We start from the raw sequence: 84,466 nt of genomic DNA on the forward strand, positions 1-84,466 counted from the left end.
AAGCTCGGCCGCGACGAGATGCGGGTCTTCATCGCCTCCGTGCTGGTTTCGCTCCTGCTCATCATCGTCTTCACCCTGGTCTTCCTGTTCTGGGGCACGATCTTCGGGACGGTTGCGATGGGCGCGCTGGAGCGATCCGGGATCGATCCGGAAAGCGCCGGCATGGAGCTGACCCAGGCGGTGAACGTGATGTCCATGGCGGATACGATCGCGGTTGTGATGGCCGGGATAGGTTGCGGCGCCATCGTGCTGTGGATGGCGGCTCGCCTGTCGCTGGCCCTGCCGGCGACGATCGCGATGGAGAAGGTCCAGGTGATGAAGGCCTGGCCGCTCTCCGGCGGCAGCGGCTGGCGGATCGCGGCGGCTCTCCTGCTGGCCGGCCTGCCGCTGATCCTGCTGGAACTCGGCCTCTACGAACTCGTGAGCCAGGTGCGCGGGGAGCGCCTGTTCGACGTGTCCGGCCTGCTCGATGCGGAGAGTGCGGCGCTGCCGGGGATCGCCCTCATGCGCGAATACGGGCTCTGGATGAGCCTGTTCTCCGCGATCAACATCCCCGTCTTTTCAGGTCTATACGCCTATATGTACCGCAACCGGACGAAGGCGCCCGCCCAAGGCTGAGGCGGGTTTCCCCGCCGGGGCGGGACGCAGGCGCCGGGCTTCCCTCTGGCATCGCCGGGTGATGAGCGCATGATAAGGGCTCCTGAGTCATCCAGCGGCAAAGAGGGGGCCGACATGACCGCCCGTGAATTCGACATCGGCAATGCCATTTTCTTTTTCTTCAAACGCTTCGGCGACAAGCCGGCGGCGGCGATCTGGATCATCGTTTGTCAGATGCTGATCGGCGGCGCGCTCGCCGCCGCCGCGATCTGGCTGCTATTCCCGTTCTGGGGCAGCATTTTCGAGATCGCCGTCCTTGAGGAAACCTCGTCCATTACGGAGGCGGAAGCCGGGGTCATGCTCCTGGAAAGCCTCGGTCCTGCAATGGCCTATTACGCGCTCCTCGGACCGCTGGCGCTGGTATTCGCGCTGATGTTCCAGGGCGCCTGGCTGCGCTTTCTGGTGCGCGGCGAGGTGGCACCGGTCATTCCGTTCCGACTCGGCAGCGACGAGTTCCGTCTGCTCGGCGTGAACATCCTCTACATCGTTGTGAGCTTCGGCCTCGTCCTTGCCGGCATTCTGGCCGTGGCCCTGGTCGGCGGCTTCTCCATCGGGATTGTCGAAACGACCGGCGCTGACGGCGCCGGCGCTCTGGGTGCGCTGCTGACCGTCGCGCTCGTCTTCGCCGTCATTTTGGCCGGAGTTTTCGTGATGGTGCATCTCGCTTCGGCAGCCGGACTGAGTTTCCAGGATCGCCGTTTCCGTTTCTTCGAAAGCTGGGGCGCGACGAAAGGCGTGTTCTGGCCGATGCTGCTGTCGCTGATCGTTGTCGCCGTCATGGCGGGTCTGATCGGATCGACCATTGGCGGCGTCTTTCAGATGATCGGCGTTTTCGCGCTCCTGCCGGTTATCGAGCCCCTGGTCGAGATGGCGGAATACGGCAGCGAGCCGACGGCACAGGAAGTCCTCAGCCTGCTGCGAAGCCAGCTGGCCCAGCCCGGCACGATCATCCTGCTCACCGTGGTCGGCGTTATGGCCTATGCCGTTCAGATCGTGGTCGAGGCCATGATCCACAGCGTCGGCGCCTATAACGCCGTACGTTTCCGCGGCGGCGACGATGCCGGGGGTGCTGTCGAGGCCGCACCGGTCTTGGGTTCGGACAGCCCGCTGGGGGCGGCGCCCAGCGAAGGCTGAGCCTCTCCTCCCAGCCCCTCGGGGCTTTGGCATTACGCGGCTCCGGGCTAGACTGAAATCACCGGGGCCGCCTATGCGGGGGCAGAAAGGACGCTCGGCGTGGAATTCCGTCTGGAAGACAGTCTCGACCCCGATGAGGATGCCGGAGCCCGCGACCGTCATGATGACGGCGGGGCGAGGCCTCATCGCCTGGAAACCCTGTTCGACGGTCTTGCGACGGGCGGCGATAACGAGGCGCTGAGTATCGGCGAGATCCTCGATGCGCTCGAGCGGCGCTCCTTCGGCCCCTTGCTGCTTCTGCCCACCCTGATCTCGATCATGCCGATCATCGGCATGCTGCCCGGCGTGACCTGGGCCATGTCGGCGCTGACCCTGATCATCTCGCTGCATTTCCTGATCAATTCGCGCCGCCTGTGGATGCCGCAGCGCGTTCGCCGGATGACCATCGACGCGGCTGCTTTCCGCAAGGGCGTAGACTGGGCGCGGCCCTGGCTTCGCCGCGTCGACCAGGTGGTGGAACCCCGCTTCGACCTGCTGTTCGCCTGGCCCTGGAGCATGGGGTTCGCCGCTCTTTGCGTGCTGATGTCGCTGGCCATGTTCGCTGCGTCGATCGTGCCCGGCGGCGTGGTCGTACCCGCGCTCGGCATCGTCATCATGGCCGCCGGCCTGACGGCGCGGGACGGGCTCGTCCTCGTGCTCGGAGCGGTCGCCTCGGCCAGTTCGCTCTGGGCCGTCTGGCTGATTGTGGGCTAGGGGACACGCTTTCCGGCAAAATCGCCGCACACGACACTGTCCGGTTGTCCGGGCGGGAATCTGCGTGAAACTGCAGAATGAAAGGGAGCCGGGCCGTGGGGACGGACCGGCGGGAGGCGGTCAGGTCCGTCTCGTCGAGGGGGACATTATGGACAGACCGCGTTTCGACTTCATCAAGGCGACCTTCTTCCTTCTGGTGGTTTTCTGGCGCAAGCCGCTTTCCACCATCTGGCTGATGGGCTGGACGCTCGCACTCGTTTACGGGCTGGTTTTCGCCGGCCTCATTCACGGCGAAATCCTGCTTCAGCAATTCGTCGGTCTGGTCGAGGGCGCCGAACCGAGTTTTGCCCTGTTCGGAACGGTTTTTCTCGTCGTCTTCGGCGCCGCCATGCTCTTCTACGCCGTGATCGGCGCCGCCTGGATGCGGCTCCTCGTGCGCGAGGACGTCTCCGCGATCATTCCCTTCCGCATCGGAGCGGACGAGTTCCGCCTGATCGGGCTGGGCATCTGGTGGATCATCGCCTTTCTCCTGCTCATGATCCCGGTCATGCTGGTCGCGCTCATGCCGGCCATGGCGCTGGGCACGAATGCCGCCGGTTTTTCCGCGGGTATCTCGACGGGAGAGGGCATGCAGTTCGGAACCGGCGGGGCCAATCTCGCGACGCTCGCCATGATCGTCATCCTCTTTGCCGGCATCCTCTTCATCAGCGTCAAGTTCACACCGGCCACCGGCGCGACCATCCTGCGACGCAAGGTCCAGCTCTTCAGCGCCTGGCCGCAGACCAAGGGCGTGTTCTGGCATGTCGTCGCGGCCTTCCTGATCACGCTGGTGATCAGCCTCATCGTCGACATCATCCAGATGGGCGGCGAGGTCTATACCCTGTTCAACCGCGACGGCATCGACATGCGGGTTCCGGGCCTGGAGGGCGAGATACCGGTCGCCAGCTGGAGCGATGTCCCGGCCTATCTGCAGACGCCGGAACTCTGGCTCGGCGGCGCCGGCATTCTCGCCGTCCTGGTCAGCATGGAACTCATGCCCTACGGCGTCTCCGCCTATATCGCCCGCTGGTATGACGGCGTGGAGGCGAAGGGACTGGTGAAGGCGGACGGCGCCGCCGCCGAGGTCGAACTCGCTGTCGAGGCCGATGCGCCGACCGCTGATGCGGGTGGTGATGGCGGCGGCGATGGCGGGGACTGAGGCTCGTGCCGCTGCAATCGCAATAGCGAAATAGCGGGCCGGTATCTAAAATTATGAAGATCGGACCGGGCTTCAATGGCGCGGAAAATGGTGTGTGTCCCTGTTTTTCCGAGCATTGTTCCTAGGGCGCCGATATCGGGGTAGAGCTATGAGCAAGGCAACGCTAACAGACTGGGCTTGGGTGGAAACTATGATTTTCCAATCCTTGCTGGGAGTTACAACGGTTCAGGTCATTGCCTTTGGGCTATCGGAGAGGGCCTGTGATTGGGTGGTGACTTTCTTTGTGAATGGCAAAATCAGCGAGGAGCTTCGTTCGGATTTAGTAGAAATGCCTGGAGAGGCCGAGGCTGCATTGGAGCAAGTTTCGGAAGCTGTGAGTAATGAGGCCATGAAGCCAATAGTTGTCGAAATTGAAATCATAGAAAAAAGTGTGACTTATAGTTATTTGCGTGAAAAAGTGGATCGACCTTTGTTTTGGCTAAAGGTGTAAATATGTAATGTATGGGAATAACCGGGACATGGTCGTAATCGCGGCTGGTCACGCTCCGGGTCTATAGTGCGGGGTTTGTTTCAGCCCCAATAGGCCAGGTGAATCCGATGACAGGAAGAATTGGGCGCCATGGAGGGCATGGTTCTACCACGTTTCATAATGAACTTGGTCAGCTAATCGACAATAGCGCATCAATTCCGGAGTTGAATTCAGGATTAATTCAATTGGGACATCGTTGGAGTATTCCAAATATTCCGCTTTTTCCAACTCACGTTAACACACCGAGGTAGGTATGAGAAAAATATACCTAGGGTATTCGAATGTATTGAATGAAATGTCGGTAAGGGATTATTTTGATTATGATCCAAATCACCCAAATGGAGCATCGAAATTTGAACAAAGTATCGGGTATGAGCACATAAGTCCGGAAGGTTTTGAGGTCTATGGATTGTCGGATTATGGAAGAGACAGGTTTGATTCTGATATTTATGATGCCCTTTCGCCATTTGATGTGAGCGAAAAAACAATATTTAATTCGGTCAATTTTTCAGATGTAAAATCTATGTTTTTTATAGAAATGAATGACGTCCGATTTTTGTCGGATGAGTTTGTGACCTTGTTGGGGCCAATCGAAATTGAGAAATATGATTTTGAATAAGCTTTGGCGGTACTACCAGATTAAGCGCGGGAAAACGGGAAAACCGCGAAAACCGGGGAGACGTACCGATTTAATCATGGAAAACTGGGGACACGTACCGATTTAATCATCCGGCGGCTTTCCGCTCCGCCGTTTCGGGCGTCCGGATTGGCCCGGTCTGAGCCGGCGGCCGGATTTGGTTTCCAGCGCATCGATCCAGGCGTCCGATCCCAGCGGGTATCCCGACTGTGCGAAATCGCCCAGCAGGGCCTCCTGCCTCGCGCTTGTGCCCTCGGCCAGATAGCGCGGCCAGTCGGCGATCCGGTCGAGCCAGGGCGCGCGCCGGGTGAGGCCGTCCGGCTCGCCGGTCAGGTGAAAGCACGCGCTCGACCAGGGCCAGTCCCCGGCGGTTTCGCACAGGCGCGCCGCGACCGGATTGTTCTCGACATAGCGAACCGTAGCCAGTGCGTGGCCTTCATCCATGGCGCGCGAGCTGAAGCGCCCCTGCCAGAGAAACCCCGTCCAGCCCTCGCGGGTATTAATATGGCGCGTATAGCGGCGATGGGCTTGGCCGACCGCGTTCGCGAGGCTTTCCGGGCGGGCGGGTTCCAGGATGAGGTGGACATGGTTGGGCATGAGGCACCAGGCCCAGCATCCCACGTCGTGTGCTGTGCAGGCGGTCGCCATCAAATCCCGATAGAGCGCATAGTCCCCGTCTTCGAAGAAAGTCTGCTGGCGCCGATTGCCCCGCTGCGTCACATGATGCGGAAATCCGGGCAGAACGATCCGGACTTGGCGAGCCATACAGGGAAGCTGGCTCAGCGAGGCTGAAATGCAATCGGAAATTGCAAACTGGGTCGAAAACTGGTACGTGTCCCCGGTTTCTCTACGGTGTCCCCGTTTTTCTACCGTTTTTCTAAGGCCAAATGGTTATGCAATTGCGCCAGGCGGTATTGGTAATCTAGAATATTCTTCTATCGGGGTGCATCTAATCCGCAACGGAGGAATAAACTATGTCGCTACAAACATAGTAAAGTCGACATGTGAGTGAATTTAATTAGGTTACTTGAAATGAAAATTATAGCGAGTTATATTATTGTAATTATTACTGCAACGTTATGTGGGTATTTAAGTGCCAAAGTGTCGGAAGGTGGCGCGTCGAGTGAGGTGGCGTCGCTTTATCCAATGATTGATGGTAAGCATGTATCGCAGATAGTGAATGCGTGGCGTGTCGTTGATTCGTCGTGCGGTAACTCGTGTAGTATTGATGATTATTTGGTTGTAATATTTGACATTGATGATTATTACTCAATTGGTTTTGGCCGAAAGGCGCAATTTGGTGCGGAAGTGGTTTCCTCTCCATTTTCCAATATTACAGTCCACTGCGATAAATTGGATGGATTTTGTGAAATAATTTCATTGAATTAGGCTCTGCTGTCGAAGTCGAAAACTGGAAGCAATAAGGACAGGTGGAATTTACACGCTAGCTTCACCTCTCCCTTTTTCTTCCAGCCCCGGGAGGGGGCATGGGTGGAAAACAGGGCCACACAACATTATCGGCCCGAAGAGACCCGCATAGATTGTAATCGCGTCAGGGTCGCGTCACCATGAGTCTATGGCTCGTCAGGCGCGTATCGTCCTTCCTGGTGATCCCCATCATGTCACCCAAAGGGGAAACCGGCGTCAGCAGACTTTCTTCGACGATGCGGACTATGCGCTTTACCGCGACCTCATGATCGCGGCCTGCGCCTCGCATCGGAAAACCGGGGACACGCACCAATTCCCGCGCCTCGCGCAGACACCTCCATACATCTCATGACAGCCAGCAGGCCGCACGGGTCCAGCGCCGTCAAGGCGCATGCCCGCAAAGCGGCACCGCAGCGAGGCCCGAAAAGTGGGAACCACTTTTCGGATAAAGCCGAGCGTCCAAGGCGGCGGCCTTGACGGCGCTGGACCCGTGCGGCGACATCCCGGCAAGCGATGAAGGGTGAATTGAGCGCAGCCGGCGCGCCGGCCTGCCCGTGCCCGTTTCTTCGTCCAAGCTACGGCCTTGTTCGTCGCGCTCGCCTATACCGGCGCCCCGCGCCTAACCCGCCTTGTCCCTGAGCTCCCGTCCGCGCTCCAGCAGCGATGCCGGAGAGCGGCCGGTCCGGCTGCGCCCGCGCTTGGTGAGGCTTTCTGGCGTGCCCGATCAATCCGAGCTTGTTGAAATGTCATTCGTCAGCGACAGTCTCGCCTGATCGGTCTGGGGAGGGCGAGATGAGTGACGAACTTTACGGCGGCGGGTTCAGCGGCGATGTGCCCGCGGTCTATGATGCGCATCTCGGCCCGGTCCTGTTCGAGGGGTATGCGCGGAATCTGGCGCTGCGCGCAGCCGCGCTGGGGGCGAGCCGTGTGCTGGAGCTGGCCGCCGGTACGGGGATTTCGAGCCGGGCGCTGCGCGATGCGCTCGATCCATCGGTCTCGATAACCGTCACCGATCTGAACAATGACATGCTCGATGTGGCGCGGGCGAAGTTCGGCCCGGACGAGAATGTCACCTTCGTGCCTGCCGACGCCATGTCGCTGGCCTTTGAGGACGGCGCTTTCGATCTCTTGGTCTGCCAGTTCGGCGTCATGTTCGTGCCGGACAAGGTGGAAGCCTTTCGCGAGGCGCGGCGTGTCCTCGCGCCGGGTGGCACATTCCTCTTCAATAGCTGGAGGTCGCTGCAGGACAATTCTCCTATGGCGATTGCCCATGCGGTCATCGGAGCGCTGTATCCGGAGAATCCGCCAGCTTTCTACACGGTGCCGTTTTCCTATTGCGACGGAGCGGCCGTGTCGGCGGACCTGACAAGCGCGGGCTTTGACGGCATCGCGCACGAGACCGTCTCCCAAGACAGCTCTATCGAGGACTGGCGGCACATCGCTCACGGCATGGTCTTCGGCACGCCCATGGCGGCCGAAATCGTCCAGCGCGGCGTGCATGACCCGCAGGCGGTCGCCAAAATGCTGGCAGATGCCCTGCGCGATCATTATGGCGAGACGCCCACGGCCCTGCCGTTCAGCGCCATGGTCTTCACCGGCCGCAATCCGGCAGAGGCCTAACCAGCCTTCTCCCTGAGCGCGTGACCGCGCTCCAGCAGTGGTGCCAGGTAGCGGCCCGTCCAGCTGCGCTCGACCTCGGCCACATCTTCCGGCGTGCCCACGGCGACGATTTCGCCGCCGCCGTCTCCGCCTTCCGGGCCGAGATCGATGAGCCAGTCGGCGGTCTTGATGACGTCGAGATTGTGCTCGATGACGACGACGGTGTTTCCGGCATCGACGAGCTCATGGAGCACTTCGAGGAGTTTGCGGACGTCCTCGAAATGCAGGCCCGTGGTGGGCTCGTCGAGGATGTAGAGCGTCTTGCCGGTGGCGCGCTTGGAGAGTTCCTTGGAGAGCTTTACGCGCTGGGCCTCGCCGCCGGAGAGCTGGGTCGCGGGCTGGCCGATCTTCACATAGCCCAGACCGACGCGCTTCAAGGTTTCCATCTTGTCGCGTACGGCGGGCACGGCCTTGAAGAAGTCCGCGCCTTCCTCGACCGTCATGTCGAGCACGTCGGCGATGGACTTGTCCTTGAACCTGATCTCCAGAGTCTCGCGATTGAAGCGCTTGCCGTGGCACACATCGCAGGGGACGTAGACGTCCGGCAGGAAGTGCATCTCGATCTTCACCACGCCATCGCCCTGGCAGGCCTCGCAGCGTCCGCCCTTCACATTGAAGGAGAAGCGGCCCGGCTTGTAGCCGCGCGTCTTGGCCTCGGGCAGCTGGGCGAACCATTCGCGGATCGGGGTGAAGGCGCCGGTATAGGTCGCCGGGTTGGAACGCGGCGTGCGGCCGATGGGCGACTGGTCGATATCGATGATCTTGTCGAGCTGGTCGAGCCCCTCGATCCGGTCGTGCGGGGCGGGGACCTGCTGCGCCTTGGCCAGCTTGCGGGCGGCGGCCTTGTAGAGCGTCTCGATGGTCAGGGTCGACTTGCCGCCGCCGGAGACGCCGGTGACGCAGGTCATCACGCCGAGCGGGAAGGCGGCATCGACGGTCTTGAGATTATTACCCGTCGCGCCGCGCACGGTGACGGCGCGCTTCTTCGCGATCTTGCGCCGCTTGGCCGGCACTTCGATACGGCGCGTGCCGGCGAGATACTGACCGGTCAGGCTGTCGATATTGGCGGTAATCGCCGCGGGCGTGCCCTCGGCGATAATCTCGCCGCCATGAACGCCGGCAGCGGGGCCCAGATCGACCACGTGATCGGCCGTGAGGATGGCTTCCTCGTCATGCTCCACCACGATCACGGTGTTTCCGAGATCGCGCAGCCCCTTCAGGCTGTCGAGCAGGCGGGTATTGTCGCGCTGGTGCAGGCCGATCGAGGGCTCGTCGAGCACGTAGAGCACGCCGGTCAGGCCCGAGCCGATCTGGCTGGCAAGACGGATGCGCTGGCTCTCCCCGCCCGAGAGCGTGCCGGAGGCGCGGTCCAGGGTGAGATAGTCCAGCCCCACATCGACCAGGAAGTTCAGGCGTTCGCGGATCTCCTTGAGGATGCGCTCGGCGATCTGGCGGTCCTTCTCCGACAAGGTGTCCTCGACGGCAGAGAACCAGTCGTGGGCATTGCGGATGGAGAGTTCGGACGCCTCGGAAATATCGCGCTTGTCGATCTTCACGCAGAGCGCTTCCGGCTTCAGACGCCGCCCGCCGCAGGTCTCGCAGGGCTGGGCGGACTGGAAACGGCCGAGATCCTCGCGCACCCAGCTTGAATCGGTCTCGCGCCAGCGCCGTTCCAGATTGGGGATGACGCCCTCGAAGGGCTTTTCCGTCTTGAAGGTGCGCAGCCCGTCCTCATAGACGAAGGTCACGTTCTCCTTCGTGCCCCAGAGCACGATCTTTCGGAAGGCCTCCGGCAGGTCGCGCCAGGCGGTGAACATGTCTCCGCCGAAATGCTCGGCGAGAGCCTGCAGGGTCTGCTGGTAGAGCTTCGACGTGGCCCGGCTCCAGGGCGCGATGGCGCCGTCGGAGAGGGGTTTGTCGCGATCGGGAACGACCAGGTCCTCGTCGAACTTCAGCGACTGGCCGAGACCGTCGCAGCTCGGGCAGGCGCCGAAGGGATTGTTGAAGGAGAAGAGCCGCGGCTCGATCTCGGAAATGGTGAAGCCGGAGACCGGGCAGGCGAATTTCTCGGAGAAGACCGTGCGCTCCGGATTGCCCTTCTCGTCTTTCTTGTCGGCACTCTCGGCGACGGCGATGCCGTCGGCCAGTCTCAGCGCGGTTTCCAGACTGTCGGCGAGGCGGCTTTCCAGGCCTTCCTTGATGACGATCCGGTCCACCACGACATCGATATCGTGCTTGAACTTCTTGTCGAGCGTGGGGGCGTCCTCGAGCGTGTAGAACTCGCCATTCACCTTCACGCGCTGGAAGCCGGCCTTCAGCCATTCGGCGAATTCCTTGCGGTACTCGCCCTTGCGGCCGCGTACGACCGGGGCCAGCAGGTAGAGCCGCGCGCCGTCGCCCATGGCCATCAGCCGGTCGACCATCTGGCTCACCGTCTGGCTCTCGATGGGCAGGCCGGTGGCCGGCGAATAGGGCGTGCCGACGCGCGCCCATAACAGGCGCATATAGTCGTAGATCTCGGTCACCGTACCCACGGTGGAGCGCGGATTCTTCGAGGTCGTCTTCTGCTCGATGGAAATCGCCGGGGAGAGGCCCTCGATGGAGTCCATGTCGGGCTTGGCCATCAGCTCCAGGAACTGCCGCGCATAGGCCGACAGGCTCTCCACATAGCGGCGCTGGCCCTCGGCATAGATCGTGTCGAAGGCGAGCGAGGACTTGCCAGAGCCGGACAGGCCCGTGAACACGATCAGGCTGTCCCGCGGCAGGTCCACGGACACGTCCTTGAGATTATGCTCGCGCGCGCCGCGCACGCTGATGGTTTCGAGTGCCATGGATTTCCCTGCAGAGAGGTCGTTCGAAGTCCGAACATTTAGAGAACAGCCCCGCGCCCGTCCAGAGCGCAGCCTGCGACTTCCTGACAGGACGTAGGCAGGAGGGGGCGCGAAGCAAGGGCGGGCGGGGCTGGCGACCTGTGATCGCCTGTGGAGGGCTGAGCGCGATCACTGGACTCTGCGGGGCCTGTCCGATCAAACTCCATGCGACTCGTGGGTCGCGTTGACCGGCGGAACAGAATGTGAACAAATGGCGCAGCTCAAGAGGCGAGCGCCGCGGGATATGGAGATCGGGCGATGGCGGGAAGCGTCAACAAGGTGATTTTGGTCGGTAATCTGGGACGCGACCCGGAAATCCGCCGCATGAATAACGGCGACCCGGTGGTCAATCTGTCCGTCGCGACCTCCGAGCAGTGGCGCGACAAGAATACCGGCGAGCGCCGGGAAAAGACCGAGTGGCACCGTGTCGTGATCTTCAACGACCAGCTCGCCAAGGTCGCCGAGAATTACCTCAAGAAGGGTATGAAGGTTTACATCGAGGGCCAGCTTCAGACCCGCAAATGGACCGATCAGAGCGGTCAGGAGAAATACTCCACCGAGGTCGTGCTCCAGCGCTTCCGTGGCGAACTCCAGATGCTCGACGGCCGCGGCGAGGGCGGTGGCTCCTATGAGAGCGGCGGCTCCTTCGGCTCCTCCGAGCGCTCCGGCGGCGGCCAGCGCTCCATGGAAGGTCCCAAAGAAGATTTCTCCAATGCCGACCTGGACGACGAGATCCCGTTCTAGTCGAGCAGGCGAGGGCCGGATCCGGCCCCGGCAAACAGATGTGTCGCCCCGGTGTCGGACGCGCCGGGGCGATTTCTTTATGGGCTGATTGCCTGTCAGCGCAGGGGTTTTCGGGGCGAATCGCGCAGCCGTTCGCACCCGTTGCCGGTTATATAACTAATTTTTTAGTTGAAGGGCGCGGCGCGCCGTTTAGGGTCGTCCTGTCAACTAAGGAATTCGTAGATGGCCCGACCTGCATCTCCACAGCTTACCGAAGCCGAGCAGCGCATCATGGATGTGCTCTGGCAGCGCGGCGAAGCCAGCGTTCGCGATCTCACTGACGCGCTCGAGGCCGAGCACGGCCTCGCCTACACGACCGTCCTCACCACGATCCGCATCATGACCGATAAGGGATATGTGGGTTTCCGCAAGGAAGGGCGCGCGCATATCTACCGGCCTTTGCTGAGCCGGGAGGGGGCGCAGAAAAAGGCACTCGGCTCGCTGGTGAAATCCCTGTTCGGCGGGTCCGCCCAGAGCCTGGCCCAGCATCTGGTGAAAAGCGAACAGCTCACGCTCGAGGACATCGAGGCGTTGCGCGCCGAATTGCTGGCCTCGGAGAAGAAGGAGGACGAGGCATGATGACGGTGCTTCTCCAGGCTGCCGGGTTCGCGCTCGCCGGCGCCGCCGGGCTGAGCGCCATCGCGCTCGCCTTCGATCGTATCGCGCCGCGCGACATGCTGCGTGAACGTCACGATCTCGTTCTGGCCGTGTTCGCGACCATCCCGTTCATTCTCGTGGCGGCGCTGCTGCCGCGTCCGGACAACGCGCCGACCGGGATTCCCGTTCTGATCGAGCATCCGTCCGCTACCGCTAATGCCGCCGCCCCGTCACCCGCCAAAACGCGCGAAGTCCTGCCGGAATTGCCGGCGGAAGAAGGGCTCGCCGGTCTGCCGGGATTGTCCTTCGCCCTCGAGACTTACGCGCCATTGCTGATCGCGCTCTGGGTCGCCGGCGTTCTGGTGATGCTCGCTCGCCTCGGTTTTGACCTGGTCGCCTTGAAACGGCTCAAGACCCGGGCGCGTAGACGAGCCTTGCCGGCGGGCTTCGACCTGTCGCGCGATGTGCCGGTCGCCGAAAGCGAGGCCGTGGCGAGTCCGATGGTGGCAGGCTTTCTCGCGCCGCTGATCCTGGTACCGCGCGGCTTCGCGCTCGACGCGGGCGCCCGGCCGGTGCTGGAACACGAGATTGCGCATACGGAGCGCCGCGACACTTGGATCGCGCTCGCAATTCGCGTCGTCATGGCCGTGTTCTGGTGGGCCCTGCCGCTGCGCTTCCTGCTGCCCATGCTCGACCGGTCCCGCGAGGCGCTTTGCGACCGGCAGGCCGCCCGCGTCACCGGCGCACCGCGCGACCTCGCCATCGCTCTGCTCGATACGGCGGCCGCTGCCGTCAAAACCCCGTCGCTCGCGCTTGCCGCCGCACCCACCCGGTCGGAACTCGCGCAGCGCATCAGCCATCTCACCGCGCCGCGTGCGCTGAACAGAAAGGATAGTGCCATGCGTCTTTCCCTCATTCTCCCCGTGCTTGCCGCCGGCAGCCTGATCATGACCCCCGGCGTTGAGGCCACCGGCGAGGCCGATCCGGCTCCGGAACGCCGGCTCGACGAAGCGCTCGATCGCGAAGCCAGCCTGTTCCAGGCGGCGCGCCGTGGCCGGACCGACCGGGTCGCCGAACTACTCGATGCCGGCGCCGTCGCCGACACGCGCTTTAGCGGCGACGGGACGGCACTCACGGCCGCCGTCCGTAACGGGCACCGGGCGGCCGCCGAATTGCTGCTGGCTTCCGGCGCAGACCCGGATCTGGGCATTTCGGGCGACGGCAATCCGCTGATCGCCGCCGCTGCACGCGGCGACCGGGAGATGGTCGACCTGCTGCTCACCTACGGCGCCCGGACCGATGCGGCTTTCTCCGGGGACGGCAATGCGCTGATCGCTGCCTCGCGAGCCGGTCATGCCGATATAGCCCGCCGCCTGATCGCTGCGGGCGCCGATCCGAACGGATATGTGCGCGGCGACGAGACGCCCTTGGTCAACGCCGCCCAGTCCGGTCAGATCGGTGTCGCCGAAGTTCTGGTCGAGGCCGGAGCCGATGTTTCGCTCACCGTGCTCGCGAATATCCGCGACGGGCGGGACACTTACCGCTCCCCCCTCAGCGAAGCCCGGCGTAATGGTCATCGTGATATGGTGCGCTGGCTCGAGGCCCGCGGTGCAACCCATAATCCGCCTTCCGAATAAGACGTCCCCCCGAGGCTCCTGCTGCCGTCGCCGGATCTTGCGGTGACGGCAGCGAGCGGCCCGACATTTAACTGATCTCTGGAGATTTCTATGTCACGACCTGAGTTCGCCCCGGTGGCGAAACCCTTTCGCATGTTCGCAAGTCTGGCGCTGGGCAGCGCTGTTCTGGGCCTGACGGCCGGTACCGCCTCGGCCCAGGGAGCGGCCCCGGACCCGGCGGGGTTCAGCGAGCGCCTGCGCCCGCGCATCCAGATGGCCGGCGCGCCGCAGATCTGGACGCTCGAGGCGCGAATGGAGAATTACGGCGTGCCGGGCGTCGCCCTGGCGATCATCGATGATGGCGAGATCGTCTATGAAGCCGGGTTCGGCGTTCTTCAGGCCGGTGGGGATACGCCGGTCAATGCCGACAGTGTCTTCTCCGTGGGTTCGGTCAGCAAGGTGGCGACGGCCACACTCGTCCTGCGCCTGGCCGACGAGGGCTATCTCGATCTGGACGCTGACGTTCTGGAGGGCATGACCTCATGGTCCTTGCCTGCAGAGCGCGATGTTGCGCCGGGCACACCGGTCCCGATGCGCGCGATTCTGTCCCATACGGCGGGTTTCAACATTCACGGATTTGCCGATTTTCAGCCGGGCGAGGCGCTTCCCGAGGCGGTCGACACGCTGGATGGCCGCGCGCCGGCGGGGAATGCCCCGCTTTCCCGCGAGGCGCCCAGCGGCGCAGGCTATCGTTATTCCGGAGGCGGTTACACGCTGGCCCAGCTTCTGGTCGCAGACACGATGGGCGAGGCTTTCGAGGACATTGCCGAGCTTCATCTTTTCGAGCCGCTCGGACTGACGCGCAGTACATTCTCCAATCCGCTCCCGCAGGACTTAGGCAATATCGCGCGGGCGCACGACCGGTCCGGTTCGCCTGCCGCCCTGCCGCGCGGCTATGAAGCCTTTCCGGAGATGGCGGCCTCGGGGCTGTGGACCAGCGCTCATGATCTGGGTGGGCTGACTGCGGCGCTGATCGACAGCTATCGGGGGAATGGCGATGCGCTCTCGCGGGCCCGTGCGGTGGAGATGATGACGCTCGTCGCGCCGAGCGAACATGGCCTCGGTCCGCGCCTGTCCGGCAGCGCTGAGCATCTCATCTTCCATCATGGCGGGTCCAACGAATCCTATCGGGCCTGGATCGAGGGACATCTGGCGACCGGCGACGGTCTGGTCATTCTGACCAATGGCACGCAAGGCCGTTTGCTGATCGACGAGATCCGCAATGCGGTGGCCGATACGATGGGCTGGGACCTGAACCGCCCGGTTCTGGCTTCACCCATCGCGCTCGACCCTGCCGAACTGAGCGGCTTGACCGGAACCTATGCCGTGGATGCGGACTTTCCGGGCGAGATCCGCCGGCAGATGACGGGCTGGATATACGAAGACGATATCGAGGTGCGGCAGAACGAGGACGGTTCGCTGATCATCGGCCGGGCCGGTGGCGACAGTTTCTCGCCCCTGGTACCGCTGGCACCGAACCGCTTCGCCATGCCCGGTTTCCGCCAGACGGTTGGCTTTGCCGAGTTCGAATTCCATCGCAATGCATTGGGCGAAGTGACGGGCCTGACCTTCCGTCTCGACGATGCCGCGTCCCACTACCGGCCGCAATAGCAGCAGCGCGCCGAAATCGCCTTCCGATCCCGCATGAAGTGCCTAGACTGGCCTTCAGTGAGGGATCGGGGGGATTTCCATGCGTATTCTCGTGGCGGGAGCCTCTGGCTTTATCGGTTCGCATATCGCGGCGCATCTGCATGCGGCGGGGCATGATGTCGCTGCTGCCGCGCGGGGGGCGGGCAAGGCGTCGCGTCTCGCGCCGCATCTCGACTGGATATCCTGCGATTTCCGCACGGACCGGGTCGAGGACTGGCGCGTGCGTCTTGAAGGCGTGGATGCGGTCGTCAATTGCGTGGGCGTGCTGCAGGACGGGCTCGGCGATGACAGCCGGGCCGTCCACGTCGAGGGCGCCGATGCGCTCTTCCGGGCCTGCGAGGAGACGGGCGTTCGGCGCGTCCTGCACATATCCGCCGTTGGCGTCGAGCCGGAGGCAGGGTCTGCCTATGCGCGCGACAAGGGGGCGGGCGAGGCGGCGCTGAAAGCGCGCGACCTTGACTGGGTCGTCCTGCGGCCCTCGCTGGTGATTGCGCGCAATGTCTATGGCGGAACGGCGCTGATCCGTTCGCTTTGCGGTCTGCCCTTCATCACGCCTGTGGTGGGCGGCGAGCAGGTCTTCCGCCCGATCGGCATGGACGATCTCTGCCGTGCTGTGGAGACGCTGGCACAGCCGCAAGCGCCGTCCCGGCAGACCTTTGACCTGTCCGGCCCCGAACGCGTGCGTTTAGACGATCTCGTGCGAGGCTATCGCCGTTGGCTGGGCTTCGGAAAGAGCCGGATCTGGTCCGTGCCGCGCTGGCTGGCGCGGCCGGCCTTCCTCTTCGGCGATCTTCTGGGCTGGCTGGGCGTGCGCACCTCGATGCGAACCAATTCCCTGCGACAGCTCGATTACGATGTGGAAGGCGACCCCGAACCCTGGATCGCGGCGACGGGCGCGAGCCCGCGCGGTTTTCACGACTGGCTCGCCGCCCATCCCGCAGGGCTGCAGGATCGCTGGCATGCCCGGCTTGGCCTGGTGCGTCCGCTGGCTCGGTGGACGCTGGGCCTCTACTGGCTGCTGACCGGCATCCTCGCGCTCACCGTCGCGAAGGATCACGCCTATCAGGTTCTGACAGAGGCCGGTTTCGACGCTGCCAGCCGTCCGCCCGTGCTCTGGTTCGGCTCGATCTTCGATATCGTGCTCGGCGTGGCCATGCTGGCCAAATGGCGGGTGCGCGGCGTGGCCGCGGTCATGGTGCTCGGCACGTTCGGCTATATCGCGACGCTCAGCCTGACCATGCCAGCCCTGTGGGCCGATGCGCTGGGACCGATCCTGAAAGTCATTCCGATGATGGCGCTCGCCCTGATGATCGCGGCGACGGAGGATGAGCGCTGATGGAGCTCTTTCATCTCGCCCGCCTCGTCCACATCCTGTCGGGCTCGGTTCTGTTGGGGGCCGGCGCGGCGATCGCCTTTTTCATGCTGAAGGCCTGGCGAAGCGGAGACCGAGCCGGTTTCGCCCTGACCGCGCGCCATGTCGTGCTGGCCGACTGGCTCTTCACCACGACGGCGGTGATCGTGCAGCCGCTGTCCGGCATCGCGCTCGCCCATCTCGCCGGATGGCCGCTGACGGCGCCCTGGCTGCTCGTGAGCTATGCGCTTTATCTATTCATCGGTGCCTGCTGGCTACCGGTCGTCTGGATCCAGATGCGGGTGAAACGGCGCTTGGATGAGACGACGGGCGAGGCCGTACCGGACGATGTCCATCGCCTGATGCGGATCTGGTTCATTCTCGGCTGGCCGGCCTTCATCGCGCTCACAGGCATTTTCGTCCTGATGATCGCGCGGCCGGCCTTCTGACCCACTACATGCCCGGTCGCGGCTTGGGCAGGCGGATCCAGATCGGCATGTGATCGGACACGTCGTGCTCGAACTTGCGGAAGAAGGCTCGCCGCTTCGAGCTGCTCAGACCGTCGATGGTCGCCTCCTTGCCGTAGACGACGTCGAGAAAAAGCCGGACGAAATCGAACATGCCGTAATCGAAACCGCCGGTCACAGTTCCGGCGGTCTCGTTGGCGGTGTGCTGGGGCAGCCGCCTGTCATGGGCGAAGAGGCCGATCTGGTCATAGGTCTGGTCGAGCCGGGCATTGGTGCGGAAGGGGCCGGGCGCGCCGTCCACCATCCAGTTCACCCCCTTTTCCGGATGGGGGTCGAAGAAGGGAAAGTTCACCCGGGCGCCGGTCTTCGAGATCAGGAAGTCCTGATCGATCTGCTTGATCTTGTCCTCGATCCGCTTGCGGTCGGCGACAGGGTCGTCGAAGTCGAGATTGAGGTCGCCCATCAGCACGAAATTGTCGTGATAGGTGTATTCCAGCTTTTTCGCTCGCGTATAGACCCAGTCCAGCAGGGCCTCGAATTCCATCTGCCGTTCGAGGGCCTGTTTCGATGCGTCTCCATAGAGCAGGTGCGCGTTGACGGCGAGGAATTCATAGGGCTCGGCCGGACCGAGCGGTTTTATCCGGAAGGAGCAGCAATAGGGCGAGCGGATGAAGGTGAGGAAATGCGGGAGCTTGAAGGGTGGCATGCGCGGCCGTGACGGTTTCCGGTCGATCTCGCCGGCTTCGAAGCGGTCCTTGTCGCGCTCGTATTCGGCCTTCTCCGCCTCGAAGGTCGCGATCTCGGCCTCGCGCAGCCTGAGGGCCGCATCGAAGTCTTCGCGATGGGTGAGCAGATTGTCCTGCACGGCGGAGCGGTCGTAGGAAATATCCGAGGCGACCTGCGTGCGCTCGATCGTGCGCCAGCGGAAGATGAAGCCCAGCCGCTCGATCAGGCCCGGCCGGCCCGGAATGGCGCCGGTGACGTCGGATACGGCCATGCCGAAATCCTCGCCGGCAAGGCTTTTCAGAAAGCCCAGCGCTTCCAGATCGTCGAGGATTTCCTGCACGGCGAGCAGGTCCGTCGCCTTCACATAGCGGGCGAGGAAGCGGAAAGCGCCGGCACTCTTCGAGGCCACCTTGCCCAGCTTGCGGATATTGAAAGAGGACAGCACCACGCTGTCGTCCCGGACCTCGGGGAAGCCGTAGCGGTGCGGATCCGCATCAAGGGCCGCATTGATCTGCGACCATTCCGCATCGGTGAACTCGGTCATCATTCCCTCCCGCTGAAATTGTCAGTGCGAAGCCTACCCGTTTTCGATGCCGGGCGGGAGGCGGGAATTAGTCGAGCGGGCGAATTTCCGCGCAGGCGATCCGAACGCCGGCCTGCCCGATGGGCTGGGTCTCATGGTCGTCCGAGCCGGCATGGATGACGAGCGCCGCGCCGTCCGCGTCGAGCAGGGCGGGCTGGCCGTTCTCTCCATTGAGGCTCACCCGCGTGGTATAGAGCTCGACATGGACATTGCCGGCGGCATCCACCCAGATATTCGGCAGGTCGGCATTGTCGGGACCGGCCGGGTTGAGCAGGCCGTGGGCGCGTCCTGACGGGTTGATATGGCGGCCGGCGGAGGTGAAATCCGGGCGCGAACAATCGCCGGTCTCGTGCAGATGCACACCATGCCAGGCATTGCGCATCTCGACGGGAAGATTGGTCACGCGCAGGCGGATCAACACACCGCCCGGGCCCTGGGAAAAGATCGCTTCTCCACCCGTCGCGCGTTCCCGACCGACGATATGGGCGCGTGCGGTCCGGGGCGCATCCGCTGACCGACCGGCTACGGTATCGTCGGACGGGGCCTCCTGGGCCCGGCCTGCACCCCCGGTGGCAAGGGTCAGCGCGGCGACGACCGCCGCGCCGCGAATTCGGATCGACATGCTCGTCTCCGGATTGCTCGCTTCGGAAACTAGGCCGGAACCGTCAGAACTTCCACGATACCGGATGTGCCTCGCGCGCTCGCCCCGGTCGCGCCGGCGATTGAGTAGATGTCACGGCCGATCGCGAGCCCGCCGAGACCGTGGCGCGGCGTGCGCATTTCGGGTCCGGCTCGCCAGACGTCATGGTCGGGATCGTATATCCAGACTTCCGGATAGACCCCACCGCCCTGATCGTTGAAGAACTCGCCGCCGAAAGCGTAGAGCCTGCCGCCGGCCACTGCCGCGGCGAGACCGCCCTGGGACTGCGGCATGGGGGCGAGGCTGTCCCAGCGATCGGAGACCGGGTCATAGGCTTCGTGGTCCGCATTATTGCCGGCATTGACCCGGCGGCCGCCGACCACGTGCAAGCGTCCGGAGATAACGCCGCCCGCCGCGGAATTGCGCGGATTGGGATTCGGCGCGGCCTCGCGCCAGCGGTCCTCCGAGGCGTCGTAGACATAGTGCGCGCCGCTATCGGCGTGATCGGTCCATTGTGCGTTCGCTGTGCCGGCTGGCTGGCGCCCTGTGGCGAGGTGAAGCCCGGTCGCCAGTGAAGCCGCCACCGTCTCGCCATAGGGCAAAGGCAGGGGCCGCATCTCGGTCCAGCTGTCGGTCTCGGGGTCGTAGCGGGTCATCGTGTCGAGCATGCCCCAGGCACCACCCTCGACGGCATGGAAACCGCCGGCTGCATAGATGGCTCCGGCATGAGCGACGAGATTGGGATGGTGACGGGGTTCGGGCAGGGGGGCGATGTCCTGCCATCCGCTCTCCGGCTCCGACGGCGTCCAGGCGAAAACCCGGTCGAGAATGCCGATACCCTCGCGCCCCGCATCCGGCGACAGGCCGCCGGCCAGATAGATGCGTCCGTTCAGCGCGGCCGGATAGATTTCCTGCGTGCGGACGGGAAGGGATGCTGCCGGGCGCCAGCTCGCCGTGTCCTGCGCGGCAAGGCGCGGAGCCAGTCCGGCGGCGAGTGCCGCTCCCACGACGCTGCGGCGGGTCCAGTTTGTCATCTTGTGCGTCTCCCTGCGGCTGCGGCCGGTCTGTCTGCTTTTTAACTCGGCTTCTGACGTGTCCGGACACGATAATACGAGCGTCCCGGCGCCGAAACACTATCTTCGAGGCCGGGAAGTCAGCTGGTCTGGGCGCACCGGAGCCCGGTCGGGCCGGAAAGGGAGTGTGGCGTGAAACACGACGAAAAACAGTCCGAGACGCTTGAAGTCAGACTTGGCTATGCGGCCAAGCGCGAATTCATGGAGGCTTGCCGGGCCCGCGGTCTGACGGCGAGTGAAGTCGTTCGTGATTTCGTCGGCCGCTATCCCGTTCAGCCGCGCCGGACGCTTCGGGATCATATCCCTGACAAGCTGACGGAGTTTCCCATGAGTATTGCCGCTTCAACCCTTCTCGCCGCCACGCTGGGCGCCAGTGCACTCCTGCCGGGCCAGGTTGCCACTGCCGACCGCGACGACCCGGCTGCCACCTTCGCCGAACTCGATCGCGACGGGGATGGCCATTTCGTGATGACCGATCTCTATCGCATTGCCGGACTGACGCCGGAAGGCGGGTTGGGCGAGGGGCTGCGAGCCGACGCCATGGAGTCGATCCGCGATGCGCTGGACGAATTCGGCCCGGACTTCCAGGAAACCTTCCTCGAGCCGTCCTATGTCGAGCGCATTCTGACCGATGCCGAGGAAAGCGCCCGGGAGAGCGTGGACGAGACCTTCGTCGAGATCGATTTCGATGGTGACGGAGCCGTGAGCCGCGACGAGTTCATGGCCTATCATCACGGCCGGCGCATCAGCGCCGACTAGGCCTGCGGGACGGGCCCGGCGGTTATTCCGCCGGGCAGCGTCCGCCGGTGATCCGGGCCACCTCGCCGGCATCGCCGTCCGTCTGCGCAGGCTCGAGATCGAGCGCGCAGGCGATCAGACCGTAGACATTGACGTTCTCGAAGCCGGCCGGGCGCGTGCCTTCCGGAAAGATCGGGCCATTGCCGATAAAGGTCGCGCCCATGCTCTCGGCGCGATTGTCATAACCGTGCGTGCCGCCCATGCCGGCCAGATAGGGATTGGACAGATCGGTATCGGACAGGGTCAGAAGCCAGCCCGGTTCGGCGAGAATGAAGAGGTCGGGACCGCGATCGGGATGGTCGAAGTGCCAGGCGTCCGGCATCTCGCCGCGGCGGTAGACGCTGACGCGCTCGTCGGCCCCTTCCAGCGCAGCGTGGATGCGGTCGACCGTTTCCTCATCGCCATAGCCCATCACGAAGGGTTCGAGGCCCGCACCGTACTGGCCGGAAAATTCCTGGATGAAGAGCCCGTCGAGATCGGCCAGTTCGTCGAGCGCGATGCTGCGCTCGGCCGAGACTGCCGCCATGCCGTGATCGGAGACCACCATGATGGTTGCGCGGTCGCGAACGCCGCGTTCTTCCAGCCCGGCCAGGAGGTCGCCGACGAGCGCGTCGACCCGCGCGACAGCTTCGCCCTCCTCGGGCGTGAACGGGCCGGTGCGGTGGGTGATGGTATCGACATGATCGAAATAGACGGCTGCGAAGCGCGGCTGGTCCGCGACCGGCGCGTCGAACCAGGACAGGACTTCGGCGACGCGGTCCTCATAGGGCATTTCGTGCCAGTAGGGATGCCAAACGCTCGGCTGTGTTTCGGGTCTGTCCACTTCAGAGCCGAGCCAGAACATCACATGGCTGCGCTGTCCCTGTTGTTCGGCGGTAGCCCAGATCGGCTCGCCGGCCCACCAGCGCGGGTCTTGCGGTCCGCCCCCGGAAGCCGAGAACACCTCGTCCAGCCGCCGGTCATAAGGATGGTTCGAGATCATCCCGTGGTGCTCGGGATAAAGACCGGTGGCGATGGAATAGAAATTCACGAAGGTCTTGGACGGCATCACCGGGATCATGCGTTCGGGCCGCGTCCCGCCGGCGGCGAGCGCTTCCAGGTTCGGCGCGTCCCAGCGGTCGATCGCGTCGTAGCGCAGCCCGTCCAGCCCGATCAGGATCACAACCTCCGGAGCCTCCGCGGATGCGGTTTCCACAGCCGTTCCGGATTGCGGTGCGGTGCCGGGCAGATGGCTGCAGGCGCCGAGCAGGAGGGGCAGGGCGAGGAGGGCGGTTTTGCCGGCGGAGAGAAGACGCATCGCAATGTCCTGATCGCTTGAAGGTTTCGACTGTCTAGCCTCGCTGTGTGACAAGGGGAAGACGCGGCGTGCGCGACGGTTTGGCGGCCTGCCGTGCAACCGCCCCGCGCGTTTGCCCTTCACCCCCCCGATTGTTAAGACTTGGCGACAGAAAAGCCGCCTGATTCACGGCCCGATTCGCCGGGCGGGGTCGGGGCGGCGTTTTTCGTGACAGGTTTCGCGAGACGGCCATCGACAAGGCTGCCGCGAGCAACCAGAGAGGGCCGCCTTGAGCGATCACGATGACGACCTGAACCCGAACTCCGGTGGCGAGCTGCCGGACGGCGTCGGCAACATCTCCATCGAAGAGGAGATGCGTTCCTCCTATCTCGATTATGCGATGAGCGTGATCGTCAGCCGCGCCATCCCGGATGCGCGCGACGGGCTGAAACCGGTTCACCGGCGCATTCTCTACACGATGCACGAGAACGGGCAGACGCACGAGAAAGCCTATCGCAAGTGCGCCACCGCCGTCGGTGACGTTATGGGCCGCTATCACCCGCACGGCGACCAGGCGGTCTACGACGCGCTGGTCCGTCTTGCCCAGGACTGGTCGATGCGCGTGCCGCTGATCGACGGCCAGGGCAATTTCGGCTCGGTCGACGGCGACCCGCCCGCTGCCTATCGTTACACCGAGGCGCGGATGCAGAAAGTTGCCCAGTCCCTGCTGTCGGACATCGACAAGGACACGGTCAACTTCATCGACAACTATTCGGCCGAGCGCCAGGAGCCGGTCGTGCTTCCGGCTCGCTTCCCGAACCTGCTGGTCAATGGCGCGGGCGGTATCGCCGTCGGCATGGCGACCAACATCCCGCCGCACAATCTGGGCGAAGTCATCGACGGAACGCTGGCCCTGCTCGAGAATCCCGGCCTCACCGAAGGCGAGCTGCTCGAATACATTCCGGGACCGGATTTCCCGACCGGCGGCCTCATCCTGGGCCGTTCCGGTGCGCGCAATGCGGTCACTACGGGCCGCGGCTCCATCATGATGCGCGCCCGCACGTCGATCGAGGAAGTGCGCAAGGACCGCAATGCGATCATCGTCCACGAGATCCCCTACCAGGTGAACAAGGCGTCGATGATCGAGAAGATCGCCGACCTCGTTCGCGAAAAGAAGATCGAGGGCATTGCCGACCTGCGTGACGAGTCCGACCGCAACGGCATGCGCGTCGTGATCGAACTCAAGCGCGACGCCAATGCGGACGTCATCCTGAACCAGCTCTATCGCTGGAGCCCGATGCAGCAGAGCTTCGGCGCGAATATGCTGTCGCTCGTCGGCGGCCGTCCGCAGCTTCTCGGTGCGCTGGAAATTCTCAAGGAATTCCTGCGCTTCCGCGAGGAAGTCGTCGCCCGCCGCGCCAAGTTCGAGCTAAACAAGGCCCGTGACCGGGCGCACGTCATTATCGGTCTGGCACTGGCCGTGGCGAATATCGACGAAGTCATCGCGCTGATCCGCAATGCGCCGAACCCGGCGGCGGCGCGAGAGCAGCTGATGGCCCGCGAATGGCCGGCTGCCGATGTGGCCCCGCTCGTCGAGCTGGTCGCCGATCCGCGCTCCGTGCTGCGTTCGGACAATACCCTCAAGCTGACCGAGGAACAGGCCCGCGCCATCCTCGAACTGCGCCTTAACCGCCTGACCGGTCTCGGCCGCGAAGAGCTGGGCAATGAGGCCGCGACGCTGGCCGAGCAGATCGCCGATCTGCTCGACATCCTGCGCTCGCGCCAGCGCGTGCTCGACATCATCCGCGACGAGCTGGCCGAAGTTCGCGAGAACTACGCCACGCCACGCCGCTCTGAATTCATCGATGCCGAGCTGGACTTCGAGGACGAGGATCTGATCCCGCGCGAGGACATGGTCGTCACCTGTACGCATGGCGGCTACGTCAAGCGTACGGCGCTCTCCGACTACCGGGCCCAGCGCCGTGGCGGCAAGGGCCGCGCCGGCATGGCGACCAAGGACGAGGATTTCATCTCCACGCTCTTCGTCGCCTCGACCCACGCGCCGCTGCTCTTCTTCTCGAACCGGGGCATGGTCTACAAGACCAAGACCTGGCGTCTGCCGCTCGGTGCGCCGAACACACGCGGCAAGGCCCTGGTCAACATGCTGCCGCTCGAGCAGGGCGAGACCATCACCTCGATCATGGCGCTGCCGGAAGACGAGAGCGTCTGGGCCGAAATGAACGTCATGTTCGCCACGAACAAGGGTACGGTTCGCCGCAACAAGCTGTCCGACTTCGTCCAGGTCAATCGCAACGGCAAGATCGCGATGAAGCTGGAGGGCGAGGACGACCGGATCGTCAACGTCACGCTCTGCACCGAGGAGGACGATGTCTTCCTGGTCTCGGAAAAGGGCCGCGCGATCCGCTTCCCGGCCACCGATGTCCGCGTCTTCGCGGGCCGTAATTCGGTCGGCGTGCGGGGTATTCGACTGGCCGATGGCGACAGCCTGATCTCCATGGCGATCCTGCGCCATATCGATGTGACCTCGCCGGAGGCCCGCGCCTATATGAAGCACGCTACGGCGATGCGCCGGGCAGCCGATGGTGCGGACGAGGAGATGGATGCTCCGGCTCTGGAGCCGGGCGAGGACGGCGAGGAAGCCGCGCTCTCGACCGAGCGTCTGGCGGAGCTCGGCGCGGCGGAGGAATTCGTTCTGACCGTCGCTTCGGACGGCATGGGCAAACGCTCCTCGGCTTATGATTTCCGCGTCATGGGGCGCGGCAATCAGGGCGTTGCGGCGACGGACGTGAAGCGCGACGTGCCGCTTTCGGCCAGCTTTCCGGTCGACGATGCCGACCAGATCATGGCCGTCACGGATGGCGGACAGCTGATCCGCTTCCCGGTGGATACGGTCCGGATCGCCAGCCGGTCCTCGCGCGGCGTTCGCCTGATCCGTCTCAATGAGGGCGAGAATGTCGTCGCCGTCGTGCGGATCCAGGATGCTGGAGACGACGAGGAGGGCGGCGAGGGCGTCGATGGCGCAGAAGCTCCGGCGGGCGAGGGCGATGCCCCCGCGGCCGGCGATGCGCCGGACACGCCGGAAGCCCCCGAAAGCGGATCGGAATAGGCCGGTTTAACCCGTCCGGAAAACCGGCTAAGAACCGGGCTCGGCAGGCGTGAGGCGTCCGGCCGGGCCCGATTACCGAGAGGTAGACGATTTCCATGACCCGCACCGCGCTTTATCCGGGAACGTTCGACCCGATCACCAACGGTCATCTCGATATCATCGGGCGGGCCGTGAAACTGGTCGACCATCTCGTGATCGGCGTTGCCATCAACGAGGCGAAGAAGCCGGTCTTCTCGCTGGACGAGCGTGTCGCCATGGTCGAGAAGGAAGTCGCCGCCTTCGGTAGCGACGGCACCCGCATCACCGTGCGGCCCTTCGACGGTCTGCTGATGCATTTCGCCCAGGAAGTCGGGGCCCAGTCCATCGTGCGCGGACTCCGTGCCGTTTCCGATTTCGAGTATGAATTCCAGATGGTGGCGATGAACCAGCAGCTCAATGACGAGATCGAGACGGTCTTCCTGATGGCCGATCCGCGCCACCAGGCGATCGCCTCAAAGCTGGTCAAGGAAATCGCCAAGCTGGGCGGCGAGGTGAAAGCCTTCGTCCCGCCCGCCATCGAAGCCCGGTTGAAGGAGCGTTTTGCGTGATCATGCGACTGACCCTGTCCACTGCCCTGGCCCTGGCCCTGACCACTGCGGCCTGCGCCCGCGAAGCCGAGACCGAGACGGAGGCGAATGCCGCTGCGACCGTCCAGGAGGCCGTAGCCGCGCCGTCCGCAAATGCTGCGCCGGCCTGGGATTTCCCCGATGATGCCTGGCGTGATGTCGACCCGGAAGACATGCTCTATATCGAGACCGATCACGGCATGGTCGTGGTCGAGATGGCGCCGGAATTCGCGCCCAACCACGTCGCCCGTATGCGCCGGCTGGCCCAGGAGCGTTTCTACGATTTCCTCGTCTGGCACCGCGTCATCGAGGATTTCATGGCCCAGGGCGGGGGTAGCCGCTCCAATCCCGGTCACGCCGCCGATGTGGAAGGTCTCGAGGGCGAGTTTACCGTCCGCCGCATGGGCGAGCCGGTCGTGACCGAACTCCAGGACAGGATGATCAATCCGCGCGCCCTGCCGCAAATGGCCAAGGCCGGTTTCTGGGACGGTTTCCCGGCAGGGACGCAGACGGCCGCACTGGCCTCGATCACCGGCGACGGTCAGGTCCAGTCCTGGCTGCTGCACTGCCGCGGCGCCGCGGCGGCCGCGCGCACGAGCGATCCGAACTCCGCGCGCAGCCAGTTCTACATCACGACCGGCAATCCCGAGCACCTGAACGCGCAATACACCTCCTGGGGACGCGTGCGGTACGGCATGGACGCCGTCGACCAGATCGCCGTCGGCTCGGCGATGGACGATCCGGACTTCCGTCCGGACAGCATCCGCTCCATGCGCACCGGCGACGAGCTCCCGGAAGAGGAGCGCATGCACATCCAGGTAATCGATACCGATGGCGAGGCATTCGCCGACTATCTCGACACGTTGCGCGACGATGCCGGCAACCTGCCCGACATCTGCGAAATCGACGTGCCGACCCGCATTCTTGAACAGGACTAGACCATGGCTGAAGAACAACTCGTATTCACCCTCGAAGGCGGCGATGTCGTCATCAAGCTGCGCCCGGACCTCGCGCCGAAGCATGTCGCGCGCATCACGCAGCTGGCGAAGCAGGGCTTTTATGACGGCCTGACCTTCCACCGCGTGATCGACGGTTTCGTGGCCCAGGGCGGCTGCCCGCAGGGCACCGGCATGGGTGGTTCCGGCGAGAACATCCCGGCGGAATTCTCCGCCGAACCGCACAAGCGCGGCACCATGTCCATGGCGCGCGCCGCGGACCCGGACTCGGCCTCCAGCCAGTTCTTCATCTGCCTCGACGCCGTGCCCTATCTGGACAACCAGTACACGGTCTGGGGCGAGGTGATCTCCGGCATGGAACATGTTGATGCGCTGCCCAAGGGCGAGCCGCCGGCCAATCCGGGCAAGATCGTCAAGGCGAGCGTCGTCGAGGCGTAAGCCGGACGGACATTGCCGATGCGAAGAGGGCGGTCCTGCTGGGCCGCCCTTTTTCGTGTCAGTCCGCCAGTCTCAGCGTGGCGATGAGCGGCCGGTGGTCCGAGCCCGTATTCGGTCCCGTGCCGATGGAGACGGTCGCCCAGTCCTCGCCGGCGAAGATATGGTCGATCCCGACCAGCATGGGTGGCAGGGGCGGCGTGCCCCAGCCCGCGGCCTGGAAGCGCCCCTCGGCCGGGAAGGTCGCAATGGCGATGGAACGGCGCTCGAGGCCGAGATCGCGCTCAAGGCGTTTAAGGGCGTAGGAGGGGGCGGCCGCGTTGAAATCACCCATCACGATCATCCGCTCCTGGGGCAGGAGGGCGAGGGCACGGCCGAGATTGGCGCGCTGGCAGGACTGGGTCGGGCCGGGGAAGGGCCAGGTCAGGTGAACCGAGACAAGCGTCGTCTCGGTGCCGTCGGGCAGGCGCACGCGCGCCCAGACGGCGGGCGGAACTTCCCAGTCGCAGGGAATGGCGGTCTGCCAGTCGATATTCTCCGGCGGGGCGATGCAACCGGAGTCCAGGATTTCAAAACGGGTCAGCAGCCGCGTCGAGCGGCAACGGGCGGAATAGGAGTAACGCCTGACGAGCGCTTCGCTCGCATAGCGTGCGCTTGCGGACGCTTCCTGCAGGGCCAGAACGTCCGGTGCCAGAGGCGGCAGTATCTCGACCGCAGCTTCCGGCGAGGCCGACCGGCCCCACATATTGTGGGTCGCGATGGATATCTCGATCGGGCCGGTGGGCTCCGCGCCCGCGACGGGTGCGAGGCCGCGCCAGCTGCGGACCGTCTCGCCGATGCCCGGCGCCAGAATGGCCAGTGTCGCTAGAGCGGCAATGATGGGCGCCCAGCGATGGCGGCTGCGCAGCACGACAAGCGTCGCCAGCGGTGCTGCGATCGCCCAGACGGGCCAGATCTGTCGCAACGCGTCGAAGGTGCGGCCCAGAGGCGCGAGGGCCAGGACGAGTGCCAGCCCGGCAAGACCCGTTACAAGGCCCGAGACAAGGATGGTTTCGGTATGGCTTCGACGCACGCGTGAATGTCCCCGGAATGCTGGCACGGCATGATTATGCTGCTTACTACACGGGAAAGATTGCGAAGCCGTGTGTCCAAAGATAGACCACGCGGCCATGCGAGTGTCCGATTTCGATTTCGAGCTCCCCGAAGAGCGTATCGCCCTGCGTCCGGCGCGCCCGCGCGACGCGGCGCGCCTGCTGCATGTGGCATCCGACGGAGCGCTGTCCGACAGGGGCGTGCTCGATCTGCCGGACCTGCTGCAGCCCGGCGATCTCATGGTGTTCAACGATACGCGCGTCATCCCGGCTGCGCTCGAGGGTATCCGCCCGGCCCGCGAGGTCGGCGGCGGTGGAGACGTCACGCTCGAAGTCAATCTGCACAAGCGGGTCGACGGCAAGACCTGGCGCGCCTTCGTGCGGCCCACCAAGCGGCTGCGCACGGGCGATGTGATCCGTTTCGGCGATGTGCTCGAGGCCGAGGTGACGGACAAGGCCGAAGGCGGCGATGTCGCGCTGGTCTTCAACCGTTCCGGCGCCGAGCTGGACGAGGCCATCGCCGCGACCGGCGTGCCGCCCCTGCCGCCCTATATCGCCCGCAAGCGCGGTGTGGATGAGCAGGATGTCGAGGATTACCAGACGTTGTTCGCACGCGAGAGCGGCTCCGTCGCAGCCCCGACGGCGGGGCTGCACTTTACCGACCGCGTTATGACGGCGCTGGATGCGCGCGGTATTGAGCGCGTGCATGTCACACTGCATGTCGGAGCGGGCACCTTTCTTCCTGTGAAGGCCGAGGATACCGACGAGCACGAAATGCACGAGGAATGGTGCACGGTCTCGCCGGAAGCCGCCGACGCCATCAATCGCGCCAAGGACGAGGGGCGGCGGGTGGTCCCGGTGGGGACGACAGCGCTTCGCACGCTGGAGAGCCTGGCGCCCGAGCCGGGGCGGATCGAGGCCGGCAGCCGCGACACCGACATCTTCATCACGCCAGGCTATGACTTCCGCATCACCGACGCGTTGATGACGAATTTCCACCTGCCCAAATCGACGCTCTTCATGCTGGTGAGCGCCCTGTCCGGGCTGGATGTCATGCAGCGGGCCTATGCCCACGCCATCGCCGGGGACTACCGTTTCTATTCCTACGGCGATGCCTGCCTGCTGGAGCGCGCGGCGCGCTGACTAGCCCGAGCAGGCGGGATAGGCGGCATTGCGGCCGTTCTGGATGACGATCCCGCGTTCGCCCACGATCTCGCGGCGCGGGCTGGAGACATTGTCGCCCGGCATCACCATGTCCTCGCCGTCGGGCGAAACATCGCCGTTCTGGATCACGATCCCGCGTTCTCCCACGATAGAGGCGCGAGATCCCGACGCTGAGTCCGGAGGCGGTGCATCGCGGGTATCGGTCTGAATGCGCATCGTGCCTGCATTGGCGGGCTCCGGCGCGGTTTCCGGGCGTACAGCACCGCGCTCACCGACGATACCGTTCTCACCGACGATCCCGCGCTCACCGACGATGCGTTCATAGGCGGTATTGCCGCGACCGGGGATGTGGCGTTCGACCGTCAGCACGGCGCCGTTTTCGCTGCGGCAATGACCGGCGGTACGCCATTCGACGCCCGGAAAGGCATTGGGCGCGACACGGCGCACGCGCATGGTCGACCAGTCGACGCCGGGAAAATTCACATTGGGCTGTCCTGCAAGCCAGTCGACACCGGGAAAAGCCTCCGGGTCGGCCGGAGCTGTCTCCAACTGAAGCGAGGGCGGATCGATCTGCCGGACGGTCCGGGGCTCGATGCGCTGGAGCGTCGGCGCCGGCTGGCTGTCTTCCTGCGCGCTCTGGCCGAGCGCGAGTGCGGCTGCGATAGCGATGAAACTCATGAAGGCCTCCCCTGCCTGATCGTTCGACGCTAACACATATCGGGGCCAATCTGAGCGCAAGCTGAACGGCGGCGCTTCCGATTTCCGCCCGCGCGGGATAGAAGCGCGCCCCATGAGCGTCTTTCCCTACGAAATCAAAGCGACCGATGGCGCAGCGCGCAGCGGTGTCCTGAAAACCTCGCGCGGCGAGATCCGCACGCCTGCCTTCATGCCGGTCGGCACGGCCGGCACGGTGAAGGCGCTTTATATGGACCAGGTGAAAGGGACGGGCGCGGACATCATCCTCGGCAATACCTATCACCTCATGCTGCGCCCCGGCGCCGAGCGGGTGAAGCGGCTGGGCGGTCTGCACACATTTTCCACCTGGCAGGGCCCGATCCTGACGGATAGCGGCGGTTTCCAGGTCTGGTCGCTCTCCAAACTGCGCAAGATGAGCGAGGAGGGGGTGAAGTTCCGCTCCCATATCGACGGGTCCGAGCACAATCTCACCCCGGAGCGCTCGATCGAGATCCAGGCCGATCTTCTGGGCGCCGACATCTCCATGCAGCTGGACGAGTGCACCCCCTTCGGCTGCCCCAAGGGCGAGGCCGAGGCCTCGATGGAGCTTTCGCTACGCTGGGGGCAGCGCTCGAAGGATGCGTTTGGTACGCGCGACACGCAGGCGCTCTTCGGCATCGTGCAGGGGTCGGTCTTCGAGGATCTGCGCCGCCGCTCGGCCGAGGGTCTGCAGGAAATCGGTTATGACGGTTATGCCATCGGCGGGCTCGCCGTGGGCGAGGGCTTCGAGACGATGTGCGAAGTGCTCGACTTTACCACGCCGCATCTGCCCGCCGAGCGGCCGCGCTATCTGATGGGCGTGGGCAAGCCGATCGATCTGGTCGAGGCGGTGGCGCGCGGGGTCGACATGTTCGACTGCGTCCTGCCGACGCGCTCGGGCCGGCACGGCCAGGCCTGGTCCGATTACGGTCCGATCAATATCAAGCGCGCCGAATTCGTCGAGGACGAGACGCCGCTCAATCCGGAGATCGACTGTCCGGCCAGCCGCGATTATTCCAAGGCCTATCTCAACCACCTCTTCCGCGCCGGCGAATACCTTTCGGCCATGCTGCTGAGCTGGCACAATATCGCTTATTTCGAGGACCTGACCCGCCGCATGCGAGCGGCGATCGAGGCCGGCGAGTTCGAGACGTTCCGGCGCGACTTCAACGCGAAATGGGAAGAGGGCCAGGCCCGGGCAGCGGAGCGGGCGAGCTAGTCTGCGTCGTCCTCATGCTCCTCAAGCAGGCCGTAGCTCTCGAAGGCGCGGTGCATGTAGGAAGCGGGACAGCCGAAACCATCGAACAGGCCGCGCAGATAGGCGCGCCGACGCTGGGCGATGTCACGCTGCTGGCGGGCTTCGCGCTCGATCCGGCCGGCGCCGCCGATGAAGCGGATCACCGGGCGCACCGGGTTCAGACCGACAATGGTCGAGTGATAGAGCTGACCTGCGCCTTCCGCGGCGGCTTCCGGCGCCTGACCGACGACATGGGCACTCTGGCCCATCCAGGTTTCGTGGTCGTGCTCGGCGGCTTCTGCGGCCTCGCGCCGCTGGACTTCCTCGATATCCGGTCCCAGCACCACGGTCAGACGCGCCACGTCGCGCGCGACGGTCGAACAACGGCGCCTGGAGCCTTCGCCGCCATAGGGCGTCGGTACGGTATCGTCGCCCTGGTCCACCATGATCGGACCGGGACGTTCGCGCGGAAGTCCGACTGCATCTTCAAGAGCTTCGGCAGTCTGGTCGCGCGCAGTCGTGGCCGCGCGCTCGCGAGTCGACGAGCAGCCTGCGGCGCCCAGCGCCGCGATCAAACAGGCAAGAATGCAGATATGTCCCCTCATGGGACACAGTTTACTGCGGATTGCGGCAAAATCTCATCAAAAATGCTGAAATCAGCAGTGAAACCCCGATTGACCCGCCGGAATCGCCGCTATAGGTTCCGCGCTCCTCACACGGGGAGCCGATAGCTCAGCTGGTAGAGCATCTGACTTTTAATCAGACGGTCCAGGGTTCGAATCCCTGTCGGCTCACCATTTTCCAGGCATCTTGAACTTCCCCGGCGGACAAGTCCGTTGCCGGTCCCAAAGTGTGCTTCAGGGCGATTTTCGGCTGTTGCGATCGCTAGATCATTGTGGCCCCGGCGCGTCATATCGTTATGCTGTTCAGACCCGGCCGGGGCCGGGATTCCAGACTGACGGGCGGGCCATGAACGACATTCTCCTGCAGGCGGCGATCTATCTGGGCGCCGGCGTGATTGCGGTACCGATCGCGCACCGGCTCGGACTGGGATCCGTGCTGGGCTATCTGCTCGCGGGGATCGCTATCGCACCCTTGCTGGACTGGGTGGGTTCGGACCATGAAACTGTCCAGCACTTCGCCGAATTCGGCGTCGTCATGATGCTCTTTCTGGTGGGGCTGGAACTCCAGCCGCGCCTGCTCTGGGACATGCGTATGCGGCTCTTCGGTCTCGGAGGCCTCCAGGTTCTTGTCACCGCCCTGGTCGTGACCGGCTTCTGTCTCGTGATCGGTCTCGACTGGCGTCTGTCGGCTGCACTGGGGCTGATCTTCTCGCTCTCCTCCACCGCCATCGTGCTGCAGACGCTCGGCGAGAAGAGCTGGCTGCGAACCGAGGGCGGACAGTCCGCCTTTTCCGTCCTTCTCTTCCAGGATATTGCGGTCATCCCCATGCTCGCCTTGCTGCCGCTACTGGCAGTTGCGGGCGGCGGCATGGGTACGGCCGAGATGTCCGATGCTGCGGCGCATGGCGGCGGCAATGGCGTTTTCAACGATTTGCCGGGTTGGGGGCAGGGGCTCGTCACGCTTGGCGTTGTCGCCTTCATCGTCCTCGGCGGGCGCTATCTAACCCGACCGGCCTTCCGGATCATCGCCCGGACCGGGCTGCACGAGCTTTTCCTGGCCGCGTCCTTCCTGCTTGTCATTGGCATCGCAGTGGCCATGAGCGCCGTCGGACTCTCGCCGGCGCTGGGGACTTTCCTCGCCGGCGTCCTGCTTGCCGAAAGCGAATACCGGCACGAGCTCGTCAGCGACCTTGACCCGTTCAAGGGGCTGCTGCTTGGCGTCTTCTTCATCACGGTCGGCGCCGGTATGGAGTTTTCCCTGCTGGCCAGTGAGACCATCCCTATCCTCGCTTTGACGCTCGCGCTGATTGCCATGAAGGCGATCATCCTTCTCGGCCTCTCCGTCATGTTCCGCATGAAGGGACGGGCCCGCTGGCTGTTCACCTTCTCTCTGGCGCAGAGCGGCGAATTCGCCTTCGTCCTCCTGACTTTCGCCGAGGGCATCCATGTGGTGCCGGAGGTGGTCGCCGGGCGAGCGGCGCTCGTCGTTGCACTTTCCATGCTGGCTACGCCGCTGATGATGATCGTCTTCGAGCGCTGGGTGTCGCCGCGCGTGGCGCGCAAGGCCGGCGCGATGCGCGACGAGGACGTGATCGAGCAGGAAGCGCCAGTTATCATTGCGGGAATGGGGCGCTTCGGCCAGATCGTGCACCGTCTCCTCGTGATGGACGGCTATCGCCCGATCGTTCTGGACAATTCGGCCGAGCATATCGATTCGCTGCGCAAGTTCGGGATCCAGGTCTATTACGGAAATGTGCTGCGTCCGGGCCTGCTGGAGGCCGCGGGGATCGCCAATGCGAAACTCTTTGTGGTCGCCACCGACAATCGCGAGCGGGCCGTCGAACTCGTCCAGCACGTCAAGCAGCGCTACCCGCACGTGCATATCATCGCCCGGGCCGCCAGCCGCGAGCATGTCTACCAATTGCGCGCTGCCGGTGCAGACAGTGCGGTGCGCGAGCTGTTCGGCTCGTCACTGGATGTCGCCCGTCAGGCACTCCAGGTGCTTGGGGAGGACACGCGCCGCGCTGGCCGCAAGGCCGCCGCCTTCAAGCGGCATGACGAGGAGAGCCTGCATCAATTGTTCGATGTCTGGGACTCGGAAACGAACGTCGTGGACAATGAGGCCTATATAGAACGGGCGCGCTCGCGCGAGATATCGCTCGCCGACCTGATGGCTGAAGATGTCGGCGAGCCGGACAAGGACATGATCCAGGACGAGGATGCCGAGTGAAGGACCGGAAATACCTCCGGAAACTTGCTGTGAACGGCCTGGTCGAATAGCGCTTTCTTGCTACCGGAAATATGGTTAACGTCATTGCGTTGTGACGCGTCGGGGGGCGAAGAGTGTGCAAGGGGAAGTTTCTCGCAGTGGCGGCCGGATTGCTGGCGACCGTCTGGGCTGGTTCGCTCACGCACGCCCACGCCGAGGAAGAGGTCGCACCGGATACGACCGGTCCGCTGACCCTGGAGACGCGTCCGCCTGAGCCCTTTACCCTCGCCGACCTGGCTGAGCTTACCCCGGTCGTGCGGGGGTGGCGCGAGGCGGATTATCTGGATCTGGCCCGTGCGTTGTACGAAGCGCCCAGTCATGGTCTCCCATCGCTCGATGCTGCGGCCGATTCGCTGCAGGATCCGGACGTGCCGGCGGAGACACGCGCCCGACTGGCCAGCCTCGCCTATATGCGTTTTGCGAGTTGGCTCGAATTCGGCATGCTCGATCCCGAGACGCTGCTTCCGCGGCATGTGACACCCGACGAGGCCGACCGTCTCGTCCGGCGCCTGGAAGCCGCGCTGCGTCCGGACGGGCGGCTCGTCGATGCGTTGCAGGCAAGCATGCCGCGCGTGCGCGACTACAACACGCTGCGCGCTGAAATGCTTCGTGTTCTCGCCTTGCGTCCGATCTGGCCCTCGATCGAGCGCGGGCCGGTTCTGGAGGTCGGAGATTCCGGCCCTAGGGTTGATCAGCTGCGTGCCCGCCTCGCCGCCGAGGGGCTGATCGCGCCCGACTGGCGCGCGGGCGAGCCTTTCAATTTGAGACTGGAAACGGCGGTCCGGCGCTATCAGGGGCGCGTCAATCTCGCGCCGACGGGACGGCTCGACCGGGCCACGCTGACCCAGCTCAACACGCCGCCGGACGATCGCATTGTCCAGCTTATGGTGAATCTCGAGCAGCGCCGCTGGCGCACCCGCGAATTGGGGTATCGCCATATCTGGGTGAATATCGCGGACTTCCGTCTCGAGGCCTGGGAGGATGGCCGCCTCGTCCGGGAGCACGAGGTCATGGTCGGGCGAGAGGTCAGCTCGACGCCGGAATTCTCCGACGAGATGGAATATCTCGTCCTCAACCCCTGGTGGGGGTTGCCGGGGGGCTCGGCCCGCTCGCGTTTCCGCGCGATCCGGCGCAATCCCGGACTCGTCAGCGCGCTGGGCTACCGCATCTTCGACGAGGCCGGACAGGCTGTACCGGTTTCTGCGATCGACTGGGATCGCTGGGGCAATGGCTGGCCCTATCGCATCTCCCAGGCGCCCGGGCCGGACAATCCGATGGGCGAGGTGAAGTTCATTTTTCCCAATCGCCATAATGTCTACATCCACGACACTACGGAGCGCGACCAGTTCGTCCGGACACGCCGCGACTTTTCCGCGGGCTGTATTCGTGTGCAGGACCCGCTGGCGCTGGCCGAGTGGGTGCTCGCCGGGCAGGACGGTTGGGACAGGAATCAGATCGACACGACAGTAGAGGGCGATACGCCGACCGTCGTCTGGCTCGATCGCCGCCTGCCGGTTCACATCGCCTACTGGACAGTCGTCGGCGAAGCGGGTGGAAGCGTGCGCTATCTGAACGATCTTTACGGACGGGACGGGGAGGTCATGGAAGCCTTCTCACGGGCTTACGGACGCGCGGACGTGCCGCGGCTCGCCCCGTCAGGCGATCTGGCAGGCATCGGCAGCATCTGGATGGACTGACCGCTAGTCACCGGCTGCAACCGGAGTGCGATTTGGAGAATGCTCGACGGTTCGGCCTATTTACATACCGAAAACACCTGGCGTTAACCATGCCCCGCCAATTTGGGGTGCGTCATATTATTGATTTTATGTGACTATTTCAGGTTGTCCTTATTTGAGTGTAGCCTTGTTGCAACGCACTCCAGATTTTCCGCAAAAGCCCCAAAACCATGGACATGGCTGTAGCGCTCGCGATCTAATTGTAGTAGGAAAAACGCTAGGAAGCACTCGTGTTGAGTGATTCCTCGTGTTCGATATTCGATCGGAAACGATCCGTCACACCAAGGAGGCTTTTGCCTCCGGAGGGGGAATGATGAAAAAACGGCTTTTTACGGCGGCCGCCGTCGGGGCCTTCCTTGCAGCGGGTCCTGCGTTCGCTGACGAAGGCTGGTATGTGCGTGGTGCCGTCGGCTATGGCGGTCCGGGCGACACCGACGTCTCCGGCTCGCTGAACGGCGAAATCCAGGGTGAAGGCAATTGGCGCGAAGCTGTCGCACTCGGTTATGAGTGGGCTGACGGTTTCCGCTTCGAAGGTGAACTGGCTCACCGGTACAACGACACCGGTGCTGTGGGGAACTTCGAGAACAGCCTCAGCGACTTCCAGGTCTGGTCCCTGATGGCAAACGCCATCTTCGACTTCAATCCGGATGGCAACTACCATCCGTATGTCGGTCTCGGCATCGGTATGGGCGAAGTCAACGGCACGCTCGCCGGTTGGACCACAGGTACCACGCCTGTTGCCCCGACCCCGGCCGACTATGTGATCAGCCAGGGCGACGACAATCCGTTCATGTGGCAGATCATGGCCGGTATCGGTTGGGAGGTCAGCGAGCGCTGGACCCTCGACACCGAGTACCGCTACTTCTCCGCTGCCAGCACCGACTTCCCGTCCAACGTGAATGTCGATGCTCTGGCGGGTCACGAAGTGTGGATGGGCCTGCGGTATTCCTTCGCGGCTCCGCCGCCGCCGCCCCCGCCCCCGCCGCCGCCGCCTCCGCCGCCGCCTCCGCCTCCGCCGCCTCCGCCGCCTCCTCCGCCGCCTCCGCCGGCGTGTGAGGATGTGGAATTCCGCGTCTACTTCGCCTGGGATGAGTCCGCTCTGACCGACGAAGCGCGTGCGGTGATCGCTCAGGCTGCTAGCCAGCGCGGTTCCTGTGATGTGACCACGGTCAGCGTGTCGGGCTTCACCGACCGTTCCGGTTCGGCCTCCTACAATGTTGGCCTTTCCGAGCGCCGTGCTCGCGTCGTTCGCGACGAACTGGTCCGCCTCGGCGTCCCGGCGAGCACGATCTCGCTGGAAGCCTTCGGTGAGACCCGCAATGCGGTCGAAACGCCGGACGGTGTGCGCGAGCCGCTCAACCGTCGTACGGAAGTGGTCATCGTCCTCGATTAATCCTCGAGACGAGCCTCAAAGAGATACGGCCCGGCATTCTGTCGGGCCGTATTTTTTTGGAATGAACGTGCGCGGAACTGAACTAGGACGGGCATGATTGGCCACTTCTTTCCGCGTGCTGAGGTCAGGCTTGACCGCGGACCGACACCGGTTCACACCGGCGAAAATGTCTTGGCGATGTGCCTTGAATTGCCGCTGGGAGGAAACCGATGAGCAAGCCCGACAAACCCTATCGCAAGCGCGCCGTTGCCGGTCACGAGCTGAGCCCGGAAACGCAGATGATGAGCTACGGGTATGACCCGAAGCTCTCCGAAATGTCGATCAAGCCGCCGGTCTTCCTGACCTCGACCTTCGCATTCGCCAGCGCGGAAGACGGCGCTGCTTTCTTCCGCGTGACGCTCGGCCAGGCCGAAGAAGGTGACCCGGAAGCGGCGGGTCTGATGTATTCCCGCTTCAACAATCCGAACATGGAAGTGCTCGAGGACCGCTTGGCCCTTTATGACGGAGCGGACGAAGCGGCTGTCTTCTCCTCCGGCATGGCGGCCATTTCGACCACCCTGATGGGGCTCGCTCATGCCGGCTCGGTCATCCTGCAGTCGACCCCGCTCTATGGGGGAACGGAAAGCCTGCTGCGAAAATTCCTGCCGCATTACGGCATCCAGTCGGTCGATTTTTTCGCTGGTGCGAATGAAGACGAGCTGCGAGAAGCCGCCGAGGCCGCCATGGCCAAGGGTGAGGTTTCGGTCATCTACACCGAGACCCCGACCAACCCGACCAATGACCTCGTCGACCTCAAGGCCTGCCTGCGCATCGCCGACATGATCGCCGAGAAACAGGGCAAGCGCCCCTATCTCGTGGTCGACAACACTTTCCTCGGCCCGGTTGGCCAGAAGCCGATCGAGCTCGGCGCCGATGTCGTCGTCTACTCGCTCACCAAATATATCGGCGGGCACAGTGACCTGATCGCCGGCTCCGCGTCGGGCTCCGAGGAAGCGATGAGCCAGATTCGCAGCCTCCGCGGATATCTCGGCACGAATCTCGACCCGCACACCTGCTGGATGCTGCTGCGCTCTCTCGAGACCGTAAAGATCCGGATGGAAGCTGCCGCGACCGGTGCCCGCAAGGTTGCCGAATTCCTTCGCGACCATCCGAAGGTCCAGCGCGTCCGATATCTCGGCTTCCTGGAAAAGGGCACGCGCGACGGCGACGTCTTCCACGCCCAGTCCAGCTCGGCCGGCTCCACCTTTGCGTTCGACCTGGCCGACGAGGCATCGGCCTTCCGCATGCTCAACGCCCTGCAGGTGATGAAGCTGGCGGTCAGCCTCGGCGGTACCGAAACGCTCATCTGCCATCCGGGCTCGACGACGCATCGCGGGGTCGATCCCGAGCTGCGCCGCCGTCAGGGCTTCTCCGAAGGCCTGGTACGCATTTCCGTCGGCATCGAGAATCCCGATGATCTCATCGCCGACCTGAAGCAGGCGCTCGATCAGGCCTGATCCGATCCAGACCACCCCTCCCGCGATCTCAGCGGGAGGGGTGGACCCGCCCGTTTAAACGGCTATCACAGGGTCATGCAGGACAAACTGGACCTCAATTCGGACGAACGCGCGGTTCTCGACTGGATCGATACGCGGGCCGATGGAATGATCGAAACCGTCAAGGCTTGGTCGGCGATCAATTCGGGTAGCCGCAATGCCGACGGGCTGGAGCGCATGCGCGCTTGCCTGGAAACGGCTTTCGAGGAACTGGGCGGCGAGATCAGTGCCGTCGAACTGCCGCCGACCACCGTCGTGGAGCCGGACGGCAGGGTTCACGAGCAGAGCTTTACCCCGTCCTTTCACTGTCGCATTCGCCCGCAGGCACCGATCCGGATCGTCATGACCGGGCATCACGACACGGTGTTCCCGGCAGACAGTCATTTCCAGTCGACCGAGCTCTGGGACGACGACACGCTGAACGGGCCCGGCGTTGCCGACATGAAGGGCGGTATTCTGGTGATGCTGCACGGGCTTCTGGCCCTCGAGCGCAGTCCCTGGAAGGACGAGATCGGCGTCGATGTACTGATCAGTCCGGACGAGGAAATCGGTTCGCTCGGTTCCGGGCCGATTCTGGCGGAACTCGGGGCTGGTGCGGATATCGGTATGACCTACGAACCGGCGCTGGCCGACGGCTCGCTCGCCGGTGCCCGCAAGGGATCGGGGAATTGGTCGCTCAAGGTATCCGGCCGGGCTGCCCATGCGGGGCGCGAACACCATCTTGGCCGCAATGCGCTGGCCGCGGCCTGCGCATTCGGGCTCGGGCTGGACGAGTTGAACGGTCGCCGCGAGGGCGTCACCTTCAATCTCGCGCGGATCGATGGCGGCGGACCGCCCAATGTCGTGCCGGACAATGCCGTGGCGCGCTTCAATGTGCGCGTCCAGACCGAAAACGACCGGACCTGGGTCGAGGCTGAACTCGAACGCCTGGTCGACGAGATCGCGGTGCGCGACGGGATCGCGGCGGAGCTTCATGGCGGCTTCACCCGTCCACCCAAGCCGATGTCCCCGGCCAATGCGCGCATGTTCCAATGGACGCGCGCCGCCGGCAGTACGCTCGGCCTCGATATTCGCTGGCAGGACACGGGCGGTGTCTGCGAAGGCAATAATCTCTGGGCAGCGGGCTGCCCGAATGTCGATACGCTGGGCGTGCGCGGCGCCGATATCCATTCGGATCGCGAGATCGTCAAATTGTCCAGTTTCGCCGAGCGCGCAAAGCTCTCGGCCGTGATGTTGATGAAATTCGCCCGGGGCGAGTTCGATGCGCGCGAAGCGCGGGCCCTGGCGCGGAGCCAGTAAGTAACCGGGTACCGATCGGGGAGGGATCATGCTGATCGTACGTGCGGCCAAACGGTCGGACATTGACGCGCTTGTGCGTCTGGCCAAGGAAGCCGGGACCGGCTTTACCAGTCTCGCGGTTCCCGCGGACGTGCTCGCCGAACGCCTGGAGAAATCCGAGGCGGCCTTTGCCGGGCCCGGAGATCGTCAGACCGAGGACACCTACCAGTTGATGCTGGAAGACACGGAAAGCGGCCGCATCGTCGGCTGTTCCGCGGTCAAGGCGATGGTCGGCGTGTCCAAGCCCTATTGGGACTTCAAGATCATCACGCTGGCCCAGCACTCCAAGGATGCGGATCGCCGTTTCGACATGGATGCCATGCTGCTGGTCAATGATTTCGCAGGGGCCTCCGAGGTCGGGACGCTTTTCGTGTCCTCCGAGGGACGTGGCACCGGCGCCGGCCGCCTCGTCGCGCAGACCCGCTATTTGATGATTGCCGCTGGCCGCCCTCGTTTCGGTGACCGCGTGCTCGCCGAACTGCGCGGTATCGTGCACGAGGACGGGTCTTCGCCTTTCTTCGACTATGTCTCGCGGCCCTTCTTCCGGATGGATTTCGACGAGGCGGACCGGCTGAGCGCGGCGACGGACAACCAGTTCATCCTCGATCTCGGCCCGCAGCACCTGATCTATCTCGACCTGCTCCCTGATGTGGTGCGGGAGGTGATCGGCAAGCCGCATCGCGACGGGGAGGGCGCCTTGAACCTGCTCGAATGGGAAGGGTTCCACTATGATCGCTATGTCGACATCTTCGACGGCGGTCCGCTGGTCTCGACCTGGACCGAGAATATCCGGACCCTGCGCGAGAGCCGCGAAGTCACGGTTCGCGCGGCGGTGACGCATGGCGGTGCCGAAGGCATTCTCTCGACCGACCGGTTCGACGATTTCCGCACCTGCAATGTTCAGGTGATCGATGATGGCGATGTGCTCGGCGTGCCTCATGAGGCGATGCAGGCACTCGATCTGACAGAGGGCGAGCGCGCCCGGTTCTGGCGACGGCAGAGGTAAGACGATGATCTATATACATGGCGAATGGCGCGATGGCGCCGGCGACAGTTTCCGGTCTCTCAATCCGGCCGATGGCAGCGAGATCTGGTCCGGCAAGGCCGCCGATCCGGCGGACGTCGATGCGGCCTTCAAGGCGGCCCGCAAGGCGTTTCCCGCCTGGGGACGCGCCTCGGTAGAGGACCGCATCGCCATCGTCGAGCGCTACAAGACCGAGCTCGAATCGCGCAAGGCGGAGCTCGCCGAGCTGATTTCCCGCGAGACGGGCAAGCCGCGCTGGGAAGGCCTCGCCGAAGCCGGTGCGATGATCGGCAAGATCGACATCTCCACGAAGGCCTATGTCGACCGGACGGGCAGTTTCGTCAATGAAACCGCCTTCGGTCATGCCGCTCTGGCGCACAAGCCGCTCGGGGTGATGTTCGTGCTCGGGCCGTACAATTTCCCCGGCCACCTGCCGAACGGCCATATCGTCCCGGCACTGATCGCGGGCAATACCATCGTCTTCAAACCGTCCGAGATCACGCCGGGCGTCGGCGAGGCCATGGTGCGCGCCTGGGAGGCAGCGGGTCTGCCGGCAGGCGTGCTCAACATGGTACAGGGCGCCCGGGAGACCGGTGCCGCCGCGCTCGATCATGCCGATCTCGATGGTGTGCTCTTCACGGGGTCGTGGAATACGGGCCGGTTCATCCACGAGAAGTTCGCCGGACAGACGGGCATCCAGCTGGCGCTCGAAATGGGCGGAAACAATCCGCTCGTCGTCTGGGATGTCGAGGATGCCGAGGCTGCGGCGCGCATTGCCGTCCACTCCGCCTTCATCACGGCCGGCCAGCGCTGTTCCTGTGCCCGCCGCCTGATTGTTCCGGTTGGAGAGAAGGGCGATGCCGTCGTGGCGGCGATCGCCGAAATCGCTGGCAAGCTCACCATCGATCGCTGGGATGCGGAGGTGGAGCCCTTTATCGGACCGCTCGTTTCAGGTCAGGCGGCCGAGGGCGTTCTCGCCGCCCAAGCGGAGCTTATCGAACGCGGCGCCAAACCCATCCGTCCGGTCGAGCCGGTCAGCGAACTTGGTGATGCCTTCGTGCGGCCGGGCCTGCTGGACGTGACCGGCGTGGATGTGCCGGACGAGGAAGTCTTCGGCCCGATGCTGCAGGTGACGCGCGTCGACTCCTTCGACGGCGCGATCGATGCGGCCAATAATACAGCCTACGGCCTGTCGGCAGGCCTCGTCTCGGACGACGAGTCGCTGTGGAAGCAATTCTGGGTCGAGGCACGGGCCGGGATCGTCAACTGGAACCGCCCGACCTGCGGCGCGGCCTCGAACATGCCCTTCGGCGGGCCGGGGCAGTCGGGCAATCTCCGCCCGAGTGCCTATTACGCTGCCGATTATTGCGCCTATCCGGTTGCGACGCAGGCCGCGCCGGTTCCGGAACGCATGGCGGTCAAGGGAGTGGATTGATCATGGCAGCGGTGGAAGCCAATTTCGACGGTCTCGTCGGTCCGACCCACAATTATGGCGGGCTGTCCGAAGGCAATCTGGCGAGCTCGAAGAATGCGGGGCTGGTCTCCTCGCCGCGCGCCGGTGTGATCGAAGGCCTGGACAAGATGAAGCGGCTCGCCGATGCGGGTCTCGTCCAGGGTCTGCTTCCGCCGCACGAGCGGCCCTTCATTCCCTTCCTGCGCCAGTGCGGTTTCTCCGGCTCCGACGAGGCGATCGTCGAGCGGGCCTGGAAGGAGGCGCCCGGCCTCCTGCGCAAGGCGACGTCCGCGTCGCCGATGTGGTCGGCCAATGCCGCCACCGTCTCGCCCTCGGCCGACACGGCCGACGGTCGCCTGCACTTCACGCCGGCAAACCTGCTGACGACGCTGCACCGCTCGATCGAGGGCCCGCAGACCCGGCGCGGTCTGCGATGGGCCTTTGCCGATTCCAAGCGTTTCTCGGTGCACGACGTGCTGCCAGCGCAGCCTGACTTTGCCGATGAAGGGGCGGCCAATCATGTGCGGCTCTGTGCCGAGCAGGGCGAACCGGGCGTGGAGATTTTCGTCTATGGACGCGAAGCCGGCGAAGCCTGGTCCGGCGCCTATCCCGCGCGGCAGACGCTCGAGGCCTGCCAGGCCGTGGCGCGCGCACACGGTCTCGATCCGGCGCGCACGGTCTATCTGCGCCAGTCGCAGGCGGCGATCGATGCGGGCGCCTTCCACAACGACGTCGTCTGCGTGGGAACCCGGAACACGCTTTTCTACCACGAACTGGCCTTCGAGGATCGTCAGGATGCGCTCGACGCTATCCGTCGAGCTGCTGATGGCCTGTTCGAGCCGGCCTTCGTGGAAGTGCCCGAGGCGGACGTCCCGATCGGCGATGCGATTACCAGCTACCTGTTCAACTCCCAGCTCCTGGAATGGCCGGGCGAGGACCGTCTCGTGCTGGTCGCACCGACGGAAACCGAGGAGACTCCCACCACGGCGGCCAATTGCGAGGCGATGACAGCAGGCAATGGTCCTATCGGGCGTGTCGATTTCGTCGATGTGCGGCAATCCATGCGCAATGGTGGCGGTCCGGCCTGCTTGCGCCTGCGCGTGGTGCTGACCGACGAGGAGCGTGCCGCTGTAACACCGTCGGCGCTTATGACTGACGCGCTGCATGCCTCGCTCACAGCCTGGGCGCAGAAGCATTATCGCGAGAGCCTGGCTCCGAACGATCTCGGCGATCCGGCCCTGATGCGGGAATCTCGCGAAGCCCTCGATGCGTTGACCGGAATTCTTGGTCTGGGCGGTGATTTCTATCCCTTCCAGCGCGTGTGACGTAGCGGGGCGCAACCGATCTGTTCAGCGCCGAAAAACGTGTTAGGTTGCGCGCCTCGCAAAACGGGAGGCGGTCTGTGAATTCGAGTCAGCGCGCTTGTATCGTTCTACTGGATGACGACCCGGACGAGCATTTCCTGTTCCAGGCCGACCTGGAGGATGCGGGGCTCATATTCGATTTTCAGGCTTTCACACGCGCCGAAGACGCACTCGGGCATCTTCAGGAGCAGGCCTATCCGGCCGTGCTCGTCCTGACAGATCTGGGCCTTGCGGGCTGTGATGCGGTCGATTTCATCCGGCAGGCCCGTGCCCATGTCGGCATGGGCGGCGTCGGTGTCTATTCCGGGGCGAAAAGCGCCGACCGGGAAGAGGAATGCCGCAAGGCGGGCGCCAGCTTCTATCTGGTGAAGCCGGCTTCCCTGCCCAAGCTGGTTGATGCGGTAGAGGAGCTGGAAGGCCTCTTCACCCGCAAGGGCGAAGACGGCCGTCTCGAACTCGTCCACGCCTAGACCGCGACGGCGTGCTCCGTCAGCCCGCCGGCATTGGCGTATTCCTGCGTACCCTTGTGATAGACGCGATCGCCCTCGACGACGTCAGAGGGTTTCAGCTCGGGCATGTCGGGCAGGCGCTCGTAGATCGGCGCGAAATCCTTGTAGGTCGCTTCCATCAGCTCGTCATAGCTGTCGATCACGAAATAGGTCTGCTGGAAGTCGTCATAGCGGTAGTCCGTGCGCATGATGCGCTCGAGATCGAAGTGCAGGCGGTTCGGTGACCGCGCTTCCAGACAGAAGACCGATTCCGCCTTCGACGAGACAATGCCCGCTCCATAGATGCGGCGGCCTTCCGGCGTGTTGATGAGGCCGAATTCCACTGTGTACCAGTAGAGACGTGCCATGTGCTTGATGGCGTCGAATTCGAGCGAGCGCAGGCCGCCCTTGCCGTAGGCTTCCATATAGTCCGCGAATACCGGCTGTGTGAGCAGCGGCACATGGCCGAACACGTCGTGGAAGATGTCCGGTTCCGGCAGATAGTCCAGCTTGTCGCCGTCACGGATGAAACGGCCGGAAACGAAACGGCGATTGGCAAGGTGCTCGTAGAATTCCTTCTCCGGGATCAGTCCCGGTACGGTCACGACGGTCCAGCCGGTGAGCTTTTCCAGCTTTTCGTTGACGCGCCGGAAATCAGGAATGCCGCCTTCATTGAGATTGAGCATCTCGAGGCCCCGGAAGTGCTCGGGTGCCGCACGGTCCTTCAGCAAACCCATCTGCTGGTCGTACAGGGTCGACCAGATTGCATGCTCCTCCCGCGTGTAGAGGTCCCATTTCTGGTCGATGGTAAAATCGGCGGCGGGTTCCTGCTCCGCCACGATCGGATCATTCACGGGCATAGCGTGGCTCCAAAGGCTGCTGGCTGGCCAAATTAGTTTCGTTTGTAACTAAATATACGCCATCTCCTTCCAGTACCCAACGCCCTGCCGCACATTTCTGCCCGGAAAACGCAAAGCGCCGCCCCGTTTCGACCGGGACGGCGCGTCTGTGGCGGTTGCTGGTACGATCAGTGGGTGCAGAGCACGTCCACGATCGGGGTGCATTGTCCGGTGCAGGCCCGGTTCTCGCCGAGATGCCAGGTGCGGGCCCGGTTGTACCGGTCGACATCGAAATGCTCGACACGGCGGTAACCGGCGCTGCGGCAGATATGTTCGGCCGTCTCGCGGCCGCAGTCGCGGCCATAGCCGGTCATGCAGCGGTCAACGGCGTAGCCATTGATCTCCGGGCGGGAGAAATAGAGGGTGCCATTGTCTGGCACGCCACCGCGGATGGCGCCCCGACCGCCCGGACCGGGATAGCCGCCGCCCGGGCCGCCCCAATATCCGTCGTAACGGTAGAGAGACGTGATCTCGTTGCGCAATCCGTAGCGCGAAAGGTCGCGGACTTCGCCCTCGAATACTTCGCAACGACCGCCGTAATCCTCATGCTGGCAGAGAACCCAGCGCTCGCCCGGGGCGATGATGACGCTGTCGGCGCGGTCGTTGAAACCAGCCCGTTCCAGATTGTCGACATCGCCTGCGACATCGATCCGCTGGCCGTTGAAATTGACGCCGTCATACAGGAAGACGCCGCTTCTCGGGACGGCCGCACCCCGGCCCGGATAGGCACGGTAGTCGGGCTCGGCAGAGCTTATCTGTCCTGCCATGCCGCCGCCCAGATAGGGCATGTCCCGGTCGACTTCCATGCAGGCGCCGCCAAAATTCGCATGCTGGCAGACGCGCCAGCTGCGGCGGCCGTCGAAGGAGATGGAGCGCGCTTCGTCGTTGAAGCCGATGCGCGTGAAGTCGGGCGTGGTTTCCGACAGCGTCACCGACCGGCCGGTGAAATTCGGTCCGGAATACAGCGTGATACCGCCCCCTCTATGCCCGCCGGGATAGTATCCGCCGGGACCGTGGCCGCCAGGAGACGCGACCGGTCGCAGCGAAGTCAGCTGGTCGTTCATGCGGCCCATCGAGGGCTGGTCGGAGGAATGATACTGGCAAGTCCCGCGGAAATTGTCGTGCTGGCAGATCTCCCACTGGCCCGAGAGTATCCGGAAGGACGAGGTGCGGTCGTTGAAACCTGCCTGGGTCAGATTGCTGACGGGACCGGTCACGCGGACTTCGCGGCCACGGTAATTGCTGTGTTCGTACAGGATGATCTCCTGCGCGGCGGCCTGGGCGGCGAAGCCGCTGGCGGCCCAGGCCATGGCGGCGAGGATGGTCCGTTTAACAGTCATCTGGCTCCCTCCGAAACTGACAAGCCGTTGATTGAAAGGTTCGGCCACCGGTCTAGCGGGCTCAAGCTGAACGGGCGCGGAGCGGGCGCTTCATCGTCCGTTCATCCGCTGGACCGGCGCTGGGTTAGCGCCGGTTCAGCGCCGGTTCGGGCCTTCTTCCTCTTCGGGGGGCTGTTCGGGCTCGCGGCGTGTGCCCAGCAGATTTCGCAGCAATTGCTCGGCCGGATCGACCTCCTCTTCCTCGGTCGCTTGCTGGGGGGCTTGAGAGGTGTCGTCCGGGGTGTTTTCGGTGGCATCTGCCCCGGTCGTTTCTCCCCCATCTTCCTCCCCGCCCAGTCCGAGCGCGTTGAGGAGGGCACCGCGGACCGCATCCTCCGGGCTGGCGGCCTGCGAACTGTTGACGCCGAGCGCATTGCCGATCGCACCACCGAGCAGGGCTTGTCCGACGGCTTCCGTATCGACCCCGTAGCTGACCGAATTGAAATCGCCCCGGAAGCGGATCGGCACGACGATGCCGCGCATGTCGCGGTCGCCGCCCTGTCCCTGGATGGAGGCGACGGCGCGCGGACGCAGGCGGTAGTCGAGGGTCTGCTCCGGCAGGTTCACCCAGCCATTGCCCTCGACCCGCAGCAGCGGGCTGAGCATGAGCAGGTCCTGGTTGGTGATGCGGCCATCGGCGATCGTGAAGCTGCCGCCGAGCTCGGTGAAGTCGGTGGATTGCCGCTCGCCGACGCTGGCCTGTTCGCTGTCCGATTCGCTCGCTTCGCCGGTCGCGGCGGCTTCGTCCTCCTGCGAGAAGAAGCTGTTCACATTGCGGATGGTCTCGGCGATGTTGATGCCGACGATGGCGCCGTCGGCGAAGCTGAAACCGCCATTGCCGTCGACGCTGCGCATGATGCTGGCCTGGCTGTTGCCGGCGGCGGTCGCTCTCAACCGCATCTGGCCCGTCCCCTGAAGACGGTCGAAGCCGGCCGCAGCCGTCAGGAAGGGCTGGGCGTCGAGCCCGTCCAGCGTGGCGTCCAGCGAGAAGGAGGGCGTACGACCGCGATTGTTCGCCACGATCGTGGCGGATCCGGAGCCCTGGTAGAGATCGAAATTCTCCAGCACGGCTTCCAGCCGGCCGTTCGAGAGAATAGCCCGCAGGCGGGCATCGGAGACTTCCAGATCGCGGAAGCGCAACGTGCCCACGCCGAGGCGCAGATCGGCATCGAGCAGGTTGAGGCCCGCCAGATCGATCGGATCCTCGCTCCAGGGCGGAACGCCGCCGCCGGAGCCGGAGCCTTCGCGCTCTTCCGGCAGATAGGGCGTCACATCGAGCGTCGGCAGTTCGAGCGCGCCATTGAGGCGTGGCCTGGCTCCCGAGACATCCGCATTGAGCGTGCCCGAGGCGCGGATATCGTCGAGCTGCAGGGCGCGGGCGGTCAGGGCGAGGGAGCCAGGCTGCCCGGCCAGTGCGCCTTCCGCGGAGAAGCGTTCGAGATTCTCGCCCGCCGGCATGTCGGTCCCGGCAAAGGCGGCGAGGGCGCGGATGGAGGGGATGTCGGCATTGAAGTCGCCGTCGAAGGCGATCTCCTCCGATTCGAGCATGCGCCCGTCGAAGCCCAGATCGATCAGCCGCCCGCCCATGGCCAGCGTGAGCGGCGTCTCGCGGCCCTCGAAGAAATCGCGGATCGAGCCGAGTTCCGCATTGAATGTGAGCGCTTCGCCGTCGGCATTGAGTGCGCCGGAAATCCGTGTCGCTTCGTCCAGAGATGGCAGGGCCACGCTCAGATCGAGGCCGGTGATCTCGCGGCTCTGGCCGGCATCGGTGTAATAGATCGAGCCGTTCTCGATCCGCACATCGCCGAAGCTTGCCTCGAGCGGCAGCGCGCCGGGGCGCCGGCGGAAGCCTTCGCCGGATGAAGGTGCCGGCGCAGCCTCGCCGCTGTTGAAGGTCCAGTTATTGCGGCCGCCGCGCTGCTGCAGGCGGATCGTCGGATCGACCAGCACGAATTCGGTGATCTCGACCCGGCGCGAAAGCAGCGGGACCAGCCGCACCCCGACGCGCATCTCGCTCATCTCCGCGAAGGCCGCATCGCCGAAGCCCTCGGCATTGGCGATGGAGACGTTCGAGGCGCGCACTTCCAGGCGCGGCAGGATGGTCAGGGCGATATCGCCGTCCAGCCCGACATCGCGGCCGAGCGCGTTTTCCGCCGCCACTTCCACCCGGTCCCGATAGGCCGATGCGGGTATCAGGCCGGGCAGGACCAGGGCCGCCACGACCAGGAGTCCGGCGAGGACGATCAGGAAAAGACCAAAACGTTTCATGCGACTGCGCTCCCCTTCGATCCGCCGGCCGGACCTCCGGCGGGCATGATTCTCAGCCTATCGCTCCACCATGTCGCTTTCTTGGCGAGACGGCGAAAAACGGATGGGTTAATCTACCTCTGATTTCGATCAAACACCAAAGGGGGTAGGGGATGTCCGAGAAATCCAAGCTCAGCCTGATGCATCGGCGCGAACTCATTATCGGTCTGGCCGCGGGGACGGTCGTGCCGCTGGTTTCCGGTTGTGCAGACAATGCCGCGCTGGGCCGCAGCCAGCTCATGCTGGTCTCCGACGGCCAGCTGGCGCAATTGTCCGACCAGGCCTGGCGGGAAAGCCTCCAGCGCGAGCGCGTGCTGCGCGATCCGGCCTATCAGCGCCGTCTGGAGCGCGTGGGCAGCCGCGTTGTGAACGCGGCCGGGCTCAGCCATATGCCCTGGGAATTCGTCGTATTCGACGACCCGACCGTGAATGCCTGGGTGCTGCCGAACGGCAAGGTCGGCTTCTACAAGGGCATTCTCGACATTATGGAGACGGACGACCATCTCGCCACCGTCATGGGGCACGAGGTCGGCCATGTCGCCGGACGCCATTCCGCCGAGCGCGCCAGCCAGCAGATGGCCGCCCAGATGGGCGTCTCCCTGGTCTCATCCGCGCTCGGTTCCAATACCGACACGGCTCAGTATTCAGACCGGATCGGCGCGGCGCTCGGCATGGGCGTCACGCTCGGCGTGATTCTGCCGTATTCGCGCCAGCACGAATACGAGGCCGACCGTCTCGGCGTCGATTACATGGTCGGCTCCAGCTATGATCCGCGCCAGGCCATCGATTTCTGGGTCGCCATGTCGACCCGGCACCAGGGCCAGAGCGCCGAGTTCATGTCCACCCACCCGTCCGACGAGAACCGGATCGCCGCCATGCGCGAACACATTCGCGCCCGCGGATACGCCTGACATGACAGGGCTTCCGGCCCCGGAAACGGGGCCGGAGAACCGGGGCTGCAAAAGCCCTGACAGCATGGTTGCCAGAGGGGGGCGGGGAGGCTAATTTCCCGCGCCTCACAGCCCGGTTGCCACCGGCCTGACGCGTGCCGCCTTAGCTCAGTTGGTTAGAGCGCTAGATTGTGGATCTAGAGGTCCCCCGTTCGAACCGGGGAGGCGGTACCATTTTTCTTTCTTGTTTGCTGCAGCTTATAGAGCCCCTTTGAGCGGTCGGCTAAGCGCGTCGATGGACGTGGGTGCTAGACCACATTGGCATTTGAGGCCGTCCTTAAGCGCGATAAACAGATTTCTGTCTAAATCCGCAATTTGCCCGGTCATCGCACTAGGCGACCAACCATCTTAAATTTCGATGTGGTGCGAATTACTCCTCGTCTAAACGAGTAATGCGCGGTTTGACCGGGGCGTTCGGGGCGTTCGGGGCGTTCGGGGCGTCGTCTTCTTCGCCTTCTTCGACGGCGCCGGGCTTTAGAGCGTCATCCGGGGTAAACTCGGGGAGTTTGCAAGGAAGGTGAGTAGCTCGGAAAGCGGTCTCGAATTCCTCTCGATCATTGAGCCTGATTAGAACGGGGTCGTCGCAGGATGACGCCTTTCCAAAGAAAACGGCGTGCCGCGGTTGCAGATTAGGTAGAATGCTTGCGTAATCTGCACCAATATAATTCGAAAGAAAATTCTCGCTGGTCGTATCAAATGTTCGCATCGCAAAAACCGTGTTGCATTGGTTCAGGATGGTTTTCGTGACATTTGCGGTACGCTGAGTGATCAGAAGACACCCAAGGCCAAACTTTCGACCTTGGAGAATTGCGCGCGAACTTGCTGAGGCCGCTTTTTTGTCTCCCTCCGCGGCGACTGAATTCCACTCTGGAATCAAACTGTGTGCCTCTTCATAGACAAGACAAGCGCGGGCCTTGTCGGTCATGCCGAGATCTTGGCAAATATGCAGGGCGTGATGAGATATAATTGCTGTGATCTCGGTGGGCGTTAGCTGCGCCATGTCAGCTTCGCCCGTTCTGAAATCTTGCGCACCGATTTGCTGCCAGACGGTCAGACTCGCTGGGTTGATGATGCAAATTGGATAGGGGCTCTCGGCTGAAAGGAAGGTCTTAAGGACCGTTTTCACTCGCTCGCTGAAGTCCCTGATCGTGCCTCCATCTTGTTTGGTTTTGGCGGTCTTGCCTCGTCCCTTTTCTGGTTGAAGCCCTTCCATCACAGCAGTCTGATGCTTCTCGACAACAAACGGCTTCAGCTCGTTTTGGTACTGGTCAGTCAGATCTAGGCAAATGATTTTTATGCCCTCAGCGATCATTCGTTCAACAAGTTCAATAGCGAGGAAGCTCTTGCCGACGCCGAGAATGCCCAAAATGGCGGTATTGTGAGTTATGGCCTCGTGAATATCGATCGAGACTGAGTAGTCAGTTGAGGGGAAATGACCTACCGCTTCGGCGGATACGTCGAAGGCGGCGGTATCCTTCAAAAACACTGGTGCATTGATGTTCGGCAGCCAGGGAGCTGCTTCGAACTTTGATTTCTCGGCGTTCCACTTACCGACTTTTCGAGCCCGTGCTCGCGCATACCCATACTTGTTCTTTTGCTGAACAAGCTCTTCGTGGGTTACGCCGTCGATTACCTGATAGATGACGTTCTCTCGACCAACCTTAACCTCAACCAGTCGCCCTTCGGAAAGGTCGCCCTCGTCAATTACCTCGAATTCAAGGCGGTCTAGAGTCGTACCATTATCGACGACGCCGCAAAGTCGGTCGATGCGCTCTAAGACACTGCCTGCTTTTTGGCGCGTTTCCTCGTCTACTTCCAAAAGGCGAGCAGCTCCATCAACGGCCTCTGTCCTTCCTGCGTCCCCCTTTAGTGCTGCAGGGAGTGGCAGGCTGAGCGTACGCAGCAGGTGACCTTCGTCCCGCCCCACATAATTTACCGCGACCCCCAGTCTCGTTGGGCCCTGCCGGTCGCCAATTAGCATAAGGGTGCCCCGTGGGAGCTGAATGTCGCTCGTTTGGCGTATCAGGACGATTCCCGGAGATTGATAGGCGGCGACAGTGCCCAACAACTCGCGTGGTCCCAGCTCGCGTTGATCTCGAAACCAACGGAGTAGGTCCATGACTGAGTCCAACGGGCGCAGCGCCACAATCACGGTCCAGCTCGCGAGTATCGCGATAACTTCGGTCGGGTTGCCGCGGTGAATTGCAAAGACGGATACGAGGATCACCGTGGTGAACACGACATTCGGACTGCCGCTGCCGCGTACGCCTCTTTCCCATGCTAAGAGCCAGGCTCGTGACTCGAGGCCGCCGGGCTGCTTGATCAACAGGACGATCAAGCCAGATAGAAGCACCAGTATTGAAGCTCCCAGCATTACAGACGCGGCTATCCGCGCGTCAGCGCCTAAGCTATCCGATGCCATAATCGTCAACATGGCTATGGTCGCGAAGATGGCGTTCGTTGCGGCGTCAGCGGGAGGAGTGAAGTGGGGTGTGAGTAACCTGCTACCCAGCACCAAACTAACCGCGCCGGAATAGAACCATACTGTCTCTAGGCTTGGAGCAAAGCTGGGTGAAATGACGAAGCCATGTACCGCTGCGAGCAAGGCCAAATAGGCGATTGTGGTAATCACACGGTTTTGTTTTGTACTTCCCACGATGAGCGCCCTATTCCACTGTGCTAATGCGCTAAACCCTAAGCGTGTGATGGTGGCCTTCACAGCATAAATCTTTCAATGCGCAGAAATTGGCGGTCGCACGGCTTGAATTGGGTGTCCGGAGCCCCTCATTCGAACCGGGGAGGCGGTACCATTTTTCTTTTGGACAAAATAATCGATCGCCGTTCCTCGCTCCGGCGCATACCTCCCTGATCACGCAAAAGAATCGCCGAATTCGCCCCTGCGCGTGATGCCGGTCACGCATCGTATGTTATGTCGTGTGATTTTATAATATGGCACGATATGGTTGTATCGGTACCGTGCGGGGCCGGTCGGGACGGGAGAGCCCGGCGGTCGCGTGGCGGATGGTCCGAGTGACATGCGGGGGTAAGCATGAAAAGCGCAGGCGAGTGGTTGATCGGTCTCGGCGTCCTGATGGCGCTGGCGGGTATTCTCATGCCGGGGTCCGGCGCCGGCGAGGCGGTGCTCAATCTCGGCCTGCTCAATCTCAAGACCAATCTGACCCTGTTCGGTTCGGGCATCTTTATCGGCGGCATGGTGGCGCGCGGCAGTGCGCATGTCGCCGTCGCGGTCACCCGCGCTGCCGGCAATAATCGCCCGCTTGCCCGCTCCGTCCGCGATGCGAAAGCAGAAGGGGATGCGAAGGGCGATGGCGCGGAACACGATGTGAAGCCGCGCATTCCTGCGAAGGCGATGGTGTTCGACCGCAAGCGCGAGATCGAAGCGAACGAGTCGGCGATCGCCAGCGCCGGAAGCTGAAGCCTCAGGCCGGTATCGCGCGCCGGTATTGTCTTCCCGAAAAACGTCCCGCTCGGCTTCGCCGGTCCCGGCCTTATACCGTCCGGCTTTGGCGACAGGACTCAGCGGTCCTGGTTGCTGGTATCGGACCGTGCATCCCAGGGCGCGCCGTCGCGGAACGCCTCGACCAGGAAATCGATGAAAGCCCGGATCTTCGGCGCCACATGGCGCCGTCCGGCATGCATGGCGTAGAGCGCCTGTTCGGCCGGCGTCCAGGCGGGCAGGACGGGCGTCAGTCGGCCCGCGCGGATATCCGGTGCGGCGATGAAATCGGGCAGCAGGGCGAGGCCGGCGCCGTCGATCGCGGCGTCGCGCAGGGCGAGGCTGCTGTTCACGCACAGCCGCCCGGAAACCGCGACCGTCCTCCGGCCCTCCGGTCCCTCCAGCTGCCATTGTCGCGGCGTTTCCGAAAGGCTGTAGACCAGACAGTCGTGGTCTGTGAGGTCGTCCGGAATTGCGGGCGTGCCGCGCCTGTCGAGATAGGCAGGCGCGGCGCAGACCTGCCGCGCGATCGGTGCAAGCTGGCGGGCCATGAGGCTGGAATCGGGCAGGGGGCCGCCGGCGCGCAGCGCGACGTCGAAGCCTTCCTCGATCAGATTCACCTTGCGGTCGCTCATCACGATATCGAGCTCGACCTCGGGACAGGATTCCAGGAACCGTCCGAGGAGCGGTGCGATGTGCAGAAGGCCCATCGACATGGGAACGCTGACGCGGAGCAGGCCGCGCGGAGCCAGGGCGTCCTCGGCGGCTTCCAGCTCGGCTTCCTCGATCGCATCGAGGATCTGCACGCAGCGCTGGAGATAGGCATCGCCGGCGGCCGTCAGGCGCAGCCGCCGCGTGCTGCGTTCGAGCAGACGTACGCCGAGATGCGCTTCCAGCCCGGCGATATTCTTGCTGACGGCCGCATTGGAGAAGCCGGTCTCGCGCGCGGCGGCGGCGAAACTGCCCAGTTCGGCGACGCGCCGGAAGAGCATCATGGCGGTGAGGCGGTTCATGATTGTATACCCATGGTGAACAATCATTGCACCAATATGCGGATTATATCAATGGGGGTGAATGGGTAGCGTCATGACGAACGCGGCCGGTGCGGTCGTTGATCCCGTGTCCAGAGGAGACCCGTCATGCCGAATTCCTTCCCGAAATGTCTACCCCGACTCGCTGGATCGATGTCGGTGGCGATCAACGGGCTCGCCGCGGCGGGTCTGGTCCTGCTGGCCGCCGGCGCGCCGGTGTCCGCACAGCATGCCGACACCGGTACGGCTGAGGCCCGTGCGACGGTCGGGGTGAGCCCCTGGGGGCCGGAGGACGAGATCGGCCGGCTCAACATGATGACGCCGCAAGGCCAGGCGGCGCTGCTCGCCCGCCTGTCGGGCGCTCCGGCTTACGATCTGTCGGTGGAATATTTCATCGGCATGCCGAGCTGGCAGGCTGCCGGCGATCCGCACTACCGGCTCTGGATGACGCACACGCCGCACGGCACGCAGGTCGACGATCCGCTCGGCCTCGGCGAGGCAATGAACGCGCATGTCAGCTATACCGGCGCAGCCGTCTCCATGTACACGCATATGGGAACCCATATCGACGCGCTGGCTCATTTCGGGCTCGACGGGGCGATCTGGAACGGTTTCCGCGCCGAGGACCATCTCGGCGATCGCGGCTGGCAGCGGGCCGGGGCAGAGACTCTGCCGCCCATCATCGCCCGCGGCGTGCTTATCGACCTGCCTTCGGCCCTCGATGTCGACATGCTTCCCGACGGCTATCGCATCGGACGGGCGGATATCGAGGCCGCGCTCGCGGCGCAGGGTGTCAGTCTCGAGCCGGGCGATGTCGTCCTCGTGCGAACCGGCCGCATGCAGGTCTATGAGGACGCCGCCGCCTATATGGCCAACCCGCCCGGTCTTGGCATGGAGGCAGCCCGCTTTCTCGCCGAAGAGGCCGGCGCCATGATCGTCGGGGCTGACAATCTGAGCTTCGAGGCCTTCCCCTCCGAGGTCGAGGGCAATTACGTGCCGCTTCACACCTATCTGCTCGCCGAGCAGGGCATCCCGATCCTGGAGCTGGTCGATCTGGAGGCGCTGGCCCGCGACCGGGTCTACGAGTTCGCATTCATCGGCGGGTCGCTGAAGCTTCGCGGCGCCGACGCCGCGCCGATCCGCCCGCTCGCCTTTCCGCTTTCCGTACCGGCAGACGATGACGCCGCTACGCCCTAGGGCCGGGACCGGCCGCCTTCCGCCCCCCTGCGGCCGGGGCCTCGCAAGCCTGTATCGCCTTCCCGGTCTCTCCTCCGGGTGATGCAGGCAAAAGAAACGCCCCGGTCCAGTTCGGACCGGGGCGTTGTCGTCTCAGGCCGGTGAGCCGGTCGCGCTCAGCGATCGCTGCCGGCTTCGCCGTTCCCGGTCGCCTCTTCGGCGGCGGCGCGTTCCTCGACCAGGACGCGAGCGGCCTCGGGCGACTCGACGTCCTCGATCGTGTCGATATAGCAGCGGCGGCCCTGAACCATGTCCATCGAGCTCATTCCGATCGTCCGGCGCGGATAGACGTACTCCATGTGCGGCGAGACGATCGTCGTGGTCGACGGGAAGCTCATGCCGAGCTGGAAGCCGCCCGTCAGTTCCGGACACGGCGAGCGCAGGGTCACCAGATAGTGACGGCTGACGCCCCCGTTCAGGACCAGATGCTCCCGGTCGATCACCGAATAGCCGTTGATATTTACCAGCCGGATTCGGTCGGCCAGCGCGGGCGCCGCCAGAAGGCCGAATCCCAGCAGGGCGGCGAAGATTGTCTTCGGTACAGATGCCATATCACTCTCCTGACGCAGCGCGTCCCTCGTGCAGATGATATCAGCTCGCAACCGGTGCGGGTCAAGTTAACGACGCGAAACCCGTCCGGACATACCGTATTAGGGGGCGTTAACCCGCGATTAGCCACGCGGCGGCGATTCTGGCACTTGATTCGAAGCCCCGCCGGAGACGTCCGTGGTCAGCCCCGTAGAGCAGCACAATACCGACTTCGCGACGCGCGCCATACGCCAGGCCGCGCAGGAGACCGGGACCGATTTCAACTATCTGCTCCGGACCGCCGCGCGCGAGAGCAATTTCGACGTCCGGGCCGAGGCCGCGACCTCCAGCGCTGCGGGCATGTTCCAGTTCATCGAACAGACCTGGCTCGGCGTCATGCATCGCAGCGGCGCCGAGCACGGCTATGCCGCCGAGGCGAGCCAGATCAGCCAGGACGAGCGCGGCCGTTTCGTCGTGGCGGACCCGGAACAGCGCCAGCGCATTCTCGATCTCCGCTTCGACGCGGTGGCCGCGGCCCGCATGGCCGGCGAGCTGGCTTCGGAGAATGCGCGGGTGATCGAGACCCGGACCGGCCGCCCGGCCTCGTCGGGGGAGCTTTATGCGGCGCATTTCCTGGGCGCCCAGGGCGCTGCCACGCTGATTGAGGCAGCCGAAGCGGACCCCGCCACACGGGCCGACCGGCTCTTCCCGGCCGCCGCCGCGGCCAATCGGCCGATCTTCTATTCCCAGGGCCGGCCGCGCTCGGTCAGCGAGGTTCTGACCCGCCTGACCGGCGAAGGCGAGGGCGTTCCTGCCATGCGCCACGCGGCTGCGCAGGCCGAGCCTGCCGTGCTTCGCTCGCGGGCACCGGCCGAGGGCGGAGATGTCCGCGTTCCGGCCGGCAATCCGGCCCCGACGCCGGTGCGCAATGCGGTCTTCTCGCCGCATCGCTTCCAGGTGGGCAATGGCGAGCTGTCGCCTACCCTGGTGGAAATTCTCGCCTCGCTGGATGCGCCGGAATCCGGGCGGGTTCGCAAGACGTAAACCGGACGCGGCCGGCGCAAGCATTCATTAAGCATACGCCGATTACCTTCGCTGCAACCTGTTAGAGAGACGGAAAGATCATGAGTGTCGTTGCGCTGCGTAACCGGCTGACAAATGACGATATTCGCCGGCTGGTCAAAGGCGAGTCGGACGAAGTCCGCGCCGTTGCCGCCGGAAAGATCTGTCACCGCGTCGACAGTGATGCGCTGACCGATGCCGAACGCGAGGCGGCGATCGCCGTGCTCGATCTCATCGCCGGCGATGCCGCCGAACTGGTCCGTCGCGCCCTCGCGGTGACGCTTCGTGAATCCCCCAATCTGCCCAGGGAGATTGCGCGCCGTCTTGCTGCGGACGTGGATGCGGTGGCGACCCCGATCCTCGCCGACTCGCCTGTCCTCGACGATGCGGATCTGCTGGCCGTACTGGAAAGTGCCGGGACGAAGAAGCGCTGCGCCATCGCCGCGCGCAAGGACGTCTCGACCCGCATCGTGCACGAGATCCTCGAAACGGGCGACGAAAAGGCCGTCGGTATTGCAGCCTCGAATGACGGCGCCGATTTCGACGAGGCGGCCTATCGGCGCGCCTTCGCAGATTTCTGCGAGACCCCGGGCGTGATGGATGCGTTCGTGGCGCGCTCGACGCTGCCGCTCTCGGTCACCGAGAAACTGATCGCCCATGTCAGCGATGTCGCCCTGGAGCGCCTCGTGAAGACCCACGCGCTCCCGCCCCAGCTCGCCGTGGAGATTTCCGAGGGCGCGCGGGAGCGGGCAACGGTTGATCTCGTCGATCAGGCTGGACTTGCTCATGACCCGCGCCATTTCGTGCAGCAATTGCGCATGAATGGCCGTCTGACGCCGTCGCTCGTCCTGCGAGCCCTGCTGCGCGGGCATATCACCTTCGTCGAGCATGCCTTCGCCGAACTGGCGGGGCTGCCGCACCAGCGCGCCTGGCTGCTGGTCCATGATGCCGGACCGCTGGGCCTGCGGGCCGTTTACGACCGCACCGGCATGCCGGCGCGTCTCTATCCTGCCGTGCGGGCTGCGATCGATGTGGTCCAGAGCATGGAAATGCCGATCGACGAGCCGGGCCGCGAGCGCTTCCGCCGCAAGCTGGCAGAGCGTGCCATGACGCGCTTCCAGGGCATACCTGAGGCGGACGTCGAGTATATTCTCAGCCGCTTCGACGAGATGCCGGCGCGAGGCGAGGCGATGGCCGGTTGATACGCGTTTCCGTGCGGACACGAAAAAGGCGCCTCGATGAGGCGCCTTTTTCTTGCCTGTAAGCCGCTTGCGCAGCGATCAGTCGTCTTTCCAGGGCTCCGCAAAGACCGCCGTTTGCTGCTCCAGCTCGGATGCGAGAGCGGCGGCGACCGGATCATTGTCGTCGCGGATATTCTGCGAGAGGGCCGCGCGGATCGCGCCAACATGGGCAAGCGCCAGGGCGAGAGGTGCCTTGTCACGCTTTTCCTGAATGTCGATCATCTTGGTCAATGATTTGGACAGGCGCGTGATGATCGGGAATTCATAGGTCGAACCGAGGCCGCGCAGATCGTGCGCGCGAACGAAGAGCGCTTCGCCCTCATCGCCCTTGAGACCCTTTTCCTTCACGATCTTGGCGCACTCCTCGAGCTTGACCACTTCTTCTTCCAGCCACTGGCCGAAATCGGAGCGCAGGTCCTTGAGGGCCTCTTCGGCCTTCTCGATCATGTGCAGATCGCCCTGACTGATCGGGCCGCCGACCTTCGCCTGAAGCAGGTTCGGAGCGGCGATCACCTCGACTTCGTCGGATTTGGCCATGGAAAAGTCCTCTTAGTTGGCGCAGGCAAGCGGGGTGCGATCATCATGCGCATGGCAGCGCCGATCCCCGTTGCGGTCCGGGTGTTGGTTCGACTGTCCCGACGGGCCCGCGAGCAGGGCTTCGCTCAGCGTCGCAGCCAGGGATGCAGCCGTGAAAGGCTTGTTGAGAAAGGCGGTCACGCCGGCGGCGTGGGCCGCGCTGATGCGCTCGGCATCGCAATAGGCGCTCAGCATGAGAATGGGCAGGTCCGGTGCGGCGCCGGTCTCCGGAGCGCGCAGATTGCGGACGAGGTCGAGGCCGTCGCGGGGCGACATTTTCCAGTCGGTGATGACGAGGTCGATACGGCCGGTCTCGATTTCCGCGAGCGCGCGGTCGACCGAGTCCGTTTCGACCACCTCGGCGCAGCCGAAAGCCTGGAGCGACACGCGCAGGGCACCGCGCAGGGCGGCGTTGTCGTCGACGAGCAGAACCCGAAGGCGCGACAGAAGTGTCTCCAGAGCGGCATTCGTCATGCGCGGCGTGTTCCCAGTCAAGCGCGGGTCCGCTTGAAAACGGACCCAGTCAATTCGGGACAGACGTTAGGCGTCGTTGTTTAACGTCCGCCTAAATAACATCAGTTTTCGAACTGCTCGGTGATAATTCTTTCAGCAAGATCGCGCCCCTCGTCGAACAGCATTGTCAGGGTGACGTCGCTCGCCTCGACGACGTCGACTCGGGCGACTTCGCGAAATTCCTGATTGTCCGCCACGGCGGAAACGGGGCGGTGCCGGGGTTCGACGATCTCGAAACCGACCCGGACGGTGCAGGGCAGGAGGGCGCCGCGCCAGCGACGGGGCCGGAAGGCGCTGATCGGCGTGAGCGCCAGAACCTTTGAATTTATGGGCAGAATCGGACCGTGTGCCGAGAGGTTATAGGCCGTCGATCCGGCCGGTGTGGCAACGAGTACGCCGTCGGCCTGGAGCTCGCCCATGCGGTCGCGTCCGTCAATCGTAATCTTGATCTTGGCGGTCTGTCGGGTTTCGCGCAGCAGCGAGACCTCGTTGATGGCGAGCGCTTCGAAGGGCTTGCAATTGATATCCTCGCCCCAGCAGCGCAGGGGGTGGATCTCGGCCCGCTCGGCATGCGCCAGCCGGTCGAGCAGGCCGTCCTCCCGGAACTCGTTCATAAGAAATCCGACGGACCCGAAATTCATGCCGTAGACCGCAGCACCCGTGCGGATCGAGGTGTGCAGCGCGTCGAGCATGAGCCCGTCGCCGCCCAGCGCCACGATAATGTCGGCCTCGTCGACAGGAACGCAGCCATAGGCTTTTTCGAGGCGCGCCTTGGCGGCCTTGGCTTCCGGTCGGGGACTGGCGAGAAAGGCGAGTTTGGACGAGATGGGAACGCTCTAGGTAAGGGCCTGATCGGACAGGCGCTTATTCAAGCCCTCGAACCCATTTGACGCAAGACCTTGGCAGCCTTTTCCGGACCGTACATCCGGAACACGTTCGCGGCGGTCGCCATGGCGTCGCCTTCGAGCTGCTGATGGACCCGGCCCGAGCGCTGCAGTGCCTTGTGGATGACCGGATAGGCGGTGCGGTCGAGTTCCGCCGCCTGGCAGGCCATGGCCGCAGCGCGAACGCCGCCCATGGCAAGCGCCACGCGCCATTGCGACGCCTTGATGCCGCACAGGTGCGCGATGGCATGGTCGAAGACGGCTTCCTCGCCCGATTTGAGGGCGTTGAGGGCGTACTGACCGTTCAGCTTGCCCGCCTCGACAGCCTCGGCAACCGCGCGCGCGGCGGCACGGTCGGCGTCTTCCGGCGTCGCCTCGAGGGCGGCCTGGACAGCGAGATTCTCGACCTTGTCCTTGTCGAGTGCGAAGCGCCGATAGAGTTCCTCGCGCCAGTTCTCCGGCAGCATGATGCAGAGCTGGGTCGCGAAATCGGTCGAGAGATCGTGACGCCGGGCGAGGGCTTCCTTGAGCTTGGGATGCTCGCGCGCGACCGTCAGGCAGACGTCCAGGGTCTGCTCGGAAATTTCCGCAGTATCGTTATTGGCGAGCGCCCGCAGCACGATCGGCTCGCCCGGTTCGGCGACCGTGTCGGAGACCTTGAGGTGCAGATTGGCGCGCATGGCCAGATGGCGGCGATGCTCGGTGGATGCACCCTTGGCGATCTCGATCATGTCCGCATCGGAGAGCTTCGAGCTCTTGTCGATGATGAAGGCCGCAACCTCGATCGGCTGGAAGGCGAGGTGCATGATAGCTTCGTGCGGCGCCCATTTGCAGGTCGCCAGCTTCTTCGCCATTTCGGCCTGGGTTTCCACGCCGGACTTCTCGGACAGGGTGATGAGAAGCTGGCCGGCAACCGGTTCGGCGGTCTCGGACAGTGGCTGCGCGACACACAACTCCGTTACCGACAAAGCGATTTTGTGTCGCTTGTCGGGGTCGCTCATTTGCTCGAGAGCGGTTATGGCTTCTGATGCTGTAAAGGCCATCGGTTTCTGGGCGCAGTTATTTATTGTCCGCTTATGTAGCCACCAACGCCTTGAAAACTTGTTAATTGGACTGAAGCGGGGAGAGCGGGACTATGGAGGACTTGAAATCAGCCTCTTTACTGTCTCTTTATTCGGGAGTCAGGGCGCGAACACAAGCTTTGGTGGTATCGCTCAGTCCCGAAGATATGCAGATCCAGACCATGCCGGATGTCAGTCCCACGAAATGGCATCTGGCGCATACGACCTGGTTCTGGGAAACATTCCTGTTGCGCGAGAACGACGCGCAATACCGTGAATTCGATCAGAATTTCAATTACCTGTTCAATTCCTACTATAACGGTGTCGGGGAAAGGCACGCACGGCCTGAGCGTGGCTTGCTGAGCCGCCCCTCGCTCGACAGGGTCCAGGAATATCGAGCGCATGTGGACGCGGCGATGACGCGTTTACTCTCTGGTGACCAAGAATACATTCTTTCGCGCATCGCTCCGCTGGTTCGACTTGGGCTGGCGCATGAGGAGCAGCATCAGGAATTGATGCTGACCGATATCAAGCATGTTCTGGCCGCCAATCCGGTGCCGCCGGCGGCCCTGTCGGCCCCGGCTTCGAGCGGGACGGGCGGCGAGACCGGTATTCGCTGGATCGAGTTCGAAGGCGGGACGTTCGGCTTCGGCGCCGAGCCGGGCGGTTTCCACTTCGACAATGAGGGGCCGCGCCACGAGGCGATCCTGACGCCCTTCGCCCTGGCCGACCGGGTGGTGACCAATGACGAATACGCGGACTTCATCGCGGATGGCGGATACGCGTCGCCGATGCTCTGGCTGTCGGATGGCTGGGCCATGGTTCAGGGCGAGGGCTGGCAGTCGCCGCTCTACTGGCGTCGCCGTGACGGCGCCTGGCACGAGTTCTCCTTGCACGGCGAGCATCCGCTCGATCCGGACGCGCCTGTCACCCATCTCAGTTATTACGAGGCCAGCGCCTATGCGGAATGGGCGGGCGCCCGGCTCCCCGACGAACGCGAATGGGAGCTGGCGGCCCGGCGATCCGCCTGTGCGGAAGGCCGGTTTGCCGAACCCGGTCTGTCGGCGCATCCCGCCCGCGCGGGCAGGGGCGAGGGCTGTCGACAGATGTTCGGCGATGTCTGGGAGTGGACCCGGTCGGCCTATGCGCCCTATCCGCGCTACCGGCCGGCCGAGGGCGCGGTCGGCGAGTACAACGGCAAATTCATGTGCGGCCAGTACGTGCTTCGCGGCGGATCCTGCGCGACCCCGCCCGGCCATGTGCGCCCCAGCTACCGGAATTTTTTCCCGCCGGACGCGCGCTGGCAGTTTTCCGGGCTGCGACTGGCGAAGGACATTTGACGCGGCCCTTCGCACGGTCGATCCTTCCCCCGTTGGCGATAAGGAAAACATCCGGGGAGAGACACATGGATGATCAGGCGAACGTTTCGGTGAAGGATCAGGTTTCCGAGGAGGAGTGGAAGGCGCGCTGCGATCTCGCCGCGCTTTACCGGCTCGTGCGCATGCACGGCTGGGACGATCTGTTCTTCACCCATATCTCGATGCGCGTCCCCGGGCCGGAAGAGCACTTTTTGCTTAACCCGTTCGGCCTCCTCTATGAAGACGTGACCGCGTCAAACCTGGTGAAAGTGGATCTGGAGGGCAATGTCCTTCCGCCCTCGCAATACGGCATCAATCCGGCCGGGTTCACCATTCACTCGGCGATCCACGCCGCGCGCGAGGATGTGCATGTCGCCCTGCACCTGCACTCCGATGCCGGTGTGGCGGTGGCCGCGCAAAAGGGCGGATTGCGGCCGATCTCCCAACTGGCGATGAATGTCTTCAACGATGTGAGCTATCACGACTATGAAGGCATCGCGCTGGAAGCCGATGAAAAGAAACGGCTTGTCGCAGATCTGGGCGAAAAGAACCTGATGATTCTCCGCAACCATGGAACGTTGTCGGTTGGCGACCACCCGTTTAGCGCGTATGTTCGCATTTATCTCCTGGAGCGTGCATGTCGCATCCAGGTGATGGCGCAGGCTGGCGGGGAGCTGATCGAATGGGACAAGGCGATGCAGGATCGTGTCTTCGGGCAGTCCGACGAGATCTCGTCCAACGAGTTCTTCAAGGAGATCGCCTGGGCGGCCTTGCTCGACCGCGTTCGCCGCGAGAGCCCGGGCTTCGACGCCTAGTCCGGCCTGCACTGGCAGCCATGATTGCAGCCGGCGCTGTCACTGCGCCGGCTGCAGGCGGTGCCTGGCCCCAGGCGAAAGGGGACGCGCTCGCCATCATCTCCACCGTCGTGGACCGCGCCGATACGGCCTTCGGTGCCGAGCGCGAACGCGTCGATGACGGTTATTTCTACAAGGACGAAACCGCGGTCTTTGCCGAATACGGCGTGACCGAAACGACCACGCTGGTCGCCCGCTTCGCCTGGCAGAATGTCCGCCGCCGCAACGGCAATGCCGTCGACGGTGCGCAGGGCTTCGCGGCGAGCGAGATCGGCGTAAGGCAGGCGCTCTGGCGCGGCGATCGGCAGGTCGTTTCCGCGCAGGCGCTGGTACTGATCCCGGGGCAGGGCGAGAATGTATCCAACCAGCCGCTCGGCGCGGGCGATACCGCGTTCGAACTTCGCGGCTTGTGGGGACGTTCCATCGGGGAGGGTGGCTTCGCCGAGGCCCAGCTCGCCTGGCGATGGCGCGAGGGGCGCTATCTCGACGAGGCGCGGCTGGACACGACGATCGGGTGGACACTGCGCGAGCGCTGGCATGTGACCGCGCAAAGCTTTTCCGTCTGGAACGCGGAACCGGCGCGCCCGGGCGCGCCGGCATTCGACCAGCACAAGCTGCAGCTTTCGCTGGGCCGCGATATCGGCAATGTCCGCTACGAGATCGGCGGGTGGATGACGCCGGCAGGCCGCAATTCCATCAATGAGCGGGCGGCCTTCCTTTCGGTTTGGAGGCGCTTCTAGTCGGCTGTCTCGACGGCGATGTGGGCGATCACGTCGCGGCGGTCGTCCGCATCGCGCAGGCCGACGAAGCTCATCCGGTTGCCCGGCACGAGCGCCCTCGGATTTTCGATCCAGGCATCCAGCGTTTCGACATCCCAGACCAGGCCGGATTCGCTGAGCTGGCGGGAATAGCTGAAGCCCTCGGCCGCGGCTGCTTCGCGTCCGATGACACCATGCAGGTTCGGGCCGACCGTATGGCGCCCACCTTCGTTGAGGGTGTGGCAGGACTGGCAGCGGCGATATTGGCGTGCGCCATTGCTCAGGTCCGCATCAGCGTAGTCGGACCCCAGAGCGGCGAGAATGGCGGTGGTGTCCGTCTCGTTTTCCTGCGCCTCTGCCGGCTCAGCCACGGTCTGCACGGTTTGCTCTGCGGGGGCGGAAGCCCCGGCCGCTGCTGAGGTTTCGGCCGCCGCAGAGGTCTCGGCCGGTTCGGCGACGGCGTCGTTTTCGGAGGCGCCTCCGCAGGCAGATAGGGCAAGTACGGCGGTGAGCGGAACGAGGCGGCGGATCATGGTCGAACTCCCGGAATAAGCGGCTTCTCACCGGGTATAGCGTGATTTTTCTGCTTGGACATGCGGCAGGATGACATCGTTTTGCAACGCCGCTGCGCTAGCATCTTCCGCTCTCGTGATTTTCGCTTGTCTCCCGCGCGGTTTCGATGTCCAACAAAATGGGGACGAGGGACGTTGCGCCGAATTCGGCGCTTCGGCAGGCAGTAAGCGAATGACAGACAAGACGGGACCGGATGCGGTCATGGTCTGCGGTGCAGGCCATTCCGGATCGACACTGCTCGGCATGCTGCTGGGCAGCCACTCCCGCACTTTCTATATGGGCGAAGGCGGCAAGGCGCGTTATCTCGGCGACGAGAAAAAGCCCCTGCGCAAACGGGTCTGCAAGATTTGCGGCGAGAATTGTCCGGTCTGGTCGGGCTTCAGCTGGGGCGGTGTCCAGCCGCTCTACCGGCAGGTCGCCGCCCATGTCGGCCGCGACGTGATCATCGATTCGACCAAGGACGAGCCGTGGATCGCTGCGCGTTCGGAGGAAGTCCGGGCCGGCGGCGGTATCCCGCTCCTGATCTTCCTCGGGCGGGACGGACGTGCGGTCGTCAATTCCCGCATCCGCAAATATCCCGAGCGCGACCCGGCCGAGCAGATCGAGGACTGGGTCGCCAAGATGGCGCGGGCCGAGGCGCTCTTCTCGCAGCATGAGGGACCGAAGCTGCGCGTGCGCTATGAGGATCTGGCGACGAATACGGACGCCGTCCTGACGCAGATTTGCGAGACGCTGGGTCTCGAGTACGAGCCCGCCATGAGGGATTTCCCGGCCGTCGAACATCACGTGCTGGGCGGCAATAGCGGCACTCAATTCATCGCGGCCCGGGCGCGCTTCGACGATCCGGCCGAGGCCTTCGTCAGCCTGAACAGCCGGACCCGCGACTATTACGAGACACATTCCGGCGCGATCGAGCTGGACCTGCGCTGGCGCGAGGAGTTGAGCGCGCTGCACCGGGCCCTGTTCGACCGGCTGGCATCCGAAGCAAACCGGGACTTCCACTGGGGGGAATAGGAAGAATGGCCAAAGTAGACCTTGTTTTCCGGCAGATCGACGAACGGACGCGCGATGTTGCCCTGGCACTGGCCCAGGAAAATATCCGGCCGGAAAACACCTATGTGATCGATGATGTCCGGCCCTTCACCGAGTGCGTGAACCAGATGCTCCAGATCGACCATGTCTGCGATTACGTGGTCTATGTCGATGCGGACTGCCTCATTCTCGAGGACCTGCGCAGCTTTATCGATACCTGCGACGCCCCCTATGTGGACTCCTATGTCAGCGACCGCTTCCGTGGGCGCCTGCATTGCGGCGTCCATATCACCCGTATCGATCTCGTGCGGGCCATGGCTGCCGTCGAGGTCCCGGACGACGACATGAAATACGTGCTGCGCCCCGAATCCCGTTTGCGCAATCTGGCCATGAAGCCGATGGGGGCGAGCAAGCAGTTCCGGAATTTCGACATCCTGCACGACCACTTCCAGGACTATCACCACATCTTCATGAAGTACGCGCTGCGTGAATTGCGCAGCCGGACCAAGATCCAGCGCGAGCGCCTGACGCGCTCCATGAAGCGCTGGGTGACGCAGGACGGGGAGTTCTGCGATCTCGCCATGGCCCGCCACGCCGTCGAATATGCCCGCTGTGAAGTTCCACTTTCCGCGACGCCGGACGAGGTCCACGACTTCATCGCCGCGCTGCCCGAACATGCGGAGACGCAGATGCAGGCACTCGGCTTGTCGGGCAAACCCGACTTTACCCGGGACGAGCTGGACGAGTGGCTGACGGCCAATCGCGACCGGGTGGCCTACGGCCAGTCTGCCGACAAGCCGAAAATCTTCGGTCTCGGCCTCTCGCGGACGGGCACGCGCAGCCTGACGTCCGCGCTTCAGATGCTCGGCTTCGACTGTAACCATTACCCGATCGACGAGGATACCTATGTCGAGCTTGCCAATGCGCAGTACGATCTGACGCTGCTGCGCTATTTCGACGGGCTGACCGACATCACGACCATTCCCTTCTACCACCAGCTCGACAAGCAGTATCCGGGCTCGAAATTCATTCTGACCGTGCGCGACAAGGAAAGCTGGCTGGGCTCGTGTTCGCGGCATTACTACAACCGCCCGGCCTTCAAGGATGTGGAGGACCCGGACGAGGAGGTGCATCTGCGGATGCGCCAGTTCCTGCGGGCGTCGGTGTATGGCTGCTACAATTTCGACCCGGAACGCTTCTCCTGGGTCTACGATCAGCACGTCCGGTCGGTGATGGACTATTTCAAGGACCGGCCGGACGATCTGCTGATCATCGATATCTGCTCCGGGGAAGGCTTCGAGAAACTTGCGCCCTTCCTCGAGCGACCCCTGCCGGCCGAACCCTTCCCGCACAAGGGCGCCGTCCTCTCGCGCAAAATGGCGGAGGAAGCCGAGGCGGCAGCGGGCAAGGCCGGCGACAAGGCCAGGGTGGCCTGACCGGCCATGGCCGGCACACCCTCAGATGATGAAGCGATCGGCGCCAGGCCCGGCCTGGCGGACGCGATACGGCAGGCACTGAGGACGCTGGGTCTCGTTACGCGTGAACGTCCGGCACTGATCGCCGCCGTTGCAGGTCTGAGCCTCGTCGCGGCCCTGCTGCCGCCGGCCGCGCTCTACATGTCCAAACTCGTCATCGATGGCGTGGTGTCTGCCATGCAGGACGGAACCGAGGTCAGCCGCAACCAGGCCCTGTTCTGGGTCGTGATCGAATCTGCAATCCTTGCAGCCTTGCTGGCGGTGAGGCGCTTCCAGGTCTTCGCCAAGGCGCAGCTTCATGCCGAGCTCGGCTTCGTCGTCTCGGGCCTCATCCTCGAACGCGCGGACCGGCTCTCGCTCCGCCAGATCGAGGATGCGGACATCCAGCAGAAGCTGATCCTGGCCAAACAGTTTGCAGCGAGCCGGCCCTACAGTCTGGTAAACCGGATATTCGACGCGGCCCAGCACGGACTGACACTGGTCTCCTTGCTGATCCTGCTGGCGGTCTATGCGCCCTGGCTGGTCCTGCTCGTGGTACTGGGCGGCCTGCCGGTCTTTATCGGGAACCTGCGCTTTTCCGGGGATGCCTATCGCTTCTACACGGGCCGCACCCCGCAGATGCGCGAACGGAATTATCTTGAGAGCCTGGTCACGAACGAGGCGTCAGCGAGGGAAAGGCTGCATTACGGGTATGGCGAGGCGGTGCGCGATCGTTTTGGCGATCTGTTCCGGACCCTTCATGGCGATGACCGTTCCTTGCAGCTTCGCCAGGCCTCGATCGGGTCCGGCCTGAGCCTCGCCGGCTCCGCCGTTTTCCTGGGCGGCAAGCTCTGGATCGTCGCTGTGACGATCGCGGGCGCGTTCACGCTGGGGCAGATGACCATGCTGGTCGGTCTGCTCAAACAGGGACAGGCGGGCGTGACAAATCTCCTCTCGGCCTTCACGGGCGGGGTCGAGGACGTGCTCTATGTCACCAATCTCTATGCCCTGCTGGACCTTCCCGACGCGCCGGAAGGCCGCGGCCTCAAGAGTGGCCCGGCGCCCGGCGAGGGACTCGTCTTCGACGGCGTGAGCTTTACCTATCCGGGAAGCGACCGGCCCGCACTGGACGATGTGAGTTTCTCTCTTCCGCCCGGAACGCGGCTCGGCCTGGTCGGCGCAAACGGGTCGGGCAAGACTACGCTGGTCAAGCTCGCGACAGGGTTATATGCGCCAGATGCCGGCGAGGTGAGGCTGGACGGTCTTGCGCTGCAGGACTGGGACCGGGCTGCGCTGCGCCATCGCATCGGCGTCCTTTTCCAGCCCCACGTGAATTACAAGCTCTCCCTGCGCGACAATGTGGAGGCCGGATCCGGATTTGCCACGGTCGCAGGCGAACGGCTCGAACGCGCCATCGAAGCCGGTCTTGCCGCAGAGCTGGTGACCAGTCTGCCGGGCGGGCTCGATACGCGCCTGTCCAAGCGCTTTCTCGACGGCATCGAGCTTTCCGGCGGCCAGTGGCAGCGCCTCGCCATGGCGCGGGCGCATATTAATGATGAGGCCGATATCCTCATCATGGACGAACCCACCGCTGCCATGGACCCGGCCGCCGAAGCCGACTTCATGCAGCGCGATCTCGGCGGTCGATCACTTGTCCTGATCAGTCACCGGCTTGCCAATATCCGGACGGCCGATCGGATCGTGATGCTGGACAAGGGGCGCGTGGTAGAGTGCGGCGCACACGAGGCGCTGATCGCCGAGGGCGGGGCCTATGCCCGCCTGTTCGCGACCCAGGCCGAGCCTTACAGATCGACCTGAACCGGCTAACGCGCCAGGAAGCCGTCCTCGGCCAGCGCCTTGGGGCCGCGTCTCAGAATGTCGCCATAGCCGCCCGGTTCGGGCACCTCGACCCCGCCGCATTCGACCGAGGCAAGGATGTCGGCCATCACAGTGAGTCGGGTCTGCCGCTTGTTGTCGGCACTGACGACCCGCCAGGGCAGGTCCTCAGGTCCCGTCTCGGCGAGCATGCGGTCCCGGGCGCGCGAATAGCCGTCAAAATTCTCCAGCGCGACATCGTCGACCGGGCTCACCTTCCAGGCGGTCAGCGGGCTGGTCTTGCGCTCGGCAAGGCGGGCGGCCTGCTCTTCGCGCGAAATATCGAGATAGTATTTCAGGACGGTCGTGCCGGAGGAGACGAGCAGGCGTTCGAAGGGCAGAACGTCGCGGAAGAAGGCTTCGTACTCAGCTTCGCTGCAATACCCCATCACGTGTTCGACGCCGGCCCGGTTGTACCAGGAGCGGTTGAACAGGACGATCTCGCCATTGGCCGGCAGCCAGGGCGTCCAGCGCTGGAAATACCAGCTCGCGCGGTCGCGGTCAGAGGGCTTGCCGAGTGCGACGACGCGCGTCTCGCGCGGGCTCATATGCTCGACGATACGCTTGATCGTCCCGTCCTTGCCAGCCGCATCGCGGCCCTCCACCAGGACGAGGAGGCGCCGGTCATGGGCGATAAGATGATGCTGCAGCTTCACGAGCTGGATCTGCAGCGCCTTCTTCTCGCGCCGGTAGGTTTCGCGGTCGAGCCCGGACGGGACGGTCATTGAGGCGCTTCCCTATAGTTTCACGGTCCGCAGGCGCAGGGCGTTGGAGATCACCGACACCGAGGACAGGCTCATGGCCGCGGCCGCGAACATGGGCGAAATCAGCATGCCGAGCCACGGATAGAGGATACCCGCCGCGATGGGAACGCCGGCGGCATTGTAGACCAGGGCGAAGAAGAGATTCTGGCGGATATTGCGCATGGTCGCGCGGGCCAGTTTGCGGGCCCGGACGATGCCGGTGAGGTCGCCTTTCACCAGGGTGATTCCGGCGCTCTCGATGGCGACATCGGCGCCGGTGCCCATGGCTATACCCACATCGGCCTGGGCGAGGGCCGGGGCATCATTGACCCCGTCACCGGCCATGGCCACGGTCGCCCCGTCCTCCTGCAGCTCGCGGATGATGCGCGCCTTGTCCTCGGGCAGAACGTCGGCACGGATTTCGTCGATACCGAGCTTTTCGGCGACGGCGTTTGCCGTGCGCTCATTGTCGCCCGTCGCCATGACGATGCGGAAGCCGAGCCCGTGCAGAGCCTTGAGCGCGTCCGGCGTGGTTTCCTTGACCGGGTCAGCAACGCTGACCAGACCGGCCAGACTGCCGTCCACGGCAACGAACATGGCAGTCTCGCCGCGATCGCGCCGGGTGTTGGCTGTGTGCGAAAGCGCAGCGACGTCGATGCCGAGAGCTTCCATCATGGCCTTGTTTCCGAGCGCAACCCGCTTGCCGTCCACGCGTCCCTCGACGCCTTTACCTGTGACCGACTGGAAGTCCTCGGCGCGCCGCAGCTCAATCTCGCGGGCCTTTGCGCCGTTGACGATAGCTTCCGCGAGCGGATGTTCCGAACCTCGTTCGAGGCTGGCGGCGAGCCTCAGGATATCGTCCGCCTCGAAACCCTCGATGGCCTCCACATCGGCCAGTTCGGGCCGGCCCTGTGTAAGCGTTCCGGTCTTGTCGACAATGAGCGTATCGACCCTGGCAAAGGTCTCCAGCGCCTCCGCATTCTTGATCAGGACGCCGGCCTGGGCACCGCGTCCGGTGGCCGTCATGATGGACATCGGCGTCGCGAGGCCGAGGGCGCACGGACAGGCGATAATCAGCACAGAGACCGCCGAGACAAGCGCGTAGGCGAGGGCCGGGTCGGGCCCGAAGACGGACCAGACTATGAAGGCGATGACGGAAATACCGATCACGGCCGGCACGAAACGACCGGAAATCACATCGGCAAGTTTCTGGATCGGCGCGCGGCTGCGCTGGGCCTCTGCGACCATGGCGACGATCCGGCTCAGCACCGTATCGGCGCCGACGCGCTCGGCGCGGATGACCAGCGTGCCCGACCCATTCAGTGTGGCGCCTGTGACGCTGTCGCCTTCGGACTTTTCGACCGGAACGGGTTCGCCGGAAATCATCGACTCGTCGATCGAGGAATGCCCTTCTTCGACGACACCGTCGACCGGGATTTTCTCGCCCGGGCGAACCCGCAGCCGGTCTCCGGTCTGGACGTCCTCGAGCGCAATTTCCTCCTCATCGCCGTTCTCCCGCACGATACGGGCCGTCTTGGCGGCAAGATCGAGCAGGGCGCGGATGGCCGAGCCGGTCCGTTCGCGCGCGCCCAGCTCCATGAGCTGGCCGAGCAGAACGAGGACGGTGATCATCGCCCCAGCTTCGAAATACACGCCGACATGACCGTCGGCATTGCGGAAGCCTTCCGGAAAAATACCCGGGACGATCACGGCGACCACACTGAACAGATAGGCCGCGCTCACGCCGATCGCGATGAGGGTGAACATGTTCAGATTGCCGGACCGGATCGACTTTGCGCCCCGTTCCAGGAAAGGCCAGCCGGACCAGAGTACGACCGGCGTTGCCAGGAGGAGCTCGGCCCAGAGGGCGACACCGTCGCCTAGCGCATTTCGGAAGAAACCAAGCCCCACCATCGGCCCCATGGCGAGGAGAAGCAGGGGCAATGTCAGCGCCGCGCCGACCCAGAACCGGCGCCGGAAATCCACCAGTTCGGGATTGGGTCCCTCGTCACCGGTCGGCACGCCCATCGGTTCCAGCGCCATACCGCAAATCGGGCAGTCGCCGGGTTCGTCGCGAATGATTTCCGGGTCCATGGGGCAGGTGTATTGCGTGCCGGCCGGCATGTTCTCGTAGGCCTGCTTGTGTGCTCCAGAGAGATAGTGTTCCGGATCGGCAGCGAACTTGTCGTGGCAGGATTGCGAGCAGAAATGGAAGGTCTCGCTCTCATGCTCAAAGGCGGGTTTGCCGGCATTGAGGCGAACGGTCATGCCGCACACCGGGTCGGTGACTGTTTCACCTTCATGTTCGGGGCGTGCATCGCCGCTCGAACCGCAGCAACCGCCACCTCCGTTTCCGGGGTTTTCACGCACGGACGCGACCTCGTCATCCGTTGTGCTGTGCGTGCTGCAACAGGATGATTGGGGCTTGTCGCTCTTGGCCATCGGAACCTCCTGGCATCTCAATCTGCGTGCAGGCTGAAGGTTCCAGCAAGGGGAAGGTCAAGCCGGGGGCTGCATCCCCGCCGATCCGGTGCAGCGGGGATGCCGGTCCTGTGGTGTCAGCCGCCGCCGGCCGCTTCGGGCATGGCCTCCTCGGCAGCGACGGTGATCGGCAGGTAGAAGCCGGCTTCGACCGGATCCGGAATTTCCGCGATCAGCGCGTACTCGCCGGGGGCGAGTTCGGCGGTGAAATAACCGCCGGTGCCGGCCGGCATCTCGTTCAGGCCTCCGACGAAGCGGGCGGGCGTGGTCGCCGTATCCAGTCCGTCGGGCCGGCGCCAGTCCATCCAGTTGGAGATCGCGGCGGTGTCGGCGTCCGCGTCCAGTTGCACAATGTGAACGTCATGGCCGACGAAATTGCCGTACACGGCCTGCTCGCGGTATTCGACCCGGATTGTGTTGTGCCCCGGCATGAGCGAGCCGTCGACGATGTCGTATCCATCTGCAGAGACGGCCAGCGTCATGTTGGCGTCGGGCGGCGTGGCGGCGCTTCCCGAATCCGTGACGATGAGTTCGTGCAACATTCCGACAGTGGAATGGAAGGTACCGTTCGACTTCACATAGCATTCGATCGTGTAGCGGCCCGGTTCCAGGAAAACGGTCGCGCTTGTGGTCCCGCCGCCCGACACGAAGCCTGGTCCGCCGATGAACTGAATGTCGGACATCCATTCGGGTATGGTGGCGAAGATGGCGTCGGCTGCGTCGGTATCGCCTTCGGCGAGCGCGTCCATGCCGCCCTGGAAGACAGGGACGAGCTGGTCCAGCTGGTCGTCGATCGTAATGCCCTCCGGCAGTCGTTCGATGATGGCGAAATGGACCATGTCCGACATGTTCGAGAAGCGGATCGTGATCCAGCCGGATTCGATCTCGCCAGGCCCGTTGAATGTCATTCCGACCGCTTCGAGTTCCAGAATATTGGCTGTGGCCGACGCGTCGGCCATGGCCGTTTCACCCGACGCTCCGGCTTCCGGCACGGCAGTTTCCGCAGCGTCAGGGGCGCCCTCGCTGTCGGCCGTGTCCGTGACCGGCTGGCCGCAGGATGCGAGCCCGGCTGCAAGGCCTGCGGCGATGATGTATGAGACAGTCCGCAACATTTTTACCCCCTTTATGAAACCAAACGAGGGTCGCATATGGGCACGGCAGCGTCCAGTTGAACGACAAGGTCCTGGTCACGCCTTTCTCTTCACAGCCTTCATGCACCGCACACTCAATCCTGACACGCGAACAGGGCGTGTTCCTGTCGGCTTGCGGGCGTTCGTCCAGGGGCGTCGCGACCTGCTTGCTTCTCGATAACCAGTACCGAAGCGTCAGCCCGGCCAGATCTGATAGATCGCCGTGGCGATAATCGTACCGAGCGCATAGCCCAGCACGCCGACCAGCACGCCCGGCGTGACGAGATCCTTCCATCCCTTCGCCGCCGCAAGAGCCGGCGCGGTCGTGGCACCGAGGATGGCCGCGTTGGACGCGGTGATGAGTTCCGGAAGCGAGAGGCGCAGCAGCGATCCGAGGCCGAAGACCACGATGCCGTGCACGGTCAGCAGAATGCCGATGATCAGGATGAGCAACGGCACTGTCTGCACGAGACCGACCACATCGGCCCCGGCCGCGATCGCCGCGAAGAAGACGAAGCTCAATGCGACGCCCAGCTCGTAACCGCCATGCATGCGGGCCATGGTCTTGGGGAATGCGGTCGCCGGTATCACCGAGAGGATGGTGATGATGGCATAGCGCCAGTTCGAACCGCCTTCGCCCACCACCGAGGACAGAAGCCCGGTCAGCCAGTCGCCCAGAGCGACGACGATCAGGGCGAATGTCGCCGAATAGGCCAGCGAGGCCGCACTGACCTTGCCGGTATCATTCTCGACCTCGATTTCACCATGCGTGTGATCGCGCGCCACAAAGCGCCTTGCCAGCCAGTTCCAGCCCGGAATGACCGCCAGCATGGCGAGGAAAAGCCCGGAGAAGAGATTGTCCACCGCCGTGGCGGAGGAGACGAATTCGGGATCGTTCGCGCCCAGGCCCGTGATGTCGACCAGCGCCGCGTAATTCACCGAGCCGCCGATATAGGTGGCGATGAAGGCGCCGACGGCACCGGCTTCGCGGGATGCCATCTCGCCGGTCCGCACGCCCGTCTCGTAATCGGCCAGATCGATCAGCGAGAAGGCGACGAGCGCACCGATCACCGTGCCCAGCGCTGCCAGTCCGAAGGCCAGGGCCATACGGCCGGTCTCGAAGAAAATCTTGCGCAAATCCGCCTTCATCAGGAAGAGCGGGATCAGCACCGGAACGAAATAGGTGAAGACGAAGCCGTATCCCGGCGAATCCTGTGGGATGAGGCCTATATTGGACGCCAGAATGGCGAAGAGGATGGCCCAGACGGCGCCGGTCAGCAGCGCGCCGATCCGCGTTTTCTCCATCAGGAAGCCGGCTGCCGCGATGGCAAACAGCGCGGCGATGGATGCAATGGCGTTGTCCGCCGGAATCAAGGACATGCGTCTTCCCCCTCAAACTCGGCGGCGAGCCTAGCCGCGCACCTTGTCGAGAGCAATCAACCGGGAGGCCGGCGCTGCATGTCGCAAAGAAAACGGCGGGTCCGCCGGTCGCGGGCCCGCCGTCAGATACGTTCGGCCGGAATCAGTCCGCGCTCAGGACATCCAGCGCCACTGCCGTCATCGCTTCGGCCGCCTGTGTGATCGAGCCTTCCGGGTCGTCCGGTGCGAAGAAGGGCGAGTGGTTGGACGGCGGAACGAGGCCGCGCTCGCGGTAATCAGCGAGGCGTTCCGCCGTGGTGCCGCCGACCCAGAACATGAAGGTCGGGATATTGTGTTCTGTCCGGTGGTATTGCGAAAAGTCCTCGCCGCCCATCACCGGATCCGCTTCGACCACCGCTTCTGCGCCGAAGCGGGACCGCATTGCCTGCACCGCGCGCGCCGCCAGCTCCGGATCATTGTAGAGAGCCGGGGTGTAGATCTCCTCGACCTCGACGCGCGGATACTCCTCTTCGGTCAGGCCGTAGGAGGCCGCCTGGGAATGCGCGATGCGCTCGATACCGCTGAGCAGCTGCGCGCGGACCTCGTCCGTATAGGAACGCACGGTGAGCTGGAGGTGGGCACCGTCGGAAATGATGTTGTGCTTGGTCCCCGCATTGAAGGCACCGACCGTAACGACGCCCGGCTCGAGCGGAGACAGTTCGCGCGAGATCAGGCCCTGCAGCGCGACCACGATCTGGGCGCCGAGATAGATCGGATCCTTCGTCGTGTGAGGATAGGCGCCGTGACCGCCGCGGCCCTGTACGTAGATGTCCACGGAATCGACATTCGCCATGGCATAGCCCGGCGCATAGGTGATCATTCCGGTCGGGATGGCGGAGAAGGTGTGGAAGGACACGTTGAAGTCCGGCGTCGGGAAGCGCTCGAACAAGCCGTCCTCGATCATCATTCCGGCGCCCAGCCCCAGCTCCTCGGCCGGCTGCCCGATCAGGACCAGGGTTCCGGACCAGTCGTCACGGCGCTCCACTAGCTGGCGGGCTGCGCCGACCAGGGCCGTCATGTGCGTATCGTGGGCACAGGCATGCATGACCGGGCTTTCGACACCGCGAAGATCGGTTCCGGTCGCCTCGGAGGCATAGTCGAGGCCGGTCTGTTCTTCCACCGGAAGGCCGTCCATATCGGCCCGCATCATCAGTGTCGGGCCTTCGCCGTTCTCCATAACGGCGACCACGCCCGTTCCGCCGACTTCCTCGGTCACCTCGAAACCGAGCGAGCGCAACTCACCGGCGAGGCGCTCGGCCGTCTCGACCTCCATCAGGGAAAGTTCGGGATTGGCGTGGAAATACTCGTAGAGATTCTCGAGATGCGCGTCGTAGTCCGCTTCGATGGACTGGCGGAGTGCATCCTCGCCGGATTGAGCGGAGACGGCGGGCTGCGCGAAGGCTGCGAGTGAAATCGCAGCGGCGGCGCTGAGAAGATGGCGTTTCATGATCTGGCTACCCCTTTTTGATTTGGCGCCATTCGAACGGGCCATGCGGCAAACGTCAATCGTCTCACTTGCGAAAACGTGCACATTTAAGATTACAGCGCCAGCAAAATCCCGCGCAGGATCGCCGCGTGATTGCGTTCTGGATCGCGCACCGAATACAGCAGGGTCAGGACGCCCTCACTGGCCAGTCGCCGTAATTCGGCCAGTCCGGCCTGGGCGTCGGGCTCGTCCAATTCGGCACGATAGGCCGTGGCAAAGGCCTCCCAGCCGTCCGGACTGGCGTGATACTGCTTGCGCAATTCATGGCTGGGCGCGACGGATTTCAGCCAGCCGGTCAGCGCAGCCCTGTCCCTGGACACGCCCCGGGGCCAGAGCCTGTCGACCAGAATGCGCGCACCGTCTTCCGGCTCAGCGGGATCAAAGACCCGTTTGATACGCACCTCACTCATCGCCGGTCTCGCCCGTTTCGCCATCATCGACGATACGGCGCACCGGTCCGGGCATGTGACACGCCTCGATCACCGCCGGCGGCGTTTCGAAGAAGAATTCATGGGTCCGGTTACGCCGTGCTGCCTTGGCCTCGTGGAAGGCCTGCCCGTCCGTTCGCATGATCTCATAGCGCGGTCGCTCCGCCTCCGGGAGGTCTGCTGCGATCTGCATGGACAGGATTGGATCCCGATTCGCCGGATCGGGAATCACACCTGAATTCACGCCCGGCACGCCACGATTGAGCGCCTGGACGTGTTCCATTCCATCAATCACCCGGCCGAAAACGGTCATGATCCGGTCGAGATGCCGGGGGGCATGACCGATCACGATGTAGAATTCGACATCGCCGCTGTGTGGATCATTGTCCCGTGCCATGGCGACCGTACCCGGACAGTGGATGGGCCAGACTTCGGTGGCGTCCTGAGACGCCGCGGCGGGAAATCCGTTCATATGACCGACCTGCGGCGCATAGAGGTCCGCATCGATCATGGGCGTGAAGGTGACGCTGTCGCCAGGAATGGTGAACTCACCTGCGAGCGGCGGGTATTGGGGCAGCTCGATCGAGTCCGCGTCCTCCCCGCGTCCGCCCTGGGCCACGAAGCCATCGATGACGCGGTAGAAACTGCGGCCGTCGAAGAACCCGTCCCGCGCCGCCTGACGCATACGCTCGGAGTGATCGGGGGCGAACTCGTCGGACAGTTCCACCACGACGGTCCCGTGGCGTGTTTCAATGAGGAGAAGGTCTTCCGGGGCGGCCTCACGCCAGTCGGGGATGCCGGAGAAGTCGGGTCTGGGCGCTTCGCTCGACGGCACAACATCTGATCCGTCCGGATGCTCGAAGATGGCACCGCGATCGCTGGCCTGGTCGCAGGCGCCAAGGGCAAGTAGCGCTACAGCGCTCAAAAATGAAAACCGCACGACCACCCCCCCGGCGCGAACGCGCCCAATCAGCCATTGATCTCTTGTCAGCTAGTGGGCCGTCAGAGTCGATCTGCGTCAAGGCCGCCTTTGGCGCCGCTCTGCGGGCATGCGCCTTGACGCAGGTCGACTCTGACGGCGGCATCCCGGCAAGACTTCAATGGATGTTTCCGAACCATGCGGTTCGGTCGAGGGAAAAGGCCTGGCGGCTCAGACTACTCCGATGCCCCGCCAAAACGCCCGGACCACTCCTCGAGATCCGTATCCTCGATCTTCTTGAAGAGTACCTCCGGCGGCTCGACCGACTGGCCGACCGGCAGGGAGCTCAGCATGGCTTTCGCCTCACCGGCCGGCCAGTCCCGGTCGTCCGCGGCAATTCCCAGCGCATCGAGAATGGTTGCGGCGGCGTTCGGGATGATCGGCTGCGCGCACTTGGCCATCACGGTCATGTAGTTGAGCGCTGTGCGCACGCCGATTGCGGCGGCGGCCGGGTCGGCCTTGAACTTGGTCCAGGGCTCGGCCTTGGTGAGGTATTCATTGCCAAGCGCCCAGAGCGCCCGGACTTCGCCCGCGGCCTTGCGGAATTCCATCGCCTCGAAATGCTCTTCGGCCGACTTGAGGCGTGCCGTCATCTCTTCGGCCAGCCAGTCCTCGTCCGCGCCCCACTCGCCACCCTCGGGTACGACGCCATCGAAGCGGGACTTGTTGAAGCGGAGGATGCGGTTGACATAATTACCCAGCACATTGGCCAGATCCGTATTGATCAGGCTCTGGAAATGCTCCCAGGTGAAGGCCGAGTCCGAGCCTTCCGGCGCGTTTGCCGTGAGATACCAGCGCCAGTAGTCGCCGGGCAGAAGATCGAGCGCCTGATCCATGAAGACGCCGCGCTTCTCCGAGGTGGAGAACTTGCCGCCATACCAGGTCAGCCAGTTGAAGGCCTTGAGCTTGTCGACCGTCTTCCAGGGCTCTTCGGAGCCCAGGATCGTCGCCGGGAAGGAGACGGTGTGGAAGGCGACATTATCCTTGCCCATGAACTGGACATAGGTCACGTCACCGGCGCCCTTGTCGGTCCGCCACCAGCTTTCCCAGTCGCTGCCATTGGCATTGGCCCACTCGACCGACGCGCCGATATAGCCGATCGGGGCATCGAACCAGACATAGAAGACCTTGGTCTCGAAGCCCGGACGTGGCGCGCCGTCCCGGGTCACCGGAACGCCCCATTTCAGATCGCGGGTGATGGAGCGGTCGCGAAGGCCCTCATCGAGCCATTTATAGGCGATGGACTTGGCCAGGCTGGGCCAGCCATGGGCGGCATCGACCCAGTCGCGGATCCGCCCTTCCATCTTCGTCTGCAGGAGATGGAGGTGCTTGGTCTCGCGCACTTCTAGATTCTTGGAACCGGAAATCTTCGAATAGGGCTCTTTCAGATCGGTCGGCTCGAGCAAACGGCCGCAGTTGTCGCACTGGTCGCCCCGGGCCCGTTCGAAACCGCAATGCGGGCAGGTACCTTCGACATAGCGGTCCGGCAGGAAGCGGTCGTCATCGATGGAAAACACCTGATGCTCGATACGCTCCTCGATCAGGCCCTTCTTCTCCAGCACTTCGGCGAAGTGCTGGGTCAGCTCGATATTGGGCTGCGCCGAGGTGCGGCCGAAATAATCATAACTCAGCGAGAAGCCGTCGCCGGCGCGCTTCTGGATATCGTGCTGCTCGTCGCAATAGGCCCGCACATCCATGTCCGCTTCGGCGGCTGCCAGCTCGGCCGGCGTGCCGTGCTCGTCGGTCGCGCAGACATAAAGCACGTCATGTCCCATCAGCCGCTGGAAGCGCGCATAGACGTCGGCCGGCAGCATGGAGCCGGCCAGGTTTCCAAGATGTTTGACGCCATTGATGTAGGGGAGCGCGCTCGTGATCAGTATACGGGCCATTTGTCTTCGATCTTCTCAGCGGTGAAATCGGTGTATGCTCGCTCGCCTGGGAGGCGAGTCTCCATGGGGCTCGCGAACGGACGCGCAGACATAGCCGTCCTTGAAGGGGGAGGAAACACCCAATGCCGCGTATCTTCGGTGTGAATATCATCGCCTGGCTGGTTTCGGCCGTGGCACTCTATTTCGTCGGCTTCGTCTTCTACGGCCTGCTATTCTCCGAGGCCTGGGTCTCGCTCTGGAATTTCTCGCCCGAGCAGATCGAGGCAGCGGAAGCGGCCGCGGGCCCGTCCATGGCACTCGGTTTCGTGATCTCGCTGGCGACGGCATTCTTCATCGGGCTTGCCCTGAAGAAGTTCGGTGCCGAGGGACTCGTCCCGGTTACCAGGAAGGCGGTCTTCCTGTGGGCCGGCTTCGTCGTGACAACGCTCGCCTACGACACCGTCTATGCGCTGCAGCCCGTCATGCTTCTGGTGATCGACAGCGCCCATCTTCTCGTCGGCTTCATCGTCGTGGCCGTCCTGCACGACCTGCTCGACGGCGTAATGTCGAAGGACTGACGCGACCTGATGCGACCGACCGCAGCACGGCCTTGCCCGCAGCGGCCGGTCCCAGTATCAGGACGCTCTGGTCGCCGGCTTAGCTCAGCTGGTAGAGCACCTGATTTGTAATCAGGGGGTCGGGGGTTCGAGTCCCTCAGCCGGCACCACTGCAATATTCTTTGAAAACAAGGCCTTCCGATCTTTTCGGAGGGCCTTTTTCTCGCTTTGAGATGTCCCCCAAAAAAGCCTTTCTGTGGAACACTCCCGGAATATTCACAGAAAGGCTTCCACATTCGCTCAGACGACTCGCGGCGCAGGCGCTGCAGACCGTGCAGAAAGCCCCGCAAGAATGCCGGTCGCCCACGGTTTGCGGGGCGTCTCCGGTATGCGCCTGCAGTGCCGCGAAACCCGCACTCGATGCGGGTTTGCAGCCGTCCTCTTACGAGACTGTCATGGGCCGGTCAGTCTCGTGTGGGAGTTTCTCGCCTAGGTTTGCATCCAATCGGACCCGTTCAGGCATCTAGCGGGCAGGAAGACCTTTCAAAGGGGATCACGACATGAGCATCAAACTTCTTCTCGGCGCGACCACCGCCCTCATCGGAGCGGGCTCGATCGCGCTGGCATCGAACGCGTCCGCCGCCGTTCAGGATAGTGCGGGCAGTTTCGCCGGCGACCGGATCGAGATCAGCAATTTCATCGGCAGCGTAGAGCTCCGGACCGGCGGCAGTGATGTCCGCGTCAGCGTCCGCAATCCCGGTGACGTCGCCGAGGACCCGGTGCTGAATGCAGAAGGCGGCGGCGTGTCGATCGATGGCGGCCAGTCCGTGCGCAATCTAAACTGCAATACCCGCAACGGCCAGATTCGCATCGGCCGGCGCTGGAGGGACCGCGAGCCGATCGAGAATTATCCGACCCTCGTTATTACCGCCCCGGCTTCCGCCGAGCTGGTGATCCGTGACAGCGCCTTTGTCGGCGAAGCGGGCGAGCTGGGCCGGCTCGATGTCGAGATGGATAGCTGCGGCCATCTGGAAACAGGCGCGGTGTCAGGCGATGTCGCGCTCAACATCAATGGTTCGGGCGATATCACGACACGCAGTGTCGGCGGTGGCGCCATGATCGATATCAATGGCTCCGGGGATATCACCCTGGGTGCGGTCGGCCGGGGTGCCCGGGTCGAGATTTCCGGTTCGGGCGATGTCGAGACGGGTGATCTGGGCGGTGATGCCGAGGTCGATATCAACGGGTCGGGCGATGTGTCCTTCGGCCGGGTGGCCGGGCTCGACGTGGACATTTCCGGATCGGGCGATGTCAGCGCGCGCGAGATGAATGGCGCTTTCAGCGCCGATATCGCCGGCTCTGGCGATATCGTCGTTCGTGGCGGCCGCGCCGAACCCTTCGAAGCCTCGATCCGGGGCTCTGGCGATATTGACTTTTCCGGCACGGCCGTGAACGTCACCGTGCGCCAGAATGGCGGCGGCGATGTCGAGATCGACGAGATCGAGGGATCGATCGACTGGCGCCGTGACGGCCGTACCATCCTGCGGGTCGGCTCGGCCGACTGATCCGAAGCGTTTCGCGAAGGCGTCCCGCTAGCGGGCGGGGCGCCACTTCGCGGCTTCATAGAGTGCGATCGCGGCGGCATTCGAGACGTTGAGGCTTTCCACGGCCTGCGTCATGGGAATGCGCACCAGCTGGTCGCAATGATCCGCCACGCGCGGACGCAAGCCTTTTTCCTCGGACCCCATGACCAGGACGAGACCGGGGCCGTGACCCTTGCCGTCGGACCCTGCCAGCGCATCGGCGAGATCGGTTTCGCTCTCGCCGGCCAGGCCGAGTACGTGACGGCCAGCCTTGCGGAAGTCTTCCAGCGTGTCCGCGATATTGGTCACGCGTACGTGCGGGACGCGTTCGGCAGCGCCAACGGCGCTCTTGCACACCGTACCGAAGAGGGGCGGGGCCTTGCGGTCCTGCATGACCACGGCGCGAATCCCGAAGGCGGCGGCCGACCGGAGAATCGCGCCGACATTGTGCGGATCGGTGATCTGGTCGAGCACGAGCAGGGCGCCATGGGTCGGATCGATGACGCCATTGACCGATTCAGGCGCCAGCGCCGCGACCTTCGCAGCGAAGCCCTGATGCACCGCACCGGCGGGCAGGGCGTGATCGATCGCCTTCGGTTCGGTGATATTGGCGTCCGTGCCTTCGGGCAGATCGCGGGCGGCATTGCGCGTCACCATGAGTTCGATGATTTTCCGGCGCGGATTATCGATCGCCGCGAGCACTGCGTGGCGCCCCCAGACCCAGCCGGAATCACCAGTCCCGGCAGGCTTCGAGCGTCGGCTGTAATCGGTCCGTTTGGCAGTGTTGCGCATAAAAGTCTTCGTCACTATAGTCCGCCGCTCCTGATTGAGGGCGGTCGCTGTTTCGGCGCAGGCATAGCACGCTGCAGTCGATGCTGAGACCCTTTCTTGCAGGATGTCCGAAGGCCGGTTATCTCCGGCTCGAAGGCCACCCGTGGAGGGGTGGGAGAGTGGTTAAATCCACCAGACTGTAAATCTGGCCGCTATGCGTACGTTGGTTCGAATCCAACCCCCTCCACCACCCTTCGCCTTACGGGCTTCGGGTGGCAAGCCACCCGCAGTGCGACCCGGGACGAAGAGATGTTCCCCGAACTCGTCGCGCAGGGGAACGGGTCTCTATTTGATCTCACGGCAATTCGCTTCGCTCATGCCCCCCCATGGGGCGGCCTGACCGGCCGGCGCACGGTCGCGCTTGCGGCCCTGGTGGGCCGACAGACGAGGTTTTCTGTCGTTTTGTCAGGATCAGCGTGTGACTGCAGCAATTGAGCGGAAGCCTCTCGACGCCCCGGATCGAATTGGCTAAACAGCTCGCCCCTGAGCGCGGGTATAGCACAATGGTAGTGCAGCAGCCTTCCAAGCTGAGGATGCGGGTTCGATTCCCGCTACCCGCTCCAGATTCCCCCGACACGACCGACCGCAGCGGTTCGAGCCTTTAAGCGCTTGAGCGAAAGCCTGCATTCGGGCTTGCCTTGCATGCGCCTGCGCGTGTATCAGGCGCCATCTTTAAGTCGGACGCTTCGGTGTCCATTCATGCAACCACCAAGTCGATCGGCCATTCGTCTCCGGATCGACGTCTTTAGGGGTGAAGATCGATGGCGAAGGAAAAGTTTGAGCGCAACAAGCCGCACGCGAACATCGGCACGATTGGTCACGTTGACCACGGCAAGACGACGCTGACGGCGGCGATCACGATGGTACTGGCTGAGGCCAGCGGTGGTCAGGCGAAG

General features: G+C 64.0%; 73 protein-coding genes, 5 tRNA genes and 1 pseudogene (1 of these 79 only partly in view). 50 read left to right on the top strand and 29 right to left on the bottom strand.

Annotated elements, in window-relative coordinates:
- The 6 genes from AC13HB_RS08930 to AC13HB_RS08955 form a co-directional block, all read left to right on the top strand.
- Window positions 1-618 carry the 3' portion of a hypothetical protein gene (locus AC13HB_RS08930; protein WP_482949403.1) on the top strand. The gene continues 270 nt to the left of window position 1, outside the view, so only the last 618 of its 888 coding nucleotides appear in the window; its start codon lies off the left edge, out of view; its stop codon occupies window positions 616-618.
- Window positions 619-732: 114 nt separating this feature from the next.
- Entirely contained in the window at window positions 733-1,791 is a 1,059-nt protein-coding gene (locus tag AC13HB_RS08935) for a hypothetical protein (protein WP_482949404.1), read from the top strand.
- A 99-nt stretch (window positions 1,792-1,890) separates the two neighbouring features.
- A complete protein-coding gene (locus AC13HB_RS08940; protein WP_482949405.1) occupies window positions 1,891-2,544 on the top strand; it encodes an exopolysaccharide biosynthesis protein in 654 nt (217 codons plus the stop codon).
- A 148-nt stretch (window positions 2,545-2,692) separates the two neighbouring features.
- A complete protein-coding gene (locus AC13HB_RS08945; RefSeq protein WP_482949406.1) occupies window positions 2,693-3,742 on the top strand; it encodes a hypothetical protein in 1,050 nt (349 codons plus the stop codon).
- 148 nt (window positions 3,743-3,890) lie between these two features.
- Window positions 3,891-4,232 (top strand): hypothetical protein, encoded by a 342-nt coding sequence (locus AC13HB_RS08950; RefSeq protein ID WP_482949407.1) that lies wholly within the window; start codon window positions 3,891-3,893, stop codon window positions 4,230-4,232.
- Window positions 4,233-4,524: 292 nt separating this feature from the next.
- Complete coding sequence (locus AC13HB_RS08955) at window positions 4,525-4,890, top strand: hypothetical protein (RefSeq protein ID WP_482949408.1); 366 nt, start codon at window positions 4,525-4,527, stop codon at window positions 4,888-4,890.
- Window positions 4,891-4,992: 102 nt separating this feature from the next.
- Here the strand turns inward: AC13HB_RS08955 and AC13HB_RS08960 are convergent, their stop codons facing one another.
- Window positions 4,993-5,673 carry a transposase gene (locus AC13HB_RS08960; RefSeq protein ID WP_482949409.1) on the bottom strand — a complete coding sequence of 227 codons (681 nt, stop codon included), beginning with the start codon at window positions 5,671-5,673 and terminating at the stop codon, window positions 4,993-4,995.
- Window positions 5,674-5,940: 267 nt separating this feature from the next.
- On the opposite strand from AC13HB_RS08960, the gene AC13HB_RS08965 reads away from it, so the two are divergent.
- From AC13HB_RS08965 to AC13HB_RS08975, 3 genes and pseudogenes are all read left to right on the top strand, one after another.
- On the top strand, window positions 5,941-6,297 hold the full coding sequence (locus AC13HB_RS08965; RefSeq protein WP_482949410.1) for a hypothetical protein: 357 nt from the start codon (window positions 5,941-5,943) through the stop codon (window positions 6,295-6,297).
- Between the two features lie 187 nt (window positions 6,298-6,484).
- A pseudogene (locus AC13HB_RS08970) lies at window positions 6,485-6,616 on the top strand (transposase); the annotation flags it as partial.
- A gap of 512 nt (window positions 6,617-7,128) precedes the next feature.
- The gene (locus tag AC13HB_RS08975) at window positions 7,129-7,956 is read left to right on the top strand and encodes a class I SAM-dependent methyltransferase (RefSeq protein ID WP_482949411.1); all 828 of its coding nucleotides are present in this window, start codon (window positions 7,129-7,131) and stop codon (window positions 7,954-7,956) included.
- On the opposite strand, the gene uvrA is transcribed toward AC13HB_RS08975, so the two are convergent.
- The gene (gene uvrA / locus AC13HB_RS08980; protein WP_482949412.1) at window positions 7,953-10,826 is read right to left on the bottom strand and encodes an excinuclease ABC subunit UvrA; all 2,874 of its coding nucleotides are present in this window, start codon (window positions 10,824-10,826) and stop codon (window positions 7,953-7,955) included. The two genes, AC13HB_RS08975 and uvrA, sit on opposite strands and share 4 nt — an antisense overlap.
- Window positions 10,827-11,123: 297 nt before the next feature.
- Between uvrA and ssb the strand changes: the two genes are divergently transcribed.
- From ssb to AC13HB_RS09010, 6 genes are all read left to right on the top strand, one after another.
- Window positions 11,124-11,609, top strand: a complete 486-nt coding sequence (gene ssb, locus AC13HB_RS08985; RefSeq protein WP_482949413.1) for a single-stranded DNA-binding protein — start codon at window positions 11,124-11,126, stop codon at window positions 11,607-11,609.
- A gap of 222 nt (window positions 11,610-11,831) precedes the next feature.
- Window positions 11,832-12,227: a BlaI/MecI/CopY family transcriptional regulator gene (locus AC13HB_RS08990; RefSeq protein WP_482949414.1), complete on the top strand. Its 396-nt coding sequence runs from the start codon at window positions 11,832-11,834 to the stop codon at window positions 12,225-12,227.
- Window positions 12,224-13,882: an ankyrin repeat domain-containing protein gene (locus tag AC13HB_RS08995; RefSeq protein ID WP_482949415.1), complete on the top strand. Its 1,659-nt coding sequence runs from the start codon at window positions 12,224-12,226 to the stop codon at window positions 13,880-13,882. Before AC13HB_RS08990 ends, AC13HB_RS08995 begins: the two co-directional genes overlap by 4 nt.
- Window positions 13,883-13,972: 90 nt before the next feature.
- Window positions 13,973-15,532, top strand: a complete 1,560-nt coding sequence (locus tag AC13HB_RS09000) for a serine hydrolase domain-containing protein (protein ID WP_482949416.1) — start codon at window positions 13,973-13,975, stop codon at window positions 15,530-15,532.
- 79 nt (window positions 15,533-15,611) lie between these two features.
- Window positions 15,612-16,907 (top strand): SDR family oxidoreductase, encoded by a 1,296-nt coding sequence (locus tag AC13HB_RS09005; RefSeq protein ID WP_482949417.1) that lies wholly within the window; start codon window positions 15,612-15,614, stop codon window positions 16,905-16,907.
- Complete coding sequence (locus AC13HB_RS09010) at window positions 16,907-17,371, top strand: DUF2269 family protein (RefSeq protein WP_482949418.1); 465 nt, start codon at window positions 16,907-16,909, stop codon at window positions 17,369-17,371. The genes AC13HB_RS09005 and AC13HB_RS09010 overlap by 1 nt, the downstream gene beginning before the upstream one ends.
- Window positions 17,372-17,375: 4 nt before the next feature.
- On the opposite strand, the gene AC13HB_RS09015 is transcribed toward AC13HB_RS09010, so the two are convergent.
- The 3 genes from AC13HB_RS09015 to AC13HB_RS09025 all read right to left on the bottom strand — a co-directional run bounded on the left by AC13HB_RS09015 (window position 17,376) and on the right by AC13HB_RS09025 (window position 20,372).
- Window positions 17,376-18,659, bottom strand: coding sequence for an exonuclease/endonuclease/phosphatase family protein (locus AC13HB_RS09015; protein ID WP_482949419.1), 1,284 nt, complete (start codon window positions 18,657-18,659; stop codon window positions 17,376-17,378).
- A 67-nt stretch (window positions 18,660-18,726) separates the two neighbouring features.
- Window positions 18,727-19,320, bottom strand: a complete 594-nt coding sequence (locus tag AC13HB_RS09020) for a superoxide dismutase family protein (protein ID WP_482949420.1) — start codon at window positions 19,318-19,320, stop codon at window positions 18,727-18,729.
- 29 nt (window positions 19,321-19,349) lie between these two features.
- On the bottom strand, window positions 19,350-20,372 hold the full coding sequence (locus AC13HB_RS09025; protein ID WP_482949421.1) for a Kelch repeat-containing protein: 1,023 nt from the start codon (window positions 20,370-20,372) through the stop codon (window positions 19,350-19,352).
- A 171-nt stretch (window positions 20,373-20,543) separates the two neighbouring features.
- On the opposite strand from AC13HB_RS09025, the gene AC13HB_RS09030 reads away from it, so the two are divergent.
- Complete coding sequence (locus AC13HB_RS09030; protein ID WP_482949422.1) at window positions 20,544-21,170, top strand: EF-hand domain-containing protein; 627 nt, start codon at window positions 20,544-20,546, stop codon at window positions 21,168-21,170.
- 22 nt (window positions 21,171-21,192) lie between these two features.
- Here the strand turns inward: AC13HB_RS09030 and AC13HB_RS09035 are convergent, their stop codons facing one another.
- Window positions 21,193-22,506, bottom strand: a complete 1,314-nt coding sequence (locus AC13HB_RS09035) for an alkaline phosphatase family protein (protein WP_482949423.1) — start codon at window positions 22,504-22,506, stop codon at window positions 21,193-21,195.
- Window positions 22,507-22,774: 268 nt separating this feature from the next.
- Here AC13HB_RS09035 and gyrA point away from each other — a divergent pair, with 268 nt between their 5' ends.
- From gyrA to AC13HB_RS09055, 4 genes are all read left to right on the top strand, one after another.
- On the top strand, window positions 22,775-25,612 hold the full coding sequence (gene gyrA, locus AC13HB_RS09040) for a DNA gyrase subunit A (protein ID WP_482949424.1): 2,838 nt from the start codon (window positions 22,775-22,777) through the stop codon (window positions 25,610-25,612).
- Window positions 25,613-25,707: 95 nt separating this feature from the next.
- The gene (gene coaD, locus AC13HB_RS09045; protein WP_482949425.1) at window positions 25,708-26,199 is read left to right on the top strand and encodes a pantetheine-phosphate adenylyltransferase; all 492 of its coding nucleotides are present in this window, start codon (window positions 25,708-25,710) and stop codon (window positions 26,197-26,199) included.
- Between the two features lie 2 nt (window positions 26,200-26,201).
- On the top strand, window positions 26,202-27,155 hold the full coding sequence (locus AC13HB_RS09050; protein ID WP_482949472.1) for a peptidylprolyl isomerase: 954 nt from the start codon (window positions 26,202-26,204) through the stop codon (window positions 27,153-27,155).
- A 3-nt stretch (window positions 27,156-27,158) separates the two neighbouring features.
- Window positions 27,159-27,611 (top strand): peptidylprolyl isomerase, encoded by a 453-nt coding sequence (locus tag AC13HB_RS09055; RefSeq protein ID WP_482949426.1) that lies wholly within the window; start codon window positions 27,159-27,161, stop codon window positions 27,609-27,611.
- A 58-nt stretch (window positions 27,612-27,669) separates the two neighbouring features.
- On the opposite strand, the gene AC13HB_RS09060 is transcribed toward AC13HB_RS09055, so the two are convergent.
- On the bottom strand, window positions 27,670-28,680 hold the full coding sequence (locus AC13HB_RS09060; protein ID WP_482949427.1) for an endonuclease/exonuclease/phosphatase family protein: 1,011 nt from the start codon (window positions 28,678-28,680) through the stop codon (window positions 27,670-27,672).
- 97 nt (window positions 28,681-28,777) lie between these two features.
- On the opposite strand from AC13HB_RS09060, the gene queA reads away from it, so the two are divergent.
- Entirely contained in the window at window positions 28,778-29,842 is a 1,065-nt protein-coding gene (queA, locus tag AC13HB_RS09065) for a tRNA preQ1(34) S-adenosylmethionine ribosyltransferase-isomerase QueA (RefSeq protein WP_482949428.1), read from the top strand.
- Here the strand turns inward: queA and AC13HB_RS09070 are convergent, their stop codons facing one another.
- Window positions 29,843-30,541, bottom strand: coding sequence for a hypothetical protein (locus tag AC13HB_RS09070; protein WP_482949429.1), 699 nt, complete (start codon window positions 30,539-30,541; stop codon window positions 29,843-29,845).
- A 112-nt stretch (window positions 30,542-30,653) separates the two neighbouring features.
- Here AC13HB_RS09070 and tgt point away from each other — a divergent pair, with 112 nt between their 5' ends.
- Window positions 30,654-31,796 carry a tRNA guanosine(34) transglycosylase Tgt gene (gene tgt, locus AC13HB_RS09075; RefSeq protein WP_482949430.1) on the top strand — a complete coding sequence of 381 codons (1,143 nt, stop codon included), beginning with the start codon at window positions 30,654-30,656 and terminating at the stop codon, window positions 31,794-31,796.
- Here tgt and AC13HB_RS09080 read toward each other — a convergent pair.
- Entirely contained in the window at window positions 31,793-32,419 is a 627-nt protein-coding gene (locus AC13HB_RS09080) for a hypothetical protein (RefSeq protein ID WP_482949431.1), read from the bottom strand. The genes tgt and AC13HB_RS09080 overlap by 4 nt on opposite strands.
- Before the next feature lie 116 nt (window positions 32,420-32,535).
- Here AC13HB_RS09080 and AC13HB_RS09085 point away from each other — a divergent pair.
- The 10 genes from AC13HB_RS09085 (at window position 32,536) to AC13HB_RS09130 (ending at window position 45,019) form a co-directional block, all read left to right on the top strand.
- Window positions 32,536-32,611: transfer RNA gene (locus AC13HB_RS09085), tRNA-Lys, on the top strand.
- 172 nt (window positions 32,612-32,783) lie between these two features.
- Window positions 32,784-34,667 carry a cation:proton antiporter domain-containing protein gene (locus AC13HB_RS09090; RefSeq protein WP_482949432.1) on the top strand — a complete coding sequence of 628 codons (1,884 nt, stop codon included), beginning with the start codon at window positions 32,784-32,786 and terminating at the stop codon, window positions 34,665-34,667.
- Window positions 34,668-34,780: 113 nt separating this feature from the next.
- Window positions 34,781-36,403 carry a L,D-transpeptidase family protein gene (locus AC13HB_RS09095; protein ID WP_482949433.1) on the top strand — a complete coding sequence of 541 codons (1,623 nt, stop codon included), beginning with the start codon at window positions 34,781-34,783 and terminating at the stop codon, window positions 36,401-36,403.
- Between the two features lie 352 nt (window positions 36,404-36,755).
- Window positions 36,756-37,835, top strand: a complete 1,080-nt coding sequence (locus tag AC13HB_RS09100) for an OmpA family protein (protein WP_482949434.1) — start codon at window positions 36,756-36,758, stop codon at window positions 37,833-37,835.
- A gap of 209 nt (window positions 37,836-38,044) precedes the next feature.
- On the top strand, window positions 38,045-39,331 hold the full coding sequence (locus AC13HB_RS09105; protein ID WP_482949435.1) for a cystathionine gamma-synthase family protein: 1,287 nt from the start codon (window positions 38,045-38,047) through the stop codon (window positions 39,329-39,331).
- A 75-nt stretch (window positions 39,332-39,406) separates the two neighbouring features.
- Window positions 39,407-40,669, top strand: a complete 1,263-nt coding sequence (locus AC13HB_RS09110) for a hydrolase (RefSeq protein ID WP_482949436.1) — start codon at window positions 39,407-39,409, stop codon at window positions 40,667-40,669.
- A gap of 28 nt (window positions 40,670-40,697) precedes the next feature.
- Window positions 40,698-41,714: an arginine N-succinyltransferase gene (locus tag AC13HB_RS09115; RefSeq protein WP_482949437.1), complete on the top strand. Its 1,017-nt coding sequence runs from the start codon at window positions 40,698-40,700 to the stop codon at window positions 41,712-41,714.
- 4 nt (window positions 41,715-41,718) lie between these two features.
- A complete protein-coding gene (astD, locus tag AC13HB_RS09120; protein ID WP_482949438.1) occupies window positions 41,719-43,167 on the top strand; it encodes a succinylglutamate-semialdehyde dehydrogenase in 1,449 nt (482 codons plus the stop codon).
- Complete coding sequence (gene astB / locus AC13HB_RS09125; RefSeq protein WP_482949473.1) at window positions 43,167-44,510, top strand: N-succinylarginine dihydrolase; 1,344 nt, start codon at window positions 43,167-43,169, stop codon at window positions 44,508-44,510. The genes astD and astB overlap by 1 nt, the downstream gene beginning before the upstream one ends.
- Before the next feature lie 77 nt (window positions 44,511-44,587).
- Window positions 44,588-45,019 carry a response regulator gene (locus AC13HB_RS09130; RefSeq protein ID WP_482949439.1) on the top strand — a complete coding sequence of 144 codons (432 nt, stop codon included), beginning with the start codon at window positions 44,588-44,590 and terminating at the stop codon, window positions 45,017-45,019.
- On the opposite strand, the gene phhA is transcribed toward AC13HB_RS09130, so the two are convergent.
- The 3 genes from phhA to AC13HB_RS09145 all read right to left on the bottom strand — a co-directional run bounded on the left by phhA (window position 45,016) and on the right by AC13HB_RS09145 (window position 49,583).
- A complete protein-coding gene (phhA, locus tag AC13HB_RS09135; protein WP_482949440.1) occupies window positions 45,016-45,897 on the bottom strand; it encodes a phenylalanine 4-monooxygenase in 882 nt (293 codons plus the stop codon). The genes AC13HB_RS09130 and phhA overlap by 4 nt on opposite strands.
- 167 nt (window positions 45,898-46,064) lie before the next feature.
- A complete protein-coding gene (locus tag AC13HB_RS09140; RefSeq protein WP_482949441.1) occupies window positions 46,065-47,276 on the bottom strand; it encodes a beta/gamma crystallin-related protein in 1,212 nt (403 codons plus the stop codon).
- A gap of 135 nt (window positions 47,277-47,411) precedes the next feature.
- Entirely contained in the window at window positions 47,412-49,583 is a 2,172-nt protein-coding gene (locus AC13HB_RS09145; protein WP_482949442.1) for an AsmA family protein, read from the bottom strand.
- Window positions 49,584-49,735: 152 nt separating this feature from the next.
- Between AC13HB_RS09145 and AC13HB_RS09150 the strand changes: the two genes are divergently transcribed.
- Entirely contained in the window at window positions 49,736-50,533 is a 798-nt protein-coding gene (locus tag AC13HB_RS09150) for a M48 family metallopeptidase (protein ID WP_482949443.1), read from the top strand.
- A 136-nt stretch (window positions 50,534-50,669) separates the two neighbouring features.
- Window positions 50,670-50,746, top strand: a tRNA-His gene (locus tag AC13HB_RS09155).
- Between the two features lie 196 nt (window positions 50,747-50,942).
- Here the strand turns inward: AC13HB_RS09155 and AC13HB_RS09160 are convergent.
- Window positions 50,943-53,291 (bottom strand): helicase HerA domain-containing protein, encoded by a 2,349-nt coding sequence (locus AC13HB_RS09160; protein WP_482949444.1) that lies wholly within the window; start codon window positions 53,289-53,291, stop codon window positions 50,943-50,945.
- Window positions 53,292-53,621: 330 nt separating this feature from the next.
- Here AC13HB_RS09160 and AC13HB_RS09165 point away from each other — a divergent pair, with 330 nt between their 5' ends.
- On the top strand, window positions 53,622-54,008 hold the full coding sequence (locus AC13HB_RS09165; RefSeq protein ID WP_482949445.1) for a hypothetical protein: 387 nt from the start codon (window positions 53,622-53,624) through the stop codon (window positions 54,006-54,008).
- A 101-nt stretch (window positions 54,009-54,109) separates the two neighbouring features.
- Here AC13HB_RS09165 and AC13HB_RS09170 read toward each other — a convergent pair whose 3' ends face one another.
- A complete protein-coding gene (locus AC13HB_RS09170; RefSeq protein WP_482949446.1) occupies window positions 54,110-55,042 on the bottom strand; it encodes a LysR family transcriptional regulator in 933 nt (310 codons plus the stop codon).
- A gap of 171 nt (window positions 55,043-55,213) precedes the next feature.
- Between AC13HB_RS09170 and AC13HB_RS09175 the strand changes: the two genes are divergently transcribed.
- Window positions 55,214-56,257, top strand: coding sequence for a cyclase family protein (locus AC13HB_RS09175; protein ID WP_482949474.1), 1,044 nt, complete (start codon window positions 55,214-55,216; stop codon window positions 56,255-56,257).
- Between the two features lie 155 nt (window positions 56,258-56,412).
- Here the strand turns inward: AC13HB_RS09175 and AC13HB_RS09180 are convergent, their stop codons facing one another.
- The gene (locus AC13HB_RS09180) at window positions 56,413-56,847 is read right to left on the bottom strand and encodes a DUF6491 family protein (protein WP_482949447.1); all 435 of its coding nucleotides are present in this window, start codon (window positions 56,845-56,847) and stop codon (window positions 56,413-56,415) included.
- A 175-nt stretch (window positions 56,848-57,022) separates the two neighbouring features.
- Between AC13HB_RS09180 and AC13HB_RS09185 the strand changes: the two genes are divergently transcribed.
- A complete protein-coding gene (locus AC13HB_RS09185) occupies window positions 57,023-57,868 on the top strand; it encodes a hypothetical protein (RefSeq protein ID WP_482949448.1) in 846 nt (281 codons plus the stop codon).
- Window positions 57,869-57,948: 80 nt separating this feature from the next.
- On the top strand, window positions 57,949-59,088 hold the full coding sequence (spbR, locus tag AC13HB_RS09190; RefSeq protein WP_482949449.1) for a SpbR family protein: 1,140 nt from the start codon (window positions 57,949-57,951) through the stop codon (window positions 59,086-59,088).
- Between the two features lie 78 nt (window positions 59,089-59,166).
- Here the strand turns inward: spbR and AC13HB_RS09195 are convergent, their stop codons facing one another.
- From AC13HB_RS09195 to AC13HB_RS09210, 4 genes are all read right to left on the bottom strand, one after another.
- Window positions 59,167-59,664, bottom strand: coding sequence for an Hpt domain-containing protein (locus AC13HB_RS09195; protein ID WP_482949450.1), 498 nt, complete (start codon window positions 59,662-59,664; stop codon window positions 59,167-59,169).
- A 12-nt stretch (window positions 59,665-59,676) separates the two neighbouring features.
- Entirely contained in the window at window positions 59,677-60,177 is a 501-nt protein-coding gene (locus AC13HB_RS09200; RefSeq protein WP_482949451.1) for a response regulator, read from the bottom strand.
- Between the two features lie 101 nt (window positions 60,178-60,278).
- Window positions 60,279-61,043 carry an NAD kinase gene (locus AC13HB_RS09205; RefSeq protein ID WP_482949475.1) on the bottom strand — a complete coding sequence of 255 codons (765 nt, stop codon included), beginning with the start codon at window positions 61,041-61,043 and terminating at the stop codon, window positions 60,279-60,281.
- 41 nt (window positions 61,044-61,084) lie between these two features.
- Window positions 61,085-62,053, bottom strand: coding sequence for a DUF2336 domain-containing protein (locus tag AC13HB_RS09210; protein WP_482949452.1), 969 nt, complete (start codon window positions 62,051-62,053; stop codon window positions 61,085-61,087).
- Between the two features lie 182 nt (window positions 62,054-62,235).
- Between AC13HB_RS09210 and egtB the strand changes: the two genes are divergently transcribed.
- The 3 genes from egtB (at window position 62,236) to AC13HB_RS09225 (ending at window position 65,113) form a co-directional block, all read left to right on the top strand.
- Window positions 62,236-63,501: an ergothioneine biosynthesis protein EgtB gene (gene egtB, locus AC13HB_RS09215; RefSeq protein WP_482949453.1), complete on the top strand. Its 1,266-nt coding sequence runs from the start codon at window positions 62,236-62,238 to the stop codon at window positions 63,499-63,501.
- Window positions 63,502-63,566: 65 nt separating this feature from the next.
- On the top strand, window positions 63,567-64,334 hold the full coding sequence (locus tag AC13HB_RS09220; protein WP_482949454.1) for a class II aldolase/adducin family protein: 768 nt from the start codon (window positions 63,567-63,569) through the stop codon (window positions 64,332-64,334).
- 20 nt (window positions 64,335-64,354) lie between these two features.
- The gene (locus AC13HB_RS09225; protein ID WP_482949455.1) at window positions 64,355-65,113 is read left to right on the top strand and encodes a hypothetical protein; all 759 of its coding nucleotides are present in this window, start codon (window positions 64,355-64,357) and stop codon (window positions 65,111-65,113) included.
- Here the strand turns inward: AC13HB_RS09225 and AC13HB_RS09230 are convergent.
- Window positions 65,110-65,664, bottom strand: a complete 555-nt coding sequence (locus AC13HB_RS09230) for a c-type cytochrome (RefSeq protein WP_482949456.1) — start codon at window positions 65,662-65,664, stop codon at window positions 65,110-65,112. The two genes, AC13HB_RS09225 and AC13HB_RS09230, sit on opposite strands and share 4 nt — an antisense overlap.
- Before the next feature lie 211 nt (window positions 65,665-65,875).
- Between AC13HB_RS09230 and AC13HB_RS09235 the strand changes: the two genes are divergently transcribed.
- From AC13HB_RS09235 to AC13HB_RS09245, 3 genes are read left to right on the top strand one after another with little or no spacing between them, the layout of a single operon-like run.
- Window positions 65,876-66,718: a sulfotransferase gene (locus tag AC13HB_RS09235; protein WP_482949457.1), complete on the top strand. Its 843-nt coding sequence runs from the start codon at window positions 65,876-65,878 to the stop codon at window positions 66,716-66,718.
- Window positions 66,719-66,723: 5 nt separating this feature from the next.
- Window positions 66,724-68,172 (top strand): sulfotransferase family protein, encoded by a 1,449-nt coding sequence (locus tag AC13HB_RS09240; RefSeq protein ID WP_482949458.1) that lies wholly within the window; start codon window positions 66,724-66,726, stop codon window positions 68,170-68,172.
- 6 nt (window positions 68,173-68,178) lie between these two features.
- Complete coding sequence (locus tag AC13HB_RS09245) at window positions 68,179-70,008, top strand: ABC transporter ATP-binding protein (RefSeq protein WP_482949459.1); 1,830 nt, start codon at window positions 68,179-68,181, stop codon at window positions 70,006-70,008.
- A gap of 5 nt (window positions 70,009-70,013) precedes the next feature.
- Here the strand turns inward: AC13HB_RS09245 and ppk2 are convergent, their stop codons facing one another.
- From ppk2 to metG, 8 genes are all read right to left on the bottom strand, one after another.
- Entirely contained in the window at window positions 70,014-70,790 is a 777-nt protein-coding gene (gene ppk2, locus AC13HB_RS09250) for a polyphosphate kinase 2 (RefSeq protein WP_482949460.1), read from the bottom strand.
- Between the two features lie 12 nt (window positions 70,791-70,802).
- A complete protein-coding gene (locus tag AC13HB_RS09255; protein WP_482949461.1) occupies window positions 70,803-73,250 on the bottom strand; it encodes a heavy metal translocating P-type ATPase in 2,448 nt (815 codons plus the stop codon).
- 116 nt (window positions 73,251-73,366) lie between these two features.
- The gene (locus AC13HB_RS09260) at window positions 73,367-74,401 is read right to left on the bottom strand and encodes a hypothetical protein (protein ID WP_482949462.1); all 1,035 of its coding nucleotides are present in this window, start codon (window positions 74,399-74,401) and stop codon (window positions 73,367-73,369) included.
- Between the two features lie 213 nt (window positions 74,402-74,614).
- Window positions 74,615-75,799, bottom strand: a complete 1,185-nt coding sequence (locus AC13HB_RS09265; RefSeq protein WP_482949463.1) for a DUF819 family protein — start codon at window positions 75,797-75,799, stop codon at window positions 74,615-74,617.
- A gap of 142 nt (window positions 75,800-75,941) precedes the next feature.
- Complete coding sequence (locus tag AC13HB_RS09270; RefSeq protein ID WP_482949464.1) at window positions 75,942-77,285, bottom strand: M20 metallopeptidase family protein; 1,344 nt, start codon at window positions 77,283-77,285, stop codon at window positions 75,942-75,944.
- 92 nt (window positions 77,286-77,377) lie between these two features.
- Entirely contained in the window at window positions 77,378-77,734 is a 357-nt protein-coding gene (locus tag AC13HB_RS09275; protein WP_482949465.1) for a DUF488 domain-containing protein, read from the bottom strand.
- Complete coding sequence (locus AC13HB_RS09280; RefSeq protein WP_482949466.1) at window positions 77,727-78,692, bottom strand: peptidylprolyl isomerase; 966 nt, start codon at window positions 78,690-78,692, stop codon at window positions 77,727-77,729. The genes AC13HB_RS09275 and AC13HB_RS09280 overlap by 8 nt, the downstream gene beginning before the upstream one ends.
- Window positions 78,693-78,907: 215 nt before the next feature.
- Window positions 78,908-80,620 (bottom strand): methionine--tRNA ligase, encoded by a 1,713-nt coding sequence (metG, locus tag AC13HB_RS09285; RefSeq protein WP_482949467.1) that lies wholly within the window; start codon window positions 80,618-80,620, stop codon window positions 78,908-78,910.
- A gap of 122 nt (window positions 80,621-80,742) precedes the next feature.
- Here metG and AC13HB_RS09290 point away from each other — a divergent pair, with 122 nt between their 5' ends.
- The 3 genes from AC13HB_RS09290 to AC13HB_RS09300 all read left to right on the top strand — a co-directional run bounded on the left by AC13HB_RS09290 (window position 80,743) and on the right by AC13HB_RS09300 (window position 82,721).
- A complete protein-coding gene (locus tag AC13HB_RS09290) occupies window positions 80,743-81,177 on the top strand; it encodes a DUF1761 domain-containing protein (protein ID WP_482949468.1) in 435 nt (144 codons plus the stop codon).
- A 73-nt stretch (window positions 81,178-81,250) separates the two neighbouring features.
- A tRNA-Thr gene (locus tag AC13HB_RS09295) sits at window positions 81,251-81,326 on the top strand.
- A gap of 390 nt (window positions 81,327-81,716) precedes the next feature.
- Window positions 81,717-82,721, top strand: a complete 1,005-nt coding sequence (locus AC13HB_RS09300; protein ID WP_482949469.1) for a GIN domain-containing protein — start codon at window positions 81,717-81,719, stop codon at window positions 82,719-82,721.
- 27 nt (window positions 82,722-82,748) lie between these two features.
- Here the strand turns inward: AC13HB_RS09300 and rlmB are convergent, their stop codons facing one another.
- Entirely contained in the window at window positions 82,749-83,546 is a 798-nt protein-coding gene (gene rlmB, locus AC13HB_RS09305) for a 23S rRNA (guanosine(2251)-2'-O)-methyltransferase RlmB (protein WP_482949470.1), read from the bottom strand.
- 129 nt (window positions 83,547-83,675) lie between these two features.
- Here rlmB and AC13HB_RS09310 point away from each other — a divergent pair.
- The 3 genes from AC13HB_RS09310 to AC13HB_RS09320 form a co-directional block, all read left to right on the top strand.
- A tRNA-Tyr gene (locus AC13HB_RS09310) sits at window positions 83,676-83,760 on the top strand.
- A 299-nt stretch (window positions 83,761-84,059) separates the two neighbouring features.
- Window positions 84,060-84,133: transfer RNA gene (locus AC13HB_RS09315), tRNA-Gly, on the top strand.
- A 198-nt stretch (window positions 84,134-84,331) separates the two neighbouring features.
- A partial coding sequence (locus tag AC13HB_RS09320) for a GTP-binding protein (protein WP_482947724.1) occupies window positions 84,332-84,466 on the top strand: 135 nt, incomplete at its 3' end.

The organism is Maricaulis sp. B-26 (assembly GCF_056857855.1).

What these genes read in the sequence shown, in the direction of transcription:
- AC13HB_RS08935 (WP_482949404.1), top strand. Translation starts at nt 733, where the DNA reads ATGACCGCCCGTGAATTCGACATCGGCAATGCCATTTTCTTTTTCTTC.
- AC13HB_RS08945 (WP_482949406.1), top strand. Translation starts at nt 2,693, where the DNA reads ATGGACAGACCGCGTTTCGACTTCATCAAGGCGACCTTCTTCCTTCTG.
- AC13HB_RS08950 (WP_482949407.1), top strand. Translation starts at nt 3,891, where the DNA reads ATGAGCAAGGCAACGCTAACAGACTGGGCTTGGGTGGAAACTATGATT.
- AC13HB_RS08955 (WP_482949408.1), top strand. Translation starts at nt 4,525, where the DNA reads ATGAGAAAAATATACCTAGGGTATTCGAATGTATTGAATGAAATGTCG.
- AC13HB_RS08960 (WP_482949409.1), bottom strand. Translation starts at nt 5,673, where the DNA reads ATGGCTCGCCAAGTCCGGATCGTTCTGCCCGGATTTCCGCATCATGTG.
- AC13HB_RS08965 (WP_482949410.1), top strand. Translation starts at nt 5,941, where the DNA reads ATGAAAATTATAGCGAGTTATATTATTGTAATTATTACTGCAACGTTA.
- AC13HB_RS08975 (WP_482949411.1), top strand. Translation starts at nt 7,129, where the DNA reads ATGAGTGACGAACTTTACGGCGGCGGGTTCAGCGGCGATGTGCCCGCG.
- uvrA (WP_482949412.1), bottom strand. Translation starts at nt 10,826, where the DNA reads ATGGCACTCGAAACCATCAGCGTGCGCGGCGCGCGCGAGCATAATCTC.
- ssb (WP_482949413.1), top strand. Translation starts at nt 11,124, where the DNA reads ATGGCGGGAAGCGTCAACAAGGTGATTTTGGTCGGTAATCTGGGACGC.
- AC13HB_RS08990 (WP_482949414.1), top strand. Translation starts at nt 11,832, where the DNA reads ATGGCCCGACCTGCATCTCCACAGCTTACCGAAGCCGAGCAGCGCATC.
- AC13HB_RS08995 (WP_482949415.1), top strand. Translation starts at nt 12,224, where the DNA reads ATGATGACGGTGCTTCTCCAGGCTGCCGGGTTCGCGCTCGCCGGCGCC.
- AC13HB_RS09000 (WP_482949416.1), top strand. Translation starts at nt 13,973, where the DNA reads ATGTCACGACCTGAGTTCGCCCCGGTGGCGAAACCCTTTCGCATGTTC.
- AC13HB_RS09005 (WP_482949417.1), top strand. Translation starts at nt 15,612, where the DNA reads ATGCGTATTCTCGTGGCGGGAGCCTCTGGCTTTATCGGTTCGCATATC.
- AC13HB_RS09010 (WP_482949418.1), top strand. Translation starts at nt 16,907, where the DNA reads ATGGAGCTCTTTCATCTCGCCCGCCTCGTCCACATCCTGTCGGGCTCG.
- AC13HB_RS09015 (WP_482949419.1), bottom strand. Translation starts at nt 18,659, where the DNA reads ATGACCGAGTTCACCGATGCGGAATGGTCGCAGATCAATGCGGCCCTT.
- AC13HB_RS09020 (WP_482949420.1), bottom strand. Translation starts at nt 19,320, where the DNA reads ATGTCGATCCGAATTCGCGGCGCGGCGGTCGTCGCCGCGCTGACCCTT.
- AC13HB_RS09025 (WP_482949421.1), bottom strand. Translation starts at nt 20,372, where the DNA reads ATGACAAACTGGACCCGCCGCAGCGTCGTGGGAGCGGCACTCGCCGCC.
- AC13HB_RS09035 (WP_482949423.1), bottom strand. Translation starts at nt 22,506, where the DNA reads ATGCGTCTTCTCTCCGCCGGCAAAACCGCCCTCCTCGCCCTGCCCCTC.
- coaD (WP_482949425.1), top strand. Translation starts at nt 25,708, where the DNA reads ATGACCCGCACCGCGCTTTATCCGGGAACGTTCGACCCGATCACCAAC.
- AC13HB_RS09050 (WP_482949472.1), top strand. Translation starts at nt 26,202, where the DNA reads ATGCGACTGACCCTGTCCACTGCCCTGGCCCTGGCCCTGACCACTGCG.
- AC13HB_RS09055 (WP_482949426.1), top strand. Translation starts at nt 27,159, where the DNA reads ATGGCTGAAGAACAACTCGTATTCACCCTCGAAGGCGGCGATGTCGTC.
- queA (WP_482949428.1), top strand. Translation starts at nt 28,778, where the DNA reads ATGCGAGTGTCCGATTTCGATTTCGAGCTCCCCGAAGAGCGTATCGCC.
- AC13HB_RS09070 (WP_482949429.1), bottom strand. Translation starts at nt 30,541, where the DNA reads ATGAGTTTCATCGCTATCGCAGCCGCACTCGCGCTCGGCCAGAGCGCG.
- tgt (WP_482949430.1), top strand. Translation starts at nt 30,654, where the DNA reads ATGAGCGTCTTTCCCTACGAAATCAAAGCGACCGATGGCGCAGCGCGC.
- AC13HB_RS09080 (WP_482949431.1), bottom strand. Translation starts at nt 32,419, where the DNA reads ATGAGGGGACATATCTGCATTCTTGCCTGTTTGATCGCGGCGCTGGGC.
- AC13HB_RS09090 (WP_482949432.1), top strand. Translation starts at nt 32,784, where the DNA reads ATGAACGACATTCTCCTGCAGGCGGCGATCTATCTGGGCGCCGGCGTG.
- AC13HB_RS09100 (WP_482949434.1), top strand. Translation starts at nt 36,756, where the DNA reads ATGAAAAAACGGCTTTTTACGGCGGCCGCCGTCGGGGCCTTCCTTGCA.
- AC13HB_RS09105 (WP_482949435.1), top strand. Translation starts at nt 38,045, where the DNA reads ATGAGCAAGCCCGACAAACCCTATCGCAAGCGCGCCGTTGCCGGTCAC.
- AC13HB_RS09110 (WP_482949436.1), top strand. Translation starts at nt 39,407, where the DNA reads ATGCAGGACAAACTGGACCTCAATTCGGACGAACGCGCGGTTCTCGAC.
- AC13HB_RS09115 (WP_482949437.1), top strand. Translation starts at nt 40,698, where the DNA reads ATGCTGATCGTACGTGCGGCCAAACGGTCGGACATTGACGCGCTTGTG.
- astD (WP_482949438.1), top strand. Translation starts at nt 41,719, where the DNA reads ATGATCTATATACATGGCGAATGGCGCGATGGCGCCGGCGACAGTTTC.
- phhA (WP_482949440.1), bottom strand. Translation starts at nt 45,897, where the DNA reads ATGCCCGTGAATGATCCGATCGTGGCGGAGCAGGAACCCGCCGCCGAT.
- AC13HB_RS09140 (WP_482949441.1), bottom strand. Translation starts at nt 47,276, where the DNA reads ATGACTGTTAAACGGACCATCCTCGCCGCCATGGCCTGGGCCGCCAGC.
- AC13HB_RS09145 (WP_482949442.1), bottom strand. Translation starts at nt 49,583, where the DNA reads ATGAAACGTTTTGGTCTTTTCCTGATCGTCCTCGCCGGACTCCTGGTC.
- AC13HB_RS09150 (WP_482949443.1), top strand. Translation starts at nt 49,736, where the DNA reads ATGTCCGAGAAATCCAAGCTCAGCCTGATGCATCGGCGCGAACTCATT.
- AC13HB_RS09165 (WP_482949445.1), top strand. Translation starts at nt 53,622, where the DNA reads ATGAAAAGCGCAGGCGAGTGGTTGATCGGTCTCGGCGTCCTGATGGCG.
- AC13HB_RS09170 (WP_482949446.1), bottom strand. Translation starts at nt 55,042, where the DNA reads ATGAACCGCCTCACCGCCATGATGCTCTTCCGGCGCGTCGCCGAACTG.
- AC13HB_RS09175 (WP_482949474.1), top strand. Translation starts at nt 55,214, where the DNA reads ATGTCGGTGGCGATCAACGGGCTCGCCGCGGCGGGTCTGGTCCTGCTG.
- AC13HB_RS09180 (WP_482949447.1), bottom strand. Translation starts at nt 56,847, where the DNA reads ATGGCATCTGTACCGAAGACAATCTTCGCCGCCCTGCTGGGATTCGGC.
- spbR (WP_482949449.1), top strand. Translation starts at nt 57,949, where the DNA reads ATGAGTGTCGTTGCGCTGCGTAACCGGCTGACAAATGACGATATTCGC.
- AC13HB_RS09195 (WP_482949450.1), bottom strand. Translation starts at nt 59,664, where the DNA reads ATGGCCAAATCCGACGAAGTCGAGGTGATCGCCGCTCCGAACCTGCTT.
- AC13HB_RS09200 (WP_482949451.1), bottom strand. Translation starts at nt 60,177, where the DNA reads ATGACGAATGCCGCTCTGGAGACACTTCTGTCGCGCCTTCGGGTTCTG.
- egtB (WP_482949453.1), top strand. Translation starts at nt 62,236, where the DNA reads ATGGAGGACTTGAAATCAGCCTCTTTACTGTCTCTTTATTCGGGAGTC.
- AC13HB_RS09220 (WP_482949454.1), top strand. Translation starts at nt 63,567, where the DNA reads ATGGATGATCAGGCGAACGTTTCGGTGAAGGATCAGGTTTCCGAGGAG.
- AC13HB_RS09225 (WP_482949455.1), top strand. Translation starts at nt 64,355, where the DNA reads ATGATTGCAGCCGGCGCTGTCACTGCGCCGGCTGCAGGCGGTGCCTGG.
- AC13HB_RS09230 (WP_482949456.1), bottom strand. Translation starts at nt 65,664, where the DNA reads ATGATCCGCCGCCTCGTTCCGCTCACCGCCGTACTTGCCCTATCTGCC.
- AC13HB_RS09235 (WP_482949457.1), top strand. Translation starts at nt 65,876, where the DNA reads ATGACAGACAAGACGGGACCGGATGCGGTCATGGTCTGCGGTGCAGGC.
- AC13HB_RS09240 (WP_482949458.1), top strand. Translation starts at nt 66,724, where the DNA reads ATGGCCAAAGTAGACCTTGTTTTCCGGCAGATCGACGAACGGACGCGC.
- AC13HB_RS09245 (WP_482949459.1), top strand. Translation starts at nt 68,179, where the DNA reads ATGGCCGGCACACCCTCAGATGATGAAGCGATCGGCGCCAGGCCCGGC.
- ppk2 (WP_482949460.1), bottom strand. Translation starts at nt 70,790, where the DNA reads ATGACCGTCCCGTCCGGGCTCGACCGCGAAACCTACCGGCGCGAGAAG.
- AC13HB_RS09255 (WP_482949461.1), bottom strand. Translation starts at nt 73,250, where the DNA reads ATGGCCAAGAGCGACAAGCCCCAATCATCCTGTTGCAGCACGCACAGC.
- AC13HB_RS09260 (WP_482949462.1), bottom strand. Translation starts at nt 74,401, where the DNA reads ATGTTGCGGACTGTCTCATACATCATCGCCGCAGGCCTTGCAGCCGGG.
- AC13HB_RS09265 (WP_482949463.1), bottom strand. Translation starts at nt 75,799, where the DNA reads ATGTCCTTGATTCCGGCGGACAACGCCATTGCATCCATCGCCGCGCTG.
- AC13HB_RS09270 (WP_482949464.1), bottom strand. Translation starts at nt 77,285, where the DNA reads ATGAAACGCCATCTTCTCAGCGCCGCCGCTGCGATTTCACTCGCAGCC.
- AC13HB_RS09275 (WP_482949465.1), bottom strand. Translation starts at nt 77,734, where the DNA reads ATGAGTGAGGTGCGTATCAAACGGGTCTTTGATCCCGCTGAGCCGGAA.
- metG (WP_482949467.1), bottom strand. Translation starts at nt 80,620, where the DNA reads ATGGCCCGTATACTGATCACGAGCGCGCTCCCCTACATCAATGGCGTC.
- AC13HB_RS09290 (WP_482949468.1), top strand. Translation starts at nt 80,743, where the DNA reads ATGCCGCGTATCTTCGGTGTGAATATCATCGCCTGGCTGGTTTCGGCC.
- AC13HB_RS09300 (WP_482949469.1), top strand. Translation starts at nt 81,717, where the DNA reads ATGAGCATCAAACTTCTTCTCGGCGCGACCACCGCCCTCATCGGAGCG.